Genomic DNA, 115,343 nt, shown 5'->3' with positions numbered 1-115,343 from the left:
GAAGATAGTTACCAGTCATCCCCATCGACTGGCCGCGAACGTGGCAGAACATCTTTTGGTGTATGGGACCGGAGCGGCGATCGAGTTCGCCGATCGACCATACGTCGAAATGATCGCCAACAAATCCGCCGCAGACAGCTATGGATTCCGGTCGATTATCGAGCACGTTGTCACTAGCGACCTGTTCCTGAGCAAATAACCATCGTCACCAGAAACGGAAAGAGACAAGTCATGTCGCGCCAAGTTCATTTCAACTTCGGCAAGAAGCTGAGCCGCCGAACCGTTTTGCGTAGCACCGCCGGTGTCGGGATGGCGATTCCATGGCTGAGCGCCATGCAGAAAGCTTTTGCCGGAAGTGAAGAGCAGAAGCCACCTAAGCGGTTTGTCGCGATGACGCTAGGACTGGGTTTGCATGCCGAGAACTTGAATCCAGAAAAAGGGGGCCGGGACTACAAACCATCGCGATACCTGGAGAAGCTGCAGGACATTCGCGACAAATACACCGTCGTGTCCGGTACATCGCATCCAGACGTGTCTGGTGGTCACCGCGCTGAAGCGAGCCTCCTGTCGGCCACTCCGATGGGCAGGGGCGCCCAGGCACGCACGACGATCTCCATCGATCAGCTGTTGGCCAAGCACATGGGACACCATACTCGGTTTCCTTCGCTGGTCCTCAGTTCGTCCGGCAACAATAGCCCTTCGTATACCGAAAACGGATCGATGATTCCGGCGGAAAGTTCTCCGGCTCGGTTGTTCATGCAACTGTTCGTCAATGATTCGCCTGAAGAGCAGGCCAAGCAATTGCATCGGGCTCGCCAAGGCAAGAGCATCATGGACCTCGTTGCCGAAGATGCCAAGTCGCTTTCGCGAGAGCTTGGGGCTGGCGACCGAGATCGACTGGCCTCCTACTTCAACAGTGTTCGTGAATTGGAAAAGCGGATGGTTGAGGCCGAGCAGTGGGCACACTTGCCCAAGCCCAAGGTCGATGCGCAGAAGCCGCTTGATATCCGAAACCCGAACGATTTCATCGGCCGTCAGCGTCTGATGAATGATATGATCCGCCTGGCTCTGTCGACCGATTCGACACGTTTCGTTTCGTATCACCTGGGCGGTAGTGGCGGTGTCGTTCCGCTGGAAGGGGTCGACGAGGGGTATCACTCGTTGAGTCACCATGGTCGCGATGAAGAAAAGCTCGAGCAGTTGGCGCTCATCGAAACGGCGATCATTCATGCCTGGGCCGACTTCCTGCGAGGTCTTGATGGCATTCAAGAAGAAGAAGGTAGCTTGCTCGAGAATACTTCTGTCTTGCTGACAAGTAACCTGGGGAACGCGTCCAGCCACGACAATCGCAACATGCCAGTCCTATTTGCTGGTGGTGGCTTCAAGCATGGTCAGCACTTGGCGTTCGATCAGAAGAATAACTACCCGCTGCCGAATCTTTTCCTTTCGGTGCTGCAGCAATCGGGTCTGGAAGTGGATGAGTTTGCTACGAGCACCGGGACGATGCGTGGGCTTGAGGCCGCCTAGTGCGTATCAGGTAGCGTGCGGTTTCGAGACAACCAGCTCCCAGGGGTCTTTCTCGCCGCACTTGGTCATCATCGAGGGAAAGCCCTTGTCGAATGCTTCACGCCACTGGTCAGTGATTTGTCCGGCAACCGTAGATAGCTTCGGGCTGCACGGTTTCGAGCCAGCTTCGATCAAGAAGAAGATGACGGGTGGGCTGGTCATCCACTGGTCAAAGTGATCGGCGACTCGTTGGGTTAGGCCTTCATCCGCTTCAGGAAAGGGCTTGTCGGCGACGAAGACAATTTCATGCGGCTTCATCATCTTACCCCACAACCGGTCGCATCCACGTTGTAGGACGCCAGAAAGCCGGTGGCGAAGAAAGCTGGCTTGCTCGTCGAAGGATTCTCCTACGTAGGGGGCCAGATCACCTTCTTGAGAGCAGAGCAGTGGGGTGGTAACGCCTTCTTGGTCGATGCCTGCGACGTACCAACGGAAGGTGGCCGTTTCGATGAGCACCGTCAAAAGCACGGGTTGTTTGTTGGGCAAGGGTGTTAATCTCCGGCGGCAGGCTTACACGTATCGTTGGTCAAATCCTCCAATAGGTTCCCAGACTGATGGAATTGCTGCAGTAAGTCAGGGTCGATCTGCTGGCCTTCGTTGCCTAAGCGAAGCTGCTGAGCGATTTGTTGGCCCATGCCAACATAACGCTGCAGCTCGTTCATTAACTTCTGATGGGCCGATTCTTTTTCATAGACGTCAGCCGCTTCGGTCAGTAGGTCAATCAGATCGTCAGGGTCCCAGGGCTTGGTGACATAACGATACAGACCACCAGTGTTGATGGCTTCGATGACCGACTTAATGTCGGCATACCCAGTGAACAAGATGCGCGTCGTGTTGGGATAGCGACGGCAGCAATGCCGTGCCAATTCGGCACCGGTCATTTCTGGCATGCGTTGATCGGTCATCAGTACGGCAATGGGATGCTCGGCCATGATCTGCAGAGCTTCCTCTCCAGACTGGGCAGTATGCACAGTAAACTGACGCCGCAACAAACCAATTAAGGAGTGCAAAATGTCCGGCTCATCGTCTACCAACAGAATTGCTGGTTTAGCTTTCATGACTACCTCCCGGTGCTTGATTATCGAGCGGTCGTACGGGCAATTGTACACTAAAAGTACTGCCGCGGCCCAATTGGCTGCGGACTTGAATCGATCCGCCATGGTCCCGAACAATACCATAGCTGACTGCCAGCCCTAGCCCTTGGCCGCTACCAACGGCCCGGGTTGTGAAAAAGGGCTCAAAAATATGGGCTAAATCGTTCCCAGACATGCCACAGCCTTGGTCTTGGACGTCAATTTGGACACCTTCGTCACAACGTGAGGAACGGAGGGTGACTTTGCCGCCTACGTCGCTGGCCTGGATGGCGTTTAAAAGCAAGTGATGAAGTACTTGTTGGATCTTCACCGGTTCGCAAAGAATCGAAGGTACATCGCCAGGGTCGACAATTAGTTCGATTTCTCGAGCTTCGATCTCGTGGTGGAGAACTTGGGAGACAGCAAACAACGCCCCGTTGACATCCAAGTGGTCGAGTTCTGCCTCGTCCAAGCGGGCAAACGACCGTAGATTCTGGACGATATCCCGGACTCTCTGTAAACCGGTCAAAGAGCGATCGAACAACTCCGCCGACTCGTCCCGAATCCATTGGTAGTCGCATTCTTCCTCGAGTTCAGCGGCCTTGTTGGCAAGTTCCGGATTGATCTTGGCAATCTCTTCCTGGATCGAACGATACATGTCCAAAAGCTCGAAGGCCGAGGAGACATCTCGTTTAAGCACCGCCAGATTATTGGCTACCAGGGCAATCGGGTTGTTGATCTCGTGGGCCATGCCAGCGGCCATCTGACCGAGGCTGGCCAGCTTTTCACTTTGTACCAGGGCAGCTTGTGTTTCTCGCAGCTGACGATTTTGCTCGGCAAGCTCTTGTTCCAATCGTACGATACGCTCGCCCTCGCGAAGCCGTACGCGAAGTTCGTTGTGATCGACCGGTTTGACGAGGAAGTCGTCAGCGCCAGCTTCCATGCCGACGACAAGGTCTTCCTTCTCGCTCTTGGCGGTCAGCAGAATGATGTAAACATAGAAGGGCAAATTGGCCGAACGGATCCGGCGAATCAGGTCCAAGCCGTCCACTTCCGGCATGACCCAATCGGTCAGTACCATACGAAAGGGTTCAGCCTCAAACGCCTCCCACGCCTCGGCACCGTTTTCGACTTCAGTGACTTCGTACTTCCAGCCTTCAAGCGCCCGGACAAGGATCCGTCGCATCATCATTCCATCTTCGGCTACGAGTACTCTCATACAATTCTCGGCTCAGCTGACCGAAGTCCGTCTTCTTCGGCTCAATAACAAAAGTTGTGTTCTTCTCGTGGTGTAATAACAAGGGCCCATTTTCTATCGCTCGCATAAGAGCCTGGATCAAGGGTTCCTGAACTGGTTTTGTAAAAACTAAATCATGAGGAGTGTTTGCTCCGATGTGCTTTCGTGTCTGCGAGCGCGGATAGCAACTCGCTGATGTTTTGCTTTAGGTCATCCCACGCGTCGGCAAAGTCGCCGAGCTCATTATCGCGTCCCATGAATTCAATCCGGCGCGCGGCTGCAGTGGCCTCGTCCGCCGCGAACAACGCGACCGATCCTTTGAGCGTATGCGCGGAACGAATGAATTTCTCATTGTCACCAGCGGCGAATGCCGTTTGGATATCGTTCAGTTGCTTGGGGCATTCGGTGGTGAAAAGATCGATCATTTCGTCAAGGATCTCTTCGCTTCCTCCCACGTTTTCCAGTGCCCGTTCAAGATGAAATGGAAGGTGGTTTTCTTCGGCATTGTCCTCTGGGTCGGCCTCCTCGGCTTGAGAGGCAACGAAGATCGGTTTGACGCGTTCGACCGCGGCGAAAAGTTCATCCGGGCGAAATGGCTTGGAAACATAATCGTTCATGCCACCCGCGAGGCAGCGTTCACGATCTCCTTTCATGGCATGGGCCGTGAGTGCGATGATCGGAATCTTGTGGGACGTTCCTTCTTCCAGGCGGCGTATCTCTTCGGTGGCGGCAAACCCATCGAGAACGGGCATCTGGACGTCCATGAGAATTAGGTCAAAGGTGCCACTGCGATACGCGTCAACTGCCAATTGTCCATTCTCTACCGCGATGACATGATGTCCGCGATTCTCTAAAAGACTTTGGGCAACCTTTCGATTCACGACGCCATCTTCGGCGAGCAAAATATTGCGGGGAATGAAGCGTTGAGACTCTGGTAAAAACTTGCCGCCATGTACCGAATCGGATCGCGACGTTCCCATCACGGATGCAATCCCATTGAGCAGCATCGACTGAGTAATCGGCTTGGTGATGCACTTGGCCACGCCAAGAGTGCGGGCAAAGTCAGGATCGGTGGGGCGATCGGCCGACGATAGCATGACAATCGTCAAAGAGGACGAATCCGTGAACTGACGAATATGACGTACCAATTCGATGCCATCCATTTCGGGCATCATCACATCGACCAGGGCAAGTTGATACGGGGTGTCGGATTGGAAGGTGCGTTCAAGTTCTTTCAGGGCTTCTGGGCCGTTAGTGACGACGGTAGGCTTCATGCCCCAGTTGTTGAGCATCTCTTCGCAAATGATGCGATTGGTGGAATTGTCGTCCACGACTAGTACGCGGAGGTCATACAGGGTATCGATCGCGGCTGGCTTCGAGTCGGGCTGCTTTTCCGATTTCTTAAACTTAGCGGTGAAATGGAAGGTGCTTCCCATGCCGGGTTCGCTTTCGACCCAGATTTTGCCACCCATCATTTTCGTAAGTTGGGAACAGATGGCCAGTCCGAGGCCAGTGCCTCCGTATTGTCGTGTCGTTGATGCATCGGCTTGGGTGAACGCCTCGAATATCTGAGCTTGTTTTTCCTCCGAGATGCCGATGCCCGTGTCACGTATCGAGAAATGCAGTGTGATGATGTCGCCCGAGAAGGACTCGTTCTCGACCTTCAAAATGACTTCACCATGTTCGGTAAACTTGATCGCGTTTCCGACCAGGTTCACCACGATTTGCCGCAAGCGACCGGCATCCCCAGCCAAGTCGTCCGGCACTTCTGGCAAGATACGAGCGGCCAGTTCCACTCCCTTCTTCGAGGCTCTGCCGGCCAGCGTATGCATGGTCGAGCCAAGTGTATCTCGCAAGCGGAAGGGCAAGTCTTCGAGTTCCATCTTGCCGGCTTCGATTTTCGAGAAGTCGAGAATGTCGTTGAGCAAAACCAACAAGGCATCGGCCGAACTCTGGACAAGCTTTTGATACTCTCGCTGCTCGCTCGTCAGGTCCGTGTTGAGCAGCAGTTCGGTCATGCCGATGATGCCGTTCATGGGCGTACGGATTTCGTGGCTCATGTTGGCAAGGAAGTCGCTCTTCGAGCGATTGGCCGACTCGGCTTGTTCCTTGGCGGAAACGAGCTGCCGATTCATTTCGGTCAACTGATCGGTCATCAAATTGAATTGCCGTGCCAGTTGGGTTGCCTCGTCGCTGCCACGGACCGGGACCTTGGCTTCCCAGTCGCCTTCGCCGATGGCAACCGTTGCGTCGGTTATTTCGCGAATGCGTCGCGACAGAGACCAGGAGAACCCGCCTGCAACGGCTAAGGTAAGTAGTGTCGCAAACAAAGCCAGCGACCAGATGTTTTGCCGCATCGCATGGATGGGAGCAAAGACCAGGGCTGCTTCCTGTTGTACCATCACGATCCAATTCAGGTCTTGGCGTTTATCTCCTTCGTCGGCTGATGTCGCATATGCGGCGAGCACTTCGCCGTTACCGTCAGGACGCCGTCTCGTTGCGATCACTCCCTTTTGTTTGAAGTCTTGCTCGAGGTTCTCGAAGTACTTGCTGCCATCGGAAAGTGGTTCGGACTGACCGGCTGGTCCGCGAACGATGCGATAGTCTTGGGTAAACAGAAAGAACTCGGTATAGGCATTGGTGTCTGCTCGCGACTGCCCATCAATGATGCTGAAGACCTCTTGGATATTAAGAACAGCCTTCATCACGCCAGCCAGTTTGCCGTCCGGCGACTCAACGGCGATGCAGATATCGACCGAGTAGACATGAGCGCTATCGTCGAACGCGACATCGCCGACGTAAAGATTGTTTTGAACGGCTTCCTGCCACCACAGTTCATCATCTTGGCGGAAGTCGGATGTCCGGCTTGTCAGTGCGGCGATCGCTCCGTAGCGATTGGTAATGAAGATCTCGCCGTAAACCGCGTAGCCGGTCGCCTCTTGCAGCTTATCGCTTCGCAGTCGAAGCTCTTGGGACAGGTCATTATCGATAAGTCCGGCAAGCAACTCTTGCTGTTGAGTGATGTCGCCGGTTTGCCAGATTTGATCCAAGCTTTCAACTTCTGCCGCGGGATCGGCCAGTTCGGCGAACGTAGCGTTCGACTCGGCCAGCGTTTCGCGAACCTGTTTGCTGCGCGCGAGTGCTTGGAGGTTGGCAATGTGGGATCGCAGAGCTCGATCGATTTCGTCCATCACGGCCGCCGCACGAGCCGCCGATCGGGCCTCGATGACTTCCTTGAGGCTGCGTTCGCTGACTGCGACCGCATAATACCCAACGACCCAAATTAACAGGGCAGGCAGAACCGTCGCCAACAGCAACTTATGGACGATACGCATGCAGGTGTCAGAAAAGTCATTGGGAGAGAATAGTCACACGATTTCGCAAGGTGGAAATCGTGATACGCTACATCCAAGAGCCTTTATTAATTTAAGGCAGAAAAGATGAGCCTGGCAACGACCGAGTGGCCTCAAGCGAGAGATAATCGCAAGTCATGGGAAACTTCGGCGACTGCCAGTTGACATCGCCTTCGAGAGTGATAGGGCAACGAGCTTGAAAAAGCCGGAGAAGTCTTCCCTTTCCTCGGGCTTTACTTGATCTTTGAAGTCCTCAAGGGCAATCAGGGATCAATGCGACCTGAATCGGCGCCAGAGCAAGAATTTGAATCCATCTAAGTCAGACCGTGAGGGCTACTTTCGCTTCGAAGCCGATACCGGGACGTCCAGGTCTTCGACATGATTGGCTTGAGGAAACTCGAGCTTTACTTCGTAGTCACGAAAGATAACTTGCCCGTCGGGAAATAGGCCATCTTCATCATCCGCTGGCTGAATTCCGTCGTAGCCCTCGATTCTCACAATGTAGGGGCCACCAACGATACCAAAGCGAGAATCTTCAGTATCGTACTTGCCGTCTTCGATCGTTGCTGTTCCCTGGGGGCCTTGGTTTCCCAAGGAAGCATCCGGCGTGAAGTAGATTCGTCCGGCAGGAAGTGGCTTGCCATCAAACTGGACCTGTCCGCTCACGTGAAAGGCCGTTGCACTTTCATTGCTGCTGTAACACCCAGCCAGCAAGGTAGTCACGACAGTAAGCAGGCCGAGGGAGACGATTCTTGGGCGCATTGCGATGACTTTCTCAATCCAAATAGTTCTCAGAGGCTTCCAATTACTCGCTGATTGTCTCGCCGCCGGATTTACTTGCAGCAGATTGATAGACTTCGAAGTCGATCGTTTCGGCGACAAAGCGTACGGAAGCATCTGACATCGTGAACATCGCGCCGCCTGGGTGTTCGCTGCTAAAGCTGATGTTATTGAAGTTGCCACCAGATTCGTTCTGGAGGCCGATGCCGTAGCGAATGTTTTTCGCCGCCGCCATGCCGTTCCCATGAACACCGCGAACCCAACTGGCGTAGCTTCCGTTGGCGCCGCCGATTTCACTAAGAGCGTAGGTGTTGGAAAGGCCATCGGTCGCATCCCGAAAGCGGACGCTCGCATCCAGCAGCATCATGCCCCCTTCGCAAAAGCCGCCATGGCCTGAGGGGTTGGGTTCGTGTGGATAGGAAGTACCGCTGACCGGGTTCGTTCCGTAAGGTCCCATCACACCATAGTAGTGAGTCGTGTAGGTTTTGCGTCCGTCCCCCAGGGTGCTGCTGCCGTGCGTGGTGAGCAGGCGCGGAGAGCTAGGGCACAGGAACATGTCGATTTCCAGCAAACCGTGGATGTTCTTGTTGGGGCCTTCTTTGTTGGTACCTGCGTTCCAGGCACCGGCATTGAAATTGAACTGATCATGCAGGGCACCCTGTTCGATGAACGAAAGTATGAAAGCGTGCCAGCCCAGGTTGTTGTCGTTAATCGCCCCAGGTGGCAGCGATCCGAAGGTGTCGTGATAGTTGTGTAGCCCCAATGCGAGTTGCTTCATGTTGTTGGAACATTGCATCCGGCGAGCCGCTTCGCGTGCTTGCTGAACGGCCGGCAACAAGAGTGCAATCAAAACTCCGATGATCGCGATCACCACAAGGAGTTCTACGAGTGTAAACCCGGTTCGCTTCTGCATAACGCAACCTCTTCAGATATTAAGCAGATGGGATGATGGAAAAAGGCTAATGTTCCGATCGCGTAATTACGCTGGGGGATGATTCAATTCAACGTCGAGACGACGAACGGCAATTTCGGGAGCATTTCCTTGGGCTTGCTCGACCAGGATTTCCGCTAGTTTCGCCCCGATGGATTCCGAGGAATCGGTTGTGCGTAATGTGGGCCAGGGAAGCTTGGCCTGGTTACGGCTGTAGACGTCAGAAACGACGATTGGCGTTTCTTGAATCTTCTTCTGCTTCGAGGTCTTGATGGTCTTCGAGGCCGATTCGGCGAGTGGTTGTGATCGACAAATGAGCCCATCGGCACCATGCTGGTGAATCAGGTCACGCGTGGCATGCTGGATAGCCTGATCATCGGTTGGCAAGAACCGAATCGCCAGGTCGCTCGGCGTCAGGCCGAGTTCCGCGGAAGTTTGCCAGATTGAGTCTAAGAACGGATGATCTCCCGGCAGCACCTGGCTACGCATCAGAACGCCAAGCTTCTTCGCGCCGTGTTCGACCAGCGATTTCGTAAGCAGCCGTCCTGCGGCAATGTGGTCGCGGTCGATCGAGGGGAGCGCGTGAATGGAAGGAAAACGCGAACCAAAGATGACCGTTGGGAGGCCACTAGCTTGAAACAACCGCTGCGACGTCAGGGACGAGCGAGCCAGCACGAAGCCTTCCGCTTGTTGCGAGCGGGCCGTCTTCGCGATCAGCTCAGAAACCCAGGCCGTATCATCGCTCCCGGGAAGGTGATTGAATTCGATCTCGGCGTGAGGAAGCACGCTTTGAATTCCCACGATCACGCCATCGGCCATCATGCCTTCGGTGGACAGATACGTGTTGTTCACCACCAGGTGAACTCGGTCGATCGTCCGCTGGGTTTCACCGTGGATGCCATCGGCGACAAACGTCCCTCTTTTTTGCCGTCGATTCAGAATGTTTCGTTGGACGAGCAACTGCATCGCGCGATTGGCAGACGTGGTGCTGACGCCGAGCATGCGTGCGGCTTCAGCCGTGCCCAGATAGGGATCGCCTGATTGAAGGCCGCGACCGGCGATGTCGGCCATGATTTGTTCGGCCAACTGAATTACGCGAGGTGTTTTTGAACTGTCCATGCTTCTTAGATTACCGCCAATTTAGGGGATTGCAATATTTATTTCCGAAAATGCACGGAATATTTCCGTGTAGATTGAAAATAATTATGTGGGACACTAGACTAGTCTAAGGTTGTGATAAGTCACCGACCTGAATTTGCTCATTCATTCCTGCCTGTTTGTTTCCTTTCCAAGGCCCTGCCGCCCATGCGTTCTCTTCATCCCATCCTGAGTTGTTGTGCACTGCTTTTCAGTGTTGCTGTTTATTCGTCACCTCTATGTGCAGAAGTGCTTCACGCAGTCGAGAGCGGCGTCGCGCAGCAAGTGCGATTCGACGGACCGGCATGGAGTACGGGTGAAGAAGGCCTACAAGGAAACGGTGTTGGCAACGTTGCCTGGGCTTCGCGAGGTATCGCTGGCCCCAATGCCAAGGTGCAGATTGAACTTGCCCTCAATGAATTAAACCATACGGCCGCGTCGATTTCTCTAGGACCTGGTAGTCAATTTGGATTTGACGGCTCTGACAACCGCTTGTTTGTCCAAGGTCCAGTGTTCGGTGGGACGACCAAGTTCCTGGATTCTGCCAAGGCTGGGATCCAACCAGGGAAGATGTTTCTCGTCGAACTGGTAACGGCTGATGGACGTTTGAGCGTCTCGATCGACGGCAAACAAGTCTACGAAGGCCCTGTGAAGGGCCCGCTTGGTTTGGTGGGCCTGCGCCCCTGGCGCTCGACGATGACGGTCCAGAAATTCACGATCGAAGGTGACCTCAGCGAGGGAGCCTGGTTGCCGAAAAAGCTTAGTGATGAGATTGCTATTCCGACGATTGATCTCGCCCATGAGGTTGCACGTCAGACGGTTGTTGCTCGAGGAACGAAGGATGTATACCAGGGGCATCCCACGACATTGCTGATGCCCAATGGCAAAACAATTTTCGCTGCCTGGACCTATAACCATGGCGGAAGATGTGGTCCTTTGAAGCGGAGCGATGACGGCGGCTTGACCTGGAGCGACCTGATCCCGGTTCCAGAAAACTGGAGTGATATCGAGAACTGTCCTTGTCTTCATCGCCTGGTTGATTCCAAAGGGACGGCACGCCTCTTTGTCTTTGCCGGTCGAGGCGACATGACGCAGTCGGTTTCCCTCGATCAAGGCAAGACCTGGTCTGCCATGGAGAAGAACGGGCTGAAGTGCATTGTCGCTCCCATCACGATCTTGCCGATCAAGAACGGCACCCAGCACTTGGCTATCTATCATCGCGGGGCAGGGGACCACGACCGCCCGCCTCTGCGGATCTGGCAAGCGACCTCCTCCGATGGCGGACTCACCTGGGAAAACCAGCGCATGGTGGCTGCCGTTGAAGGTGCCAATCCTTGTGAACCGTTCCTGCTGCGATCTCCCGATGGGCAGCAGATCATGTGCTTGATGCGGGAAAATGCCCGACGATTGAACTCGCTTGTGATGGTCTCTGATGATGAAGGAGAAACCTGGTCCGATCCGCAGGAAGTGAATGCCGCTTTGACCGGCGATCGTCATTGTGCCCGGTATACGGAAGATGGCCGCTTGGTGATTGGGTTTCGAGATGTCGTCAAAAAGAGCCCAACTTACGGTCACTTTGTTGTTTGGGTCGGAACCTACGCGGATATTCTCGCTGGCAAGCCGGGGCAGTACCGAGCCCGCCTGCTGGAGCACCACGGGCGTCCCCTCGATACGGGCTACCCGGGGATTGAACGACTGCCTGACGGAACGTTCGTCGCGACGACTTATGTCGGCTATCGGCCGGAAGAAAAGAACTCGGTCGTCTCAGTACGATTCACGGTTGCGGAACTTGATCAGCTCGCGAAACAGCGCCAGCCCATCACCATCTGGAAAAGCGGCGAAGATGGCTACGACACATATCGCATTCCGGCGCTGATCCAGGCACAGGATGGATCGCTGTTGGCTTTCTGCGAAGGTCGCCGCAACTCTCGAAGCGATACCGGTGCGATCGATTTGGTGATGAAACGCTCAACCGATCAGGGCAAAACTTGGGGTGATCAGGTCATCGTTTGGAAAGATAACGACAACACCTGCGGAAATCCTTGTCCGGTGGTGGATGAAACGACCGGGCGGATTCATTTGCTGCTCACGCACAACCTGGGCGAAGATCACGAGTCGGCCATCAAGCTGAAGAAGTCGAAGGGCACACGCACCGTCTGGGTGTGTCACTCCGATGACCACGGCAAAACATGGACCGATCCAGTGGACATTACCGACTCGACCAAGAACCCCGACTGGGGCTGGTATGCCACGGGTCCTGGTGTCGGTATTCAACTGAAGCATGGTCCGCACAAGGGCCGCTTGGTGATTCCATGCGACCACAGCTATTCAATTGATCCAGCAGTGGATAAGAAAGGCTACGGCTTCGGCTCGCACGTCATCTATAGCGACGACCATGGAAAGTCATGGCAGCTGGGTGGCACGATTCATCCCAATATGAACGAGTGTCAGGTCGTCGAAATCGGCGATCAGGGGCATATGGTCATTGATATGCGATCGTATCGCGGCCAGGGGTGCCGAGCCCAGTCGGTCAGCACCGACGGCGGGCTGACTTGGTCTGAAATAACCGATGCCCGCGAGCTGATTTCTCCTGTTTGTCAGGCCAGTATCGTTCGCTATCGCTGGTCAACGACCGACGAACCGGGCATACTGTTGTTCTCTAGTCCTCGAGATCCCTCCAAACGCCGTAACCTGACGGTGCTTGCCAGTTTCGACGATAACAAGACCTGGCCGTGGAAGCAGACCCTTTACCCCAGCCACACGGCCTATTCATGCATCGCTCCACTGGGTGATAGTCAGTTCGGCTGTCTGGCTGAAGTTGGCGAAAATAACCCCTACGAGACTATTTCCCTTTTCCTTTTGAACGTGCCAGAATCGGAAGCGAAGAATCCATGAACTCAGGCACCATGAAGGCGGAAACGCTCTGCGGGCAAACAACAGAGCCGCTGCCAAAATCGCAGGAGCCGAATTGCATGCAATTGGAAGGGCTGGTCGCGGCCACGTTCACGCCGCTTACTGCCGAGGGAAAACTTGATCTCAAGCCGATCGGGGCGATGGTTGATGCGCTCGTCGCATCGGGCGTGGCTGGCTTGTACGTCAACGGAAGCACCGGGGAAGGGGTATCGCTGACTGGCAACGAACGTCGGCAGACGGCGGAAGCTTTCGTGGAAGCAGTGTCCGGCCGCATCCCCGTCATCATTCAAGTGGGGCACAACAGCGTGCAAGAGTCGCGCGAGCTGGCCGAACATGCTCAAGCGATTGGTGCCGACGCAATCAGCGCCACGCCGCCAACCTACTTCAAGCCGGCCAGCATCACTCTGCTTCTTGATTCTCTGCGAGAGATCATGCAGGGGGCGCCTGAGTTGCCGTTCTATTACTATCACATCCCGCGAATTACTGGCGTCGACTTCGACCTCCATGCACTGCTGACGCAAGCGGCCAAGGAGTTGCCGGAACTCAACGGGGTGAAATACACGTCCCAGTCAATTCATGAGTTCCAGGCCTGCAAGGCTCACTTTGCCGATCAGTTCGATCTGCTGTACGGCTGCGATGAAATGCTGCTTTGCGGACTCGGTGCCGGAGCAAGAGGGGCCGTAGGGAGCACCTATAACTTTGCCCCGGGACTCTATCGCCGCATGATCGAGGCCTACCGGCAAGGCGAGAATGAAGCTGCACGTGACCTGCAACTGCTGTCCGTGGAAATGGTCCAGGCCTTCGTGCGATATCCCGCGCTGCCGGCGCAGAAAGCGATCATGGAAATGGTCGGCTTGCCGGTTGGTCCGCCACGTCTGCCTTGGCGTGATTTGACGGCGCAAGAGAAGAAAACATTGGAAAGCGATTTGAAGAAGATCGGATTCTTTGAGTGGCGTGAGTAAGCTCTCAGTCACCATCATTCAAGATCAATGCCCACTTCACGTATTGGAGTGGGCATTTTCTTTTTCAAGAAAGCCAAGTTTTCCGCGAACCATTTCCTAAGTGACTCGTCTAAACACTCAGACGTAAACAATCACCAATTATTCGCAAGAGTGAAAAACCTTCGATGTTGATAATCAACCACAACGATCGAAATCAAAATGAAGCTGGTATGCGATTGCCTGTGCAAACAGGCAGCGGTTATCCGGCTCATCCTCTGCGCTTATGACTTAGGGAACTTTCCCCCTGCGGCTTACTTAAGCCCGGTGTCATGAGCGACACCGGGCTTTTTTTATGCCCATAGCCAAACCATTTGGCCCGTTCGACTTCGGGTGAGGTCATCGGTCTTTCAATCCGATCAGGTCGGGTTCAACTCCCACACGGGTCACTAGGGGTGCGTGAAATGTACGCGCCGATTGAGGTAGTCGAGGACTGGTTGTCCATGCCTGACTGATACTCAGGCCGCGCTGAGTTCGATTCCCAGGGCTACCACTGTTGAAGAAAAGGAAACGCACCATGAACGATTCAACTCGCAGTAAACGCATATCACAAACTCGCATTGAGGTTGTGGTGTAACGGCAGCATCCCTGACTTTTAATCAGGTGGGCGTAGGTTCGAATCCTACCGGCCTCACTACCGATTTGCCGCTGCAAACCGATGTGGCAGTGCGGCGTGTAGCTCAGTGGTAAGAGCGACGTCCTTATAAGACGTGAGTCGTGGGTTCAAACCCCACCGCGCCGACCAAACCAACAATATGGGACCGAGGTGTTACGGTAGCATCCCTGGCTCTTAACCAGGCGGGTGAAGGTTCGAGTCCTTCCGATCCCACTTACCAGCAGCGTTACCCTAAGGAAACGAATCGATGACGCTCTATTACAAACAATGTCGTTTGGTCAAGAGAACGAGTCCGACCACGAGGATCGAGGTCACGTCGTGGATACCTGAGAAATATGCGCAGCTGCATGGCTACGTCAAACTCAAGCAACGCGATGGCTCGTTTGTCGATGGTTGGGAAGTGATGTCGATCTCGTCAGAGAGATTGCAAGAGAACCATCTTCCTGATTCGCACGCCATGATCAAAGGTCATAAGAAGGCGACAGGGGATGCCTTGCCCAAACGAGGGCAATTTAACTGACATTTCGTGGTCAGGTGCAGCAGAGGTATCTATCTGCGCCTGACCACAAACAAGCACTGGTCGTCCAGCGGCTAAGACACCGCATTCGTAACGCGGCTACGAGGGTTCGAGTCCCTCCCGGTGCTCTCTGTGTCTCAACAGACTCCGTGTTCTTTGACAATTGAAACGAGACGATCAGCGCCCATGATGTAGCGGCAGCCTACTGCCTTGCCATGGCGGAAGTGTGGGTTCGACTCCCACTGGGCGCTCTTCCATTTTTCAGGGTGTGGGAAAGCTTGGTTTAATCCGCATACTTCGGGAGTATGAGACCGCTGGTTCGAATCCAGCTACCCTGACTTTCAACTTTGTGGTGGGTCCTGTGCTGGTACGGGAAGGCGGCTGTTAACCGCATTGTCGCAGGTTCGATTCCTGCCTCCACAGCTTCAACATTTCGTGCTCTTGGCCGAGCGGCAAAGGTTCCAGGCCTCCAACCTGGCGAGGCGGGTTCGACTCCCGCAGAGCACTCTTCTCCAGAAAGAAAACAGAATTCGAGCGAACCTGTCTTGAAGTTCACGGTCTCTTTCTGGCAGCACTGCGGGGTAGACGCTGTTGGTAGTATCGCCTGGCTCTGAACCAGGAGGTCGTTGGTTCGATTCCAACCCTCGCAGCCTTTTTTAACTATACGTCTCTGGTGTAACGGGAGCACGGCTGGTTCCAACCCAGTCAGGTCAGGGTTCAAATCCTTGGGGGCGTGCTTAATTCCATAAACATAGTCCTGTGGCCCAGCGGCGAAGGCAGCTCTCTTACAAAGAGACGATCGGGGGTTCGAGTCCCTCCAGGACTACTTTATTGGGGCCTGGCGGCATCGTACCGCCAGTGTGCCCTCGCCAAGCTCAGAGCATAGCTCCTCGCGGCTCCGAAAAGCGACTTGCGTCGGCTTTTCGACGTGCCATCCGTGGCACCTGTCGGCCGGACTGAAGCTGGTGTTCGCTTTTAACAACCGTTCGCGAGTCATCGCGCATCAAAAGTTCTCGTGGAGCAGCGGAGTGCTCGCTTGCCTGTCACGCAAGAGATCGCCGGTTCGAATCCGGTCGGGAACGCTTTTAACAATGGCATGCTACGCCAATATGGTAGAGCGACCTGGCTCAAACCCAGGTGGATGGGGGTTCGAATCCCTCGCGTGCTACTTAAGGAATGAGGTGTCAGTCGTCGGATTTATTTTGACGATCCAGGATCTTTCCATATATCCCGACTAAGAGGTAGACGATTAGACCGACCAAAATCGTACCCAGGGTGTAAGCGATAAGGAATGCGACCCAAAGAGGCAGGGGGGTAAAGGCTAGTAGTAAGAAGCCGACAATGGGCGCTCCGAAAAGAAGCCCAACCAGCAGAGAGAAATCAGTTTGGTCCATAAGCAGAATTGGTTTGGAGTGTTGAGAACTTATTTGCACACGTAAATGGTGCGGCTTTCACACGAGAAAGTCAAACGAGAGATGATCAAGGGTTGTGCTCCTCGCAGCGGCCTGTAAAGCCGTGGTCACAAAAGAAGCGAGGTGGCGACGAGAGGTTCGATTCCTTCACGGCCCACTGTGTTGATTGCATTCAGAAAGACATCGTTTGCCCAAGCTAAAGTGTTCACGCGGTTATCGATTCATCAAAGAGTTGGGAGGAGCGATACGTCGTCAGTCGATTAGCTTTGCTGCCAATTGGCTGGTGGATTCCAACCGAATTCGCGGTCGCGTGCTCGACTATGGATGTGGGTTTGGTTTCGATGCCGATTGCCTGGGCTGGGACGCGTTCGATCCCTACTATCGGCCAACGCCACCGCAAGGCGGCTACGATACGATCGTCTGCAATCACGTTTTGAATATGCTGACCCGTTCGACGCGACACCAAGTGCTTGCCGCGATTGAGCAGCAACTCAATTCCCGCGGTACGGCCTGGTTGATCGTGCCGAGAAACATTCCACGTGCTGGAAAGGTGGGATTGAGAAAGCGAATTCAGAACTATGTGATCCTCGATCTGCCGTCGGTGCTGGCCAACGAGAATTTGGAGATCTACCAGTTCGACAAACAGACGATGGTTGTTGATCAAACGGATGAGATCGAACGCCGACTTTCAAGGCGATAGAACACCATGGCCAAGTGGCGGAATTAGTAGACGCGCGACGCTTAGAACGTCGTGCCTGCAGGGGCGTGGGAGTGCAAGTCTCCCCTTGGCTACTTACTCAGATAGCGATTGTCGGACCATGAGCAGGAAACTCCACTATCCGAAGATTCGCGACTCGCGAGACTTTCCGCTGGGCAAGTGCATTGCCTTCGAGAAAGTCGACGGGACGAATCTGCATTTCAACTGGCAACGAGGTGATGGCTGGACCTTCATGGGAACACGTCGTGATGAGTTTCGTCTCGACAAGTTGGGCGAAGCATCCTTTCGTGAAAGACATCAGCATCTTGCCGATGCTGGCCAGGTATTTCGCAAAGGACTATGCGAGCCCCTTACCGAGCTGCTGAGTAGTGATCGCTGCCATGGGTGGAATGAAGTTGCCATTTTTGCCGAGTACGTTGGTCCGCATTCATTCGCAGGCTTGCACAAAGCAGACGATCCCAAGCAACTGGTTTTGTTCGATGTCGAGGTGAATGGCGATCTGATAGATCCTTTCGAGTTTGTGGAAGTTTTCAGTGAACTTTCGATTGCTCGTGTGGTCTATCAAGGCAAGTTTACCGGCAACTTTGCCGAGGCCGTTCGCCAAGGCAAATACAACGTCACCGAAGGGGTCGTTTGTAAGACCGGATCGCGCGGCAACGTGCAGATGTGCAAGATCAAGACCAATGCCTACCAGGCTCTGCTGAAGAAGTCGTTCGGCGAGCGATGGCAGGACTATTGGGAGTAGCAAAACCATTGACGCGGGTGAGCCAGTGCTCATTCGGGCCTCATAAGCCTGGACGGTCGGGTGCGACTCCCGGACCCGCTACTTTAACTGGTCTGTAGGTGTTCTGGCGGCACACGTCCGTGGTAAGGACGCGGATCGGGTTCGATTCCCGAACGGACCTCTCAAATTCAATGGGCCTGCATGCCGATGGAGGCGACTGATCCTTGCAAGATCGGTGCGATCGGTTCGACTCCGATCAGGTCCACTCTTATTTCAAAGGGCTGATGGTCCAAAGGGACGACACTGCTCTGGCGGGGCAGGGATCTGGGTTCGATTCCCAGTCGGTCCACTGAGGTGAACGCACGGTGCGTTCGCCACTGTTTTATAGGGTTCAAGGAGACTCGATTATGGACGCTCATGTTATCGAGCGGCAATTCGAGCGAATGGGCGGACGCGTCAAGGTTGTTCCGGCCCGCGGTCGCAACGCACGAAGCGATGTCTCCATCGACGTTGGTCACGACGCCGAGGGAGAGTTCTTCGAGATCTCGCTAGGTGCTCAGGCAGAGCCTGACTTGCGCGTGATCGATGTTCGACCCGATATTCGCCATTTGCTGCTGTTGACCGAACAAGAAGACGGTAAGCACAAGTTCCTCTGCGGCCACGACGAGCGTCACTGGTTCGTCGCTGCTGTACCGGAGCGGGCAACTGTCTCCAACGTAATCACCGCTTTCGACGCGCTGAAGCCGCGCGACGTCCATATCCGTGAGCGTCAGCTGAAGGTCAAGCCGAAGAAGCGAAACCGCCGCAAGAACGATGCGTTCGTTCGTCAAGGCGAATGGTTCTTTGTGCCTGTCCAGCCGTGGCAGCGCATCGACCAGCGTTGGGTACTGCGGAACGAGCCAATCAATCGCGGTGGCGGAAAGCCTCACATCTGTGAAGAGCTGGTCCGCCAAGGCGGCGAGTTGGTGTACGTAAGTCCGCAACATCCTAACGGATTGACCGAGCGGCAATACGAGAAGCTGATCAGCAAGAAGCCAAAGCTGAAGAAGCTTGCTTGGATTACGCAGCGTCGTAACCCAGGCGTTTTCGTCCGCGGTAAGGTTCGCCATGCCGATCACAAGACGATCTGCCTGGATGGATGGCACCAGGTGATCATGAATACCGAAACCGAATCGGTAGCCATGCGTCACGTGGCGTTTATCGACTAAAACGCGTATGGGTGGCCGGGGCCTTGAGTGATTCTCAGGGGCCTGTCGCGGTATGGGCGTAGGCGAGACAAGATGCACGAGGCGACCGAAGCAGGCGAATCCTCGAGATTCGTCGATGCAGGTCAACGAAGTGCATCGCAGTCGCAGCCAGCCCGGGACGCAACAGGGAACTGAGAAGTGCTCTAACCCTGGGGATTAAATGCCGAGTCGAGTCCACGGAAGTGGAGGGGCTCCTCGGCATGCGGTCCCGGCCGCCCCATTTATGGTGACTGAAGTGTACCCGGTAGGCACGCCTGCCTGTGAAGCAGGAAGAAGGAGTTCGAATCTCCTCAGTCACCCCTTAGAGCCAATAGCCTGTGAGTGTGCCGGATTCGCATAGCAGCTTCCGAAGCTGTCGGACCAGGTTCGATTCCTGGACAGGCTACTCCCTTTGACCTCGGAGTGTGATGGATTTGCACGCGAGCATGCGACGCTCGTAGACCAGGTTCGATTCCTGGCGAGGGCACTTTCTACTGCGGTCGCGATCAACTGATCAAGTCTCCCAGCGTGTGCCACTGGCCTCTGGCCAGTGCGACTGAGGTACTCGCGACCAATTCTTCTCTCGGTTCCAATGCACCGGCCAACCGATTTCTGCTTGGTTGGCAAATAACCAATTCGCACTGGCCAGAGGCCAGTGGCACACCGAAGAGTTGGCGTCAAAATACGCGTTTTCTCCGGCGTGTCTTGGGCGTTTTAAAAAAATGGCGCGCGCACTATCTTCAGGCAGCATCAGGCTGGTATACCTAGATCATGCCCGGGGAAGGTCCCCGTTACGCTTCTTTTTGTCGCGTGGTTTCTTGAGCCCGTTCGCTCGCACGCGATGGTTGTTTTTCACCAGAAAGTTCGCCATGTCCTCGTCCCCTGCACACCCACAGCCCAGCGATCCGCGCTCGACCGAGCGCGGGCCGCAGGTGGTGGTGCGCGCCGGCAAGCACTATGTGTGCTCGGCCTGTGGGACGTTGGTCGAGATCCCGGCCGATGTCGTGGGGCAGTTGGTCATCGCGGTCGATCCTTCACCGCAGCCAGAGCAGTCAAGCCAAGCTGATCGGCCTCAAGAAGACGCTGAAACAGAGGATGCACGAAGGGACGATCCGCAAGTTCCCGCCACCGTGCCGCAGCAGTCATCCTCGTGGGGTTCTCCTAGCGGAGGCGGTGATCACGCACCGTCTGCTCCGAGTGCGACGCAGACCACCAAGCGGCCGAAACCGACAAGGCCCCGACAGCCCAAGAAGCCACCGCGCGACAACTTCGCTGGCCAAACGATCGACGGTCTGATTGTTCCCACGGCCGGTAAGCTCGATCGTGCGCTGGCCTGGGTTACGTTTCACCTGAAGGTGCTCGATCGGCAGGGAACCGAACTGAATCGACTCAGAAAGCGACTCAAGAAACATCGCCGGCAACACGGCCTACCTCAGAAGGGTTCTCAGGTGCCACGTCCAAGTCTTCTTGGGCGTGCTAACGAGGCCAGCCTACAAGAACCGCTTGCCCCGATCACTCCTGAAATGCGAAGACACGCCCAAGCGGACTTGGGTGTGGCACCTGATGTGGAAGACCCGACCGAACGAGGGCCTCCGTGATTCGGCGGCAGACAACGTGAAGTTTCGTCCCACGACGATCGATCGTCTTCGTGGCTGCCGGTTCGTCGATGCGCGCGATCATCGCTTTAGGCCAGGTTCGATTCCTGGCCCTGGCTTATAGCGATTTCAAATACGAAATCAGATCGGTTAGTTCGCTATCGGTAAGGGGCCGCGTACCGGAGACCTCTTCCGGCGAGTGGTAGTCCATCAGAACGTCTTCCAGGCTGCCAGCTCGACCATCGTGAAGAAAGCGGACCTTGCGATAGATGCCGGTCAGGCTAGGCGTGTTGTAGCCTACGTACTCGTCTTCTTCGGAGCCAAGGCCCACATCGTGGATCTTGCCATCGGTGAAGTACCGGCCGCTATGGCAACTAGCACAGTTGGCTTCGGCACTTTCGAAGACTTGCTGACCACGATTGGCCGCTGCGCTCATGGAACCGTCTTTTTCGCGGAACGGATTGGGCGGGCTACGATCGGTTTTCAGGTAGGCCAGAATCGCATCGGCTTCCCTGGGACTGGCTGGTCGTCCTTGCATGGTCGTGGTGAACGACTTGTGCATCGCATCGCGGATATCTTCCTGCCACCCGTGCCAGGTCCAGGGGCCTGTCTTGTCGAGGTGTTCCAAGGGAAGGACGGTTTTCATCGTCAAAGCGGAACCATCGTTCCAGGTATCCATCGCTTTGGAATTCACACCGCCGTTGTAATGGCATGTGTGACAGCTGTACCACTGGTCGAGACTGCGTCTGGCATCGTAAAAGAGTTCTTCCCCGTGGCGTACCTGGGAAGGACCCGGTCGCTTGCCCAAGGGGATGTGGCGAACGACACGGCTTTCATCAATGTCGACGACTTGGATCTCTTCTCGTAGATAGTTGGTCACGTAGACCGTGCGACCATCCTGGGCCATGGCCATGCCCATCGGGCGGCCGCCAAGATCGATGCGTTTGAAGAGGTCGCGGTCTTGCATCAGTTTCGGATCGATCAGATCGCCTGGGCCGCCGACGCCTTCCCACGGTAGGTCATCCTTTCGATAGATCAAAAGGTCGTGCGAGCCAGATGCGGAAACGACCAGTCGCTCGTTGGAACCGTTCATCGCGATTCCATGCGGATCGGCGACCGCCATGCCAGGCACATCGAGTGTGATCGCTTCGCGGTATTCCTGCTTGTCGAGCCGAACCCGCCCGATACGGCTACCTAGAACCCAGCCGCGACGGATATTATCTCGATTGATCGGATTGCTGCGGTAAATCATCCACGGGAAGTACACGTATTTCCCATCGGCCGAACATTGCATGTGGCCAATGTTGATTCCGCCAGAAAGCTTAGATGAGAAAGCCACCTCTCCCTTGGTGAGGTCGACAATGACAATCTTGCTCTCGCCGCTGCAGCCCACGGCCAGACGCTCGCCATTTGGAGAAACGGCAAGGTAACGCGGCCAGGCCCCGACCGAGAACTTGCGGGCGACCTGGGCTTGTTCCAGGTCAAGCTGGGCGACTTCGCCGGTGGCGACAAGACCAACGTAAGCGGTCTTACCATCGGGAGCGACGGCCAGCCCTGTCGGCTCGAAGCCAACCTCGATCGATTGTATTTCGCGCAGTTTTCCCCCATCAACCTGGATGAGGGAGATGTGGCCACTGTAGGCGCAGCTGACCAGCACGTGCTGGCCATCTAGGCAGGCCGCGATGGCCGTAGGGTGATCGCTGCAAGGCAGCTCGTCGAGAACCTTGCCGCTCTCGGTTTCGATCAGGCTGACGCTGTTGGATGTTTGATTGGCGACGACTAACCAAGTGTCGTTTTTCAGCAAAACAACATCGACTGGCGAGCGGTATTCGGCCGTCCTGGGGGGGCCGGGGACGGCTAGCACCGGGACACTGAGGGCGCAAAGGGCAATGCCAAGGTACATCAGGTGGCGGAGGTTCATCGAATAATGGCCCTGTTTGAGGAGAACCGGCAGGCATTTTCGGGGTTTGTTAGCAACATAACAGAATTACGGAATCTATAGGATAATCATTCCGAAGACTTGTAGCGTGACTCCGGATTGCGGATACTGCATCTGACCGGGAAATACCTCCCAGGTCAACCTCGACGTCCAAATAGGGCGTTAATCCCTTCCGTTACCTCCCCCGTTTTGTTTCCCCTTGGTTTGTCCCAGGAGACTCTCAATGAAATTTTTGACAATGGCTTTGACTGCGGTCGCTTTGATGGCTGGTTCTTCGCTGGTGATGGCGGAAGAAACCAAGAGCGGTCTGCAAGAAGGCGAAATGATCGGCGCTTTCTACGTGACCAAGCTGGCCGGTGCTTCCGAAGATGGTGTCGATGTTGGTAAGAATCTGTGCTACCGCTGCAAGAACGGCGGCCGTCCTCAGGTGATCATCTTCACCCGTAGTGGCGACAAGGCAGTTGTCGATCTGGTGCAACAACTGGATAAGGCAATCGCCAAGAACGAAGACAAGCAGCTTCGTACGTTCGTGAACTTCCTCGGCGAAAACAAGGCCGCTGCCAAGGCTGATGCTGAAAAGCTGGCCAAGTCCTCGAAGACCGCGAACGTTCCTTTCGTGCTGCCAAACGAATTTGAAAATGGCCCGGAAGATTACGGCATCAACCCAAATGCTGAAGTGACCATCATCTTGGCCAAGGGCGGTCAAGTGAAGGGCAACTTCGCTGCTGCTTCCGCTAAGGACCTGAAGGTCGACGCGGTTGTGAAGGGTCTGGAATCGATTCTGAACTAGGATCGCTTCGACTGATTGAACTAACAAGAAAGAGCCGCTGATTCGATTGGATCAGCGGCTCTTTTTATTTCTTGGTGGATCGAAGGCCATCTGCCTAAGCAAAGATGTCCATCACTGGCTTGCCTTTGCCGTCTTCGGTGGCGTAGAACGGTCGGCGTTCGACTTCGAATTGTGTCTTAGGACTGATACCCATGGCCGTGAAGATCGTCGCATGCAGATCGATCACGGAGACTGGGTTTTCGGTGGCCACAAACGGACGCTCGTTGGCTGTTTTGCCATAGAGCTGTCCCTTCTTCACGCCGCCGCCCCACATCGCAACGCACGAACCACCGGTGAAGTGGCGATGCTGTCCGTAGTGCTTCAACTCTTTGAGGACCTCGACCTTTTCGGTTGCTTGATCGCGTGCATTCGAGCCCGGCTTGCCTTCCATGATCATGTCGCGACTGAATTCGCTGGCCAGAATGACGAGCGTGCGATCGAGTAGTCCCCGGCTTTCCAGGTCGAGAATCAGCTGAGCGATGGGGAGATCGATTTCCTGCTTCATCCGCTGCAGGGTTGTGAAACCGTTGGCGTGCGTGTCCCAGTGGAGAAACGGAACGTACTCGGTCGTCACTTCGACAAACCGCGCACCATTCTCGACCAGCCGTCGGGCCAGCAAGCAGCCACGGCCAAAACGGCCGGTGTCGTACTTTTCGTACGACTCTTTCGGTTCCAGCGAAATGTCAAACGCTTCACGCTCCTTCGCCGAGAGAAGCCGATAGGCGTTCTCCATCGAACGCAGCTGCGACTCGCGCTGGAAGTCGCCGATAAAGTCGCGCTGAGGCGATTGATCAATCAGCTTCTGAAACAGCTTATTGCGATTGGCAAACCGCTCGGACTTCATCCCTTCGGGAGGACGCACCGACTGCGCGGCCTGTTCGGGGTAGGGGAGGTTCATCGGGCCAAATTCACTGCCGAAGAAACCGGCCGTGGTGAAGGCTTTTAATTCCTCTTGCTCACCGACCCCTTCGAGTCGTTGGCCGATATTGATGAATGCCGGCATCACAGGATTCAAAGGGCCCAGGACCTTCGACATCCACGCACCGATATGCGGACAAGCGACCGTTTGCGGCGGCACGTAGCCGGTATGCCAATGATACTGATGCCGCGAGTGAAGAATGCTTCCCAGGTCTGGCAGGACGTGCGAGCGAATCAGCGTCGCGCGATCCATAACCTGGGCGATATTCTCCATCCCCTGCGAGATCTTGATATTGTCGACGCTGGTATCGATCGCCGGAAACGTACTTTCGACGTCGGCCACGGGCACGCCAACCTCGAACGGCACGTACTTCTTAGGGTCGAACGTGTCGGGCGCAGCCATGCCCCCGGCCATCCAGATCAGGATGCAGGAATCGGCCTTCGCGGCTGGATGCTCGACCGCTGCTTCATTCGCGGTCACCAGGCGCGGCGCACCGGCCATCATGGTCGCTGTGGAGGCAGCCGCCATTTGTTTCAGGAATTGTCTTCGTACTTGTGCGCGGTCCATGAGGAACCTCACTTAGTGAACAAGTTGAAATTCTGGAAGCATGAAGACAGCCCAAAGGACATCTTCAATCGCTTCGGTTGGCATCTCGGGGCCCAGGGAGTCGACGAGTGTCGTCCGTTCGGCCGGCGTAGGATCTCGACTCAAGGCGAAGTGATACAGCCACGTCACGAACTCTTGGGGTGATTCCCACTCACGTTGATTCAATTGCTTGGCCCCTTGGCGAAGTGCGTTGGCCAGGGTATCGCCATTGGAAAGGTCGATCGCTTCGAGGGTCGTTAGTTCCATGGGGCGAACGCTGACGACCTGGTCTCGATTAGGACGACCCAGCGAACGCATCAGGAAGTCACTCTTCAAGAGCGAAGCTCGAACCATATAACGTTGGCCGTCGATTCCCTGCGAAAGCATCTGGGCCATGACAGGACGCAGGCGTCCCATCCAGACCTCTTGGCCTTTGACGACCGCGGCCGGTTGCCAGTCTTCGGGCTGCTTCTTGAACTTTCCTGAGCCGTTGGGCACTTGGGCTGTCCACTGCCAGGTGTCGTCCGAGGAAACGATCGTGTCAGCGAGGCGTGCTTCAAAGAACAAACCCGCGGCGTTGGGGCCGCTACCGGCGTTCTTGGCCACAATCAGGACCTCATTGGCGCCCTGTTTCAGCGAGCCAAGTCGAACCAAGTCAGGCTCCATCCAATTATTACCAGCGGCAAGCTTCTTTCCATTGACATAAAGCGTGTATTCGTTGTCGCAGGTGACCAGGGCAAACCCGTCCGAGGGTACCTCGGCAAGGTCGAATTGCTTGCGCAGCGTGATCGTTTCGCCCGCGGCTGCCTGGGAGACATCGGTTTGATTCCAGATCCACTGACCGGCGACTTCGACCTTGCTGGACGAGCCGGTCGAGAGGTTGCCGCGGATAACGGGAGCGTCGAATTTATTCGGAGAAGTATCGGTCACTTGCCAGACACAGTCGACAAACTGTTCCGCGGTCATTCGCTTGCTGCGGGGGCCAGCATATTGATAGCTGCCAGGTTCGGTTTGGTCAGAGACGCGTTCCGCTTGAGTTTGATAGGCCTGTGATGTGGCAATCAGCTGTAACGTTTGTTTGAGGTCATAGTTGTTTTCAGCCAGGTGTTCTGCCAGGAAATCGAGGAGGTCCGCATTCCATGGTGGGCTCTGCATCGCATCGGTTGGATGAACGATCCCACGACCCATCATGCGATGCCACAGGCGATTGACGATCGTGCGAGTGAATCGCCCGTTCTCACGATGCGTCATCAGATCAGCCAGTTGTTGCAGTCGCTTGGGTTGCGGTGCGTTGGGATCGATCTGCCCCAACTCAGGAAAGAGCCAGGCTGCTTCAGCCGTCTTGCCGATCGGCTTATCGCAGCGATGAAGTTCCATGGATCGCTCGGCGTAGATCGCGGCGAGACCATAGGCATCCTGAAGCTTCCAACGGTCGATGAAGCTATCGTGGCACGAGGCACACTTCAGGTTGATGCCCAGGAACGACTGGCCGACATTTTGGGCAAATTGGATTTCAACCGTTTGGCCAGCGCTCACTTCCCCGCGCCATTTGATGCCCTGTCCGAAGCCGGCACTTTCCGGCGTTGGCGGGGCGATCAATTCGCGAACGAATTGGTCGTAGGGCTTATTGGTAACGAGTGCTTCGTACAACCAACTGGAGATCTGTCGGCGACCACCGGTGATGAAACCGGTACCGGCGTAGTCGTTACGTAACAGGTCGTTCCAGAAGGTGAGCCAGTGTTCCGCGTACTCGACATCGCGAGCCAGTAGTTCTTCGACCAACTTGGTTCGTTTATCGGGATCGCTATCTTGCAGGAACGCCTCGCGCTCATCAGGCGTGGGCAATAGCCCGATGAGATCCAAATAGACGCGACGCAGATACGCATCGTCATTCAGTGGTTCCAAGGGGCCCATCTTTTGCTCGGCCAACTGGGCGTCAAGAATTCGGTCGATCGGATTGGTGCGGCCTGCGACGGCTGGTGGCAACTCCGGGCGACGTGGTTTGAGCGGTGGCTCGTAGATCTTTTCTCCGAAGGTGAAGCCTGGTTCCCACGGGACGCCCGATTCGACCCAACGTTTCAGAAGCTTGATCTGATCGCTGGAGAGTGGATCCCCTTCGGGCGGCATTCGGGTGAATTCGTCATCGGTTGTGACGCGCGCGAGAAGTTCGCCTGGTTCTCCATTGTGAGGAACGATGGCTTCTCCCGATTCGCCTCCGCCGAGAAGCGTCTCGCGGGTGTTGAGAGAGAATCCTCCTTCTTTTTGGGTACCACTATGGCAGTTGCCACATTGCTTCTTCAGCAATGGAACGATTTGATGAGCGAAGTCGATCTCTTCGCCGAGAGCCATCAGTGGAAATGCCAATGCAAGGGCTATGACAAGGAATGTTTTCATAAGATCACTAAGGAGAGAACGGTAGGCAGGAACCCTTTATTATACCTTAAAAGAGCCGATATGCCCAATGTGCAAAAACGCAATTTAGCTGAGAGATGTGTTATTTTACGCAAGGATGTCGCGGATGACGTGTCCATGAACGTCCGTTAAGCGGCGATCGATGCCATTATGACGGACGGTCAGTTTCTCGTGATTGATTCCCAGCAGGTGGAGTATCGTTGCGTGGATGTCGTAGACCTGCGTGGGGTGGTCGCGGTCGAGCGGCTTGTAGCCCCACTGGTCGGATTGCCCATAGGTAATGCCTGGCTTGATACCCCCGCCGCACAGCCAGTTCGTGAATACGTAGGGGTTGTGATCGCGTCCCTTGCTTCCCTGCGTCGAGGGCATCCGCCCGAATTCGGTCGTCCAGAGGATGATCGTATCGTCGAGCAGTCCGCGCTGCTTGAGATCTTGGATCAGTGCGGCGGTACCGACGGCCATGCCGGTGGCCAGTGGACCGTGGTCTCGCCGGATGTCTTCATGGCTGTCCCAATTGCGACGCGGGAAACCGTTATCGTTTCCGGACCAGATTTGGATAAAGCGAACACCGCGTTCGATGAGTCGCCGGGCAATGAGACACTTGCGGCCGAAGTACTCGATTTCTTCGGGAGCATTAATCTCGGAAGGATACTCGGCACCCATCCGATCGAGACCATACATCTTGAGGATGTGGTCGGGCTCCTTCGAGATGTCCATCGCCTGGGGAGCACTCAGCTGCATCTTGGCTGCCAGTTCATAGCTGCGGATACGAGCCTCGAGTCGTGAATCGCCGGCACGTTGTTCTTGGTAGCGGCCATTGATCTGCTCCAGCAGACGCAGGCTCGCATCGTCGCTTGTGGCAGACGTATAGGACGACTTGGGCGTCAGGTCTTCGATTGGATTCTCTCGCTGGGGGAAGATCGCGGTGCCTTGGGTGCTGGCGGGCAGGAAAGCGCTGCTCCAGTTCTTGGGGCCATTGCTGGCAAAGCCACGGTGATCGGGCAGGACAACGAATGAAGGCAATTCGTCGCTGATGCTTCCCAGACCATAACTGACCCAGGCGCCCATGCCTGGGAAGCCTGGCGTATCGAAACCGGTTGCTTGCAGATAAGTCGCTTGCGAGTGCACACCACTCTTGCCGACCATGTTATGAACAAACGCCATGTCATCGACACAAGCTCCCAGCGGTGCGACCACCTCGCTGAGCTTCTTGCCAGACTGACCATACGGCGTGAACTTGAAGGGAGACTTCATCCATGGCCCGAGACCATTTTGGAACGCTTCGACGTGCTCGCCGAAGTCCGATTCTTCGCCATGATGCTTGTCGAGCATCGGCTTGTGATCGAACGTATCGATCGGACTCGCCGCGCCACTCATGAACAGCTGAATGACGCGTTTCGCTTTGGGAGGATGGTGGGGTGCAGTCAGCACGCCACTTTGAGAAGTGCCTGCGTGGGCATCTTCGTTCATCAGCAGTGAGGATAAAGCCAACGCTCCAAAGCCCCAGGCATTCTGCTGCAAAAACTCGCGTCGTGAGGAAAACATAGTCATTACCTGGGTCAATCGAGATAGACAAATTCGCTTTGATTGAAGAACACGCGGCATAAATTGGCGAGCCCATGCTCTTGGGCAAATGCGGTGAACTTCTCTCGTTCGAAGTCGGTTGGTTCGCGGCCGAGGGTCAACTGGATGCCAAGTTCGACCTGCTCCGGCAGCGTCGGTGCCTCCTCTTGAAGCCGCTGGGCAAACGACTCGGCCATGACCAACTGAAATGGATTATTGAGCATCGACAGGGCCTGAAGTGCCGTGAGTGTTTCGCTCCGCTTCGGAGTGCTTTGGGACGAGTCGGCACAGTCGAGCGTCGTCATGTAGGGATCGGGCTGCGAACGGACGATGAACCGATAGACACTGCGTCGATGACTCGTCGGATCGCTTGGGTCGAACTTGTGGTACTCGTAGTGGGGAGAGTGGGCTTCTTTTTCAAGCTTGAAGACAAAGAAGCCCGGTCCACCCATCGACGTGTCCAACTTCCCACTGACCGAAAGAATCGAATCGCGGATCTCTTCGGCCTCTAATCGTCGCCGGTTCATTCGCCACAGATACTGGTTGCTGCTGTCTTTCGCGGCATGCAATTCGTCATGCTGGGATGACTGGCGATAGACGCTGCTGGTGACGATGAGCCGATGCAAGTGCTTGAAAGACTGGTCGTGGTCACGGAATTCGACGGCCAGCCAGTCAAGCAGTTTGGGGTGTGTCGGCATCTGTCCCATACGACCGAAGTCATTGGGCGAGCCGACGATGGCCTGATCGAAATGGTAGTACCAAATGCGATTCGCGACACTTCGCCAGGTTAGCGGATGATCGTGAGCGGTGATCCACCTGGCCAGTGCCGCCCGGCGCTGCGATTCGTCGTGATCGGTAGGCAGGGTGAATTCATAGTCGTCCTTTCCTGGCAGCGGCAACGTGCCTGGCAAGGCTGGGTCCCGTGGGTCGGTGACATTGCCTCGATGCAGAACGTGGACCTCACGCGGTTTGCCTTGGGTCGGCTGAAAGGATCCTTGCGGTTTGAAATGCGTTGCCGCCGCGTAGACCATTTTGCCGGAAGGCAAGGACTTGAGCTGTGCGTTTAACTCCTGGATGCGGCTGTTGAACTTGGTTCTTTGGGCAACACGCTGGGGTGTTTCGATCTGCTTCTCGATGGCAGCCAAAGATTCCTTGGCCTGGTTTAGCTCCTCAGAGACGTTCGCCGAAATCGACTTCGGCCAGAGACCATCGACCAGGTTGGCACGTCGCCAGCGTATGGGGGCCTCGATGGAGTCGAGCGATTGAACGGAACGGTTGAGGGCCACGTTCTTGTTGTTCTTGTCGTAGATCTCCACCTCGGACAGGGCGAAGATAAAATCGTTTTGCCGCGGGGCAAGCTTGGTCGCCGTGATGCGAACGAACCGAGCGTTGACGGGCATTTCAACCGCGTAGCTCGCCAGAAGCGGATTGGGATAGTCTTGGCCCGTTTCGTCGGCAATTAGCTGGGAATCGGCAAACGCAGCGTCACTGGCCGCTTCGACTTTGAAACGCACCGGAAAACCAAACCCAGGACCGATGCCGGCGAAATCGTCGTAGCAGGGATGCAAAACGATCTTGGTAATCTCGGTGGGATTCCCGAGATCAATCTGTACCCATTTGGCTTGATCATCCGTCTTCTCAATGTGACTGTGATAACCATGTTGCGGGACCGCTGTCTCCGGTTGGGCCTGTTTTCTCAGCGATTGAATCTTCGTGCGAAGTGCCGTTAGCTGTTCGCCACCGTCCTTCGCCATTGCCTGTTGTAGGTTGGCTAGTTGTTTTTCGACCGCTTGCTTCTCTTGGGCAAGCTGCAATCGCTGCTTCTCGATTTCAGGATCGATGTCATAGGGACGTTCCGCCCGATCGACCGCCGCAAATACGGCCTGGAGACCGTAGTAGTGCTGTTGCGTGTAAGGGTCGAACTTATGGTCGTGGCAGCGGGCACACTGAATGGTCACGCTGCAAAACGTGTTCAACGTGTTGGAAACCATCTCGTCACGATCGAGGTTGCGGGCATTCTTGCCATCGATCTTGCTGGCGGGCACCTCGACGTGACCAATGAAATCCCAAGGTCCTGCTGCGATGAAGCCCAGTCCTAAGATGCCGTCTTGCTCGCCCGGATAAAGGGCATCGCCGGCGATCTGTTCTTCGACGAAGCGGGCATAAGGTTTGTCGTCGTTGAAAGAACGGATGACGTAGTCGCGGTAAGGCCACGCGTTGCGACGGAGCTTATCCTTGTCGTAACCACACGTGTCGGCGTACTTCACCACGTCAAGCCAATGCCGTGCCCAGCGTTCGCCGTAGTGTGGCGAGGCCAAGAGGTGGTCAACTAACTTCTGGTATCCGTCTTCCCCCTCGTCGAGTGCCGCCGTCCATTGACGTATTTCCTCAGGCGTAGGCGGAAGGCCAATCAGGTCGAAATACAAGCGACGCACAAGCGTTCTCGAGTCCGCCTCAGGAGACATGGACATGTCACGCTCGTGAAGTTGAGCCAAGACGAACGCATCGATGGGAGTTCTTACACGCGACTTGGATGCCAGGGGAACTTCCGGGACCGGCGGCCGGCCTAATGGTTGGCGAGACCACCAGTTATCTTTGGCTTCCAGCTTTAGGCCTTTGGGCCAAGCGGCCCCGCCTGCGATCCATTTATGAAGGACGGCAATCTCTTCCTTCGATAGCGGCTGGCCCCCTTGGGGCATTTCGGGCGGATCCCCGGAGAGGTAGTCGAGCAGGAAACTTGCCGTGGGTTCTCCAGGAACAATCGACTCGCCACTGTCACCTCCGCGCAGGGCAGCGGGGCCGTCAGCTAGCGACAGGCCTCCTTCCTGCTTTTGGTCGTTGTGGCATGTGACGCAGTGGGCAGAAAGGATCGGGGCGACCGATTTCTCGAAGAAATCGCCGGGCAAAGAGACTTCCTGGGCGTACGTCCAACCGCCGAGTGTGAACAATAGGAACAGACTGGCGAGGCGAATCAATGGGAGATTAGTACGTATCATAGGTGGGCTCGTGAGGCGGGGGCTTCGACCTTAGCGTCGAAGAAGAAGACCCAAAAGGCCTTGCAATACTCAAGTTTGCCACGTTTTGAGGTCGTTTGGCAAGTAAAAATAGGGCACCATGCCAGCGAGCGGCATCAATTATGGCAAATCGGGAGTTAACCGTTTCTTACCAGTTGCTTAACGTAAGGTAATGGATCCGCTCATTAAACTGAGGGATTGCCTTGTTCCGGGAGTTGAATAGTAGGCTAGTGAGCCCGATTCAACCTACGTTTTTGATCGATCATCCTCTCCGGTTTTCATTGTGGATCGTCCTTTAAAGATCGTCAAAGTTATTCCATATCCGCTGCCAGTACTTCGATTTGGTGGTCCGGTCGTGCAGGCTCAAGTCGTCTGTCGGGAACTCGCGGCTCGAGGGCACGAAGTACGTGTGTTGACCACGGACATTGACTTGCCTGCGGATATGCCTCGCGATCAGTGGATCGAGAACGATGGATACTCGATTTGCTACACATCGACCTCTCCGCACCATCGAATTCCTCCCTATTACACGCCAGGCATTCACCGGACGCTGCGAGAGATCCTACAAGAGACGGACGTTGTTCAAACGAATATTGGTCTCACACTCACCAACAATATGGTGAGGAAGCTGACCAAGCGAGCGGGCGTTCCTTACGTCTACAATGCGGAAGGGGCGTTGTGTCCCACGCGCATGCAGATCAAACCACTTCAAAAGAAGCTCTTTCGTTATTGCTACGAGAATCGGATTGTTCGTGAAGCTGCCGTTTGTCAGGCCGTCTCACAATACGAACAGGACACGCTGCTTGCGTGGGGAATTCCTCCTCAGCGGATTGCGGTGATTCCCAACGGCTTCTCATTGCCACCGAGTGATTCGAGAGAAGCCAAACAGGCCGTTCGCCATCAGCTGGGATACGCCGATGATGATGTCGTGATTCTGTTCATGGGACGGATTTCCCAGATCAAGGGAATCGATTTGCTGCTCTCTGCCTTCGAACGAATAAGTGATGAGTTTCCCAAGGTCCAAATGATAATCGCGGGGCCTGACGAAGGAGTTCAGGCAACGTTGCAGCAGTTTGTGCAGAAGCACGGGCTGGAGAAACGCGTCCGGTTTCCTGGCATCATTGATGGAGAAGAGAAAACTAATGCTCTGCGGGCCGCTGATATTTTTGCCCTCACGAGCCATTCCGAAGGCTTGCCAAACGCGGTGATCGAAGGCCTGGGGTATGGTCTGGCCATGCTGCTGACCCATCGCTGCAATGTGCCAGAGGTTGCTGACTACAACGCAGGGTGCGTCATAGAAGCCCAGGTCGATCCGATCGAGATGGCCTTGCGAAGTCTCCTGGAGGACACCGAGCGAAGATCGCAGTGTCAGCAGAATGCGCGTCGATTAGCTGTTGAACACTTTGCCCTGGATAAAGTGGTCGATGGGTTAGAGAGTCTCTACTACCGCATCGCTAAACATCACGGCCGATAACATTTCGGACCAGAGAACGCGTAACGCTGCTTGGCATGAACGACAACGCATAAGCGGCCCAGGGAAACGGGTGCCACGGCTGGTGTTGCAGAGCCGTAAATGCGTTCGCTCGCGCGGTCTTGGGGTTTCCTCCAAGGATAGATTGTACGGCGACGTTGACGTAGTGACGCGACGTTGAAATTTCGTAGGGGATCAATTCTGGGGGCGAAGTCTTTTCGTCAAAGTCTATGCCCCGACGTTCGCATGTCTCGCGAATGCACTCCACGACGAGCCTTCGTTGCTCTTGCTTCTTGGTCCGGCAGATGCTTTGAGGAAGTTGGCGGTAGTAGTAGAGCACATCTGGAATACATGCGAGTTGGCCGATTTCGGCGAGTCGAAAGAAGAGGTCGTAGTCCTCTACATACGTGTACTTGTCACGGTATCCACCGAGGTCCCGAAGCGCAGTCGTCCGGAACATCGTGGCCGCGTGACACATCGCACACTCTCCAACCTGAAACGCACGCGCATCGAGATCAGCATGACTGGTCGGAGTTGCGATCACCGCGATCGATTCCTCGTTTTCGTCGACGAGTTCTGCAAATCCACTTACGGCGACACAGTCAGGATGGGTTTCAAGAAAAGCGACCTGCGTTTCCAAGCGATGACGAGGGCAGTAGTCGTCCGCGTCCAGGGTCGCGATAAACTTCGCATTTGCTAATTCAATAGCACGATTACGAGCTGTCGATACACCGGCATTGGGTTGCGAGAGAACAATTACACGCTCATCCGATTCCTGTATTTTCTTCAGTATCTGCAGGCTATTGTCAGTCGACCCATCATCCACGCAAATGACCTCGATTCGACAAAGCGTCTGATCGAGAACGCTTTCCAGCGTGCGTTCCAGGTAGGGCATCGCGTTATAGACCGGAATGATGACGGATACTTCTGGGGCCTGGGACATGGCATTTCTGGAATAGGAAAATGGGGGCTTGCCGTCTTTGTTAGTCCTCGATCCGCTTGACCAATCGAGGATCTGATCGTGTAACTCCTTGGTAGATGACTCGCGCGAATCGTCGAGCAATCGGCAGCAAGTCGCGTTCTCGTAAGTAGTCGAACAGACCTGCATGCATGTCGCGTCCACGGTACTTTCCGTGACCATTGGAAACGGGTTCGAAGAACTTGAACGGTACCCCATGGGTCGCAAGCGCGTGAGCATAGATTAATGCCCCAAGATCCGGCTTCGGTTCAATGTCGTCCTGCAGGAGCGAAACCAATTCAGCGAGAGACGTCGGATTGTACGTTGCTCCCAGATTGGCATAGAAGCTACGTCCCGCCAGGACGGAGGGCTGCCCCCAATAGGCCGCCTCAATACCAGCCGTGGATCCAAATGAGAGTGTGCAGTCGGCTTGCTTCATGAGGTCGTAGGTGGAAATCTTGTCTTCCGGGTCAATGATCGTGACTCCTTCTCCCTGGATTGCTTGAAGTTCACGGAATTGCCGGGGATGTGCCGTCTTTAAGTTCGGGTGACATCGAATGAATAGATGGATCGGCAATTGGTCACGCCGGATCGCGTCAATGATCAAGCGGAGGCCTTCATTCTGTGATGAAAACAGCGGGTTAGACCACTCTTTGCCAATGGCGACAAATTCATCTTCGGAAGAGGGAAAGACGGCAATACGGCGTTTGGTAACCGAATGCCAATCGCTTGGGAGAAGCCCGGAAGTTTGGTCCTTGGTGAAGTTGGTAGGCACTTGAAGTGTGCCGGCCGAACGCTGCTGGTACCAGTCTCGCGCAATCTGTTCTCGCGTTTCTGGCTCTGCCTGGTCCCAGGCATTGCGGGCATTTTCTTCAAAATTGGCAATCGAGTGCGGGATCGTATTGGGATACACCGCGTAGTGCTTGGAGTCTCTTCCCGATTCGTGCGTGTAGTAGGGCGTATTGTTACTTTCGCACGCGCGGATCACGGCACGCAACGTTGCAAATCGCCCGTTGAGGACATAAACGGTTTCTATCTCTTCCGTGGAAAGAAACTGCTGCAGTGTAAGGTGGATTCTTAGACTGGCATCGGCGAGGGAATTTAGGATTGACCGGTACTTGCTGATGTCGGGCGATGGATCTCTGGTCACTGAAATGAGGGATGAGGTGAGTGCCATTCCAATGTCGAATGTGGGAGTGCTCCACTGCGACAGCTCTGATATGGTCTTGAATTTGTCAAGCTCATCGATGTTGATAGGCGACGACCAGCCGGGTAAATCAGACAAGCTTCGTGTCTTGACAGCGGATCCCAACAAACGAAACCCCTTCTTGCGAAGCGCAATGCAATGATCGCATTGAACGCGATCATGCAGGTAATTGATGTCGCAAGCTTTCAGTTCCGAGTTGCAGACCAATACTTCAACTTCTTTTCCCTGTTGGGCGTGCTGCTCGATCAACTCAAGATCGGCAGCAAAGTTGTGTGGCCAAGTTGTCACAAGTGGAATGAAGAGTGTCTTCATTGAGGAACTCCATGAGATCTCATGCGACGTATTTCAAGCGGTGTTAGGTTGAGCTAGTGCCCGCGTGCTTGCGCAAGTTGATCGGGTAAGCCAACGTCAATCCAGTCCGCAATCTCGAAGGCGCCTAGCCGATGAGAATTCTGGATTGCATCGTTAAGGATGTCTGTGAAGGGCAGGAAACGAGGGGTGACAGCTCGCGTAACTTCGGGGTCCACCACGTAAATGCCGGAATTGATTGTTGTCCTGTGAATTGGCTTTTCGGCAATGGAAACGACTTGGCCATCTTCGATTTCAAGACAGCCAAATGGGATCTCGTGGGAATAATTACGAACACCGATGGTGATGTAGTTTTCGTGAGAATGATGAGCCCGAATCATTGCTTGGGCGTCGAAGTCGGTCACCAAATCTCCGTTCATGACCAGTAAAGGATCTTGCAGTTCATATGGTCTTAGCAGTCCGAGAGGTCCTCCGGTTCCCAGTGGCGACTCTTCGTAGAGCAGAATGATCTCGCAGCCAAATTGACTGCCGTCACCAAAGTATTCCTCGATCTGTTCAGCGAAGTGATTGACCGCGATGAAGATCTTTCGAATACCTGATCCGACCAACAGCAAGACAATCCGTTCCAGAATCGGTCGACCGGCGACCTGGATCATGGGTTTGGGCACGTTCGCTGTTATTTTTCCAAGCCTTGTTCCTTTGCCGCCTGCTAAGATCAACGCTGCATTGGGAAGGACTTGTGGTTTGATCACCTCGCTCAGTAGGTGAATTCCACGTATCTGCATTTCGTCGTCAACGATGGGGAGATGCTTTAGCCCTAGACTTTGCATCAAATCAAGTGCTTGAGCACGGGTGGCTCCCTCTGGAACCGAGTGAAAAGAACAAGAAGTAAAAGGCAACACAGGATCAGATAGGTCGGATCCGCGAAGTATTGCTCGCCGCAAGTCACCGTCGGTTACCACACCGATGAGTGTCGATTCTCCTTCAACGACCAACGCTATTTGAGCGGAAGCTTCATCAACGACACGCATGGTTTCGATGATGCTTGCCGAGGGATCGACAAACATTCGTTTGAGTTTGGAGTCTTCGAGGTACTGTGCGTTCATTCCGCTGGACAATCCTGTTGAGCAATTGAATGTGCCTTCGTGCGTCTCGACAGAAGCATTTCGCAAATCTCGAAGTCAAGCAGAGAGTCGATGTCCCACGATCGTTCGTCTGACATGATGTAGGGAGTTGTTCGAGTCGTATAAAACGACCGAGCTTTCACAATTTCGTGCGTTAATCCCATATAGATGGCACCGTTTGGGACGTACACGGGCTGCAATTCTTGGCGGTTTCTGACCAGTGGTGCATCGTCGTAGGGGATTAAGAATCCTTCCGCATTCATACGAACGAGCCAATTGGGATGGGCCTTGACCTGCCGTACGGAAACGCAGGAGGTTGCTCCTGTGTTGGACCACTTTGCAAACGCGTCTTCGATGTCTTGGCTACAGCGTAGCGGCGAGGTTGGTTGCAAAAGGGTAACGACTTCTGACTCTTCCACGCACGAAAGGGCATGCAGGAGAACGTCGATACTCGAGGAGTCGTCTTGGGCAAGCTCAGATGGGCGCAGGAATGGGACCTCTGCTCCGTGCTGCCGAGCAATCGAAGCAATTTCTTTATCATCCGTTGATACGATTACTCGATCGATACAGGCACACTCGAGAGCGGCATGGATCGTCCAAGCGATCAAAGGGTATCCCGCAAGGTCCCGAATGTTTTTCTTCGGAAGACCTTTGCTTCCCCCTCTAGCTGCTATCAGCGCAATGTTTCGCATGTTCATAGCAATCAAAAAAGGTTTTGTCGGTTTTCAGGTCTTCGTCTGTCAGATTCTTCAGTGCTTTTACGATCTTGTCGGACGCGCCCCCAACGCCAAGTGGGTTTTCGACGCGTTCACACACGGAACGGAAGTCCGGTGTAAGCGCCTTGTGAATGGAGGCGAGAATCTCAGTCGAATCGGCCGGACAATCGATGATCGACGCGCAGCGTACTCTGCCGTTTTGTCGATCTCCGATATTGACCGTGGGCGTATGAAATGTTGGTGCCTCGAGGATTCCACTGGAAGAGTTTCCAACGACGGCGTCGACTTCTCGCATTAACGACCAATAACGAACTTGGCCGAGAGACGTAAAAACGGCTGCACGCGACGCGTTTTGCTCAACAAACTGATCGATACGCTGCGAAATCTTGCGGCCACCGGTGTCCGCGTTAGATCGGGAAAAGACGATGCGAACCGTATCATCAAGGTTGCTGAGGGCTGCTAGTAATGCGTCCGCATCAAGCTCGACTTCAGTCGATTTTGATGTTTGTGGATGATAGGTTACGAGAATGCTCTTTGCGCCAAGAGAGAATGCTAATTGAGCTTCCAATTCTCTTCGCGTAAGTAGCTGGGTTTCAACGATATTATCAACACCCAGGCCGCCTACACACATGACGCGTGAGGGGGATTCCCCAAGTTGTATCACGCGTTGCCGGTAGGGTTCTGCGGCAACGAAATGAACTGTCGATAACTTGGTGATCGCATGACGAACGCCATCGTCAAGCGATCCTGTCGTGACTTCTCCACCATGGATATGTGCTACAGGCGTGCGGAGATAATAGGCTGCCAATACAAACGAAAAGATCTCAAATCGATCGCCGAGCACAAGGACGATATCAGGGGACAGGCTCTGCAAGGCGTCTGACGCGGAAATGACTCCGAGTCCCATGCTCTTGGCAACACCGATGTCTGAATCGGATGAGACCAGCATTTCAACCTTGGAGTCGATCTGGAATCCATCTTCTTCAATTTGTTGACATGTCATGCCAAACTCAGGAGACAGATGCATCCCAGTCGCCACAAGCTGCAGATCTAAGTCGTTGTCGTTTTGCAGTCGGGTTAACAGGCCAACTAACAAGCCATAATCGGCTCGAGATCCCGTTACGACGCAAACCCTGCGTTTCACCATTGGATTAATTCGTCTTCCAGGTATTCTCGTGTAGATTGGCGGCCCATCAGGTCATCCCAATGGCTGGACGGAATTCCCGTTCCAGGTCGCTTCACTGCTAAATTGTCTGCGGAAAAAACTTCGCCGATGCCAATGGGTCGTCGCGCGACAACCGACTTGCGAGCGATCTTCTTCAGGGGTAGCTCACTTGGCGACGGTCGCTTGATTCCGCTTCCCATGGCGGATTCAACGCTGCGGATTGCTCGTACCATCGCTGAAAATTCTGTCGGCTCTAAACTGGCAGCGTGATCCGGGCCTTCCATGGAGCGGTCGAGGGTGAAATGCTTTTCGATGACTTGCGCTCCCATTGCGACGGCGGCAATGGGGATTTCAATCCCGCGCGTATGATCGGAATATCCCACGGAGACTTGAAACGCATCCTTGATGGTTTGCATTGCCCGTAGATTGACGTCCTGCATCTCCGTTGGATAACTCGATGTGCAATGAAGGACGATAATTTCCGAGCGTGGATTGCCTGATTCCTCCAGGACTTCTAACGCAGTTTCGATTTCGCCCAGGGTTGCCATTCCCGTCGATAGCAAGGTGTGTGAGGACACTTGCCCGACTTTCCTTAAGTACGGGATGTTGGTTAACTCGCCCGATGGGACTTTGAATGTCGTCAATCCCAGTGAAGAAAGTAGCTCGATACTGGGAAAGTCGAAAGGAGATGAAAGGAACTCGACGCCAACCTGCTCGCAAAACTGAAGTAGCTTGACGTGACTGTCTTGGTCCAGTTCAAGCTTCTGGAGCATGGCAAGATGCGAGTTGTTGTGCTGGGTTCGCTTTTGATAGTCTGCCAATTCCGTCCCGCTCGAGGCTACTTCACGAGCAATGAACGTTTGGAATTTGACAATGTCAGCGCCAGCGTCTTTCGCTGCTTCAATCATTTTCATCGCCAACGCCAGATCCCCGTTGTGATTGACGCCAATCTCCGCAATGATTTTTGTGCTCGTCATCATGGCCTCGTCGCTTCCCAGTCAGATTGTCCGGCTTGGACGATCTCACCATCTGAGACGTCTCTTGCGATTACCGCTGCTGCGCCAACGATTGCCCGGTTTCCGATCTTCCGCTGTTGGTAAACAATTGCTCCACTCCCAACAAAAGATCGGTCACCCACGCGGACTTCGCCATTGAGTACCGAACGCGTGGAAATATGACAGTGGTCGCCTACCGACGCGCCGTGCTCAATGATTGCACCGGAATTGATGATGCAATTGTTTCCAATCTTGGCACCGGCATTGATGATCGCCCCGTGCATTACCACCGTGCCCTTGCCGAGGGATGCATGCTGGGAAACAACCGCGGAACTCGCCACGATGCTTGGCATTTCAGTTCCCAATGACTGGAGTTTCTGGAAAGCTAGTTCTCTCGCTTCGCACGACTTGATTTGTCCGATGGCGACAAACGCACTTCGAGACGGGGACAGCAACTGCGACAACTCTTCATCGGTCCCAATGACGGGGTATCCAAGGACGCTTCGTCCCACCTCGTCTGGTCTGCCAACCAGACCGACAATATTCCACTGCCTGGTACTCTCAACCACTTCGATACAACTTTGGCAGTGCCCACCGGCTCCTACTAAAAGCAACTCCTTCATATCACGCGTATTCCTCTTGCATTAGCTTCGGACCGCTTGGAAGGTTTATCAGCCGAGGAACGATTGCGTTGGTGACATCAAGCGTTGTTGAAGGGCAACTTGAGTACATCGGAAGCTGGTTGAGCGGAATCCAAGCTGGGCGAGCCAGAATCCCTTGCTGATTCAATTGGTGAAGAACACTGTCTCGCGAATTCGAGGCTTCTTCCGACTTTAGAATGATTGTTTGTAGCCAGTAGTTGCTACGGCAGTGCTCAGGTTCTTCAACCAGTTGAATGTCTTCTAGCTTTGTTAGTGTGGCCTTGTATTTTTGAAAGAGTGTTCGTTTGCGTTCCAAGAATTCCGGAAGAGATTCAAGCTGAGCACAACCTAGCGCCGCATTGAGGTTGGGCATGCGATAATTGAATCCGATTTGATCGTGAAAGTACTCCCAGGGATGAGGTTGTTTAGCTGTTGTTGTTAAGTGTTTGGCTCGCTTCTGAAGTTCTTCATCCTGTGTCAGAATTGCTCCTCCCGCACCACAAGTGACGACCTTGTTTCCATTGAAGCTAAGGATTCCAGACTCTCCGAAAGTGCCTGTATGGCGATCCTTGTAATAACTTCCAAGTGACTCAGCCGCGTCTTCAACAATAGGAATTCCAAACGTCTTTCCTACTTCACAAATGGCTTCAATGTCGCAGGGGTGTCCAAAAGCATGGACGGGCACGATTGCTCCAGCTCTTCGCCCTGTGGCTTTGTTAATCCAATGGCTGCCGGTTCTTACAAAATTCTGCTCCAAGTGTGCCGATAGTACACTAGGATCCAATCCTAGATTCGTTCGCTCGATGTCAATGAAATGGGGGATTGCCCCACAATAGGCTACGGCATTGGCCGTTGCTACGAAGGACAGCGAAGGCATGAACACTTCGCAATCCTCGGATACTCCGGCCAGGAGCAAGGCAACGTGTAATGCGGAAGTTCCATTGACGGTCGCTACCGCAAAGTCGGATCCCGTGAACTCACAAAGCATCTCTTCGAATCGGTCGACGAACGAGCCGACCGTCGACACCCAACCCGAACTGATGCATTCATGGACGTATTTCGATTCGTTGCCAATGAATAATGGTTCATGCAAGGGGCAGGGGGGGGAGACGATGTCCTTGATCGCCTCGATAAGATGTTCAGCGATGAGACTGTTCATACGTTGTAGATCGATGCCTTGTAAGAGGCTAAGTTTTCTTCAGCCAAGAACCATTCGGCCGTTTGTGCGAGACCTCGTTTTAACCCTTCGATCCCGCCATATTCCGGCTGCCATCCAGCCAGCTCTAACGCCTTGCTGTTGCTTGCACAAAGTCGAAAGACCTCGCTCTTGGCTGGACGAAATCGATCGTCGTCTTGTTCGACGGTGATATCAGCCTCCATGACTTCCCCGATCAGCTTTGCCAGGTCTCCAATACTGATTTCAAAACCTGATCCAACGTTTACCACCTCGCCAAGCGTGGCATCTGCGTTGCCGACCGACATAAAGCCCGAGACCGTGTCAGCGACATAGTTGAAGTCTCTTGTTGGAGCCAAATGTCCTAGGCGGATATCGGTCTTACCGGAGGCAATCTGGGAAATGATTGTTGGGATTACGGCTCGAGCCGACTGCCTTGGGCCATAGCAGTTAAACGGACGAACAACTGTCACTGGTGTTTCAAACGACCGGAAATACGATAGAGCGAGTTGATCCGCACCAATTTTGGACGCTGCATAAGGTGACTGCGCCTGGAGAGGATGTTCCTCAGTGATCGGAACTACCTGTGCAGTTCCATAGACTTCACTTGTCGAAGTATGAACGACACGTTGAATGTCGTTGCGCCGGGCTGCCTCGAGGACATTCACGGTTCCCGAGATGTTGGTATCCGTATAGCTTGCAACGGCTCGATAACTGTAAGGAATCGCAATCAGAGCTGCCAAGTGATAGACGACATCGATTCCTTCCATCGCCTCGCGAACAGAGAAGGGGTCTCGGATATCACCTAGATAGGGTTCGAATTGCCCTTTGACGTCTGGCTCACATCGATCAAGCCAGCCCCATGAGTTCAGAGAATTGTAATAAATGAATGCTCGAACATCGAAACCTTGCCGAACCAATGATTCGGTCAAGTGAGAGCCGATAAAACCATCCGCTCCTGTTACCAGTACACGCGTTCTTGAGCTCATCGACTTATCGATCTCCTCGCCGGATGTGTGTTGGCGATGCAATCATGGGGGGTACTCGTAGGGAAAAAGTGTGTGCTAGGTCGTCGCTTGCGACTAACGAGTTCGGATTGCCGCCTGCATGTTCTCTTCTCGTTGCACAGTCCATTTCTGAGAGCAACGAACAGGCGGACGTACATCAAATGACTGATGAAACTGGGCGTTGTCGTCGTCTTCCAATTCCATATTGGGGACGACTTCCAGCTGGCCAACGGTCGTCCAGGAAAGCAAGTCCCTTCCGATACCGGCTCCACGAATGTGAATGGACAGATCGTAGGTGCCTGGGAGTAAGGGGAGGGACTCAATATCGCAGGACACAGAAACCTGTTCACCCTGGCTGATTGATACATCGGTTCCCTGATAGGCCGTATTGAGCTCGCAAAGAGCGTTGCCGCGATGGGCGATGCGTACTGCGATTTGTAGGTTTGCCGTTATGGACTCAGAGCCGATCTCAAAGCTTAGATTGAAGGGGGACGAAAAGCGTACGCGTCGATCGATGTTGAGGGGCAACTCATTGAGCGAAATCGAACGCACTTCGATACCGTAATTCCCTTTAGCGGGCAGGTGATAGAGGTCGCCTTGGTCAGGCGACATGTAATCGTCGAGGACCGATTGCGGAGGGCCATCACCGTGGACCGCGCCATCGCGGAGCCAAATGCATCGCGAGCACATTTGCTTGACGGCACCTGCGTTGTGGCTAACGAAGAGAATCGTGCGTCCATCCCGGGCAATGTCAGACATCTTACCCAGGCATTTTTTCTGAAACTCGTGATCCCCTACCGCGAGGACTTCATCCACGATGAGAATTTCAGGTTCGAGAAATGCGGCTACGGCAAATCCAAGTCGAACTTGCATCCCTGATGAGAAACGCTTGACAGGCGTATCGAGGAACTTCTCTGTGCCTGAGAACTCGACGATTTGATCAAACTTTCGTTTCACCTCGGCTCGCTTCATGCCCAGCACGACACCACTGAGATAGATGTTCTCACGGCCAGTAAGCTCTGGATGAAAGCCGGTACCGACTTCGAGAAGTGAGCTGATTCGCCCCCGAACTCCAAAGCGACCTGCCGTTGGCTCGGTAATACGTGAGAGGACTTTGAGGAGCGTGCTCTTGCCGGCTCCGTTTCGGCCAATGATGCCGACGACTTCTCCTTCCTGGATGTCGAAGTTCAGGTCACGAAACGCCCAGAACTCAGCGGCTGAAGGAGAGGCGGTATCAGGCTCTGTCTTACTGAGAGCACGGAAGGCTCGCGCGGGGGCCGTGATGGCCGAACGCGCACAACCAGAGATCAACTCGGTGAGACGATGACGGTAATGCTGGGTACCGATCTTGAATTTCTTTCCCAGCCCTTCGACTCGGATCGCGGGATTCTGCATTTAGATTCGATCCGAAAAAAAACGTTCCATCCGGCGGAAGTACATCATGCCTCCGATCAGGATGACAAACATACAACCGAAAGAGATTGCCATCGGGCCAAGTGCCGGGGGAGCGGTGCCCAGCAACGCCCAGCGAAAACCTTCCAGGGCACCAACCATCGGATTAAGTGAGTACAACCATCGCCACTGGGGTGAAACCATCGAGGCTTCGTACACGGTGGGGCTGGCCAATAGACCAATTTGCAACATGAAGGGAACGAGATACTGAACATCCCGATAGATAGCATTGAGCGCCGATAGCCAAAGCGATATGGCGAGTGAGCACATGATGATGATCATGATCATCAGCGGTAGAAGAAGAATCGCCAGCGTGGGAACGACCTGGTACCACGCCATGACGATGAGCAGCATGCAAAACGCGATGCTGAAATCGACCAAGGCTACGGCAACGGATGACAGGGGCAGAATGATCTTGGGGAAATAGACCTTAGTGACCAATTGTTGGTTGATCACAATGGACTGGGTGCCCGAAGTTACCGTCGACGCAAACAACTGCCAAGGAATCAAACCGCACAACGCGACAATCGCGTAAGGCAGGGAGCCATCCGTTGGAGTCCCGCCGGAAACGCGGAAGAAGAAACTGAATACGAGCATCATGGCCAGGGGCTGAATCAAGGCCCAGGCAATGCCGACGAATGTCTGCCGATAACGGACCTTCAGGTCACGCAGGGCAAACATCCAAATCAGTTCGCGAAACCGCCAGACTTCTCGTATATCGATCAAATCCCACCGATGACGTGCACCGTGATACTGGAGATCGTTCTGTACTTCGCCGGAAGACATCGTTGCCGAGGGTTCGCAATCGTTAGGTCAGTCAAAAGAAGTTCCTTCCTACTTACCTGATGGCAAGCTGGGCGGGACTTCAAACGACTGAGTCTAAGAGGCAACTGTTAAGGATGTGTTAGCGCAGTGATGGTGGAGCGTGAATATAGACGACGATCATGTGAGACCCGTTTTCAGCAGAGGTCGGCAAGATCTAATTGTCTCAAAGGATTGCGGTTGGTGCTGTAAGTCATTGCTTGTAAAAGGTTTGTGGTGGAATGTGTCCGCAGTAGAACCCATGGAACTCCACCCTCTTAGGCATCCTTGATCGTCTGGGAAGTGCCTCTCTAGCGTGTTAATGATAGGTAAACACTGGTCTGTGATCAGGTTTGTCCGTTAGTTTCCGCATCCCCCGGATCCGTCGAGTTGGGCCGAGCGAGTAGGTGATGAATCCGACGCTGATTCGATCGCTTCGTGCAAGTTTGAATGGATTTTTTTGTTGGAAGGTACAGTCTCAAGTAACGGATTAACAAGGAGTTACGTTGTTTTTCTCGGTAGCTTGGTCTCCGGTAAGTGTAAGTTTTTAGATTTTCCAGCGAGAATTGATTGGTCTCAGGATGACTCAGGTGTAAGGCAAAGGCGGAGTACCCGTGAAAATCACCAGGCAGAATGAAGAGTTCGTTCGTTTGTATGCCAAGGACGAAGGTCGCTTGCGGCGGTATGTCTGCGCGCTGGTGCCCGTTATGGCCGATGTTGACGACATTCTCCAGGAGACCGCAATTGCCCTGATGCGGAAGTTTGATCAATACGATTCGACTCAACCTTTCTTTAACTGGGCTTGCCGTTTCGCTCTGTATGAGGTCTTGCAGCATCGAAAGCGAGCCAAGACGCGAAGGCGTCATTTTTCGGAGGAAGTGGTCGAGGCGATCGCTGCCGAATATCAACAACATCAGCAGTTGTCCGAACAGCGAAAAGCGGCCCTCGCCGGATGTCTTCACAAGTTAGAAGATCAGGATCGACGATTGGTTGAGTTGCGATACTTCAGCGAAGAAACAGTGGAAAGCCTGGCCCAGAGAATTGAAGAGCCAGTGGCGAAGCTCTATCGTTCCTTGGCTCGAATTCGATACCTGCTCGCTGCCTGTGTAAAAAAGTCGCTTGCTGCGGAGGGCACATCATGAGTGAAGTGAACCCTAACGACAATCGTCAATTGAGCGATCTGATCGCGGCTCTTATCGATGGATCGATTACCGATGAGCAATTCGATCATCTCGACCAACTTCTTCAAGAAGATCCCCAAGCGAGACAACTCTATCTAGACGCATTGCAAATCCATGAGGACTTGCCGGAAGTTGCTTTTCAGGCAAGTGACGAATCATTCGCCGAGCTCGCGTCGCGTGACGATCGAACAACCACCATCCGAGACTCAGGCATTACCCTGTGGCAATCAGGGTTGGCAATCGCCATTTTGCTGCCGATCGCCTTTTTCGTCGGAACCATGCTTCCGTTGGGCACAAACCGTGTCGTACAAAGCCCAGGCTCCCAACTCGCGAATTCAGAGCGGAGTTTCCAACAGCAGAAAGTCAGCGGCGTACAGTTCGCCAACCTGGCCCATGCTCGATTCTTCGGTGAAATGCCTCCCAAGATTTACTCTTCCCCGATGCAGCAGCGCGACTATGTGTTGATGGAAGGGATGGTGGAACTCGCTTTTGCGAAAGGCGCATCGGCAATCATTGAAGGACCGGCAGTCTTTCGCGTTGTGTCCAGGGAGAAGCTTGCTCTCGATATCGGGCGTTGCAGCGTGCATGCTCCGGAAGGCGCCGAAGGCTTTTTGGTCGAGACGCCTGAGGTAAACGTCGTCGACCGAGGGACGCGGTTCTCTGTCCATGTCCTGGAAGACAATGCCACCGAGGTGCAAGTTGTTGAAGGTGCCGCGGATATCTACGGAAAAGAGACGACTGCTAAAGTAGACGTTGACGGCTCCGGACTGCGTCTTAATTCTACGGATGCTCGACGGTTTTCGCATGTCGATCCCCAGGTCGCAGTCGCCGTTCCCTTCAAGGCCGATCAGTACAAACGGTATCTGCCTGATCGAGTCGTCTCTTACGAAGCGACGATGTCTGAGGATGGTCGCGCCGATGAATTGGTCAGCGTTCAGGTTCAGCGCGGTGGCAAGCGGTACGATTACCCTGTTGAGGATCTCATTGGCTCCGAAGTTACGCATTTTCATGCCCAGGACAGCCATGGCTATCTCATCGGAGATCGCCAATTGCCGGGCGTTCATAAGAGTTTGGCCTCGGATCGAAGCATCCGTTCTGGCGTCATCAATATCGGTGGAAGCCGGCAACCGCTAACCGAGAGTCCTCGCCTCATCGGCAATGATGAAGCAGGGCAATATGGAACGCCTGGAATCGCGGTTCGATTTGACCGACCGGTTAAGAACGGGCCTGGAGCAGACGTTGTCTTCTTCGAGCTTCAAATGTTCTCGAACCCGCTTGTCGGAGATGCGTTTCATATCAGCCCGCTCGAGTTTCGAGAGGGTTTGCATTCGCACACTATTACTTCTTACGACCTTACCTTGGAGTCGCCAGAAGCACTGCAAGTGCAGACTCTTTACCTGCAGAAGTTTGACAAAGTTCCCCGTTCGCTTGCCGAGTTGGAAGCGTTCCCTTCGACTCCCGTGGTTCAAGCGGTCAAATTCCACGCGATCGCCGTGGGCATCGACTTGTCCGATCTGGGTTGCGAAGAGGGAGCCGCTGTCGATGGATTGTTTTTCCAAGACGCCTTGAACGATGACGACATCGTCGACCCCACGTTTATCGCAGGGTTTCCGGAGGTTGAATCTTAGCGTGAGCCTTTCCCGGTTGCGTGTTGGTAACACCTTGTCTCCTGTTTGCTCACTTAGCACTAATTGTGGCTGAAGACCGAACACATCCTTTTTACATTTCCGGCCAGCCTTCACTTCCTGTTTGTCATGCCTTTTTCCCGCCTCGAAAGTACGCCATTTATGCATCAATCATTCTGCCGATCACGTAAGTCCGGTTTCACACTTGTCGAACTTCTGGTGGTCATCGCGATCATTGGGATTCTCATCGCACTTTTGCTGCCGGCCGTGCAACAGGCCCGCGAAGCCGCGCGTCGTATGCAATGCTCGAACAACCTCAAGCAGATGGGTCTTGCCTGCCACAACTATATGGACATCAGCCAGGGCAGTTTCCCGCCCGGTTCCTACTACAAGCTGCAGTCTGGCCAGTGGGACTCGCACGGTTGGGCCGTGGCCATTTTGCCTTTCATTGAGCAGAACGCGTTGTACGATCAGTACAACTTTTCACTGAATCCCTTGGCGGCCGCGCATCAAGATATCCGCCGAACGGTCGTCGATGGTTACATCTGTCCCAGTTTCAATGGCGCTTCCACCAATACGTCCGGCTCGCTCTTTTCCGATGGAGCCCTGTTCACCTACCAAGGTATCGCTGGTGTCTATTTCAACGATTCCACTCTCGATCAGAACCTACCGGGCAATGCAGGGCATGGGATGATCACCTCCAACGGTGTCTTTCGGATCAATGGCGAACGCCGTGCCGCAGATATTGTCGATGGGCTGAGCAACACCATCATGATTGGCGACTATACGCACAGTGATCGTACTGGCGTGAACAGCGGATTTCCTGGCAATGTGCGCGTCTGGATTGCGGGGACGACCAGTACCGTCAACGGCGCACTTTACAACTTGAAGATCATTTACGAAGACACCATCAATTCCCGTCGTGATCGAAACGATGGGATTGCGTTCAATCACCTTCCGTTTACCAGCAAGCATCCCGGTGGTGCCAATTTTGCTGCGGCCGATGGCAGCGTTCATTTCCTGCCAGAGACCATCAACTTTGATGTTTACCGGGCGGTCGCCACGATCAATGGTGGTGAAACGCACTCCATTCCTTAAGCCTACCTGACACCTTGCCACTTAATTTGAAGACTTCATCATCGTGCCTCATCGATGATTTATGGAGATCCATATGCGTTTATTCAGCTTACTGTTTTTGGCTTCGACTGGTTTGATGCTCTGTTCCGGTTGCTTTGGACAGCAGGGATTAGAGACCGCACCTGTGACAGGTGTTGTTACCTACAACGGCAAGCCACTTCCTTATGGACGTGTTAGTTTTCGTCCCCAGGCCGGCTCGCCAGCAACCGGCGAGATCCAATCCGATGGCAGTTTCTCGCTCTCGACCTATGGAAGCAGCGATGGAGCTATCGTCGGAACGCATCAGGTTTCGGTCACCGCAACCGAAGCCGATGCGGGCACCATGGCCGAGACCGCCGCGAATACCGAAATGGCGGTGCCCAAGTCATTGATTCCGAAAAAGTACACCAGCTTCGCGACCAGCGAACTCACGGCAGAAGTTGTATCCGACGGTGAAAATCAATTCACGCTGGAACTGAAAGACTAAGACTCGACTTTTTGCCACGCCTTGCCCGCCAACCACCTCCCACCATGAAGACGATTTAGGAAGGCCATCCTATGAATCTTATCCGTGCAACCTTGATTCTGTGTTTGCTACTGGCGACATGGAACACATCGCTTGTGATCGCAGAAGAGCCTGCGGCAAGTTGGGAATTTGGAACTGAAGAGGAGACACCACTGCGATCTGTTGGTGGTGTCCATCGTGATGTGCCGGGGCCCCGGCCGCCAAGTTTTCCCGATTTTCCGGTCAATAATACGGCCGTCGAATTTGACGGAAGTGGTGCTCGCTTCGTCTTTTCCGATCCCGGTGAACTCAGCCCGTTTGATTTCACCAACGGAGACGAGATTACCCTGGAAGCATGGGTCAATGTCCGCGAACTACGCGAAGGGGAAAATACCTATGTGATTGGTAAGGGCCGAACGAATCGCGCTGGTTTCGCTCGAGACAATCAAAACTGGGCTCTCCGTATTCGACGTCTTGATGGCAAAGCGTGCGTGAGCTTTCTCTTTGCCACGCCAAACTCTGCGAGCGGCCAAGGCCATTGGCATCGCTGGACATCACGCGGTGGTTTTGTCCCTCGTAGCGGTTGGCACCATGTTGCCGCAACCTATCGGTTTGGCGAACCGAAAAGTGTTGGCACTTGGATCGACGGACAGAAGGTGGATGGCTTCTGGGATATGGGTGGTGCAACCGAGAACGCGCCGATCGTCGATAATGACGAAATCTGGATCGGTTCGTCGATGGGAGGCGCATCAACTGCGAGTTTCCGTGGTGGACTCGACTCGATTGCCATTCATCGCGAGATTCTGAGTGACGAGACGCTGAAGAAGCGTTTTCGATTTGAGGGCGAGCGAAAGATTATCGGTCCCGCACCGGAAACGATGCCTGCACTGGGTTTCCTTACCCCCAACGAAGTTCAGGTGACTTTTCATGAGGATTTTCCCGCCCATGATCGATGGTTGATGACAGACGAGTCTTTCCCCGATGTCGCGGCGCGGTGGACAGGCAAGTCATTCTTGCTCGACCAACTTCCCGTGCGATACGACGACTGGGGAATTCGTACCGCCTGGAAAGCTCCTGTGGTGATTCGTATGGCAGGCGATGTGATGCTCCCTCAAGGCGAGCATACGCTACTTTTACGTGCCCGAAGTATGTCGCGGGTATGGGTCGATGGCAAGCTGATTGCGAAGACGGCACCTCTTTCGGGTTCGCCGGATGGCGAAGAGGAAATTACTCCGGTCTCGGAACCGCCTGCTCCAGGGCATCGGCCGAAGTGGCATCGCTGCAAGGAAGTCAAAGAGACCGTCTCGATTGAGAAGGCAGGGCCGGTCCGAGTCGTTGTGGAAGCGATCGCCGGTGGGAAGCGTTTTCGACCAGAGCCTGGTGAACTGACCGTGGCGATCAGTACCGATGGCGAAGAGACCTTCTCGGTATTGCGTCCGGTGAACCTGGCAGGTGATCCGCTCCCTTTGACAGACTCCGCTGTCGAGGCCGAACTGGAGCAAATTGCGGCTTCCATGTCGCGGCTCAATACGAAGAACCGCCACGTTGCTGCTGCGCTTCAAGATAAGCGATGGGAGGAGCGACACGAGCAGGGCCGCGACTGGGTTGCTCAGAATCCGCAGCCGACCATTCCAGCGGCAGCGGCTGAAGTGAAGCACCCGGTGGACGCCTTTATTGTGGCTCGCATTGAAGAAGTAAAAGCCACCCGTGGCGATACACCAATGTCGGAATCGGATCACTTTCATTCCAAGGTGCTTCCCATTCTTCGCAGTGAGTGTTTTCGATGTCACGGTGAGAAGGATAAGGGAGGTCTTTCGCTGAATGATCGTGAACTGGCTGTGCTGGGAGGTTTTTCCGGCGAGCCGGCCATCAAACCGGGCGATCCGCATGCCAGTGAGATGATTACTCGTATGCGAAGCAAGGATGAAGAGACGCGAATGCCACCGACAGGGAATCCTGTTCCGGAAGCGAAAATCCAGATACTCGAAAAGTGGATCACCGATGGAGCAAAGTGGCCTCAGCCATCTGTGTCGGAAGATCGAACCACGCGGGCCCCAGTCGTGAATGATGCCACGTTCATTCGCCGGGCTTACCTCGATACGATCGGGGTCGTCCCGTCCGAGGCCGATGTCAGTGCGTTTCTAAAGGACGACTCCCCTGACAAGCGAGAGAAACTGATCGATCGCTTACTCGCCGATCCTCGCTGGGCGGACCACTGGGTCAGCTACTGGCAGGATCTGTTGGCCGAGAACCCGACGATGATCAACGCGACTCTTAACGCAACGGGGCCCTTCCGCTGGTTCCTCTACGATTCGCTTGTCGATGACAAGGGGATCGATCGCATGGTCACCGAACTGATGATGATGCGAGGCAGTGGACCCGAGGGAGGTAGCGCGGGCTTCGCCCAAGCAGCCCAAAACGATTCGCCGTTTGCTGCCAAGGGACATGTCGTCGCGAGTGCGTTTTTGGGGGTCGAGATGCAATGTGCTCGATGTCACGACTCGCCCTATCATTCCACAACCCAGCGTGATCTCTATTCGCTCGCTGCCATGTTCGCTCGGAAGTCGGTGACCGTGCCCAAGTCGAGTACGGTTCCACCAGGTTTCTTTGAAGACAAAGAGCGAGAGTCGTTGATTGAAGTCACCCTGAAACCGGGCGAGCCTGTAACGCCGACATGGCCCTTCGCCAAGTTGACAGGTGCCGATGACAACGAGCAGTTGTGGAGCTTAATGCAGAATAAGGAGGATAGTCGCGAGAAGCTGGCGACGTTGATCACCGCACCGCAGAACACGCGGTTCTCACAGGTGATCGCAAACCGCGTTTGGCGCCGGTTGATTGGTGCGGGCCTTGTCGAGTTGCCATACGACTGGGAAGGCAATCCGCCGAGCCATCCGGAGCTACTCGAGTGGCTGGGCAAGGAGCTTGTGGCCAACGATTATGACATTAAGCACCTTGTGAAAGTGATCATGATGTCAGATCTCTATCAGCAGGAAGCGATCGGCGAGAATCTGACTGCCGAGCCAGCTCAGCGTCTGTTCAATGCCCCGGAACGTCGCCGTATGACGGCTGAACAAATTGTCGACTCCTTGTATGTCGCTACAGGGCATTCCATGGATGTCGAAATGATGACGGTCGATCCTGATGGGCGGCGTGCAGCCGGTAGCCGGAATAACTTCGGTACTCCGCATCGCAGCTGGATGTTCGTCAGTCTCTCGAATGAACGTGATCGGCCGAGCTTGACGTTTCCCTATGCGGCGATGGTTACGGAAGTGCTCACGGCGTTTGGATGGTCGGCCGATCGTCAGGCACCCAAGACGGACCGTGAAACCGATCCGAATGTGCGTCAGCCAGCCGTTATGGCGAATAGTAGCCTGACCATCAATTTGACGAAAGCCGCCTGCAATTCCGAATTGGCTGATTTGGCGGTGGAGGCGAAATCGGTCAATGCCTTGATCGATTCCGTCTTCTTGCGGTTCTTAAGTCGATACCCAACGGCCGAGGAACGATCGCTATTTCATGAGAGACTAGCCGATGGCTTCGCCGATCGCCTGGTTCCGCCGAGTGAAGTGGTGCCGCCGCAGCCCTGGGAGCGGTTGCCGCAGGTCACGTGGTCCAATCACTTGCGATCGGAAGCGAATACGATTCAGCAGCAACATGCCAAACGCGTTCGTCAGGGCCCGCCTGCCGATCCGCGTCTTCAGTCGGACTGGCGGATGCGCTACGAAGACTTTGTCTGGAGTGTCGTCAACCTAAAGGAGTTCGTATGGATGCCGTAGCGTTGATGGTGTTTCGCGAGTACTTCCTACAAAACAATGAAGACCGATAGAAGGATAAGTTTTATGAATAGCCCAGCTTTAAACCGACGTGAATTCCTGGCGACTGGTGCCGTTGCCGCGAGTATGGCCGCGACTCCCGCCTGGGCGTCGTCCGCAGGCCAGCGCATCCAAGGTCAGGCCGAACATGTGATCTCGATCTGGCTTGGCGGCGGGATGGGGCAGATCGATACGTTTGACCCCAAGCGTAAGGGCGATCCTAGCAAGAAGCAGGCAGGTTCCTACTACAACTCGATTCCGACGGCTGTCGATGGAGTGGAGCTTTGTGAGCATCTTCCCAAGGTGGCTTCGATCATGGATCGAGTCACGGCGGTCCGTACGGTGAATCACTCGGTGATTGACGAACACGCCGCGGCGACGAACTGGATGCATGTGGGCCGCCCGGTGAGTGGCACGGTCGTGTATCCTTCGCTTGGCTCAATTATCGCTCACGAGCGGGGAGCCGTTTCGGAGACGGCGCCTCCCTACGTACTGATTGGTTATCCCAATAGTTCGCGGGGCCCTGGATTCCTCGGCGCCCAGCATAGCTACCTGTATCTCACTGAGACGGGACGGGGACCGGCTGGTCTTTCTCGTCCCGATGGCATCACGCCAGAACGGCAGTTGCGTCGTGAAAAGTATCTGACGGCTCTTCGCGGTGTCCAACCAGAAACAGTGGATTCCCGGTTGCGTGACTACGAAGCGGCGGCTGAACTGAGCCTGAAGCTGAGTGGACCTGAGTTCATGAAGAGCTTTGCCCTCGATAGTGAACCGGCCGAGTTGCGGGAGAGCTACGGAGGTGAGTTCGGGCAACGGTGTCTGCTTTCGCGTCGACTCGTCCAGCGAGGTGTCCGTTTCATTGAGGTATCTCACAACCTCAATTTCCTCAACGGAGCAGGGTGGGACGTGCACAATCGAGGCATTCTCGATCAGCACAAGCTGATTCGTGAAATGGACGATGCCGTCTCCACGCTGATTCTCGACCTGGAGAACCAGAAGCTGTTGGATAAGACGCTCGTGGTCATCACAACCGAGTTCGGTCGACCTCCTCAATTCGATGGTGGCGGCGGACGCGGGCATCAAGGCTCAGCGTTCACTTGTGTGCTGGCCGGTGGTGGCCTCAAGCATCAAGGAGCGTACGGCGAAACGGATGAGCTTTCGCAGAAGATTGTTTCTGATCCCGTATCAGTGCCGGACTTCTTTGCGACCATTCATGCTTCGCTGGGAATTGACTACGCGAAGTCGCTCTACGACGGAGATCGGCCTGTGCCCATCACCGACGGTGGAAAACCGATTGCCAAGTTGTTTGGGTAGTCGCGACCTCTAATTGCTGCAATTTCCCAAACTTAGCCCAGGTTGTCGCCAACCTGGGCTTCTTGTTGGTTGTCTCGCAAACCTTGACCAGCGCAATTAGACTAAAGAGCCCTCTGATAACCTACCTCGACGGAGCCTTCCTTATGAAAACCGTGTTTGCCGTTTTGGCACTTTCCCTGGTAGCCCTGTTCCCTGCGATTTCGGCGGCAGATCCCACCTATCATGCCGTGCAAGCAGAGCTTGTGAAGCCTCGCGATGGCTTGGGCAATGTGCTGGCAAAACTTGAAGCAGGCGAGACGGTTCGTGTTGCCTATCTTGGCGGGTCGATTACGGCTGCCAATGGCTGGCGTGTGAAGACGACGGCTTGGCTGAAGGAGAAATATCCAGACGCGACGATCGAGGAGATTCACGCGGCGATTGGCGGCACTGGCAGTGACTTGGGTGTATTTCGTTTAGAACGAGATGCCTTACGGCACAAGCCAGATCTTCTGTTTGTTGAGTTCGCCGTGAATGATGGTGGTGCGTCGCCCGATCGCATTTGGAAGGCGATGGAGGGGATCGTCCGTCAGACCTGGGAAACGAATCCCAAGACCGATATCTGCTTTGTTTATACGTATCGCGTGAACTACGAAGAACCACTTCGCAAAGGGGAATGTCCTCAGGCAGCATCCGCGATGGAACTATTGGCCGACCATTACGGAATTCCTTCGGTGAACTTCGCCAAGAAGATTGTCGAACTGGAATCGGATGGCAAGCTCACCTTCCAGAGTGACCAACCTGAGGAAGGCAAGATCCATTTCTCAAAGGATGGTGTTCATCCCTTGGACGCTGGCCATGAGATCTACACCGAAGTACTCGCCAATGCGATCCAGCAGATGGCAGCCGATGCTCATCCTGTCGATCATCAGGCCAAGCTGGCAAGTGCGTTCGTCAGCGACCATTGGCAAGCCGCCAAGATGGTGCCGATCAACCCAGACATGCTGAGCGGAAATTGGAAAGCGTTGTCGGAAGATGCCACGCTTCAGAAGCGATTTGGTAATCGCATGGGGCAGATCTATGAGGCGACCGAGCCAGGCAGCAAGCTGACGTTCCGCTTTCGAGGTTCGTCTGCCAAGTTGTACGACTTGCTTGGGCCCGATGGTGGCCAGGTTATCATCACGGTCGATGGTAAGCCCCGTGAGAAGCTTGTACCTCGGTTCGATAGTTACTGCACCTATCACCGCATCGCGACCCTTTCGCTGGCAGGTGACCTCGATCCGGATAAGGTTCATGAGGTTACAGTCGAAATCCATCCCGACCAGCCTGATCGTCAGCCGGTTGCTTTCCGCCTGAAGAACCCAGAGGAGGAACTGAAGGCACCCAAATACCAAGGTACGAACGTCCGCGCAAGTCAAATTCTCGTGCTGGGAGATATCGTTCCCTAAAGGAAGCGAAGAACGGACTCAATCGAAAACGCCGCTGAGAGGTTACTTCTCTCAGCGGCGTTTGTTTTTTGATAGAGCTCGTCTTATGGCTCAGAAGGCGGTTCTGGTTGTGGCTCTTGGCTATGGATCGGCGACAGCCCTTCTTTCTGCAAGACCTTCATCACGACGTAGAAGAAGACTGGCGTAAAGATCAGGCCAAACCCGGTCACGCCCAGCATGCCGCTAAACACGGCGACCCCGAGCGAGAAACGCATCTCTGCCCCGGCACCATGCCCCCACAGCAAGGGCGCGACGCCCAGGATAAAGGCAAAGCTGGTCATCACAATTGGTCGCAAGCGGACGATACAAGCCTGAACGGTCGCTTCCAGGAGAGGCTTGTTTTCTTTCTCCATCAGGTCTTTGGCAAACTCAACCACAAGAATTGCATTCTTACAGGCCAGCCCCACTAACACCACAAAACCGATTTGAACGAAGATGTTCAGCGCCATGTGGGCGATCATGACACCGGTGAGTGCGGCCAGAACGCACATGGGAACCACCAGAATGATCGTGACGGGCAGCTCCCAGCTTTCGTAAAGTGCGGCCAGAATCAGGTAAACCAGGATCACCGCACCGACAAGTGCTGAGATCGGGTTCTGCAGCACATCTTTGAACGACTGAAACTGACTGGCCTGTTCCTGTAGAAACGAGATTTCCGTCCATTCCGCTTCCATCGAGGCTGGCAGTTCTTGGGCGGCCAGATCGTTCATCATCGTCAGCACTTCGCCGGTGCTGACGATCGGCACGTTTACGCCATTGATAGCCGCAGCTGGGAAGTTGTTGTAGCGGTTGATGAACATCGGTCCGGTGCTATCTTCAATCGTGCACAGGGTACCCAGCGGAACCATTTCGCCAGTCACGCTTTTGACTTTGAACTGCCGGACCGTTTCAGCATTCACGCGGAACTTGGAATCTGCCTGGACGTTGACTTGCCATGTTCGACCAAAACGATTGAAGTCATTCACGTAGTAGCCACCCATATAGACCTGGAGTGCTTCAAAGACGGCGTCTAGCTCGACGCCCATGCTCTTGCACTTCTCGCGGTCAATATCGACGAACAATTGCGGCGTATTGGCACGGAAGGTACTGAATGCGACCACGATGCCGGGCTGCTCTAAGGCCAAATTGGCCAGACGATCTGCTTGGGCCTGCAGCACGGCATAGCCATTGTCCCCTCGGTCTTCGACCATCAGCTTAAAGCCGCCAGCATTCCCCAGGCCGTTAATGGGAGGGGCCTCGAACACCGAAACGCGGGCCTCTTGGATCTTGCTGAACTTCTTGCGAAGCTCCATGGCGATGTATTCCGACGTGGTTTCCTTGCTCGTTCTTTCGGAGAAAGGAGCCAGGGAGAAGAAGCCACCGCCGAGATTGGAACTAACCGCGTTCTGCACGAAGGATTGACCCGAAACGTCGACAACGTGGGCGATGCCAGGCGTCTCCATGGCGATCTTTTCTACCTGAGTCATAACGGCATCGGTTCGTTCCCGCGAAGCAGAGTCGGGAAGCTGTACGTCGAAAACCAGGTAGCCTTGATCCTGGGTAGGAATGAAGCCTGCTGGCACTGCGTTGAAGCCATAGCCGGTGAGTCCGATTAGGCCAACATAGACAATCACTGCCACAACACTAATGCGAAGAAGAGAAGCGATTGCCCGGCCGTAGAAGTTGGTCACCCAATCAAAGAATCGATTGAACACGCCAAACACGGCGGCCAAGGCAAGGTTGACCGTATGAGATAGCATGTAGCCAACGACGACGCCTGGGACGAACAGCGCGGCTTGCATCCAAAGGGCCATTCCTTCTTCGCCATGCGCGCTCGAACCGCCGAGGAAAATGCTTCCCAGCCAGACGAAGAGGACACCGCCCAGCGCGGCAATTCCCCACCAAGGCAGCGCTTCGCGATGTTGCGTATGGTCTTCGCCCGGCTTCGGATCGCGGAAGATCGACGTTGCTCGGGCCGGTGTCATCGTCATGGCGTTCATGGCCGAAATCAACATGGCCGCGGCAATCGTCAAAGCAAACTGACGGAAGAACTGTCCGGTAACGCCTCCTAGAAACGCACTAGGGAAAAACACGCTACTAAGCACGAGCGTGATCGCCACGATGGGGCCGGTGATTTCTTCCATGGCATGAATCGTTGCGTCACGGACCTTGTAGCCCATCCCGATCCAGCGCTCGATGTTCTCGAGCACGACGATGGCATCGTCCACCACAATCCCAATGGCAAGGACGAGTCCAAACAGCGTCAGGTTGTTAAGCGTAAAGCCCATGATGGCCAGGATCGCGAACGTACCGACGAGCGAAACGCCGACGTCGATCAGCGGCAACATCACGGCTTTCCAGTCCTGGAGGAAGAAGAGCACAACGATGGCCACGAGAATGATGGCATCGCGCAGTGTTTTGAAAACCTCTTCCACAGACTCTTTGATGAATGGTGTCGTATCGTAGCCAATCTCGTACTTGAGGCCGGGCGGGAACTTTTCCTTGAGCTCTTCCATCTTCTGTTTCACTCGATCGCCGACATCGAGCGCGTTGGAGCCAGGCAGTTGGAAGATGCCGATCCCAGCCGAAGCCTTTTGGTCGAACCGGCAGAGCGTATTCAAGTTCTTGGCCCCGAGTTCAACGTGGCCGATATCACGAATCCGTGTGATTTGACCATCGCTTCCCGTTTTGACGACGATGTCTTCAAATTGCTCAGGCGTTTTCAGCCGCCCGAGGGTTGTCATCGTCAGTTGCATCTCTTGCCCTGGAGGGACTGGTGGTTGTCCGATCTGACCCGCAGCAACCTGGACGTTCTGCTCCTTCAAGGAGGCGACAACGTCACCGGCTGACATGCTGCGCGATGCAAGAGCATTGGGATTCAACCAGACCCGCATGCTGTAATCTTGCTGGCCAAGGATGCCCACATCGCCCACTCCCTCGAGGCTGGCAAGCTGATCGCGAATCTGAATCGTGGCGTAATTGCTCAGGTAAAGGTTATCGAGAATCGGCTTACCGGTTTCGGGATCGTCTTCCGAAAAGAGGTTCACGGCGAGCAAGATATTGGGAGACTTCTTCTTGGTCGTTACGCCGGTTGCTTTGACCACATCGGGCAAAAGCGGGGTAGCCTGGGCGACGCGGTTTTGCACCAGAACCTGGGCCATATCCAGGTCGGTTCCCAGCGCGAAGGTAACGGTGAGCGTGTAGCTTCCGTCGCTCGCTGACTGCGAGGACATGTACAGGCGGTCCTCGACCCCGACGACCTGTTGCTCGATCGGAGCGGCGACCGTCTCGGCGACAACATCCGCACTTGCTCCGGGGTATTGGCAAGTAACCGAAACCGTGGGAGGGGCGATTTCCGGATATTGAGCGATGGGCAAGATCCAGACACAAATCGTACCCGCCAAAACGATGATGATAGAGATGACCCAGGCAAAGATGGGGCGGTCGATAAAAAAGCGAGCCAGCACGTTGCTATCTTTCGTCGGTGTTGTTGAGCGATCAAACGAACGAGGTTGCACTTGCGATTAGGAACCACCAGGCATTGGAGCAGGGGGCTGGTTCGACGGATTTGAGGGTTGCTGCGGAGCCGGATTCGACATTGGGTCCTTGTTGCCGCTGGCAGAGCGAAGGATGGTGTCATCGATCGGAGGAGGTTCCGGCATGGTCGTGTCCTGCGGTTTGACCGGTTTGCCCGGTCGCACAAGCAGCAGCCCATTCACAATGACTTTCTCGCCTTCAGCAAGACCTTCTTTAATGACGCGTAGAGAGCCTTGCTTGGTGCCCAGCTGAACACTGCGACGCTCGGCGTTGCCCTCTTCATCAAGGATGTAGACATACCGATCACTTTGGTCGGCACCGATAGCGCTCTCGGGAACGAGCACGGCATCGTAAGGGGCTTTGGCGGCAACCTTCACGCGAACAAAAAGCCCCGGACGAAGTACTGCCTCCGGATTCGGAATCACGGCACGAACCGTCAGGGTACCAGAGCCAGCGTTGACCTGGTTCGAGCCGAAATCAATCGTGCCCAGATGGGGGTACTCGGAGTCATCGGCAAGATAGATTTGAACCGGGATCTTCAGATCTCGGAGCGAGCCATCCTTTTTCAGGCTGGACTCGGAATCATGCCGCTGGATATAGCTCAACAAAGCGAGCTCATCGACGTCGAAGTAGGCGTAGATCGGGTCGACCGAAACAATGGTGGTGAGCAGTGTCGGCGCTCCGACGCCACTTTGAATCAGATTTCCATCGGTGACGTACGTTCGATCAATCCGTCCACTGATGGCGGCATCGATCGTGCAATACTCAAGGTCGACTTTTCGGGCGGCAATTTCTGAATCTGCGGCGTCAACCTGAGCGGCCGCCTCATTCGCCGCCGCGACGCTTTCATCGAAAAGTTCTTGGCTGACCGCACCACTTCCGACCAGCTTCTTATTGCGTGCCAAGGTCGCTTGAGCCAACTCATTCTTGGCGACATAAAGCTTTTTCTGGGAAACCGCCTGATCGTATTCGGCCTGATAGGTTCGTTTGTCGATCTCGAAGAGAAGATCCCCCTCTTTGACGACCGCACCGTCTTCAAAAGCGACTTTCTGGAGGTAGCCGGAGACTTTGGCGTAAACGTCGACCGAAGAAACGGCCTCGATATGGCCTGTGTACTCGCTGAAGTCGACCACCTGACGCTTGATGGCCGGGGCTACGGTTACATCCGGCGGTTCAACTTTTGGCATTTGCCGCCGACGGCCACAACCGATGGCAATAAAAAGGGTAAGTGCCAAAGTAATCGTCACGCGAAGCACGTTCCGCTTCATTATCTACATCCTGTTGCTGGTCCGGTGAATCGCACGCGATGACTCTTAACGAGCCAAGGAACACAGGGGCCGTTTGGTTGCTTCAATCCTTGTTGAAAGATGCTCCCTTTTATAACGTGATGATTGTCAGATTACACGAGGCTAGGGAGCCAATCTTGATCGAGAATTCTCGTTGTTCCCCGAAAAAATGGTTACGGTAAGCGATCCCACAAGAAGTCTTGATAAGCATATCGATCTTTGATTATCCGTTAGGCTCGGGTAGTCTATGTATTCTAGGGGGAACGTGCCGGCTGCTTCGCCCAGCAGGTAAGAGATTTCAATGGCATCGGGAAAGCCTGGCGCAATCTTTCCAATTCAAAGCCTTGCTTACTTTCGCCGTTCGGTTTTCTCGTCTCAACGGTTCGTTATGACGCCAGAGAAGACGAATCGGACCTTCATGATTGTTTTGTAAAGCCGGGTAAGTCTCGAATGGATTCGGATTCCTCAAGTCAGGCAGGCCAAGTTTCTTCTCGTAGCATTCTTGCTGTATTTGTGATTACGGCGCTATTGGGAACCGCGATTGCGTATCTCGTGCTTTGCATTGCCGCCTATAGTCGGTACTGCAACGAGTGGAATGGCATGCTTCTCCCCGGTTACCGCTTCGGTGTGCCCCAGCGGCTTGTTGATAAGGGAGTTTACCCAGTTCATGAAATTGGCTGGGACGGTCAGTTTTATTACCTCCAGGCAAACTACTTAGATCCCCATCCCGACGCGTACGAACACATCGATGCTCCGCCGTATCGTTACCAGCGAATTGGGTTGCCCTTGGTGGCGGCTGCGTTCAGCTGGGTGACTGGCAGCGACTATGTTTCTCCCCATACTTATCTGTTTGCGTCTTTGCCGTTTGTTGGGCTGGGAATGGGGGCTCTTGCGGCTTGGCTATTTGCACATCGCTATTCTCCGCTGTGGTGCCTTGGTTGGGCTGCAAACGTGGGGATACCGATTTGCCTCTTGCACGGTCAGCCAGACCCTCTGGCCGATGCCCTATTCATTCTCGCGATACTGGCGATGATTCGAGGGATGCCGCTTGCCTATGCGGCAGCGGCCACGTTGATGTGTCTGACCCGTGAGCCCTATTTTCTGATCGCAGGGACAATATTCGCCGCGTCGCTTGCCGGAATGGTGCCTTGGAAAGGGAATCCCGACACGGGAGGCTGGGTGGTTGCGATCTTGCGAGCGATCGGGCTGCAGCGTTTGGCCGACATGCTGATGGTCACGCCTGAAGCGGAGCTGCCGTCGACGATCCTGAGTGGAAAACCGAGTGCTTGGAATTTTTGGGCCTACCGGACGCCGATATGGCAACTGGTCGTCTTGTTGATTCCTTGTGCGGTCTTCATTGCCTGGCAAATGTACTTGCGGTCGGTATTCGGTCAGACGGGATCGGAAGGGTCGGGCGGGGTCATGCTTGACTACCCGTTCTATGCCTTCTTCAAGTCTTCGATGCGTGCGCCCGACTATGTGATCAGACCGTTTTACTATGTTGTTCTGATCATGGGATTTGTCGTCCTGTGGTGTGTGCGTCGCAAGTTGTCACTGTCGCTGATTCTCTTGCCCTACTTCTTGATCTTATCGCTGATGTCGGAGGTCGTCTGGATCGACATCAGTGGTTACTCCAAAGCCATGGGGACGGTGTTGGCCGCCGTGGTGATTTGTTTTCCTCTGCTGGGAAGACGAATGTACTATGCGGTCGGGATACTTTTGATCGGTGCTGCATTGACGTACACCCAGTGCTACAAGCGGGTCTACGGGCCGGTCGATCTTGTTCGTATTCCCGATTTTCAGAACGTTCAGCTCGATATCGTTCAGGAGCAACCGGTCTTGCAAGATCCCCAGTGTTCCATCGAAATCGATCAGGAAGAACTGGTGAAGCGGGCATCCGAAATGAATCGTGTCTACCGCTTTCAGTTGGGTGGAAAACGCTTCCCCCAGACATATTTTGTGGTACCAGTGACGGTGACCAACGAAGGTACCGAGACGTGGGAGCACTCGCGGCAGAACGCGATTCAAATCGTGCCTGGTTGGTATCGAGAGAATGAGCTTCCAAACTGGAAGCCTGCAACCGATGTGCCGCACAAAGTGGCTCCCGGCGAGTCGTTTACCCGCGAGGTGCCGATCTTGCTACCGCGTCAGCCAGGTGATTTCACCTTGAGGATCACGCTACGTCAGTTGTCACAATTCACGTTCGACGAAAAGGGTGACTACTACGTCGATATCCCGATTTCCTATCGCTAAATCTAGCTTGCTATAACTCGATAGCCTACGCGGCAGAGCGTTGCTTTGCAGGAGCTTCATCCTGCTTGGATGTAAACGTGCGTTGCGACTGTTTGAGCGCCTTACGCAGTTTCCAGATCTGACCAAAGGTTCGTTTGCAAAGGCGATACTTGCCAAGTAGCGTTCCGCCTCCCTTGGATTCGCCTTCGGTACGCAAATCGAATCGGACATCCACCAGTTCAATGTCCATCTTCAGTTCGCTTGCCACGTACAGTATGTAGAGGTCAAGGGTGAAGTCGTAGGGAGCTTCGTCCATGTGTTGCATCAATGAATGATGGAACACCTTGGGCTGGGCGTTGACGTCGAAGTAGGAACCGCTCAGCGCTGCCGAAGCAACCCAGCCCATCGCGGAGGTAAAGAACTGATCGAAAAACGGGCGACCCTTACGATTGCCGCGGACCAGCGAGTTCTTGGGATTGGGCATCTGCATGAGGCAGTCTAAAGCCCGAATCACGTCCTCAGGCGGAGTTTGCAGGTCGGCATGCGTCCAAGCCAGGTATTCGCCGTGGCTTTTGCGGAGACCGAACAGAATGCCATAGCCATAGCCTTGATTGACGTCGATCTGAACCGCTCGGGCAAATGCGTTCTCGGGATGAGCCAGCAGTTGAGCCATGACTTCCGGTGTGTCGTCTTTCGACCCGTTATCGACCAGCACGAGCTCGATATCTTTTCGGTCACCGATCGCGTCCCGAAATGCCGAGACCAGTCGGTCCAGGTTTTTCGATTCGTTGTAACAAGGGACGACGATGGAAAGTGTGGTATTCAACGGATTCTTCCTTGGGGAAGGGCGGTGCTAGCTGAACGGTTCTGCGACACGATTTCGCCAAAAGGTATAGGCCAAAAGGTGCCAAAGGGTCAAGGTCAGCGGTGCTGCTAGGATGATAAGGCCGCTTGCCACAGATCGGGACGCTTGGTGCAAATCGCATCGACCGGATAGGGAGAGAGAGACGCGGCATAGTCGGCGATCGTTTCGACACTTCTTCCTTGAAGCTCTGGTGAAACAATGCACAACTTAAAGTGAGCTTTGAGTTGATCGTATGTTTCGTCCGTCAACGGCATCTTGGTGAAGCAGTCGATCCAGGCCCACTGGACATCGCCTGCCAAGGCCAGTGCCGACTCGATGGGTTCGTACTCGGAGAAGCGAACGGCGATCTTACTCTCGCCTTGTCGGCAAAGAGTGCGAATCATGGGGTAGGAGCTATCGAGGAAGAAATAGTCGTCGACGGTCCCTTGGATCATTTCCAGGACGCGATGTTCAATTCGTTCGCTCTTGATGTTCAAGATCATGAGCCCGTGGCGATACTCGGCCAGGTAATCTTCAAATCGTTCGCCGCCTGTGAAGGGATCGTGTTGAAGAATGAGATCGTCACCATGATCTCGCAAATCGAGCTCGACGCCGTACTCGGTCGGAACGTCCGCCAACTGGTCGCGTGTATTGATGCGATGAGCAATATATAGCATGGAAGTCCTCGGTTAGGCTGCCCTGCGGTCAGATGTGGGAATCGCGACTTCCGGTGGTTCGCCAGGCGAGGCCGCCAAGTCGGAATTCGCGGGAACCTGTTGGCGAAACGCGAGGAACTTCATACCCACAAAGTTGGCGACAGTGGTCGTTCCGGTTGCCAGGAAGAAACCGAGCAAGCGGAATTCGTCTCCTGCCAATAGAAGGACGCCGCGATTGATTCCCACGTTCAAGCCGAGGGTGCAAGCATAAATGACGACGTAGACAATAGGTTCGCTAACCGATCGTTTGGTCGACTCGAAGGTCCAGAGTTTGTTTCCCCAGAAGCCAAACAGCATCCCACATACGTACGAGATCCCCTTAGCGATGTCTGGGGAAATGCCTGACAGCGTGGTGATCAACGCGTAGCAGATGCCATCGATCGCGACCGAACTTCCGCCGATGACGAGAAAGCGAAGGATCTGTCGCGATACCTTAGGCGACGAGCTTTCGTTGCTGTTGCTGGGCAAAGTATTTCTCCCATCGCTGGTAGTCCCGCAACTCTTCCGGAGTGCCCCAGCCGATGTATTTTTCAACTTCAAAGGTGCCAAAACGACTGCCGCTGGCGATCATCCCATTCGGGACGACATCCAGGTAGAACTCGTTGTTGATCCGCTGATCCGAAGCCACCAAGGCGTCGATGGCATCGAACAGTTGGTAGGCAGAACGAAACCAAAAGAAACCGCTCACGACGTGATCGTTCAGTAGATCTTCCGAGATCGGCTTCTTGCAGGACACGTGGCTGACAAATTGATTGTCTTCGTCGGTTGCCACCCAGCCATAGCTTGTCGGTTTGGGCAAGACGCGATTGTCACCGCGGTAGGTCCAAATCAGGCCATCCCACTGTTGAGACGTTGTCTTTTCGAGGAAATCATTCTCGTCGTACACGTGGGTGTTGTCACATGCCGCCACGAGAACGTCCGTATCATCCGCGAAGGCTTCGGCAGCCAGTCGCACGGTACATGCCTGTCCCTCAGTCAGGCCGGGGACCACAACGATCTCGCAATCGGAGAAGTGACTTCGCAGCACCTGGTCGATCTGGTGCTCGGCCACGTGGTCGCGATGAACGAGAAAGATGATGCGTTCTGCAGACGGCAAGTCACCAATCGCGCGAACGACCATGGGAAGGCCATCCACGGAAATGAGTGGCTTGGGTAGCGTGTAGCCTGCGGAAGAAAACCGGGATCCGGCACCTGCCATGGGAACGATAATATTCATGCCTATCTCATGGAGTCCGAAAAGGATTGGAAGATCTGACGCTCGACCTCAGGTGACAAATCGAGGTAGACGCCATGCTCGGGTGTACGGATGAACGTGATCGGGGCCAGGTGAGGAATCTTGAGTCGATACCACTGCGAGCGCGGAACACCCAATGCATTGCCCACCAGGCAGCGTAAGACCACATTGTGCGTGCAGGTCACGGTATCGGTTTGGCTGTTGTCCCAGACATCGGTCATTGCCTCGAGCGATCGTTGTAGAACGTCCTCGGTGCATTCCCCGCCAGGAAAACGGGGGTCCTGGCCTTGTTGCCAGGCCTGAAACAAAGCCGGGTGCGAATTCCGGGCGGCTTGAACCGTCATGCCTTCGCAGGCCCCGTAGTTGATTTCCTGGAGCCGATCGTCCGTTTCAACTTCGACCCCTGGATCCATCGATGCCAATGATTGCCGGCATCGCGTTTGGGGAGATGAATAGTATCGCGGGCTTGTCAGGGAAGCGACGGCCGCGTTCAGATCACTCAAGGCCGCGGCTTCTAGCGGCAGAATCTCAGGATTGCTTCTTCCCAGGAATCGAACCGAACCATCCTCGGCATAGTTTTGCGGTGTCGGAGCATGGCGGAAGACGACATGACGCGTTGCTTCGGCGTGAAAGATCGAACGGAATTGTTCTTCGAAGATCGCGGCAAACGACTCTAGGCGTTCGTCTAAGTTGTCTACCGGAGGATCGAATTGTTGACTGTGTTTGCAGGCAGAGAGTTCCCCAAAGAATGCTCGGATGGAAGACTCTTCGGCGGGGAAGTAGCGAAAGAAAGCCGTCTGCAATTCTTCGCTTGGCAAATCTCGATTTGATCGCGTGAGTAGCTTGACGACGTTCTTCATGAGGAAGCGGATGATGTGATACGCGAACTCGTGTTGATCGCGGACCGTCATCGGCTTGAGTTGCTTCCGTTCTTCATACGAGACGTCATTGCAGATAAGTTCTCGATACGAAACGACGCGTGCTCGATAGTCGTTGAGGTAGTCGGTAATACTTCGCCGGGCACTAACAAAGTGTCTTGGTTGAAGTGCAAACGCCGGATAGATGTCGGCCATCGACGCACGGTGATTTACCGGCGAAAGCTGCCAGTCGAAGCAGGTAAAGGGGCTTTCGATCACATGCTTGACGTGGGCTTCTCGCGAATACAGCATCAAGTGCAAAACGGCCGTTTGCTCGTCGTTGAACTTCAGCGGACCGAGCGTTGGGTTGATGCGAAGCTTCCAGCCGTGGGCTTGAACGACAGGCTCGAGCTGCTGTTGAAAAGCGGCTTGCAGGCTATCAAAACGTTCCCGCTGAAGCTGGTCGACGATGACGATGTAGTCGATGTCACTCACGCCTGAGAGATCGTCGCTGTTAAGAAAGCTGCCGGTCAGTGTGGCCGAAAGTACCCAGGGAATGGAGTCCGCAACCGAATGCAACGCATGGACAATCTCGCGCTTCATGGGAGGAAGCGAATTGAGATCGAACGTAGCATCGTGATCGGAAGGGTGCTGTTTGGCCACTTGGTTTTCAGGCATGCATTTCACCGAAGGTCAAACGAGAAGATGGGATGTGATTCACCATCAATGACGCGATATTGTGTCAAGCTTGGACAGGCAATGTCCCCGGATGGTGGAGTCGGGAGCAACTTGTCGGCGACAGCCGGCCAGTCCGATGGACGGATCGAGGCAATCGTGAAATGAGGATGCCAGCCTGAGCCCCAAAAGGGAAAGCCAACGGATTCGACGGCCTCGCGCTGCTCGGGTGCGAAGTGGTCCCAAGCCTCGGCGTAACGCTGTTTTGTAGCGGACTTGTCGTAGCGTCCCTGCAGCGCTGATCCGATCTGTTTTTGGATCGATCGCAACAGGCTTTGCGAAGGTTCGTCGAAGTTGACGACCAAGGTTCGGTTGCCTGTCATGGGATCGGCATCGAACACATGCCAGCCGGTTGTCCGAAGCGTGGGAGCCGAAATCGATTTGGCCAGGTTGACCACGTAGGGGGAAAGATCGGTTCCCTCCGCAAATCGAGCCAGGTAGGCCGTCATGTGAGGCGGCTCGTTCAGGAAAACCTGGTTTCCTACAAGCTCACGCACTGTCTGTTTGTATGCGTTAATCGTTCGGCTGAATTCTGGCGATGGATCAACCGAGATGAAATCGGTGACAAACGAGGTCATCTCTTAGGCGGCCTTCTTTTGCCCGTAGCGATTCTGATAACGATCGTGGTACTTCGCGGCAGCCTCGAAGGAGAGGATCTTCACTTCGCCCAATTGCTTGGCCAGAAAGACCGTCTTGGCGACGTCTTCGGTCATGACTGCCGCTTTGAGAGCGGCTTTCGGGCTGGGACCCCAGGCAAAAACGCCGTGATTGGCCAGGAGGATTGCCGGTGCTTTACCACGATGCTTGAGGATGCAGTTTCCGATGGAGTGGTCATCGCAGTCTGCAAACGGTGCACACGGGATCTCGCCGCCAAATTCATCTGCGATCGCCGTCAGGCAAAGGGGGATGCTGGAATGAACGGCGGCAAACGAACTGGCATAGTTGCTATGCGTATGAATGATGCCGTTGACCTCTGGCATGTTGCGGTAAAGCGCCAGGTGGTGAGGCAGGTCGACGCTCGGACGAAGGTCGCCGGAGACCACTTCGCCACTTTCCAGGTCCACTTCGACCAGCATCTCTGGTTTTAGCGTGTCGTAGTCGACACCGGATGGCTTGATCACCAAATGGCCCGATTCACGATCCAGACCGCTAGCATTGCCCGAGTGCATCGTCACAAGACCGGTCTGAGGGAGCATCTTGTTGGCGTAACAAACGGCTTCCCGAAGTTCTGTAAGATTCATATTGGCAATCCTTTGCGATGAATCGGGATGAGGCTCAAAAGCCGATCTTTCCGTTGCGTTAAGCTGCCGCTTTGTTGGGGTATTGAACGCGCCGTCGGATTTCGTCGACTGCTAAAATCGGGTTCTCCGCACGCAGAATTGCAGAAGCGGAGACGACATATTTGGCTTCGATTTGGGAGATGGTCGAAGAGTTCACTCCGCCATCGAACATTAGCTCAAAGTTGTACTTTGAACGCATGGAGTTCAAAGCGGCAACAAGGTCGATCGCTTCCTTGCAGATCTCTTGACCCGATTGACCTGGTTTGGCAATTCCCAAAACCATAATGAAATCGACGTGATTTAAGAAGGGCAATAAATCGGCAGGGTCGTTGCCGACTCGCCAAACGACCCCGACTTTCTTCCCGTGCTGGCGACACTGAAAGATTAGCTTGTTCAGGTCTTCTTCAATTTCCAGATGGAAAAGGACCCAATCGACATCATTCCAGACACGATCCAGCCATCGCGAAGGCTGTCGCGTCATCAAGTGCAGAGCAACCTGCCGATGGGGCCAATACTTGCGAGCTTCCTGAAGCTTGAAAACGTTGACGGGTGCGGGGTTATCCCCCATGGTCTCATCGACCAAATCTACGTGGATATGATCGCAGCTGTCACCGACCGAATCGAAAATGGCCCCTACGTCTTCATCTGACGCGGCGTAGACGGCGACCCCCAGGTTACGAGCTTGATCGAAGGTGAAATAGCGGTGCAGCGTGTAAGCAAAAGAGAATAGAGCGGCCGCCGTGCCCAGACGGAGAACCCAATAAAGTGAGTCTGTCGAGACCTCGACATACGAGATTACGGTCATGTTCAGCGCAAATGATGACACGGACACGACCGAGTATTTGGTAAAGGTGCTCAGCAAGTACTTGGGTGCGACTTGAAAGTTAAGCTTCGCATTGAGGATGTAGCCAAAAACGATGCCGAAAACGAGCGCTGCCGATGCCCGGCCAAGGCGTGGCCAGCTCTCAGGCATGATTGTGTTCATCACGGCCAATTCAAGGCAGATCGATGCCATCCCGATCAGGATGAATCCGATCAGATATCGAAAGCGATACCAGTGCGAAAGAATGGTTTGGCGACGAAGCCACTGCAGAACGTTGTTTGGGGATTCCATGGCCAACTTGCTCGAGCGATCGAAGAATACGATCTGGTCAAAGCCATTTGTCTCGGAAAATGGCTGCCTCAACAGGCTTTATGTAGCGCGGGAGGGTGGAGAGTAGATATCAAATGACGCTTCCTGGTGCAACAGGAAACAGGCTTAGATCAGGCCGCGGCCTTCACGGAGAACCGCAACCTATGGGGCAATTTCGCCGAGGAATTCGCGGGTTTCATTGTTTTTCTATTCTTCCAGGCCTGCCCGCTTTGTTGATTCATCTTGGTGGAATTCCGCGACCAAGTTATTCTGTCACGCTCATTACTCGAGACGAGAACCAGAGTGGCGTGAAACGATTGGTTTGGGGTGATTGATATCACTGCTATCACGGTAGAACCATCGCAGGGAACGCGAGATGCGATGATTGCTGATTCGACCGAAACACCAGACCCCGATTTCGAGCCCGTTTCGACGCGTCGTCTCGTGATCGTGTTTCTCGCGACGGCCTTGATAGGCATGCTGCTTGCCTATGCGGTCCTCTTCATCGCGGCCTACAACAAGTACTGTGGTGATTGGGGAGGGATGATTCTTCCTGGGTACCATTTCGGTGTTCCCGAGCGGTTGATGGAAGAAGGGTACTATCCGAATCAAGAGATCGGCTGGGATGGGCAGTTCTATTACCTCCAAGCGAATTACCTGCTTCCCCACCCAGATGCTTACACCCACATTGATGCACCTCCGTATCGCTATCAACGGATCGGTCTGCCAATCGTGGCACGCTTGCTGAGCGAACTAATGGGAAGCGATTATGTTTCGCCCCATACGTTTCTCTTTGCTTCGCTGCCATTTGTCGGGATCGCCATGGGGACGCTCGCCGCATGGCTAGTGGCTAATCGATACTCGCCGCTATGGTGTCTCGGGTGGGCAGCGAATGTGGGTATTCCTATTTGTCTGCTGCACGGGCAGCCGGATCCGCTGGCCGATGTGTTTTTCATCTTGGCCATGCTGGCGCTCATTCGTGGGATGACCCTAACGTATGCCGCGGCCGCTTCCATGATGTGTTTGACGCGAGAACCTTACTTCGCGATCGCTGGAACGGTTGCCGCTGCATCGGTTGCCGGACTCGTTCCCTGGAAAGGGGCCTCGGAAAGTGGTGGTTGGGTCGTTGTGGTTCTACGCCGACTAGGTTGGGAACGCCTGGCCAACCGGTTGATGGTTGCGCCTGATGACAGGGTGCCCCCTACCGTTTTCGACGGAAGGCCTAATGCCTGGAATTATTGGGCGTATCGAACGTCCCTCTGGCAATTTGCCCTCGTCGCGATTCCGTGTGCTGTGTTTATTGGTTGGCAGATCTATCTGCGTGCCTTTTTTGGGCAATCCGGTTCCGAGTCGGCAGGCGGGGTGATTCTTGACCTTCCCTTCGTGGCGTTCTTTCGAACGGCGATCGCTTCCCCCAGCCTCTTGATGCGTCCCTTTTACTTTGCCATGATGCTTCTGGGATTCTTCGTCCTGTGGAACATTCGCAAAATCTCTTCCTTGTCACTGATTCTGCTTCCGTATTTCGTCGTCCTCTCGATGATGTCCCAGACCGTTTGGATTGACCTGAGTGGCTACTCGAAGGCCATGGGGACCGTCTTGGCGTTCATGGTGATTGCCTTGCCATGGCTTACCAAGGGATTCAATCGAGTGCTTATGGTGATTCTGGTTGGGGCGGTACTGACCTACACGCAGTGCCTGCGAGAAGTTTTGGGAGAGGTGCGACTGGTTCCAATTTCCGACTATCAAATCTTGCAGCCATTCAGTGCCGATGATCCGGATCCGCCAGGCGCTCCAGACCTGGCCAGCTCCATTGAATTGGATCAGGACGAGCTGAAGCGACTGATCACCGAAAAGCGAGGTGCCTACCAGTTCGTGTTAGGGGGAATGCGTTTCCCCCAGTCCTATGTGGCTATCCCCATAACCGTCACCAATGAAGGCGAGACATCTTGGCCGCGAACACGTAAAAATGCCATCCATCTCGCTTATTCTTGGGCCGATGAGTCAGGTTCAACTCAGTCGATGCCGCCGATCGAGATCCCCTTTGAGGTTGCTCCTGGAGAATCCTTCCAGCGGCAAGCACATCTTCTTCTGCCGCGTTCGCCCGGTAAATACACGCTGCGACTCATGATGGGGCAAGGAAAATACACACGCAGTGCCGAGAATCCAGAGCGACAATTGAGAATCCCCGTCACGATTCGCTGAAACCGGGTTTTCAGGGGTGAAGTGGAATTGAAAAGGCCTACGATTCGTCCAAAAAATTGAATGCTTCCCGGCGATTTCCGTAGTCTTGGGCCATTCATGCCGATATACTAAAAAACGTAAACCCTACCCACCAACATCTTGCAAACGTTCCCACCATTTCCTTATTTGCTTCGCAGAATCTCCCATTGCGAAACTCCCCACGAAAGAGATCAAGCGTTCTCTTGCCGTGCTATAAGCAAATAGCAAAGGCAATTGACCTCCTTGATTTGCGGAAGGATCGATCATGCTTAACCGTAGAACCATGCTGCAGGCAGTGGCATCCGGCGCCGGTGCTGCCCTGGGACTTCCCTTAACTTCCCAGCGTTTGTTGGCATCGACTCCGGAGAACACCACGCCGAAACGCATTATCTTCTTCATGCAGAATCAGGGCTTTGATCCGGCCACCTGCATTCCCAAGGGGATTCATAACAGCGGTTCCTTGGCTCAAGCCGAATTGCCAGAACCGATCAGCCCCCTGGAGCCGTACAAAGATCGCCTGCACATTATCAATGGTTTGCATGGCATCCATACCAGTCCGTCGCATAGCGCGTTCTTTGGCGCGTTGGGTGGCTATCGTGGTGGGGATGGTGTTCCGCCAAGTGGTTCGACGATCGACTACGAGTTGAGCAAGGCACTACCTCAGACGCTTTTGCCGCATCTGTGTATCGGTATGGACTCGATCGAGAACATGACCACGAAGCCGACGTTGGCGACCCTTTCTGCCAGCGGTGCCGGTCAACCGATCTTCATGCACTCGAACCCCAATCACCTCTATCAGATGTTGTATGGCAGCATCTCGACAGGTGACATTCGCCGGCAGCACGAGGCGCGGTCCAACGTTTTCAATCAGATAGAACTCCTGGCGGCCGCCAAGGGAGAGTCTCTCCCCGCAACCGATGGTCTGCGTTATCAGCAATTCGTGAACGGATTCCAGGACATCAATGGTCTGCGTGAACGTCTTGATACTGTCTCCGACCACTTGAAGAAGTTCGCACCGGAAGTGGACGAGCGATACACGAATCCGGAACACGAGACCGATTGGCACGATGTCTTGTTGGACCTGGGAATCTCGGCGCTTACCTCGGGGATCACAAACACCCTGACGATCGGATCGGGGCGAGGGGAAATCTTCGGAGCTTGGAAAGGCTTGGGAATAGAGCAGCAAGGACACAACCTTGGGCACATGAAGCAGCCTGACAATCCAATCTGGATCAAGATCCGCCAGTACAACAGCCGGATGTTGGTGAAGATTATCGAATCGCTGGAAAGCGTGCCCGAAGGCAGTGGCACCATGATGGACAACACGCTGATCGTTTACACCAGCAATAATGCGGATAGTCAGCATACACGAGGTGCCAATTGGCCGGTCATGCTCTTGGGTAATTTCGACGGCGCATTCAAGACCGGTCGCTTCACCCAGATCGACGGCAACCGTCCGATCAATGCCCTCTATACTTCGCTGCTGCGAGCCGCAGGCGTAACGTGCGATCGCTTCAACATGGATGAAAAGCTGGCCAAGAAGTTTGACGACGGTAACGGACCACTCAAGGAACTGCTTGTATGAGCAAGCTTGCATACGCTTGTGCCGGGTTGTTCTGGTGTGGCTTACTTGCGGTCGCAAACGCTCAGGCATACACGCCTGGTCAACACGTTGAAAAGGACTTTCGCAGCTTTGCAAAACCGCTTCTGGCCACGTACTGTGGGGACTGCCACGGTGAGAAAGATCCTGAAGCGAACGAAGGCAATTTTTCGCTGCATGACCTGGACGCCGTCGATGGCATAAACGCACAGGCTTGGAATTCGGTATGGGCACAAGTCACTTTGAAGCAGATGCCTCCGAAAGATATGCCTCAGCTGGAGGTAGTGGAAAGGCTTCAGCTTTCCGACTGGATCGTGCAGGAGCTTTCCCGGGCACTGAAAGACAAAGGCGGTTTTCAGGCACATCTCGATCCGGGCAAGGGTAACTTTGTCGATCATGATCTGCTGTTCGGGCCATTGCCCGATGATATTCAGCTTCAGCCAACTTCGTCACCGGCACGAATCTGGCGGGTAACTCCCCAAGAGCACATCACGCGGCTGAATGAGCTGATCAACAGCGAGCCGGCGTTCGATCCCTCCAAGCCTGGTTTACGAGCTCATGGTGATGCCGTTCCGACCAATCATGGTGGGGAACTGAAGCTTTACTTTGGCGTCGATCGCATCATCAAGTGGCAAGGAGGAACGGTCGCCTATGCCACTGCCGTGAAGAGTGTTCCGGCGGTGCTTTCCTCGTCGCGCGATCACGGGCTGAAGAACTATCCTCACTTCCATACGGTGAATAGCGCCGAAGCGACTCAGATCATCAACATTGCCGAGGATGTGATTCGCTATATGGCCTACGGCCCGCTGAGCATTGCCGAGCCGTATCAAATCACCGATGACCCAAACTCGATTCGAGACAAGATGCAGGGCGACCTTCGTGGTCTGCCTACGTCGATCGTTTACAACACCAAGATTGTGCGTCCTCTAACGCCGGTGTATGACCTGATGAAGGAGGAGGGAGCAGACGAAGAAAAAGTTCGAGCGGCCGTCGACTATCTTTTCGAGGCACTCACTTTTCGTCCCCCCGCACCCCAGGAGTCGGACGCCTACGTAACGATTGTTCAACAATCGATCGGTAAGCTTGGCAAAGAAGAAGGAGCCATACTGGGCCTGTCGTCGATCTTTCTCGATCGCGATGCCTTGTTTCGGACGGAACTGGCAGCCAACGGCAAGACTGACAGCGACGGCCGTGTGATGCTCCAAGATTGGGAACTAGGCTTAGCGGTCAATCACGCGTTTCGCTATATCCCGCCTGATGAAGCATTGCGTGAGGCAATCATCGAAGGTCGGATGCGGACTAAAGCTGACGTAAAGCGTGAAGTCGAGCGGATGTTGGCTGACGACAGCATTCGGAAACCACGCATCTTGCAGTTCTTCCGAGATTACTTCGATTACGATCTGGGCGGTTACATTTGCAAAGACACCAAGGCCCTTGCGGATACTGGCGTTGGTGGTGGACAGGGCTATTACTTCTCGATGTTCGATGCGACCGCGAGCACGGACCGCTTGGTGGAATTGATTCTGGCGGAAGACAAGGATGTTCTGAAGCAGTTGCTAACCACCGATAAGGTTGTTGCTACCAGGAGCGACAGCATCGTCTTCGGGGAAAGGCGTTCTCAGAAGGAAACCGCCAAATCGATTGCCGAAGCAAGACAGAGGCACGATGCCGAACTCGAAGCCTGGCAGAAAGAAAATCCTGGCAAAAAGCCACCGAAGTCGCTGGCCAACAAGGGAAAGAACATCAATCACAAGGTGGACGAAGCGAAACTGTCAGGCGACAAGATCTATGCCCGTGTCGGACGGCGTAGCTTTGGTGCTGGGTCAATGAAACCAGACCGCGTTCTCGCCACGGTGCCAGAGGGGCAACGACTTGGCATCCTGACACATCCCACTTGGCTTGTGTCTCATTCGGACGCGATGGACAATCACGCGATCCGTCGTGGACGATGGGTCTACGAACGGCTGCTTGGTGGCGGCATTCCCGATGTGCCGATCACGGTTGATGCCATGCTGCCCGATGAACCGCATCACACGCTGCGTGAGAGGATGCGGGTGACGCGCGAGTCATACTGCTGGACCTGCCACCAGAAGATGGATCCCTTGGGTTTACCTTTTGAAATGTACAACCATGCCGGTCTCTTTCGAAAGACCGAACTGGAGAAGCCGGTCGACACGTCAGGTGAGATCATCGATTCGGGTGATCCTGAACTGGACGGTGAGGTTGCCAATGCCATCGAGCTGATCCAGAAGATCGCCGAAAGCGAGCGAGCCGAGCAGGTCTTCGTTCGTCATGCCTTCCGGTTTTGGATTGGGCGCAACGAGACGCTCAACGACCGGCCCGTTCTGCAGGATGCCTACCGTGCCTACAAGGAAAGCGGAGGGAGCATGAAAGCAATGTTGACCTCATTGCTCACATCCGACGCTTTCCTGTACCGCTCCCATTCTGGTCTCGATGCCAGCCACGGCAACTAACGCGGCTGGCGAATTGTTGTCTCAGCCGGTTGACGAAAGCCAATCTAGCGCTATGATGAGGTTTCTCGGGGGATTTGCTTCTACGGCTGTGCTTATCTGTATGGATTGAGCGGATCCGTACGAAGTAGGCGTGCTTAGGGCACGTTTCGATACTCGATTTCTATTTCTTACTCGGGTCCAACGAAACCTCCCATTTCTATGTCTCCGCTTACCGAAAATAACAAATCGGACGCTAGTTCTGCGCTTAAATCGGCGACAGACGACCTCCATCGACAAGTCGAAGAGTCGATCGATTGGCGGGCAAATCTCGGTGATCTTAGGGCTTACCAGCAGTTCCTAACCAAAATTTGCTACTTCATTTCCCCGGCCGATCGAATCATCGAGGAGTATTTCGGGGTATTGGAAAGTTGGGTCGCTTCTCGCCGCACGGCGGCATGGGCTCAATCGGACCTGGGCGAACTGACAGCCAAGTATATTGGTGCGGCGCATATTGAGTCCTGCGATGACCAGCCTCCAGCAGATGAGCTATATCGTTGGGTGAAAGGTCCAGCAGACGCCGCCGGGATTCTGTACGTGTTGGAAGGATCGACGATGGGGAGCCTATTCCTCTGCAACCTGGCCTGTACCAATTTCGATTCTTCAGCCGATGCGCCGGTGAAGTTTCTCAGTGCCTACGGCAAAGGTACTGCACGTCGCTGGCAGGAAACCAAGCTTTGGTTAGATCGCTTTCTCACTACCGAGGATGAAGTGGCAACAGCCGTCAGTGCTGCCCGAAGAATGTTCCAGATTTATGGTGGTCAACTAAGTTCCAGAGCATGACAGATCCTGAATCACCAACGAAAAGGTCCGAAGTTGATTTAACTAATTGTGACCGCGAACCGATTCACTTGGCCGGTGCTGTGCAGCCGCATGGTGCCTTGCTGGCGTTTGGTCTAGGCGACCTATCACTAAGACATGTGTCGCAGAACGCGGATCAGTGGTTTAAGGCAATTCCGGAAATTGGGGCGACGGTTCACGGACTGTTTGACGAAGCCTCGTGTGAATTGTTGCAAATCGTGGCAACCGGCTTACGCAATGTCGTCCGTCCCATCAAGCTTCGAGCACTGGGAGCAGGCTCGGAGCTGCCGTTCTCCGCAGCTGCCCATGTTTATCAGGGAAGGCTCATCGTCGAGCTTGAGCAGCCGGCAGCTGAGAAAGACTCAACGGAGAAGCTCGGAGAGCTGAGCTTGCCTCTGCAACTCACCAAGGCAAACCAGCGATTGCAGCAGAGTACCGATCTGAAGCGACTTTACCAGGTGATCGCCGATGAGATGCGGGATATTAGCGGCTTCGATCGAGTCATGCTTTACCGATTTGCTGACGACAATCATGGTGAAGTCATCGGCGAGTCAGTCGTCGAAGGCAAAGGTTCGTTTCTCGGGCTGCACTATCCGGCAACCGATATTCCTGAGCAGGCACGCCGGCTCTATATTCTCAATACGGTCCGTTCGATTGGTGATGTGAACGCAAGTGCGGTGCCGATTCTTCCTGGATGTCACGCCGATGCGGAGCAACCGCTCGATTTAAGTCTTAGCTGTTTTCGGGCCGTATCGCCGGTACATATCGAGTATTTGCAGAACATGGGGGTTCAGGCTTCCATGTCGATCTCCATTGTTATCGATAATCGCCTGTGGGGATTGATTGCCTGTCATCACTACTCGGCAAAACCGCTTCGCCTGGAAGAACGCGCTGCATGCGAGATCATGGGGCTTGTCATTGGGAACTACCTTTCAGCACGAGAACAGTCGGAAATCAATCACGAACGTGTTCGCCGGCGACGAAACTTTCATAACGTGCTGGACCTGATTACGCAGAATACCGATGTGTGGAGATCAATCGATACCATTTGGCCCGAGTTGCAGCAGGTTGTCGATTCCAATGGATTAGGCGTCGTTTCTGAGCGAAATGTGCAACTGCTTGGCTCAACCCCTTGTGCTGAGGTGGTTCAATCGATCGTCCAGCATGCAGAATCAACCCAAAAGGAAACGGTCGGTATCTGGGACACGCACTGTCTTGCGGATTCCGTTCCAGGCTATCTGGTTGAGGACGAGAGCAAAGTTTGCGGATGCCTTGCCGTACCACTTTCGGCCCCGGAGGCCAATTGGCTCCTGTTCTTCCGCGATGAATATGTCAGCGAAGTGACGTGGGCCGGTAATCCTGAAAAGTCGACGGTTCAATCCGAGAATGGAATCCGACTTTCACCACGGAAATCGTTTGAGCAGTGGAAGACAACCGTTCATCGGCAATCGAAACGATGGGCGTTAGTTGACCGCGAAATGGCGGAAGAACTTCGTAGTGGCTTGGTCGAACTTCTTAGTCTTCGTGCTGCCGAACTAGTTCGCTTGAACGACGAGCTTGCCAGCATCAATGCCGACCTGGATTCCTTTGCCTACGCCGCATCGCATGATCTACGTGAGCCATTGCGTGGGATCAAGCAGACGGCTTTTCTTTTGAGGCGCGAATTGGGCGTCGAACTGAATGAGGCGACGGAGGGACGATTGGCGACATTGTCGAAGCTTGCGTCCCGGATGGACGAATTGATTCAAGGGTTGCTCAGGCTCTCTCGAGCAGGGCAGGGCAATCTTGAATTCGAGAGAGTTGACCTCAAAGAAGTTGTCCACGAGGCTCTGGAAATGGTTGTTGGTCGACCGACTCCCAGTGGAATTGAGGTCTCGATCGAAAGCAATGCGATCCTTTGGGCCGACTACCTCTGCGTCCGCGAACTATTTACCAACTTGATCGCCAATGGAATCAAGTACAACCAAAACAGCCTAAAGCATTTGAGAGTAGGTGTTTGGCAAGGCCGTGATGCTGACCATGAGAATCAGGCCGTTCTCTACGTGCGGGATAACGGCATAGGAATTGCTTCGGAGAATGTGGAAGAAGTCTTTCAGGTGTTTCGCCGCCTTCACTTGCCAGATGAATTTGGTGGTGGATCGGGTGCCGGTTTGACAATCTGCCAGAAAATTGTCACCCGTCACGGTGGCAAGATATGGATAGAATCCGAGCCAGGGCAAGGTTCGACCATATTTTTTACTCTCGAACAGGTTGAATAGTCATGTCCCAAGCAATCATATGCTTCGTCGAAGATAGCGATCTGGATTACGAGGTGGGAACCATGGCCGTACGTCTTGTGCATCCCAACGCGGAAATTGTTCGGGCAAAGTGTTGCGCCGAAGGCAAGAGGATAATTGAAGAGCTCGTTCCGCAACTGATCTTACTTGATCTTAATTTGACTCGCTGTAAGGGATTTGAACTGCTCGCACAACTTGCCGAAACGTTGCCGGAACGTCTACGCCGCGTCGTTGTGCTGACGACTTCTTCAAGTCCCGCGGATCGCGAGATGGCGTTGAAGCTTGGTGCAGCCGACTTTTACACCAAGTCTCCCGACCCGGATCAATACATGTTAACTGTTCGTCAAATCGCCTCGGAATTGACTAGCTAGGCCAGGACTGCTTTGAAGTATCATTTTCTTATCATCGACGATTCCGATGTTGATCGTGATGCTGTCATTTCTGCGCTTCGCAAGGACATGAATAGTCGCTATCGGTTTACCGAGGTTTCCACCGGCGCCGAAGGGCTGGCAAAGATCGAAGCTCTCAAATCGGAAGTCGATCTGGTTTTCCTTGACTATCGACTGCCTGACATGGATGCCCGAAGATTTGTCGAGCTTCTCCTGGCCGAATCGAGTATCCCTCCAGTACCGATCGTGCTTGTTACTGGCAGCATTGATTCGAGTGCTTTAGACACGTCTTTTCTCAAACGTGGAGTTCAGGACTTTTTCGGAAAGTCTCAGATTACCGAGCAAATTCTTCCCCGGATTGCCCGCAATGCGATTGAGCGTCACAAGCTATTGCTGAAAGTCGTAGAAAGTGAGCGCAAAGCAGAGCAGGCCATGACGCTGGCCGATCAAGCGAACCGCACCAAGTCCCAGTTTCTTACTTCATTGAGCCATGAACTGCGGACGCCCCTGACCGCAATTATCGGTTTCGCGGAAATCCTTCAGCATGACCTAGAGGCGGATGACGCGGAAAAGATGTTGGGCATGATTGCCAGTAGTGGTGAACATCTACTGGAATTGATTAACGATCTTCTCGATATCGCGAAAGTCGAAGCGGGCACACTCGAGGTTGAGCCTGTGCCGACCGATGTGAGTCGGCTCATCGATGCGGTATGCGAACTTGTGAAGTACCGCGCGACAAGTAGCGGGCTCGATCTTAGGTGGGAGCTGCCACGAAACTGTCCCCAACTTCTTCGAGTCGACCCAGTTCGTTTGCGGCAGATATTGATCAATTTGCTCGGCAATGCCATCAAGTTTACCGACCAGGGTTGGATCAATTGCGAGTCTGAATACGACTACTCGCGGCAGCGTTTGATCATTCGTGTGACCGATACTGGCCCCGGTATTCCTCCGGAAGTTGTCAATCGAATCTTCTTTCCCTTTAACCAAGGACCAGCAAGCCTGGAAAAGAAGCGAATGGGGATCGGGTTGGGCCTCTCCATTAGCCGAGAACTGGCAACGAAGATGGGTGGCTTCCTGAGGCTTGAGAAGACGAGTTCCGCTGGCTCGACCTTTCTCATGGAGCTTGACACGCCGGAGTGTCTGGAGGAAGAGGAACATCGTCAGCCTGAGCAGAAATCGATTGAAGAGACGAATGGTAATGCCTGGAATAACCGTTCGATTCTGATCGCAGAGGATGTCGAGGCGAATCGGTATTTACTGCAGAAGGTGTTCGCCCGATTAGGGGTTCAGCCAGACTTTGCTGAGGATGGGAAGCAAGCTTGCGACATGGTGTTGGCCCGTCAGGTTGAAGGCTCCACATATGACCTGATCATTATGGACATGCAAATGCCGGGCATGGATGGATATGAAGCGACCCGGCTCCTCAAGTCGAAAAAGATCTCGACGCCAGTCATTGCCCTGACGGCTGCTGCACTCAGCGAAGATGTCGAGAGATGCCTCTCTTCTGGGTGCGATCAGGTGCTTGTGAAGCCAGTTAATGTCGCGGAGCTTCGGTCGCTATTCGTTCGATACTTCGCTTAGTACCGGTTTGCCAGGCAACGAAACTTAAGGCTTCGTGATGACGGGACGCTCATGCAGCCGGTTTTCTTGATAAGCTTCGATCAGTCGCTCGAGCATTTCCATCCGGAAGCCGATTCGTTGGCCGCGTTCGGTATCGCCGGTGCGCCGTGGTGAATCAAACACGCGAATGTTCTGAACTTGAGGAATGATATCGACCCCATCCCGGATGGCCGCTTCCACCGATTCGAAGTGAGAATGTTGTGCCAGGACGATGCGATCGGTCTCCAGCACCAGCGTGTAGCCGTAATCTCCGTACGCTTCGGAGAAAGCACCGTCGATTGTAATCGCTTTGCCACTGCGTTTTAGCGGTGATTCGCCGGCCTCGACTTTAACCGGAACATGGCCATTGACGATCAAACCCCTTTCGGCCTGCATGCCAAATTCCTCGAGTACCTTGTCGCAAAAGTCCACTTCGTGGATCAATGTGAAATAGGTGTTCTTCGATTCGTGATGAGGTTTCTTATCTGCGATGAAGTCGCGTTCCAGCGTTGCGATTCGGTCCTTGCCAAACAGAGGAGATCGCGGACCGCTCCATAGGTACCACAGAAAATCGAGGTCGGCCTGTTCGGAATTCACGAAAGCGCGTCGGACGACCGTTTCGATTTCCTCGAACATCGCTCTTCCCGATACCGATTTCTTGTCGATCGTGATCGGCAGAAAGTTGCCATCTGCGTCGACCGGTACACAGCCGTGATAAATCAGGCACTCATCTCGCTTTAAGTACATCGATCCATGACCGACCATGAAGCGCATCTGTTCCCGCAGCTTTTGACTGTTCAGAAATGAATTCTTCAAACGGGAAAGGCAGGCCGCCTCTTCTTCGCTCAGTTGATAAGGATTGTCCGGATCGACTGTCGGGAAGTTGGTGTCGCGAAGGGCGTATGTCTCGCCGTCGATTTCAATGGTCCCCTCCTGGTGATTGATACGGTGCATCAACCTGCGATGTCCCAGTTCCCAGTGAGGGTTGCGCTCGATCATCTGACCTTCGAGCTTGAATTGCATGATCGCCGCTGCTTTTTGCATTCTCGCGACGACTTCTTTGGGCCGCATTCCTTGCCCATTGGGCATGAAGAACTCGGCAGGATCGTCTGCGTAGACGGTATTTGCCAGGTGTTCCAGCGGCGTGAGGGGAACGCTGTAACCTTCATCCAACTGGCCAATGCGTCGATAACGTAGCGAGACTCGCAATACCGTACAGATAGCGGCTTCATGTCCGAGCGAGGCAGCCAGCCAGAGGACATCATGATTGCCCCAAATGAACTCGACATTAGGTTGCAGGCGGAGATATTCCATGACGCGGTCGCCACGTGGTCCCCGGTCCCAGAGGTCCCCAGCAATAATCAGCTCGTCCACGGCCAGGTTACGAATCAACCGCCCCAGCAGATGCACCAAGTGCAAAGCTTTACCACGCCGTACAAGTTCATCAAGGATTGCTCCGATGAACTCCGGGCCTCGTTCCGTCGAGGGTGCGTGCATCATCTCCAGCAGCAATTCTCGGTATTCTGCAGGGAAGAGATTGGTTGCCAATCGAAGGCTAAAATTCGAGACAAGGTAGCGAAGCAGCTCGAGCTGCGGCATGAGCATCTGCAGGGCATAAGCCCGAATTTCTTCTGGCTGTGTAAGCGTTTCTCCGACGCGTGTGGTTACTTCTGCCGGATAAAAAGTCAACTTGAGGAACTCTTCCAACTCGGTTGGGGTCATCGAGTCCGCGAACATGTCTTCCACCAGCGGACGAAGCGTCCCCGATGCATTATTGATGACATGCTGCAGCTTCTTATCTTCGCCGTGGATGTCGCTGATCACATGCACGACCCCCTTGGGCAAAGTCTGCACTGCCGCCAGGCGGGCGGTCTCGGCAATGGCCGCGTCGGCATTGGGGAACTGCAATGCGAGCAATTCCAGGATTGAAAGATCTGCCTTGGGACGCTTAAACGAGTGAGATGTGGTTTGCACGGTAGAACTTGCGTCGAAACTATGGAAACGCGACTACCGCGCCGCTGAATGGGCTGCGGCAGACCAGGCACACTTGGTGATATTCAGCTGAAATAGAAGGCTGGAAATAGTTTACGAATATTGCCGCAGCCGTGCAAACGGTCGAAATTGCGCAGCGCTGTAGTTTACAATTGAGTCAAACTGAACCAACCAAATACGAGGCGAAATATGAATTACATGAAGACTATTCTCCCTGTTTTGTTGTTATTCGTCACGGCGAGTGCCTATGCCGAGCAGCCGATTACAGCGAAAGACATTGCTGGTAAACGCGTGGTGTTTCTCGGAGACAGCATCACACAGGCAGGCGGGTACATCACATTCGTGGACTATTACCTGGAAAAGTTATACCCAGAACAAGACTTCGATATTTATGGCCTTGGCCTGGCGAGCGAAACACTTTCTGGCCTTAGTGAAGACAATCACGCAGGCGGTAAGTTTCCACGACCATGCCTTTTTGAACGTCTTGGGCGGCTCTTGGAGAAAGCGAAGCCTGACGTTGTTTTTGCCTGCTATGGCATCAACGACGGGATCTATCAACCGCTCGATTCCGAGCGTTTCTCCGCTTTCCAGAACGGTGTGAAGAAGCTTATCGAAGCGTGTCAGGCGGCAGGTGTTGAGCAGATAGTCCTTGTTACGCCACCCATCTATGATACGACTACCAAGCCTGGTGAATTCAACTACGACTCGGTCATGACAGAATATGCCGCATGGGAAATGAAACTCGACGAACCAGGGGTTCACGTGATCGACTTGCATTCGGCTATGCGTAAGGCGCGCGATGCCCGAACCGAGGTGTTTTCAAAGGATCGCGTCCATCCCGGACCCGACGGTCACTTGTTTATGGCCCAGACGATTTTGACTGCCCTGAATGTCCCGGTGCCTGAGCAATCACTTGAAACAATCCAGGCCGATCCACTCTATAAGCAGGTCAGCAATTTACGAAAGCACCGTTCTGCCAGCTGGATGAAGCACATCGGCTATACCCGGGAGAAGACCGTGCCCGCACAGCCACTAGGAGACACGGAAGAAGCGGCTACTAAGATTAAAGAAACAATCGACCAAATACGTCGCGACAAATAGATCAGTTGTGCTGCCACTGGGACGAACTGTTGGCGGCGTTCAAGCTGAGGCACCCTCAAGACAACGATGACTGCCTTGCCCTGTCGGGTTTCATCCGCTGCTTCGCTGATGGACTCGATAGGTCCTGATTACCAACGCAAAGACCGCATCTTAGTGATGCGGTCTTTTTTCTTCGAGCGTTGGAAATACTTGTTCACGATCAGTAATCACCAACCACTTGGCCATCCGACTTGTTCAGCAAGTACTCAAGCGTGCTGTTTACGGCCGGGTTGTTGTTGTATTCGATCGTTTCGCTGAGAAAGTGAATGCTGGCGTCCATAAACATGAACTGAGATCCGCCTGGGTGTCGACTTCCGAATCCGACTTTACAGCCATGGTTTGCATCGGTTTGGTTGATGCCAGGGCCGCCGATGGCCAGGATCGAGGCCATCATCGACGCGTTGTTGCCCGAGTTGAACTTGCTGCCCGAGGCACTGCTCCAGACAGCGGCTAGGCAATCGTAGTTGACGTTATTCATTGACCAAGCCCGTTCGCCGACGCCGATCGTGTTGGACATGCCGTCGGTGATGTCGCGGAACTTGGTACGGCTGTTAATACCAAAAATGCCAGGGGGAATAACTCCGTCAATCTTGCCATCACCACTGTTCACTTTGACCTGCATCCGATTGCTGGCATCAGGATTGGGTTCCGTCTCGACAGCACCGAAATTTCCCACGTAGTTTGCCGACGCCTTATTGGCACGCGACGTGTTGATATCTGGGGCAGTGTCGGACGGGCAACGGTAGACTTCTACGACGATTTGTTGCTCGACCTGATTGTTGCCATCGGTCTGCATTTGGGCACCTTGGGTAATGCCGAGCGATTCATGAAGGGCATTCTGTTCAACGTAAGGTAGCATCAATGCGGCCCAGGCGGTTCGGCGATTGTTGACCATGCCAGGCGGAAGCGTTTGGAAGGTATCGTGATAGTTGTGCAGACCAAGGCCAATCTGTTTTAGCTGGTTGGTGCATTGGGTACGTCGTGCGGCTTCGCGCGCTGCCTGAACAGCTGGCAAAAGCAAGGCGATCAAGACGCCGATGATAGCGATGACAACCAACAGTTCGACAAGGGTAAAACCAACTCGCTTTGAGTGCATACTAGGGTCTCCGAGGTAACCAGGAAGGTTCGCTAAGCGTTGGAAGAGGAATCGCAGAACAGCATCACGCGGCTGCTTGACTACGGAACGCTTTCGATAATTGAACCGATACCTGATGAGGAATAATGAGAGGCTGATGACGCGCCTCGATTAACTGTGCCTGATACGAGTACTTCCCCAGCTACTGTCGAAATTGCAGGAATTCGTCGAGATATTTTCAATTTATTTTGGTTGCCATCCTGATATCAGGTTGGCAGAACAACTCAAGCGATGGGCGAAGAAGACGGAAGTCGTTTCGAAGCTATCGGACATCCTACTTTGATTTCGGGAAGGGCTTTTGCTTCCGTTCCAGACGTCGCTCGAGTGCCTTGCGTCCTTTTTCTCTCAGGTTTCCGACGCTCTCTTCCGTCTTCAGAAGGGCCTTCAATAAGGCCGCAGTCTTTCCCGGATAGGCATCAGCAAGGTTGTAACGTTCCCCAGGATCTTGATGGAGGTCGAATAGTTCGACGAGTTCCTCATCAAGCCACAGGACGACTTTGTAATTTCCATCGATATAGGAAATGGCGCGCGTGTCGCCGGTGCTGTCCGGGCGAGCTTGCCACTTGTACCAAAACATGGGAGCCCGCTGATAGGAGTCTCCGTCCAAGGCTGGCAAGTAACTCTGGCCATCAACATGCTGCTGAGGACGAAGCGATGCCCCGGCCATTTGTAGCATGCTCGGGTAATGATCCGTTCCTGTTACTTGCACGGCGGAAGTCGTCCCAGGCGTAACGCGGCCTGACCATTTGACGATCATGGGTACACGTGTTCCGCCATCGAAGATCGATCCCTTTCCTTGACGATAAGGAAGGTTGGAGGTAGCCACCGGTCGACCGTTTTCCAGTCCACGAGTCGATAGGCCTCCATGATCGGAATTCAGAATTATGATTGTGTTGTTATCAACTTCAGCGTCTTCGAGTGCTTTCTGAATTCGGCCCAGGCTATTGTCCGCCGCTTCGATCATGGCAGCATAGATGGGGTTGTTCTGTACTGTCTTGGTAAGACCTTGGCGATCCCGCACGAAGTCGGAATCGTCCTTGCCACCTCCTTGCGGCAGACCTGCTTCGCGAAGCTTCTGCCGATACTTTCGCTTGAGATTGTCCGAGGCTTCGAAAGGCGTATGTACCGCGTAGTGTGCCATGACCAGTAGGAATGGCTTACCTGCGCGGTCTTCGATGTACTCAACCGCTTTGTCCGTCAGGCGATCGGTGAGATAGTCTCCGTCTTGCCCATCGACTGGATTAACGATTGCTTCGCCATGTTCCATGGGGAACGGGTAGAAGTAGCTCTGCGGGGCACCTGCGGAACCCGAGTGAATCACCGTATCGAAACCTTGGACACCCGGATCACCTCCTTCTTTGCCAAGATGCCACTTGCCGATGTAGCACGTTTGATAGCCGGCCTCCTGCAACGCTTCGCCAAAGGTGAATTCGGCTAAGGGAAGGGCGTGTGTCGTGTCTTTGGAATCGTTCTCGACCCGTGCAGGAATCTTGCCGGAAAGCAAGCCTTGTCGCGATGGCACACAACGCGGGTAGGCGGAATACGCATTGGTAAACCGCATTCCCTCGGCAGCCAACCGATCCATGTTGGGAGTCTCGTAGAATGAACTGCCGTAACACGATAGGTCGCGGGCGCCGAAGTCGTCGAGGAAGAATAGGACGATATTAGGCCTCTGCTTCTCCGCTGAATGGCCAAGTGAGGGATAGCTCAGGAATCCAAGTACAAGGACAAAACAGGTAATGCCTCGGCAAAGTGGAGCAATCATGAAGGACTTTCTAGTTTGACGAGGCATTGGTTTTCAATTCGGCGAAATTGCCCGGCAATTCTTTGAGAAACTGCCGGAGTTCCTGTTTCAGTTTTGTCAACTTGGCGGTGTGTTTGGGATCGTTCGCAAGATTGTTGTTCTCTTGGGGATCACTGCCGAGTTGATACAACTGATCTCGATCGTAGTACCCAGGTCGTTTGCCGGTAGAGACCGCTTCTGCATCTCCGCCTCCGGGAATCAGGGAAACGTGACTGAAAGGGTTTTGAGGATCCGTGTTGTGGATTGGTCTTCCTCGCAGTTTCTGCTTGGAGTTGAACTGGTCGAGGATCTCCTGCCGTTGGGAGATCGCCATCGACTCTGCACTCTTCGGATACCGCAAGGCTAAGTATTTCCAGCCGTCTTTGAGAACGGCTCGGGAGTAGCCCATCTCGAAGTAGAGAGAATCGTGAATGGTCTCAGTTTGACCACTCAGGATTGGTTGAAAACTACGGCCATCAAATTGGTCGACGTTGTACGATACGTCTGCTATGTCCAGTAGTGTTGGTGCAAAGTCGATGTTAGACAGCAGTGCCTGGTTGACCGCGCCGCAGGGAAAACCACCTTTCCGCCAAATGACGCTGGGGTTGGTTACACCACCTTGGTAGAGAGTCCCTTTGGCGGACTGGCCGTGGTCGTTGAAGAAGAGGATGATTGTGTTGTCGTCGATCTGCTTCTGTTCAAGCTTCGCCAGGATCGCCCCGATGGAATCGTCCATCCATAGCAGGTTGCAGCGTTGGGGGTCTGTCGGCAAGCCCGCTTCCTTTAGCCGCTGGGGGATGGTTTCTCGCGGAGGAAGCACATCGAGCGGCTGCTCAAGATAGCCCGTTGGGGTAGCTGTTGGGTCGGCATTCCACGATCGATCTTTCTCCCCGGGGCCATGGGGTGTGGTCGTTGCATAGTACAGAAAAAAAGGCTTCTCATGATTGGCATCGATGAATTTGAGAGCACCATCGGTCGTCCAGTCTAAGTTGTGAACACCCAGTTCTCGCGGGCCATTGCCATCGGGGTTCTCGTGGTAGACGCTGGCAACGTAATCGAAGCCAACGCCGTGAATTGCTGCTTCGACAACTGTCTGACGCTTTTGTAGTTTTGCAGCAACAATTGCTTGAGTTGGATCGGCCTTATACGAGACCTTTTCAACATCCGCCTCAATAACATGATTCTTACCGACAAAGCCAGTCACATAGCCTGCTTGATGCAATAGCTGAGGTAGTGTCACTTCATCAGTAATATGCGCGTTCCATTGAACAACGGTCTGACCCTCACGACGTGTATTTCGGATGAAGCGTTCGCAGCGGCTACGACTGGCATACAGCCCCGTCAAACAGCTATAGCGGCTAGGTGTACATACAGGCGATGCAACGTGCTGCCCCATCAGCAGCGTCCCTTCCGATGCTAGTCGGTCAAGATTCGGCGTCAGGTTGCGGCCCTTTCCTTCCGGTAGGCAATTGAACATATGCCGATGCATATCGTCGGCAATGATGAAAATGATATTGGGGCGTTTCGTATTAGCGCCTTGCACAACCTCCGTGGATTCACTCAGCACGAAGAGGAAGCAAACTAGCAGTATTGAAGATCGCATGGAGATATCTCGGGGCGTCGGGAAGGTCTATTTCGATTGGATGAGCAGACGTTCGCAGCCCTGACTTTCGCGTCTGAGGGCGGCGGCAAGATCGGCGCGGATGGTCGCATACTTGGCGTCGCCTGCCAGGTTGGAAGTTTCCAGTGGGTCGGTCTGATAGTCATATAGCTCGAAGGCAACCGACTTGCCGCGTTTGTTGACCCATTCGGTATAGCGATACCGCTCGGTTCGATAGGAATAGCCGATCGAGCCTCGACTCTTGAAAACGGTCAGAGCGCCTTGGCGAACGTGGGCCGACTGGCCGCTGAGAATCGGGCCGATGCTTCTTCCTTCGATGTGCGAGGGGCTCGGCAACTGGGCCAGTTCGCAGAGCGTAGGGTAGATGTCGGTAAACTCGACTGGAGCATTCGTCAGCGAGACCTTGCTACCTCCCACGGGGCGAATGATTAGTGGGCTGCGTGTAGCGTTCTCAAGCGTACTGTGCTTGCCCCACATTCCGTGATCGCCCAGGTGAAAGCCATGGTCTCCCCATAAAACAACAATCGTGTTGTCGTCGAGACCGAGCGACTTTAGCTCGGCGAGTAAGTCACCGACCAAACTATCGACATAGGACGTGCACGCGTAGTAGCCGTGAATTGCCTTGCGCTGAGTCTGTTCAGGAAGTGGTCCCTTGTCGGCTATGCCTCGATAGCCGCGTATTTCAGAGCTATCGTGCAGGGAGTACTCGGCGTCGTTTTGGATTCCCCCTTGATGCTTTGCCAGGCGAAACTGACTGGGGTCGTACATGTCCCAATACTTTTTCGGGGCCACAAACGGAAGATGCGGTTTCTTAAAGCCAATCGCTATGAAAAACGGTTGCTTCTTACCGTGAAGGTCTCGTAGAAGTTCGATGCCGAGCCTGGCGATATGACCATCGGTCAGAACCGCGCCGTCGACATCAGGGGCAAGATAGGCATCGTCAACCTTGCCGAATTCAATCTTGGCATAGGGAAGCCTGGTATAGGGGACCGACCACGAAGGAGCATCCTGGGCCTGCTTGTTATCGACACAACGCGGATCGTAGATCTTGCCAACACCAGCGGTCGTGTAACCATGCTGTTTGAAGTACTGCGGCAGCGTGACGAGATCGCGGTTCTTCTGTCGAATGTCCGTGCTGAGGTTCATCACTCCGTTGGATTCTGGGCGGAGGGAACTCATCAAACTCGCCCGGCTCGGACCACATACGGGCCACTGGCAATGGCTGTTGGCAAAAACAGTTCCCTGGGAAGCAAGCTGGTCAATTGCTGGCGTGATGGCAATTGAATCACCATAGCACCCGAGCGTTGGCTTGAGATCATCGATCGCAATGAATAGTACATTGGGACGCTCGGCTGCCACACATGTACTGGCACTAGCGATACTTACGGCAAAGAGCAAAAGGGGCAAAGCCCTGATCATGGTGGGGCCTTTGGAGACGGAGGAAAAGGTTATTAGGTATGTCGCCGAATTACCTTCGGCTATCCCTACTTCCCTCCGAGGCCACTTTCTTGCACGCTTTTTCTTGTTATTCGCGAGATTCGACCAGAATCCTCAACTGATCAACAACATCCAACTCAGAGACGGGTGCATCTGGCATCTCTCCTTTACCGTGGATCGACAATTGAAAGTGAAGCGTTTTGCGGTCTTCGCTCAACTCAAGCCAATCGCCTGGGTCTTCAGGAGTCGTGGGGGGCTGTTCCAGCCCGGTCCAGCGATCGCCAGGGTAGTCGGTCGAAGGATGGCCAAACCATTCACGCAACCGAGCCGGATTGTTGGCTACCACTCCCAATACCGGTCGATTGAAGGTAATACTGCCGGTAGCCGTCAGGTAATCGTTGTCATGGCGAATATCCCATGGAACAACGAAGTGCAACATGAAGCTATCGGCCTTGGTACCAGGAAGTAGGCGGCCGTCGCTGCCTAGCAGATCCTCAGCTTTGCCGGGATGGGATAGAAGGACTGGCAGCTCTTCATCAAGGACGACATCCGTCTTCTCCTCAAAGAGGCTTGCTCGGCCGAGATCCAGGATATCACTACGAACACGGCGTACCGATCGGGGAGGCGAGACCAGGAGTTCAACATCCCCTGAAACAATCGGCAGGTTGCGAACGTCTTCCAGGGATCGGACAAAATACTCTTGTTTAGCTGGGATGCGTTTCACCGGTTCACGATCCGATTTAGAAACCACTGCCTCGCCAGCTGAAAGAGAAATGGTTTCGTCAGCATCCGGTAGCACTGCATCCGCTTTGCCCTCGAACACGTGTACTTCTAGCCCCTCTTCTGCATCGGCAAATACTCCGATCCGCGTACCGCGATCGATTACGGATCCGTAGGGAGTATCGATCTGGAATGAGCGTGCCGTTTCTGGGGCAAACAAGGTCATTGAGCCACTTTGCATGATGACCCGTTTGGCGTCCTCGATGGAAAAGATGCTGGGGGCCTGGACGATGATCTCTGCATTGTTAGAAAACTTGAGCCGCGCTGCTCCGCTAGCCAGAGAGTAGTTCCCAGTGGCAAGTGAGTCGCCTAGCTTCAGTGGGCGATCTCCCGTCCAGACCGCTTGCTGCGATTCGGCCAGCATTGCCAGTTGAGGTCGAGTGTCCTGCTTCGGTTTCTGAAAGACGAACGCCACGATCAAAATGCTGGCCGCCAGCGCTACTAGTGCGGCACTCAGCCGCAGCGAATGACTCTGGTTGTTAGGGATTGGTTTGCGGGAGGAGACTACTTCTGGACTTTTCTGCGGAAGCGGGGGCAATTGACCTGAAATCGCTGTGGAAACGTCCTCTTCGACTTGCTCTTGTTCCAACTGCGATACTTGCTCTAAGCCTGAGCAGACATAGGAAAACTGGCGGTAGAACTCTAACGCCCCAGGCTGTTCCAGCAGCATGTGTTCGAGCTCTTGGAACTCATCTACGGTGATCGTTTCATCACGTAGCTTTCCGCAAAGTGTCAGTAGTCGCGAGTTGTCTTTTGTTGGATCCATAACTGGCTGGATGAAATCATCCCTCCCATGCAAGTTGACGTTGCATGCACTTCATCAGCGAAGCATAGAGCCCATTCAGCATGCGACTGATCTTTGAATCGGAGTAACCAAACTCGCGGGCTATCTCCCGAGCCGTAACGCCTGATCGGTGGCGGCGAACTAACATATCGCGTTTGTCGTTATCGAGCTTATCAAGACAACTTTGAAGGCTTTCCAAGAGTTCGGCTTGGTTGTCCTCGTTGCTGGCAGACTCGGTTAACGCCTCGACGACTTCCGTTGAGAAAGTCAGTTTCTGCCGCTTCGAACGCTCGAGATATTTCAACACCTTGTTCTTTGCGATACCGAAGACCCAGGCATCAATCGACCGATTGGGATCACACTTGTCGGCGTTTTCAATCGCGGCGACTGCCACATTCTGCAAGATGTCATCAACATCGGATGGGTTGTAGACAAGCGATCGAATGTACGCCCGCAGCTTCGGCTGGACCAGCGAAAGAGCGCGGGCGACGTCGGCAGTGGACATGCAACAACTCCGGTGGAAACGATTCTGGGGAAAGCTTGGGGCGTTAGCGTCTGATTCTAGGTTTTCATTCCAGGGATCGTCGAATCCAAGCTTCCAATAATCACTTTCCCGGCCAGTGTGAGTTTTTGCACGAAATATTCATCGATTTTGAGATTTCTTTTTCACGAGGGAATCGTGACCGGCGAATTCAGACGACATCGTTTGCCGGGCCCCTAAATATTGGCTAGATAAAGCATGCGATTTAGGTGGAATCAAATTTGAGTTGCCACCTGACGTTCTCAGGATAGGCTATCGGCCAAGTAAGAATGGCCGAAACGAAGGGGCAATTGATGCGGATGGGGGGCGTGTGATGTCATGAAATATCTCCCCAGAATACCTAACATTGTCGTCAGGAGCACTTTGTCAGGAAAAATCGTGGGAACATGGGAAAGAAACGTTGCACGACATTGCCCTCAGGGTGACAATCAGCTCAACCTGCCTACGATCTCTCGTTCTTCACTTCCCGCCTGAATCAGGACCCGGACATGACGCACCGGATTCCTTCACTGCTATTTGCTCTACTGATCGCTAACGCGATCGGCTCGATAGCGTTCGGACAAGAGCAGATCCCAACCGAAGAACGTGCTTTCTTTGAAGAGAAGGTCCGTCCGATCCTGGTCACTCAGTGTTACGAGTGCCACTCCGAGAAATCCAAGGAGATTGGCGGAAAGCTTCTCCTCGATAGTCGAGCAGGGATCTTGAAGGGGGGGGAGTCTGGCCCAGCGGTCGTCCCTGGCGAGCCTGAGAAGAGCTTGCTGATGGATGCGCTGCATTACGAGTCATTCGAGATGCCGCCAGAAAAGCCTCTGTCGGAATCGGATATCCATGTGGTCTCGCAGTGGATCCAACGTGGTGCTTGGGATCCGCGAACGCAAACTGCTACCAAATCAGGGCCAAAAGAAAGCTGGACACCACAGGAGCTATGGTCTTTTCATCCACGGCATGTGACGCCGCCGCCAAGTGTCAGTCAAAAGGACTGGCCCCAAGGACCGATCGACCAGTTCGTGCTGCACAAGATCGAGCAGGCAGGGGCTAAGCCCACCGAGGATGTCGAAATTTCGGCTCTGGCCCGACGTTTGTTCTACGACCTGATCGGCCTTCCCCCTTCGCTGGAAGAGATTGATTCGTTCGTGCAAGCCGCGAGGAAGGATCGTCAGCAGGCTACCGAAGCTCTCGTAGACGAGTTGCTTTCGCGACCTCAGTTTGGCGAGCACTGGGGAAGACACTGGCTGGATGTTGCCCGGTACGGTGAGTCGAACGGAAACGACGGCTTGTCCCGCAACGCTACGTTTCCACATGCCTGGCGTTATCGTGACTATGTCATTGACGCCATGAATCGAGATATTCCTTACGACCGGTTTCTAACCGAACAGATTGCGGGCGACTTGCTACCGGCGGCAACTGCCGAGGAGCGAAATAGATTGCTGGTTGCGACTGGATTTTTGGCAATTGGCTCGAAACCAGCGTCTGCGATGAACAAAGATTTTCCCATGGATATCGTTGATGATCAGATCAACACAGTAAGCACCGCTGTCATGGGGCTCAGCGTCGCTTGTGCTCGCTGCCATGATCATAAGCACGACCCTATTCCTACACGCGACTATTACGCCCTGGCAGGTATCTTTAAGAGCAGCGAGACACTTTACGGCGCTGCTGGCAACGAAAAACTTACCGCTCCTCCGACTGAACTGCATGTCTTGCGAACGGAACTTCCGGACGATGGCAACAAGCTAGATCAGATGAAAGCCTCCCTTGCCTTGCCGGATGGTTACTTTAGTCAGGTCCAGCAGTTGAAGCCGCAACTAAGCGTCGCACTCGATCAATTGCCCGAAGGCTGGAAGGAAGTTGGCTCGCCGAAGTACTCTGAGGCAGAGTTCGCGCAGTTAAAAGAGTCTTTCCTGCAGGGCAGCGCTAACGATCTAACAGCGGACTACACCGTTTCGTTCTGGTTTAAGAACGACATGAAAAACAATGCTCGGCCGATCACGGCCTATCTGTTTACTCGGGGTGAACTCGGCAATAAGGAAATTCCTGGTGACCATCTAGGAATCGGCGGGACGCATGATGCGAAGCGAACCGGGCGGCTGTTCGTTTTCAATGGCAATAAGAAGAAGGCTTCCCTGGCAGGCAGCACCGTTATTGCACCGGGAACCTGGAATCACGTTGTGATGGTCCGTAAAGGGAACCAGGTCCGTGTGTATCTAAATGGGGTCCAAAAGCCAGAAATCGATGGCAAGCTTGAGCCGACCTTTGGCAAGGAATCACGCTTTAGCTTGGGGGGAAGAAGCGAAGGATTTGCACCCCTTACGGGACATCTGGCGCACTTCAATCTATTCTCGAAACCACTTTCCGATACAGACGTGGTTGCTTTGCATGTAGCCTCTGACCGCCCCAAAGGTGTAACCCAGTTAGGCGTGGCAATGGGTGTTCGCGAGGCGAAGAAGCCAGCCGACTGTAAGGTGCACATCAACGGTACCAGTGCAAAGTTGGGCGCTGAGGTGCCACGCGGCACGCTGACCGCATGTTGGAAGGTTGTTCAGGACGCAGAGGCTTCACCCATTGTGCCGGAACTGAAAATCCCCGATTCCGTCAGTGGACGTCGAGAGCTTGCCGCTTGGCTAACCGATCCAGGGCAACCACAGACCTGGCGTGTGATGGCGAATCGCGTCTGGCTAAAGTTAATGGGGGAAGGACTTGTCGCGACGCCTGATGACTTCGGTGTGTATGGTGCGCGACCAACCCATCCGGAACTGCTCGATTGGCTGGCGCAAGATTTCATTGACCAAGGTGGGTCGATCAAGGCACTAATTCGCTCGATCGTGCTGAGTCGAACCTATCAGTTGTCGAGCGACTATGATCCTCAGATCGCCCAACAAGATCCTGAGAACCGATTGATAACACGGCATCGAAAGCGGCGTCTGAGTGCTGAACAGTTGCGAGACTCGATTCTGTTGGCTAGCGGTACATTGGATCTGAAGCCTGCCAATGGAAGTCCCATTCAAGAGATTGATGCGTTGATCAATCAGCCGCCGTACGAGGCATCGACTTTGCATCGACCAAGCAAGCATCGCAGTATCTATCTTTGCTACATGCGAAATGCGCCGCCTGCCGAGTTAGCGGCCTTCGATCTACCTGACGGAATCAAGGTCACCGGCAAGCGGAGTCAAACCGTACTGCCGGCGCAGTCATTATTCCTGCTGAACAGTCCCTTTGTAATCGAGCAGGCAGAGAATCTGGCATCGAAGATAACTGCAGATCCCAAAGCGACGACTGAAGAGAAGATCACACAGGCCTTCCGTCGGGCATTGCAGCGAGATCCCACCCAGACAGAGTTAATCGAGGCGGTGACGCTGCTGGATCGATTAGAGAGTGAAAGTTCCGGTGCTTCCCAAAGCGAGAAGATGCTTCCATGGGCTGTCTTCTGCCAAGCCCTTTTTGCGGCTAATGAATTCCGCTATGTCGATTAACCCTAACAAGCGACCATAGATCGTACCCAACCAACAACGAGGTCTCCCATGATCACATCTCGAAGAAACCTACTGCAGGCAGCATCATGTGGGTTCGGGTACTTGGCGCTTTCGGCCCTTTGCCAGCAGTCGATCCAGGCAGAATCGTCAGCCTCATTGGACCCGAAAGTGCCGCCGGTGCGACCACGAGCAAGGCGGGTTATCTTTTTGTGTATGAGCGGTGGCCCTGCGCAATTGGATTTGTTCGACTACAAGCCGCAGACAGGCCAGAAGAAGCATCCCGGCTCGGTCTATCAATTTCGTCGACGGGGTGAGAGTGGGCAGTGGATTTCGGATCTGTTACCAGAGACGTCGCGACATGCCGATAAGCTTTGCATCATCAATGGTATGCATGCCGATACTGGTAACCATGCACAATCGTTCTTGCAACTCCACACCGGGGAGCGACTCCGACAGCGCCCCAGCATGGGAGCATGGATCAATTACGGGCTAGGGACCGAGAATCAAAACCTGCCCGGCTTTATCAGTCTCAATACCTCGAAGCCCTCGGTCTATTCGAGCGCATTCCTGCCGCCTGTTTACGAGGGAACGCCGATCGGGACCAACGGTGAGAATATGTCGAAGGCGACGATCGATAACATTCGAGGCGATCATCTTTCGAAAACGGCCAAGCGTCAGCAGTTGGATTTCATCCAAACGCTCAACCGGCAGCACCTTCAGCAGAACCCCGAGGCTGGGAAGTTGGAAGGTGTGATTGAGTCGATGGAACTCGCCTATCGCATGCAGACCGCCGCACCCGAATTACTTGACACGAGTACCGAATCGGAAGAAACACTAAAGCGATATCGTGTTGGTAAATCGCTTTCGGTAGGAACCTGTAAGCCTTCCGATTTTGGTCGGCAGTGTCTGTTGGCTCGACGTTTTGCGGAAGCCGGAGTTCGTTTTATCGAGGTCAATCACGGAAGCTGGGACCAACATAAGAATCATCGACGTGACCTGGAAGCGAACTGCGAAGTCACCGATGCGCCGATTGCCGCGCTGCTGGATGACCTCGAGATGCGTGGCCTTTTGGAAGATACGCTTGTTGTCTGGGGCGGCGAGTTCGGCCGTCCAGGTCTGACGCCTGACAACGGCAAGGACGAAACTGGTCATAACTACCGCGGCTTCACATTTTGGATGGCTGGCGGCGGAGTGAAGGCCGGCTACACGCACGGCAAGACCGACGAGACCGGCTCGCGCGCGGTGGAAGGGAAAGTCCATTTTCGGGATCTACACGCAACCATTCTGCACGCACTTGGACTGCGTCACAATGAATTGACCTTTTTCCATGAAGGAAGAGAGCATCGCCTAACCGGGCCCGAAGGTGGTAAGGTCGTTCACGAGATTCTTGCCTAAGCGTTTCAGTGTGTTCCCCAGCGAGAATCTTGGTATCCAACGGCTTGTCTTGACTGGCAAGCTGCTAGTGATGCTCACCTGAAGAAGGTAAGCAAAACGCTGTTCAACGGGATTCAGTCGCTATCGCCGTGCCTGCATATTGAGTTGATTGAGCAGTTCCATTCTGGAATAACGCAGTTCAGCAAAGCGTTGAAGCCAGAGATCAGTTTCCGTAGTAGTCGGTGGGTGCCCAATAATCTCGGTGAAGACGCGATTTACCCAAAGCACATTGTTGCCGCCGGACCGGTTGTAGTATTCATCGGTGGCCATCAACTCAAGGGAAAGACGTCGCATACGATCGTTGAGGATCTGACCAGTCTGGTACCACGCCGCGATTTCCATGGAGTTCGGCATGCGTCCGAGGTAACGCTGGTAAGCATTCACGATAGCTTGTTGATTCGCGTCAACTGAGTTATACCCGACCGTAACGACAGAACCGGTGTTGGCCTGCGTGTATTGCGTTGCCACTGGACGCAGCAATAAACGGGTCGTTGTGGGATTGCCGCGCGTCAGCACGAGAGGAGGTTGGACGGTATCGTAGATCGTTCGCCCACCCGAAGTGATCCATGCCCGTAATCGGTAAGTATCGTTGTTTGAAATGTAGGCCGGATCGTAATTCAATTGGAAGGGAATATCCCCAATACCATAACCAGATGCCCGGAATGAATACTCGCCATTGCGGACGACGTAGAATGGTCGACTTACGTTCTCCAAGCGAATCGTGACGACGGCATCCGCAGGCAATCTTCCACTTTCTACCGCCAGAGTGCCGGTAAGACCTGCAGGGTGATCCTGGAGTTGTACATTCAGAGACCTTAGTTGCCCAATTCTCTGGTAGTAGATCAACATCTGAACACGCCCGAATCGATCTGCGTGTTGATTCAGTTCCTCCTGGAGATCGAAGATTTGATTGCCTACGTTGCCAACTTGATCGCCAGCGACACAAACAATAATATCGCCCGGAACGATGTTAATGCGAGCCGCCGCCGAACCCGATTCGACTTGTCGAACCACTACGCCTGTGACGGAGTTTTCACCTTCGATTCCCAGGCGCCAGCGTTTGCGTACGCTGGAGCTTCCCACCCAGTTCATGCTGTACCATGAATCGGAAGGGTTGGCGTAAGTCGTTTGGACCGGCTGAACTCCCCAGCTCGTCTGAGCGTTCGCTTCACTGGCGATGAAGGCGACTGTCAATGTGCTCAGCAACGATGCAGCGTAAATCGGGTATTTCCGGATAGAGGCATTCATTAATTCGCTTCCTTGACGCTTAAATCTCATGGCCCATCATTCAATTGGTCTTATTCCGCCTTTTTCAATTCGGCATCCGTTACCGGAGGCGAATCCTCTTCGATAAGTTTTGATAATTCGTTGCGTAGCGTCGGAGGATCAAATGGGAAAAAACCAGCCAAGATATCCTGGGTCTGTCCCGTTTGTGCTAAGGCATAACGAATGAATTCCTTATTGGCAGCTACCTTGTCTTTGTTTTGGCCAAGGTCCATGACAAGGGTTAAGGGACGAATCATGGGATACTGGCCAAGGAGAACTTCGTGTTCATCTCCGTCATGTATTACGTGCTTGTCTTCAAGTCCTAATCGCTTCACCGATGGATTGGTATGTTTTAAGTCCGCAATGCCAATGCCCTGGGGGTTCTCTGCAATTGCAGAAATAACTTCGGCGTTCGCCCCAACATTCTGGGCGTGCTTCCGCATGTTGTGGGTGTGAAAAAGAAAGTCTTCGATATACCTTTGAGTGCCACTATTTTTGTCTCGACCGATGATCTGAACGGGCTTGTCTGCCAAATCTCCCTCCACGGCAACCGTGCTCCAAGTCGGCTCGTTGGATGCATCTCCCCGACAGAATAGGGAAACAAGCTGTGGATAGGTTATCGACTCGAGTGGGTTGCTTTTGTGGACGTAAACGCCCATAGCATCTCGAGCAACGTAAATCGCTACAGGGCGTTTCAGCCCCATCGACTTCAACTTATCCAGATCCTGAGGCGTGACTGGACGCGAAAGCATGCCAATACTTGTTGGATTCTTTGACAATCGATCGAAGACCGTTTCGGAGCCTTCAGCTGAGATAACGATGTTTGCTTCGGGATGGAACTTTGTGAATCCAGTAGCCCAGCCGTGCACGAGAGCGTCCATCGTCGTCGAACCAAACAGATCGATCTCACCTGAAATCTCTTTGCCTGGCAGGTAGGGATCAATACTGTTGAGGATAGCGCGTACTTCCTCGACGGATAATTTGTTGTTTTCCGCCGGGGGGATCTCCATCGGGGACGCTGGGGGCGTCGACGGCTGCTCTTCAGCACGGGCGATCTGGAAGACACCAAAGATGGCAAAAACTGCGAAGAAGAGTACTAAGTCGCGAAAGAACTGCGGCATGCTAACCTCCGTGTATGAACACAACTACGCAAGCATTAAAGCTCATGTACTTTGCTTGGGAAACCCCAGTTTCCTATTTTTAACGACCAGGACTAGGTTGACTACTTTTGGTGCATAAACCGCAGTTTGATTCTCGTATTAACACTGATCAGGAGGTAGAAGGCGTGATCCGATCCGTCCTTCTCTGCCGGAGCTTAGTAGCGTTCTGATTTGGCCGACCCAAGGAAACTACGATCGGTGATTGCTTCTCAGTGCGAGCGAAGATGACCTCGCAGGAATTAGCAGTGCGTTAGTTGTCTGATCACCTACACTCTAATATTGCTGGCTGCTGGTTTCGGTTTGATTGGTAATTGACTTTGCGCATTCACGCGTGCGATTGCCGGTGCTTTGCTTTCGCCCGTAGATCCAGAAATAGCCCGGCTGCCATTTGCGCACATCGGAATGCTATTTTTCGACAACGTGGAATCGACTTCGCTTCTATCTTATTTGAAGCTTCATTTTTGTAAGTCTTTTCATTGGGGGTCGAATTCATGGCAAATCGACGTGGTTTCACGCTGGTCGAGTTGCTGGTGGTCATCGCGATCATCGGCGTGTTGATTGCATTGTTACTGCCAGCTGTACAACAAGCTCGCGAGGCAGCTCGCCGAATGCAATGCACGAACAACCTAAAGCAGCTCAGTCTGTCGTTGCACAATTATCATGACACGCTGGGGTCCTTTCCTCCTGGTTGGATTTACTTGGCCTCGGGCCGCGGAGCGTCAACGCTCGGTTCTCCGTCGTTCGGCTGGGGAACGTTCGTACTTCCGTACATCGAGCAAAGTGCCCTGTTCGATCAAATAAACCCAGGCATCGTGAGCTATGGCAGCGTTCCGACCGACTTAAGCGATACCAGATTAGATGCTTTTATCTGTCCTTCGGACAATCCGCCCAGTCCCGTCACTTCCGGCAGCTATGCCTTAGGGGCATCGAATTACAGCGGGGTTATGGGGCGGTTTGATGTCCTGGTAGCTGGTACCTTTCACTCGCCAGCGGTAGCTGCTTCGTCCAATCCGTTTTACGGCCGCTCTGATGACGACAATCTGAAATTCAAGCCTGATGGCGTCTTTGGACCCAATAGCAAGATCAGCTTCGCGGATATTACCGACGGAACGAGCAATACGCTTTCGTTTGGAGAAAAGAGTCAGTTACATGGCAACGCGAAGGCCGTCTGGATGGGGCCTCGTTTGGATAAGTGCGCCGCGTGCTCCGTTGCTGCCGTCTTTGGAACGGTGGGTGTGGTGGACTTTGCCATCAATGAAGATGGAGGCTCGGATGGATGGCGCGAAGAGCGGGTCTTCACAAGCCGTCACCCAGGGGGTGCCATCTTCGCCCTCTGCGATGGATCGACTCGTTATATCGCCGAGACGATCGATATGGCCACCTACTCAAATCTTGGTCAACGCAGCGATGGCAATGTCGTTGGCGACTTTTAAGATCGCCTGCTGCTATTCAACCGACAACACAATAGAAAGGAGCCTGAGATGCGTTTATGTTTGGGTATCTCGATTGTCCTGCTTTCGTTGGTCGCGACAGCAGGCTGTGGTTCAAACCAAGGTTATCCCGACCTGATTCCTGTCACCGGAAAGGTCACGCTCGATGGAACACCCATCGCCGGATTGCGAGTCAACTTCGAGCCCATGGAAGGACGCCGGTCGTCCGGTGTCACCAATCAAAGTGGCGAGTATGTCCTGCAGTATATGGATCAGAAGAAGGGGGCTGTCGCTGGCCAGCATCGGGTAACAATTGTCTGGACTGGCGAAGCTGAAGATGAAACCGAAGGAGAGTCCGTTCCGACAGACGACCCAGGGAGCAATTCCGGAGTTGTGATCCCTTCCCGTTACAATGCCCAGTCACAGCTAAGAGCGGAAGTGAATCCACAAACGAATCGCTTTGATTTCGATCTTACTGCCCGGCGACGACGCTAAGCGATGTTTGCCATCGATCCCTCCTTAAAGTAGTGCCTTGCCCAATGAAACGATCCACTTCAAGCAAATGCTCGATCGTGCTACTCGCTCTGTTTGCGTTGATTTGCTGGTCAGTCACGACCGCAATTGCCCAGGAAGCGACGACGGGCCATCCTTTGACCCTAAAAGCAGGATTTGAGTCGCTTACTCCTGGTCCACTTGCCGAAGGTAGCGATGACTCTGGCACTTGGAACGCAGAAGCAAATCAAGTCGTAGTTCATACGGCGCATCGTCGAAGTGGGAAGGCGTCACTACGGCTGCTTGGTGGGACAGAACGTGAAGTCATCTGGACTCCCAATTCATTCCCAGGTCGAGCAGACAGACTTGAATTTTGGTTTGAACGCTGGACTGCTCGTAGTCCATTTGCTTTTCAAGTCGATTTGTTGGTGGATGGTCACTGGCAGACTGCCTACAACGCCCCGGGCAACGCACCGGTCGGAGGATTTAAGAATCACGTTTCGATCCCTCTTCCGGATAAATTGCCGAAGCAGATTCGTTTTCGTAGTACCACGCCTTCTAGCTCAGGGGTCATGATCGATGATCTTGTCATCGAACCGAGCATGCCGAAGCGCGTTGAGAGTATTACCGCCAGACAACGAACGGTGCCATTGCTGCTGCGGAACGAGTGGAATCCGGTCTTTGATGTAACGGTAAACGTCCAGGGAAACGAGGGTGGCTTGATGCTCGAAGCGGTGGAAGTCGCTTTGAGTGGTTCCATTGATCTTAGCGCCATCGACAAGGTAGAGGTCATCGCAAGTGCATCCCCGCGACCAGCATGGTTCAATATTGTCGATTTGAAGGACCATGCGGATCTCACGCTCTTTGGCAGTTCAACGGCGGCCTCCAGTGAGATGAAGCTTCAGGGACATGCTCCGCTTAACCGTGGAGAGAATCACTTCCTTGTGTCGGTGAAGTTGAAGGAATCGGCCGATGTCTCCCAGACACTCAGGGTGAGCTGCCCGGAAGTTACGATTTCTGGAAAGCAACATAGACCGGTTGCCATGGAGGAGTCTTCTCCGGTACGAATCGGCCACGCACTACGTCGCGCAGGAGACGATGGAGTCAACACCTATCGTATCCCCGGCCTGGCAACTACCAAGGCGGGCACGCTGATCGCAGTGTATGACGTGCGCTATCGCAATGGTGGTGACTTGCCAGGCGATATCGATGTCGGCATGTCACGTAGCACAGACGGCGGGCGTAGCTGGGAGCCGATGAAGATCGTCATGAACATGGGTGACGATCCTAAATGGAGATACGATGGTATTGGTGATCCGGCAGTTATGGTCGACAAGCAAACCGGCTCGATCTGGGTGGCTGCCTTATGGAGTCATGGCAATCGGGCATGGCACGGTTCAGACCAAGGCATGTCGCCAGAGAAAACTGGTCAGTTTGTCCTCGTCCGCTCCGACGATGACGGCCTAAGTTGGTCCGAGCCGATCCGTATTACCGAGCAAATCAAGAACTCTGAGTGGAACCTCCTCTTTAATGGTCCCGGTAAGGGCATCTGCATGGAGGATGGTACGCTCGTCTTTGCGGCGCAATATCGAGATAAAGACGGCGTTCCACACTCGACGATCGTCTATTCCCAAGATCATGGGAAGTCCTGGGAAGTTGGAGCAGGGGCACATCCAGAAACGACCGAGGCTCAGGTTGTCGAGGTTCGCCCCGGCGTCTTGATGCTGAATTGTCGTTACAACAAATCGCGGGCACGCGTCGTGATGATATCGGACGACCTCGGAGCTACATGGCAAGAGCATGCCAGCTCGAAGAAGCTTTTGATTGAACCAGGTGCCTGCATGGCGAGCCTTATCAATGTCGACCAGGAACTGGGCGAAGAACTGGGTGGATGGTTGCTCTTCTCGAACCCTGACAGTCTAGGGGGTCGTGAGAATATCACGATCAAAGCGTCCAGCGATAACGGCAAAAACTGGCCACAAGATAAACGTCTCCTACTAGATGAAGGGCTCGGGGCAGGCTACTCATGCATGACCATGATCGACCGAGATACGGTCGGCATCCTTTACGAAGGGAGCACGTCGAAACTTGTCTTCCAGCGAATACCAGTGAAGGACATCATCCTTCGCCAGTCTGATCATCGAGAAAAGAATGACACCAAGAAGGTTTTACAGCTTCCGAAGGTCTTCGGCAGTCACATGGTTCTGCAAAGAGAGCAGCCTCTGCCTGTTTGGGGCTGGGCGAAATCGGAAACGAAGGTTGTGGTGACACTCGATGGGGCATCTCTCGAAACAATGGCTGATAGGGACGGCAACTGGAAGGTTCAATTCTCAGCACGCGAGGCGAACGCTCAGCCGATTCAGTTGGTCATTAGTACGGACGACAAGACGATCCGTTTCGAGGACATTCTTGTTGGTGACGTTTGGTTTTGTGCTGGGCAGTCGAATATGGCTTGGCCGCTTCATGCCACCAACCATGGAGTAGAAGAGATCGCTGCGGCAGATATACCCACGATTCGGTTGCTCAACTTAATAGGGGGAGCCCCCGGGGTCCCAGGGACCAACGGCGAGAAAGAACTTGCCCGCCTTTGTCCAGAGGACTACAAGCAGGGTCGCTGGGCGGTAGCCTCGCCTATTGAAGCGAAAGACTTCTCTGCAGTAGCTTGGTACTTCGGTCGGGAAATCCATCGGCAACTGGATGTTCCCATCGGGCTTATCAATGTTGGCTCAGGTGGTTCGCCGGCCAGTGCTTGGATTCGACGCAATCGTCTTGCGGAAGATCCCAGGTTTCACGCTCTCGTCGATGGGAACTGGCTGGAGAACTCCTTGCTCAGTGATTTTTGTCGACGCCGCGGTTGGGAGAACCTCTTGCCGGCAATGCAGTCAGGTATTGCCCTGCCTGGTGACGAGTTGGGGCCGAATCATCCCTTCAAGCCGGGCTTCCTCTGGGAAGCCGCCGTCCAGCCAATGCTTCCCTTTGCGATTCGTGGTGTCCTCTGGTATCAAGGAGAATCGAATGCCGAGACTCATGACCGGGCGGTTCAACATCGATCACTTCTTCCGATCTTAATCCAAGACTGGCGTGACCAATGGGGACGCCATGACCTCCCTTTTCTGTTCGTCCAGCTCCCAGCGATCGAGCGTCCAGACTGGCCCGTGTTTCGTGAGGGGCAACGTCGTATTGCCGAGGAGATGGTCAACGTCGGGATGGCGATTACGATCGACACTGGGGATCGGAACGATGTCCACCCGCGTGACAAGAAAGTTGTTGGCCAAAGACTCGCTAGAATTGCATTGGGCGATGTCTATCGAGACCCATCAGTATCAGAAACGACCGGCCCACTTCTGAAATCAATGAAGATCGATGATGAATCTATCTGGTTGGCATTCCAGCACGTGGGCGATGGGCTTGTTTCTTACGACCAGAAATCACTTCGCCACTTTGAAATCGCCGGAGCCGATCGGCATTACTTTCCAGCTACGGCAACCGTGGAAGGGAATCGTGTTCGAATCACAAGCACGAAGGTACCCCAGCCGAAGTTCGCTCGCTATGCATGGATTGCCTATCCCGATACGCCGGTGAATCTATACAACCGCGATGGTTTTCCAGCGTCGCCGTTCTCAACCGACGAAGCTGTATTTCAGAAAAACAATAACGAAGTCGTTAACCGTTAGGAACGAACCTTGAGTACGCATAAACTAAGCGGTCTCGTTGCCGCGACTTATACCCCATTCAGCGCCGACGGGTCGCTCGCATTGGAAAGAGTTGGCCCGATGGTTGAACACCTGATCGAGGCCGGCAACCGCGGTTTGTATGTCTGCGGTAGCACCGGCGAAGGCGTTTCTCTTACCACTATGGAACGCTGCGAGGTGGCCGAAGCTTACGTGCAAGCAGCGGATGGACGCATACCGGTCTTTGTTCAGGTAGGGCATAACAGTATTGCAGAAGCAAGGCTCTTGGCTGCCCATGCTCAGCAAATTGGTGCCGACGCCGTTTCGGCGACCTGTCCCTCCTACTTCAAAGCAAACGATCAAGCCTCGCTCTTAGAAACGATCAAGGCGATCGCTTCGGCTGCTTCGAGTCTTCCTTTTTACTACTATCACATTCCTGTATTGACCGGCTCGTCGGTGGACATCGTCTCCTTCATGCAGGCAGCCGGTGAAGCTATTCCCAATCTTTTCGGGCTAAAGTATACCGATACGAAGCTGCACGAATATCAGCAGTGTCTGGAAATCAGTGATGGCAGATACGATGTCGTGTGGGGAACCGATGAGATGATGCTAGGAGCGTTGGCGACTGGTGCCAAGGCAGCGATCGGGAGCACGTACAATGTGATCGCCCCGACCTATTTGGAGATGATCGACGCGTTTCAGTCGCATCGGATGGAGGATGCTCAGGCACTACAAATGGAGGCAATCGAGCTCATTCGCGTACTTGGGCAATATCCGTTTCATTCGGCAATGAAGGAGTTACTTCGCATGCTGGGACACGACTTCGGGACATGTCGACTGCCTCAGCGCGAATTGACTCCTCGAGAGTCCGAGGAACTTCAGCAGAAGTTGCAAACGGTAGACTGCTTGGCTAATTTGGTGGCCGACTCAAGCCGCGATCGATCCTGATCGTTCGACATCGCGTCACCCGGAAATGCTATTCATGTTTTTTCGATTGCTTCACCTTAGTCTGCTGCTGATCGTGCCTTGCTGGGCCTGCCTGGGTGCTGTCCCTTGTCAGGCCGATACAGTGTTGGATTGGCACGAGTTGCCAGACCTTCCTAATTCGTTGGGTGTCGCTGGGCCTTTTGCGGGTGTTGACAACGAAGCATTGATTGTCGCTGGCGGGGCCAACTTTCCGCTCCCCGTTTGGGAGTCAGAGAAACAGTGGGTCGATACGATCTATCTTCTGGAGAGAAAGACCGAGGGCTATCAGTGGCAAGCCGTGGGCAAGTTGCCGAGATCGGTTGCCTATGGAGCCAGCGTTTCGACTCCCAAAGGATTGCTTTGCCTGGGCGGATGCGATGCTGAGAAAGTTTTCTCCGATGCCTACTTTTTGAGCTGGGACGGCGAGTTTTTAAAGACGACTCCATGTGCTTCTTTGCCGGAGCCGATCGCTTATGCGCAGGCTGTTTTGCTTGGTAACACGGTTTATTTGGTTGGGGGACAGTCAGCTCCAGAACTATCTTCGGCCGGTAATAAAGTCTGGACGCTGGATCTGTCTCAGCCGGGAGAGCCTCGCGACTTTCAGTGGAAGGAATTGGCCAGCCTGCCTGGGCCTACGCGAGCTTTCCATCAAGTCGCTGTACAACACGATGGCTTTCGCGACGCTATCTACGTCATTGGTGGCCGAAGAGAAGAGGCCGGGGAGACCCAGTTCCTAAAGGACGTCTGGCAATTGGTTCCCGAGACGAACTCCTGGCGAAGGCGTGGTGATGCTCCGCGAGTCATCATGGCAGGCGAGGCGATCGGTATCGGGCAAAGTCACATCTTCGTTCTTGGCGGAGCCGATGAAAGCAACTGGGGAAAGGCGGACCTGTTGAAGGATGACCATCCTGGATTTCCCCGGGAGATCTTCGCCTATCACACCATCACCGATACTTGGACGCAAGCTGGAGAGATGCCTGAGAACCTGGTCACGACAACAGCGGTTCGTTGGGGGGATTCGGTGGTTGTCCCCAGCGGAGAGATACGCCCGAGAGTCCGCTCGCCGCATATCTGGAAAGTGGACGTTCATGAGGCCGAGAAGAGCTTTGGCATCATGAATTATGTTGTCTTGTTCGGATACCTCCTGGCGATGGTGGGGGTTGGCGTCTACTTCACGCAGAAGAACAAGAACACTGACGACTACTTTCGAGGTGGAAAGCATATTCCATGGTGGGCGGCCGGTTGCAGTATTTTCGCTACGATGCTGAGTTCCTTGACGTTCACTGGCTTGCCGAGTAAAGCCTTTGCCCAAGACTGGGTCTATGCAGTAGGGAATTTCACGATTCCATTGGTCGCCATCTTGGCTGTTTACGTTGCACTACCGTTTTATCGTCGTATTGATGCGACTAGTGCCTATGAGTACTTGGAACGAAGATTCGGTTCCGTGACGCGTCGGTTTGCCAGCACCAGCTTTGTCTTGTTCCACCTGTTTCGAATGGCCATCGTCATGTCGCTAACGGCCTTGGCCCTGGCCGTTGCCACTCCGCTTACCCCGGCTCAATCGGTGCTACTAATGGGGCTCTTGAGTATTGCTTATTGCACTCTCGGCGGCATTGAGGCAGTCATCTGGACCGATACGATCCAAACGTTCGTCTTGTTAGGAGGCGCCTTGTTGGCGCTCTTTCTGCTGATACAAGGTGTTGATGGAGGAATGGCTGGATTCTGGGACATTGCTAGTTCTGCCGAAAAGTTGAATATCGTCAACGCCCACTGGGATGTGACCAATGCTCAGGCAGCATTCTGGGTCATTGTCATCGGGGCGATTGCCCAGAACATTTCTTCATACACAGCGGATCAAGCCGTTGTACAGCGATATGTCACGACGGAGACACAGCAGCTTGCAGCGCGATCGATCTGGATGAGTGCTATTCTAACGATCCCAGCCACGCTGCTCTTCTTCGGTCTGGGCACGGCATTGTTCGCGTTCTACCACAGCAACCCTGGCAAACTTGATCCACATATCACGACCGACCAGATTTTCCCGTTGTTCATCGCACGGGAGATTCCCGCCGGCCTCGCAGGCCTGATTGTGGCTGGTGTCTTCGCTGCGGCTCAATCGACGGTTTCGACGAGTATGAACTCATCTGCCACGACGATCGTGGTCGACTTCCTGCGACCCATGGCGTTCTGTTCCTCGGAACGAGGTTATTTGATCGCGGCCAGAGCCTGTACGCTTCTGGTTGGTTTGGCTGGAACACTTCTCGGGCTATTGTTTGTCGATCCGGAGATTCGGTCCCTGTTTGATGCGTTTGTGGTTGTGCTGGGGATCTTCATGGGCATCCTGGGAGGCCTCTTTCTGTTGGGGGCCTTCACAAGAAGATCAAATCAGTTTGGTGCCATGTGTGGAGCGTGTGTTGGTGCCGTCGTGATGTTCTGCCTCTGGAAGTATTCACGCATGCATGGCTACTTCTTCCCTGCTGCCGGACTCGGGGTTTGTTTCCTCACGGGTTACGCGGCCAGTTGGATGACTGGGCGTCCTGTCCAAAACCTCGCCGGACTGACGATCTATGATGTGCCATTGGCATCGGCAGAGGAGGGAGAGGCCGAATCATGAATAGCGACCGAAAAGCAGCTCTGTTGGATCAGTACCGCAACGGTCTCTTGGACGATACTTTGCCATTCTGGTTGAAACATAGTGTTGATCAGCAGTACGGCGGTTTCATCACCTCGCTTGATCGCGACGGGACGATTGTCGATACCGACAAAGGGGTATGGCAACAGGCTCGTTTTACTTGGCTGTTGGGAGAGTTGTACAACGAAGTCGAACCCCGTGAAGAGTGGTTGCGTCTGGCGGAAACGGGCCTTCAGTTTATCTCTGAGCATGCGTTTGACCCGGTCGACGGCCGGATGTGGTTTCATCTCACCAGGGAAGGGGAGCCTATTCGCAAGCGTCGCTACGCGTTTTCCGAATCGTTCGCCGCGATTGCTTTTGGGGAATTAGCGAAGGCTACCGGCAAGGCAGAGTATGCCGAGAAAGCACACGAGCTATTCCTGCGATTTGTGAATCACCATCCGGAGCCCAAGTTTACCAGCGTGCGTCCCACGAGGGGAATCGGCGTCCCCATGATCACGATCAATACGGCCCAACAACTCCGCGGTTCCATTGGACTCGAGGACGCGGACCTTTACATCGACCAAAGTATCGATGCGATACGTACGTTCCATGTGAAGTCAGAAATCGCTTGCGTGATGGAAACGGTTGGCAGTGACGGTGAAGTGCTGGATCACTTTGACGGTCGCACCCTCAACCCGGGACACGCTATTGAAGGTGCCTGGTTCATTCTTTGGGAAGGAAAGTACCGAGAGGATCAAGACCTGATCCAACTTGGCTGCCAGATGCTCGACTGGATGTGGCACCGCGGATGGGATGAAGAATATGGTGGTATCCTTTACTTTACCGGTGTCGATGATCGGCCTGTACAAGAGTACTGGCACGACATGAAGTTCTGGTGGCCGCAGAATGAAACGATCATCGCAACGCTACTGGCTTACTATCTTACCGGCGAAGATCGCTATGCTCAGTGGCATCAGCAGATCCATGACTGGGCCTACTCTCATTTTGCAGACCCACAGCATGGCGAGTGGTTTGGCTATCTCCATCGCGATGGCCGGCTCAGTTCAACCTTGAAGGGCAACCTGTGGAAGGGCCCGTTTCACTTTCCCCGGATGCAATTGGTCTGCTCTCAGCTGCTCCAGGAAATGACGAGCCCAACTACGCTTTCTCCATAGCAGTGGGAATACGCTCTTTCCGTTGGGATTCGGTATAGTCTAAGCTGTAGAAATTGAGATCTTCTTGTACTCTCCTAACATCAAGCGACGAGCGGCGAATCTGTCGGCTCGAGGATCCAAACGACGGCAATTTCTTCGGCTCATACGACACTTTCCTCATTTAAACGGCATGCCACACCAGATCGCACTTGTGGTGGTTCCCAGTTCGGATAACCAGATCCGAATGCTCCGTGGTATCTTGCAATATGCCGCGGAAACGTCGCGAATTCGAATCATCAAGAATGCCGCAATCCCTTACATCCCCTGGAAACACTTGAAAGAGGCCAAGGCCGATGGGGTGATTGCCTACGCCGAGACCAGCGAGCAGATCGACTTTCTGAAGTCGCTCAAGATTCCCTTCGTAAATTTGACACTCCACGAGCCACCTGCGGAAGATCTGGCAATCGTCCACTCCGACAACGTCGAGATTGGCCGACGTCTGGCGGATCATCTGATCAGCTTGGGCTTACGCAATTTCGCTTTCGTAGGGCATTTTGACTGGTATCACAATCAACTTCGTCGGGAAGGCTTCCTCGCGCGGCTGCGCGAGTCGGGTTTTGACGCCACCTCAATCGAAGTGGCCTTTGAATCAGATACGCAAGGCGATGTCGTTTTTCGTCGAATCGATCAGGAACAATTGCGTAGTCAACTTGCCGAACTGCCTCAGCCTTGCGGTGTTGCGACATGTCATGATGAATTCGCGTACGAGGTAGTCGAATGTACCAAACAGCTGGGTATTAGCATTCCCTTTGGAATCTCGGTCGTCGGGGTGAACAACTACGGTTTGATTTGCGATACGACATCGCCTCCCTTATCCAGCATCGCTCAGAACTCAGAACGAATCGGATATTTGGCGGCTCAATTGTTGGATCAGTTGATCCAAGGCGAGCCTACCCCGTCAGAGCCGATCTTGGTAGCGCCAGGCCCGCTCATCGCACGGCGTTCCTCAGAGTTTCTGGCCCTGGATGACAAGGAGGTCGCTTCTGCGATCGAGTTTATTCGAGCCCGATACGGGCAACCAATCACCGTGGCTGACATTGTCGAGAACTCCGAGGTCAGCCGTAAAACGCTCGAAAATCGCTTCAAATCGGTCGTGGGCCATTCGATCGCCCACGAAATTCGGCTATCGCGTATGCGGCATGCGCAACATCTACTTTCTTCGACTTCGTTAAGCGTCATCGATGTAGCAATCCGTAGCGGTTTCGACAGCACCAGTGGATTCATTCGTGCGTTTCGGGAATACACCGGCACAACGCCTGCGGATTATCGAAACGCCTGAATACGGATGAAAAGATTGATTCTTTGAGGGCTTATTGCATTAGAATAGAGTTGAGCATGATCGCTCGCTTAACTCTCCCCCCTCAGGCTTTCCCCTCCTTTGGAGTCGACCTGTGAACGTGTTGCTCGTTGTCTGGTTACTTGTTGCTGCGCCACCCGCCGACTCGCCAATGGATGCTTCTACGGAATCGGTTCACAGCGCCATTGGCCGGAGCGTGCCATTTCTGCAGCGTGAGGGTCAGGCATGGATCGACAACCGGAAGTGTGTCTCCTGCCACCAGGTCCCTTTCATGGTGTGGAGCTTAAAGGAAGCCCACAGCGCCGGCGCAACCGTCGACCAAGCGAAACTAGGCGAAGCATCCGCTTGGTCTGTTGATTGGCAGAACTGGACTGCGCCCAAGAACCGTGAGAAGACCGACCAGGCAGAAGCCGAGACAGGCAACATCGACACGATGTATCAACTGTTGCTTAGCAGCAATTATTCCGATGACAAAGCCGCAGGCGAATGGGAGGGGGCGTTTGAAACGGCACTGGTCACGCGTCAGGAGGACGATGGTTCCTGGAAGGCCTGCGGGCAGCTTCCACTGCAAGATCGTCCGCAGCGCGAAACGACGGAAGTCACGACGATGTGGACTTTGCTGGCCCTGCAGCCTCGAGCGAAAGAACTTCCCAGTTGGGACGACAAACTCACTTCCGCTAAACAGTTTTTAACGGAAGCCGAGCCCGGCCAAAGCAGCGAATGGTGGGCTGTACGCATGTTGTTTGAACAGCGTTTTGGATCACCTGAAAAGCAGCAGGAATTCAAACAGCAGTTGCTATCGAGACAGCAGGAAGACGGTGGATGGGGGTGGTTAGTGGATCGGCCTAGCGATGCCCTTGGTACCGGAATCGTCTTGTTCGCCTTAAGTCACCAGCCACAGGAAGGGGATGCTGCGGCAATCGGAAAGGCTCGGCGATTTCTCATTGATAACCAGGAAGAGGATGGTTCCTGGACCGTTCCCAGTACGCTGAAGCGAGCCAAAGGGAAGGTCAAGGAAACCTCGACGTATTGGGGCACGGCCTGGGCTATCATCGCGTTGGTCCGAACGCAACCAGCGCCGTGATCTTCACTTTCTACTTACCTCTCGACGCTTTCGGCAGCGGTGGAGCTTCATAGAGTTCACGAAGGCGGTAGTATTCTTTCGTCAGCGAATCACGAACCGACTGGGCCGATGGGGCATCGTAAATGCTGGCCATTTCATTGGGGTCGGCCTGGAGATCAAACAGATTCCATTCATCGGTGACCGGGAAATGAATGAGTTTGTGCGTTTCAGTACGCACCCCAAAATGCTGTGGCACCGCATGCTCGCCCAGTTCATAGTACGCATAGTAAAGTGACTCGCGCCATGGAGCTGGCTCCCCTTTCAAGAGTTGAACCAGAGAGCGTCCCTGAATCTCTTCTGGAATTGACTGGCCAGCCATTTCCAAAAACGTGGGGGCGTAGTCGATGTTTTGAACCAATTGATCCGTAGCCGAGTTTGGTTGGGTCACACCAGGCCAGCGAATGATGAGCGGCATCCGCAGCGATTCTTCAAACATCCAACGCTTGTCATACCATCCATGTTCTCCCAGGTAGAAGCCCTGGTCGGAGGAGTAAACCACGATGGTGTTTTCGGACAACCCGTTGTCGTCGAGATGCTTCAGTAATCGCCCAACGTTATCGTCCACGGCCTTAACTGTGCCGAGGTAGTTTCGCATGTAGCGGCGATACTTCCAGCGAACGATGTCCTGTTCTGAAAGTTTGCCGTCCTGGAAATCTTTCAAAAACGCCTTGTTGCGCGGACCGAAATGCGCGTCCCATACCGACTTTTGGGCATCGGTCATCCGGCTGTATTCCGGCGTGCCGTAGCGATCAGGCTTGGGAAGCACGACGTCTCCCCGTTCATCCTTACGGACCTTCAGGTCATAAGCCCAGTCCATATGCCGATCGATCTCCATTTCGTTGTTGGCCAAGGTCAGGCTTCGGTTGGCATAGTCGTCAAACAGAGTCTCCGGTTCGGGGATCTCAATCTCTTCGAATGCGTCCAAGTACCGAAGTGGCGGGGAAAAGGTGCGATGGGGTGCTTTGTGTTGGCACATCAGAAAGAATGGTTTCGACTGGTCACGTTGCTCCAGCCATGCAATCGATTTATCGGTAGTGAGATCAGTGACGTAACCCTCGAAACGTTTCGTGGAACCATCCTGCTGAATGAAAGCCGGATTGTAATAGTTCCCTTGCCCAGGCAAGATTTCCCAGTGGTCAAATCCAAGAGGCTGCGTTTTAAGATGCCACTTGCCGATAACGGCCGTGTTGTATCCCGAAGCCTGGAGCGCCTTCGAGAGCGTCCACTGTGACTGATCCATGCCCTGGCCGGTGTTTCGCATGAACCCGTTTTTGTGGCTGTGCTTGCCTGTCAGGATCGTAGCGCGGGATGGTCCGCAAATCGAGTTTGCACAGAAAGAGTTGCGAAATAACATGCCTTCCTGGGCGATCCGATCAATGTTCGGAGTCGGAGCAACCTTGGCCAGGTCCCCACCATAGGCCGAGATCGCTTTGATCGCGTGATCGTCCGAAAAGATAAACAGGATGTTGGGCCTGGTTGTCGATTCGTCAGCGACGGCGATGGCAGAATTAAAAAGCAGGAAAAGAAAAAATACCGGAAGGTGGATTCGAGTCATCGGGAGGGTCTACCTGGTTTTGTGGTTGATTTCCAGGACTATTCTAACCTAGATCCAATCAACATGTAGCAATCCGTCTTGGAGTGTACGCAACCGCCCCGTCGAGGGAGAACAAAGAACTTTAACCCCCTCGATGATCACGAGGTTGGCCAACGACTGACCGGTGGTCGCGCGAAAGCAAAGTCTGCATCAAATCACGCGATCTTAAGATGGCTTCCCAAGCAAGTAAGCGATTCGACATAGTCACCGATGACTTGATCGAAAGAGCATGTGCTTCGTGCTTGTTGCAGGCAAGTTGATTTCCACTTCTCGAGTTGACGGCGATCATTGCTGATAAGACAAAGCTGATTGGCCAGCTCTTCCACCATCGCGTCAGGCTCAACCGGCAGTTTGAAAACACACTCAGGAAGTTCGGAGTACCAGCCGACATCGTTCACGATCGTCGGCAAACCGAGCTGCATGGTACGAGAGACAATCGCACTTGTTTCTCCCATCGTGGGATAGCGGAGCGAGATGCACACATCCATGCGTTTCATACATGACAGAAACTCATCTTCAGCCATTCGACCGTAGAACGTCACGTCGCTTTCGATGCCCAGCGAGCGAGCACGGTCAGGTAACCCTTGGCTGGCTTCATCCATCCCGCCACCGACATGGAAATGCACTTTCTTCCCGGCAGCATTGCAACGACGTACGGCTTCCAGGATCGCGTCGATCTTCTTATGCGGAGTAACAACGCCGAATGCCCCAATCTGAAGGATCTCTTGATCGCTGCAAGAGTCTTGCCAGTCCATATGACGATAGGCCTGCATGTGTTTTACAACGTTCAGATTAGGAAGTCGCTTCTGAACCAATCGACGTGCAAATTCGGAGTGAACAATACACCCGGTAGCACATTCCAAAACAGGATCGACAAACGGCACGTCGACTACGTGAGGGCTTTCCCAAAATTTGTTTTCGTGGGTCTCATTGTACTGGTGAACCCAGTCGGAAACGGACGAACCGTACCACTTGCGAATCAATCGGTAGTAGTCGTTGGTGTCATCTCGAAAGACGAAATAAGCAATCAGGTGGTGCAGCGAAGGGTCATGGAGATGCACGATGCCTGGGTGTTTGAA

81 protein-coding genes and 17 tRNA genes (2 of these 98 running past the window's edge) are annotated in these 115,343 nt (G+C 54.0%); 54 read left to right on the top strand and 44 right to left on the bottom strand.

Going from position 1 to position 115,343, the window contains the following annotated elements; genetic code table 11:
- On the top strand, positions 1-199 hold the 3' portion of the coding sequence (locus tag PSR63_RS08090; RefSeq protein WP_274332246.1) for a DUF1592 domain-containing protein. It extends 2,228 nt beyond the left edge of the window; the window shows 199 of its 2,427 coding nt (coding positions 2,229-2,427); its start codon lies off the left edge, out of view; the stop codon is at positions 197-199.
- A 32-nt stretch (positions 200-231) separates the two neighbouring features.
- Positions 232-1,527: a DUF1552 domain-containing protein gene (locus PSR63_RS08085; RefSeq protein ID WP_274332244.1), complete on the top strand. Its 1,296-nt coding sequence runs from the start codon at positions 232-234 to the stop codon at positions 1,525-1,527.
- Between the two features lie 6 nt (positions 1,528-1,533).
- On the opposite strand, the gene PSR63_RS08080 is transcribed toward PSR63_RS08085, so the two are convergent.
- The 7 genes from PSR63_RS08080 to PSR63_RS08050 all read right to left on the bottom strand — a co-directional run bounded on the left by PSR63_RS08080 (position 1,534) and on the right by PSR63_RS08050 (position 10,059).
- Positions 1,534-2,052, bottom strand: a complete 519-nt coding sequence (locus PSR63_RS08080; RefSeq protein ID WP_274332242.1) for a hypothetical protein — start codon at positions 2,050-2,052, stop codon at positions 1,534-1,536.
- Positions 2,053-2,057: 5 nt separating this feature from the next.
- Positions 2,058-2,624 (bottom strand): response regulator, encoded by a 567-nt coding sequence (locus PSR63_RS08075; RefSeq protein ID WP_274332241.1) that lies wholly within the window; start codon positions 2,622-2,624, stop codon positions 2,058-2,060.
- Entirely contained in the window at positions 2,614-3,858 is a 1,245-nt protein-coding gene (locus PSR63_RS08070; RefSeq protein WP_274332239.1) for a sensor histidine kinase, read from the bottom strand. The genes PSR63_RS08075 and PSR63_RS08070 overlap by 11 nt, the downstream gene beginning before the upstream one ends.
- Before the next feature lie 152 nt (positions 3,859-4,010).
- Complete coding sequence (locus PSR63_RS08065) at positions 4,011-7,211, bottom strand: hybrid sensor histidine kinase/response regulator (RefSeq protein WP_274332238.1); 3,201 nt, start codon at positions 7,209-7,211, stop codon at positions 4,011-4,013.
- A 351-nt stretch (positions 7,212-7,562) separates the two neighbouring features.
- The gene (locus tag PSR63_RS08060) at positions 7,563-7,991 is read right to left on the bottom strand and encodes a hypothetical protein (protein WP_274332236.1); all 429 of its coding nucleotides are present in this window, start codon (positions 7,989-7,991) and stop codon (positions 7,563-7,565) included.
- A gap of 43 nt (positions 7,992-8,034) precedes the next feature.
- The gene (locus tag PSR63_RS08055) at positions 8,035-8,922 is read right to left on the bottom strand and encodes a DUF1559 domain-containing protein (protein WP_274332234.1); all 888 of its coding nucleotides are present in this window, start codon (positions 8,920-8,922) and stop codon (positions 8,035-8,037) included.
- 66 nt (positions 8,923-8,988) lie between these two features.
- The gene (locus PSR63_RS08050) at positions 8,989-10,059 is read right to left on the bottom strand and encodes a GntR family transcriptional regulator (protein ID WP_274332232.1); all 1,071 of its coding nucleotides are present in this window, start codon (positions 10,057-10,059) and stop codon (positions 8,989-8,991) included.
- A gap of 267 nt (positions 10,060-10,326) precedes the next feature.
- Between PSR63_RS08050 and PSR63_RS08045 the strand changes: the two genes are divergently transcribed.
- From PSR63_RS08045 to PSR63_RS07930, 24 genes are all read left to right on the top strand, one after another.
- Positions 10,327-12,972 (top strand): sialidase family protein, encoded by a 2,646-nt coding sequence (locus PSR63_RS08045; protein ID WP_274332230.1) that lies wholly within the window; start codon positions 10,327-10,329, stop codon positions 12,970-12,972.
- On the top strand, positions 12,969-13,952 hold the full coding sequence (locus PSR63_RS08040) for a dihydrodipicolinate synthase family protein (RefSeq protein ID WP_274332228.1): 984 nt from the start codon (positions 12,969-12,971) through the stop codon (positions 13,950-13,952). The genes PSR63_RS08045 and PSR63_RS08040 overlap by 4 nt, the downstream gene beginning before the upstream one ends.
- Before the next feature lie 352 nt (positions 13,953-14,304).
- A tRNA-Glu gene (locus PSR63_RS08035) sits at positions 14,305-14,377 on the top strand.
- Between the two features lie 173 nt (positions 14,378-14,550).
- Positions 14,551-14,622, top strand: a tRNA-Lys gene (locus PSR63_RS08030).
- A 35-nt stretch (positions 14,623-14,657) separates the two neighbouring features.
- A tRNA-Ile gene (locus PSR63_RS08025) sits at positions 14,658-14,733 on the top strand.
- A gap of 12 nt (positions 14,734-14,745) precedes the next feature.
- Positions 14,746-14,817, top strand: a tRNA-Lys gene (locus PSR63_RS08020).
- A 34-nt stretch (positions 14,818-14,851) separates the two neighbouring features.
- Positions 14,852-15,124 (top strand): hypothetical protein, encoded by a 273-nt coding sequence (locus tag PSR63_RS08015; protein WP_274332226.1) that lies wholly within the window; start codon positions 14,852-14,854, stop codon positions 15,122-15,124.
- A gap of 53 nt (positions 15,125-15,177) precedes the next feature.
- Positions 15,178-15,249, top strand: a tRNA-Thr gene (locus PSR63_RS08010).
- 52 nt (positions 15,250-15,301) lie between these two features.
- Positions 15,302-15,372: transfer RNA gene (locus PSR63_RS08005), tRNA-Gly, on the top strand.
- Positions 15,373-15,383: 11 nt separating this feature from the next.
- A tRNA-Pro gene (locus PSR63_RS08000) sits at positions 15,384-15,459 on the top strand.
- Positions 15,460-15,469: 10 nt separating this feature from the next.
- A tRNA-Asn gene (locus PSR63_RS07995) sits at positions 15,470-15,544 on the top strand.
- Between the two features lie 12 nt (positions 15,545-15,556).
- A tRNA-Gly gene (locus tag PSR63_RS07990) sits at positions 15,557-15,628 on the top strand.
- 68 nt (positions 15,629-15,696) lie between these two features.
- Positions 15,697-15,771: transfer RNA gene (locus PSR63_RS07985), tRNA-Gln, on the top strand.
- Between the two features lie 14 nt (positions 15,772-15,785).
- Positions 15,786-15,857, top strand: a tRNA-Trp gene (locus PSR63_RS07980).
- 17 nt (positions 15,858-15,874) lie between these two features.
- Positions 15,875-15,947, top strand: a tRNA-Val gene (locus PSR63_RS07975).
- 183 nt (positions 15,948-16,130) lie between these two features.
- Positions 16,131-16,203, top strand: a tRNA-Asp gene (locus PSR63_RS07970).
- A gap of 11 nt (positions 16,204-16,214) precedes the next feature.
- Positions 16,215-16,289 (top strand) — tRNA-Leu (locus PSR63_RS07965).
- Positions 16,290-16,720: 431 nt separating this feature from the next.
- Positions 16,721-17,233 carry a hypothetical protein gene (locus tag PSR63_RS07960; protein ID WP_274332225.1) on the top strand — a complete coding sequence of 171 codons (513 nt, stop codon included), beginning with the start codon at positions 16,721-16,723 and terminating at the stop codon, positions 17,231-17,233.
- 8 nt (positions 17,234-17,241) lie between these two features.
- Positions 17,242-17,325 (top strand) — tRNA-Leu (locus PSR63_RS07955).
- A 26-nt stretch (positions 17,326-17,351) separates the two neighbouring features.
- Complete coding sequence (locus tag PSR63_RS07950) at positions 17,352-17,996, top strand: RNA ligase family protein (protein WP_274332224.1); 645 nt, start codon at positions 17,352-17,354, stop codon at positions 17,994-17,996.
- A gap of 257 nt (positions 17,997-18,253) precedes the next feature.
- A tRNA-Ala gene (locus PSR63_RS07945) sits at positions 18,254-18,324 on the top strand.
- Between the two features lie 58 nt (positions 18,325-18,382).
- Positions 18,383-19,183, top strand: a complete 801-nt coding sequence (locus PSR63_RS07940; RefSeq protein ID WP_274332223.1) for a hypothetical protein — start codon at positions 18,383-18,385, stop codon at positions 19,181-19,183.
- 265 nt (positions 19,184-19,448) lie between these two features.
- Positions 19,449-19,521, top strand: a tRNA-His gene (locus tag PSR63_RS07935).
- Between the two features lie 549 nt (positions 19,522-20,070).
- Entirely contained in the window at positions 20,071-20,799 is a 729-nt protein-coding gene (locus PSR63_RS07930) for a hypothetical protein (RefSeq protein WP_274332221.1), read from the top strand.
- Positions 20,800-20,914: 115 nt separating this feature from the next.
- Here PSR63_RS07930 and PSR63_RS07925 read toward each other — a convergent pair whose 3' ends face one another.
- Positions 20,915-22,717 carry a cytochrome c peroxidase gene (locus PSR63_RS07925; RefSeq protein WP_274332219.1) on the bottom strand — a complete coding sequence of 601 codons (1,803 nt, stop codon included), beginning with the start codon at positions 22,715-22,717 and terminating at the stop codon, positions 20,915-20,917.
- Positions 22,718-22,958: 241 nt separating this feature from the next.
- Between PSR63_RS07925 and PSR63_RS07920 the strand changes: the two genes are divergently transcribed.
- Positions 22,959-23,525, top strand: a complete 567-nt coding sequence (locus PSR63_RS07920) for a hypothetical protein (RefSeq protein WP_274332218.1) — start codon at positions 22,959-22,961, stop codon at positions 23,523-23,525.
- Positions 23,526-23,619: 94 nt separating this feature from the next.
- Here PSR63_RS07920 and PSR63_RS07915 read toward each other — a convergent pair whose 3' ends face one another.
- From PSR63_RS07915 to PSR63_RS07900, 4 genes are all read right to left on the bottom strand, one after another.
- On the bottom strand, positions 23,620-25,050 hold the full coding sequence (locus PSR63_RS07915; protein WP_274332216.1) for a DUF1501 domain-containing protein: 1,431 nt from the start codon (positions 25,048-25,050) through the stop codon (positions 23,620-23,622).
- A 12-nt stretch (positions 25,051-25,062) separates the two neighbouring features.
- Entirely contained in the window at positions 25,063-27,462 is a 2,400-nt protein-coding gene (locus PSR63_RS07910) for a DUF1549 domain-containing protein (RefSeq protein ID WP_274332215.1), read from the bottom strand.
- A gap of 105 nt (positions 27,463-27,567) precedes the next feature.
- Positions 27,568-29,025, bottom strand: coding sequence for a DUF1501 domain-containing protein (locus PSR63_RS07905; protein ID WP_274332213.1), 1,458 nt, complete (start codon positions 29,023-29,025; stop codon positions 27,568-27,570).
- Between the two features lie 14 nt (positions 29,026-29,039).
- The gene (locus tag PSR63_RS07900) at positions 29,040-32,039 is read right to left on the bottom strand and encodes a DUF1553 domain-containing protein (RefSeq protein WP_274332211.1); all 3,000 of its coding nucleotides are present in this window, start codon (positions 32,037-32,039) and stop codon (positions 29,040-29,042) included.
- A 301-nt stretch (positions 32,040-32,340) separates the two neighbouring features.
- Between PSR63_RS07900 and PSR63_RS07895 the strand changes: the two genes are divergently transcribed.
- Positions 32,341-33,531 (top strand): glycosyltransferase, encoded by a 1,191-nt coding sequence (locus PSR63_RS07895; RefSeq protein ID WP_274332209.1) that lies wholly within the window; start codon positions 32,341-32,343, stop codon positions 33,529-33,531.
- Here PSR63_RS07895 and PSR63_RS07890 read toward each other — a convergent pair.
- The 11 genes from PSR63_RS07890 to PSR63_RS07840 all read right to left on the bottom strand — a co-directional run bounded on the left by PSR63_RS07890 (position 33,512) and on the right by PSR63_RS07840 (position 45,062).
- Positions 33,512-34,471 carry a glycosyltransferase family 2 protein gene (locus PSR63_RS07890; protein ID WP_274332207.1) on the bottom strand — a complete coding sequence of 320 codons (960 nt, stop codon included), beginning with the start codon at positions 34,469-34,471 and terminating at the stop codon, positions 33,512-33,514. The two genes, PSR63_RS07895 and PSR63_RS07890, sit on opposite strands and share 20 nt — an antisense overlap.
- Positions 34,472-34,511: 40 nt before the next feature.
- The gene (locus tag PSR63_RS07885) at positions 34,512-36,005 is read right to left on the bottom strand and encodes a hypothetical protein (RefSeq protein ID WP_274332205.1); all 1,494 of its coding nucleotides are present in this window, start codon (positions 36,003-36,005) and stop codon (positions 34,512-34,514) included.
- A gap of 53 nt (positions 36,006-36,058) precedes the next feature.
- Entirely contained in the window at positions 36,059-37,108 is a 1,050-nt protein-coding gene (locus PSR63_RS07880) for a sugar phosphate nucleotidyltransferase (RefSeq protein WP_274332203.1), read from the bottom strand.
- Positions 37,105-37,818, bottom strand: a complete 714-nt coding sequence (locus tag PSR63_RS07875) for an acylneuraminate cytidylyltransferase family protein (RefSeq protein ID WP_274332201.1) — start codon at positions 37,816-37,818, stop codon at positions 37,105-37,107. Before PSR63_RS07875 ends, PSR63_RS07880 begins: the two co-directional genes overlap by 4 nt.
- Positions 37,790-38,989: a UDP-N-acetylglucosamine 2-epimerase gene (gene neuC / locus PSR63_RS07870; RefSeq protein WP_274332199.1), complete on the bottom strand. Its 1,200-nt coding sequence runs from the start codon at positions 38,987-38,989 to the stop codon at positions 37,790-37,792. The genes PSR63_RS07875 and neuC overlap by 29 nt, the downstream gene beginning before the upstream one ends.
- Complete coding sequence (neuB, locus tag PSR63_RS07865; RefSeq protein ID WP_274332198.1) at positions 38,983-39,987, bottom strand: N-acetylneuraminate synthase; 1,005 nt, start codon at positions 39,985-39,987, stop codon at positions 38,983-38,985. Before neuB ends, neuC begins: the two co-directional genes overlap by 7 nt.
- Positions 39,984-40,625: an acetyltransferase gene (locus PSR63_RS07860; RefSeq protein ID WP_274332197.1), complete on the bottom strand. Its 642-nt coding sequence runs from the start codon at positions 40,623-40,625 to the stop codon at positions 39,984-39,986. Before PSR63_RS07860 ends, neuB begins: the two co-directional genes overlap by 4 nt.
- A gap of 1 nt (position 40,626) precedes the next feature.
- Positions 40,627-41,802, bottom strand: a complete 1,176-nt coding sequence (locus PSR63_RS07855; RefSeq protein WP_274332195.1) for a LegC family aminotransferase — start codon at positions 41,800-41,802, stop codon at positions 40,627-40,629.
- On the bottom strand, positions 41,799-42,806 hold the full coding sequence (locus PSR63_RS07850; protein ID WP_274332193.1) for an NAD-dependent 4,6-dehydratase LegB: 1,008 nt from the start codon (positions 42,804-42,806) through the stop codon (positions 41,799-41,801). Before PSR63_RS07850 ends, PSR63_RS07855 begins: the two co-directional genes overlap by 4 nt.
- A gap of 93 nt (positions 42,807-42,899) precedes the next feature.
- Complete coding sequence (locus PSR63_RS07845; RefSeq protein ID WP_274332191.1) at positions 42,900-44,219, bottom strand: ABC transporter ATP-binding protein; 1,320 nt, start codon at positions 44,217-44,219, stop codon at positions 42,900-42,902.
- A complete protein-coding gene (locus PSR63_RS07840; RefSeq protein WP_274332189.1) occupies positions 44,220-45,062 on the bottom strand; it encodes an ABC transporter permease in 843 nt (280 codons plus the stop codon).
- A 629-nt stretch (positions 45,063-45,691) separates the two neighbouring features.
- On the opposite strand from PSR63_RS07840, the gene PSR63_RS07835 reads away from it, so the two are divergent.
- The 7 genes from PSR63_RS07835 to PSR63_RS07805 all read left to right on the top strand — a co-directional run bounded on the left by PSR63_RS07835 (position 45,692) and on the right by PSR63_RS07805 (position 56,054).
- Positions 45,692-46,219, top strand: coding sequence for a sigma-70 family RNA polymerase sigma factor (locus tag PSR63_RS07835; protein WP_274332188.1), 528 nt, complete (start codon positions 45,692-45,694; stop codon positions 46,217-46,219).
- Positions 46,216-47,886, top strand: coding sequence for a FecR domain-containing protein (locus tag PSR63_RS07830; protein ID WP_274332186.1), 1,671 nt, complete (start codon positions 46,216-46,218; stop codon positions 47,884-47,886). The genes PSR63_RS07835 and PSR63_RS07830 overlap by 4 nt, the downstream gene beginning before the upstream one ends.
- 159 nt (positions 47,887-48,045) lie before the next feature.
- Positions 48,046-48,981: a DUF1559 domain-containing protein gene (locus PSR63_RS07825; RefSeq protein ID WP_274332184.1), complete on the top strand. Its 936-nt coding sequence runs from the start codon at positions 48,046-48,048 to the stop codon at positions 48,979-48,981.
- Positions 48,982-49,054: 73 nt separating this feature from the next.
- Positions 49,055-49,486 (top strand): hypothetical protein, encoded by a 432-nt coding sequence (locus PSR63_RS07820; RefSeq protein WP_274332182.1) that lies wholly within the window; start codon positions 49,055-49,057, stop codon positions 49,484-49,486.
- Between the two features lie 71 nt (positions 49,487-49,557).
- Positions 49,558-53,280, top strand: a complete 3,723-nt coding sequence (locus tag PSR63_RS07815; RefSeq protein WP_274332180.1) for a DUF1553 domain-containing protein — start codon at positions 49,558-49,560, stop codon at positions 53,278-53,280.
- A gap of 123 nt (positions 53,281-53,403) precedes the next feature.
- Positions 53,404-54,630 (top strand): DUF1501 domain-containing protein, encoded by a 1,227-nt coding sequence (locus PSR63_RS07810; protein WP_443111115.1) that lies wholly within the window; start codon positions 53,404-53,406, stop codon positions 54,628-54,630.
- A 143-nt stretch (positions 54,631-54,773) separates the two neighbouring features.
- Positions 54,774-56,054: a GDSL-type esterase/lipase family protein gene (locus PSR63_RS07805; protein WP_274332178.1), complete on the top strand. Its 1,281-nt coding sequence runs from the start codon at positions 54,774-54,776 to the stop codon at positions 56,052-56,054.
- An 83-nt stretch (positions 56,055-56,137) separates the two neighbouring features.
- On the opposite strand, the gene PSR63_RS07800 is transcribed toward PSR63_RS07805, so the two are convergent.
- Together PSR63_RS07800 and PSR63_RS07795 are read right to left on the bottom strand one after the other, a co-directional pair.
- Entirely contained in the window at positions 56,138-59,539 is a 3,402-nt protein-coding gene (locus PSR63_RS07800; RefSeq protein ID WP_274332177.1) for an efflux RND transporter permease subunit, read from the bottom strand.
- Between the two features lie 57 nt (positions 59,540-59,596).
- On the bottom strand, positions 59,597-60,877 hold the full coding sequence (locus PSR63_RS07795; RefSeq protein WP_274332175.1) for an efflux RND transporter periplasmic adaptor subunit: 1,281 nt from the start codon (positions 60,875-60,877) through the stop codon (positions 59,597-59,599).
- Positions 60,878-61,345: 468 nt separating this feature from the next.
- Here PSR63_RS07795 and PSR63_RS07790 point away from each other — a divergent pair, with 468 nt between their 5' ends.
- On the top strand, positions 61,346-63,148 hold the full coding sequence (locus PSR63_RS07790) for a hypothetical protein (protein WP_274332173.1): 1,803 nt from the start codon (positions 61,346-61,348) through the stop codon (positions 63,146-63,148).
- A gap of 25 nt (positions 63,149-63,173) precedes the next feature.
- On the opposite strand, the gene PSR63_RS07785 is transcribed toward PSR63_RS07790, so the two are convergent.
- The 8 genes from PSR63_RS07785 to PSR63_RS07750 all read right to left on the bottom strand — a co-directional run bounded on the left by PSR63_RS07785 (position 63,174) and on the right by PSR63_RS07750 (position 69,907).
- Positions 63,174-63,953: a glycosyltransferase family 2 protein gene (locus PSR63_RS07785; protein WP_274332172.1), complete on the bottom strand. Its 780-nt coding sequence runs from the start codon at positions 63,951-63,953 to the stop codon at positions 63,174-63,176.
- Positions 63,954-64,060: 107 nt separating this feature from the next.
- A complete protein-coding gene (locus PSR63_RS07780) occupies positions 64,061-64,648 on the bottom strand; it encodes a hypothetical protein (protein WP_274332171.1) in 588 nt (195 codons plus the stop codon).
- A 12-nt stretch (positions 64,649-64,660) separates the two neighbouring features.
- Complete coding sequence (locus tag PSR63_RS07775; protein WP_274332169.1) at positions 64,661-65,155, bottom strand: GtrA family protein; 495 nt, start codon at positions 65,153-65,155, stop codon at positions 64,661-64,663.
- Positions 65,121-65,903: an NTP transferase domain-containing protein gene (locus tag PSR63_RS07770; protein WP_274332167.1), complete on the bottom strand. Its 783-nt coding sequence runs from the start codon at positions 65,901-65,903 to the stop codon at positions 65,121-65,123. Before PSR63_RS07770 ends, PSR63_RS07775 begins: the two co-directional genes overlap by 35 nt.
- Positions 65,904-65,905: 2 nt before the next feature.
- On the bottom strand, positions 65,906-67,456 hold the full coding sequence (locus PSR63_RS07765) for a histidine phosphatase family protein (RefSeq protein ID WP_274332165.1): 1,551 nt from the start codon (positions 67,454-67,456) through the stop codon (positions 65,906-65,908).
- Positions 67,457-67,461: 5 nt separating this feature from the next.
- The gene (locus tag PSR63_RS07760) at positions 67,462-68,091 is read right to left on the bottom strand and encodes a 2'-5' RNA ligase family protein (RefSeq protein WP_274332164.1); all 630 of its coding nucleotides are present in this window, start codon (positions 68,089-68,091) and stop codon (positions 67,462-67,464) included.
- A 3-nt stretch (positions 68,092-68,094) separates the two neighbouring features.
- Positions 68,095-68,754 (bottom strand): L-ribulose-5-phosphate 4-epimerase, encoded by a 660-nt coding sequence (locus tag PSR63_RS07755; RefSeq protein WP_274332162.1) that lies wholly within the window; start codon positions 68,752-68,754, stop codon positions 68,095-68,097.
- A gap of 58 nt (positions 68,755-68,812) precedes the next feature.
- Positions 68,813-69,907 carry a GtrA family protein gene (locus tag PSR63_RS07750; protein WP_274332160.1) on the bottom strand — a complete coding sequence of 365 codons (1,095 nt, stop codon included), beginning with the start codon at positions 69,905-69,907 and terminating at the stop codon, positions 68,813-68,815.
- Between the two features lie 345 nt (positions 69,908-70,252).
- Between PSR63_RS07750 and PSR63_RS07745 the strand changes: the two genes are divergently transcribed.
- The 7 genes from PSR63_RS07745 to PSR63_RS07715 all read left to right on the top strand — a co-directional run bounded on the left by PSR63_RS07745 (position 70,253) and on the right by PSR63_RS07715 (position 81,302).
- On the top strand, positions 70,253-72,127 hold the full coding sequence (locus PSR63_RS07745; RefSeq protein WP_274332158.1) for a hypothetical protein: 1,875 nt from the start codon (positions 70,253-70,255) through the stop codon (positions 72,125-72,127).
- Between the two features lie 283 nt (positions 72,128-72,410).
- A complete protein-coding gene (locus PSR63_RS07740; RefSeq protein WP_274332156.1) occupies positions 72,411-73,730 on the top strand; it encodes a DUF1552 domain-containing protein in 1,320 nt (439 codons plus the stop codon).
- A complete protein-coding gene (locus PSR63_RS07735; protein WP_274332154.1) occupies positions 73,727-76,219 on the top strand; it encodes a DUF1588 domain-containing protein in 2,493 nt (830 codons plus the stop codon). Before PSR63_RS07740 ends, PSR63_RS07735 begins: the two co-directional genes overlap by 4 nt.
- Before the next feature lie 198 nt (positions 76,220-76,417).
- A complete protein-coding gene (locus PSR63_RS07730) occupies positions 76,418-77,038 on the top strand; it encodes a biliverdin-producing heme oxygenase (RefSeq protein ID WP_274332153.1) in 621 nt (206 codons plus the stop codon).
- On the top strand, positions 77,035-79,314 hold the full coding sequence (locus PSR63_RS07725; protein WP_274332151.1) for an ATP-binding protein: 2,280 nt from the start codon (positions 77,035-77,037) through the stop codon (positions 79,312-79,314). Before PSR63_RS07730 ends, PSR63_RS07725 begins: the two co-directional genes overlap by 4 nt.
- A 2-nt stretch (positions 79,315-79,316) precedes the next feature.
- A complete protein-coding gene (locus PSR63_RS07720; RefSeq protein WP_274332149.1) occupies positions 79,317-79,703 on the top strand; it encodes a response regulator in 387 nt (128 codons plus the stop codon).
- A gap of 12 nt (positions 79,704-79,715) precedes the next feature.
- A complete protein-coding gene (locus tag PSR63_RS07715) occupies positions 79,716-81,302 on the top strand; it encodes a hybrid sensor histidine kinase/response regulator (protein WP_274332148.1) in 1,587 nt (528 codons plus the stop codon).
- Between the two features lie 24 nt (positions 81,303-81,326).
- Here PSR63_RS07715 and PSR63_RS07710 read toward each other — a convergent pair whose 3' ends face one another.
- Positions 81,327-83,294: a fructose-bisphosphatase class III gene (locus tag PSR63_RS07710; RefSeq protein ID WP_274332147.1), complete on the bottom strand. Its 1,968-nt coding sequence runs from the start codon at positions 83,292-83,294 to the stop codon at positions 81,327-81,329.
- A gap of 216 nt (positions 83,295-83,510) precedes the next feature.
- On the opposite strand from PSR63_RS07710, the gene PSR63_RS07705 reads away from it, so the two are divergent.
- Positions 83,511-84,413: an SGNH/GDSL hydrolase family protein gene (locus PSR63_RS07705; RefSeq protein WP_274332145.1), complete on the top strand. Its 903-nt coding sequence runs from the start codon at positions 83,511-83,513 to the stop codon at positions 84,411-84,413.
- Between the two features lie 199 nt (positions 84,414-84,612).
- Here the strand turns inward: PSR63_RS07705 and PSR63_RS07700 are convergent, their stop codons facing one another.
- From PSR63_RS07700 to PSR63_RS07675, 6 genes are all read right to left on the bottom strand, one after another.
- Positions 84,613-85,548, bottom strand: coding sequence for a DUF1559 domain-containing protein (locus PSR63_RS07700; RefSeq protein WP_274332143.1), 936 nt, complete (start codon positions 85,546-85,548; stop codon positions 84,613-84,615).
- Positions 85,549-85,861: 313 nt separating this feature from the next.
- A complete protein-coding gene (locus tag PSR63_RS07695) occupies positions 85,862-87,352 on the bottom strand; it encodes a sulfatase (RefSeq protein ID WP_274332142.1) in 1,491 nt (496 codons plus the stop codon).
- Positions 87,353-87,362: 10 nt separating this feature from the next.
- Entirely contained in the window at positions 87,363-88,973 is a 1,611-nt protein-coding gene (locus PSR63_RS07690; protein WP_274332141.1) for a sulfatase family protein, read from the bottom strand.
- Positions 88,974-89,000: 27 nt separating this feature from the next.
- On the bottom strand, positions 89,001-90,410 hold the full coding sequence (locus PSR63_RS07685; protein WP_274332139.1) for a sulfatase: 1,410 nt from the start codon (positions 90,408-90,410) through the stop codon (positions 89,001-89,003).
- 106 nt (positions 90,411-90,516) lie between these two features.
- A complete protein-coding gene (locus tag PSR63_RS07680) occupies positions 90,517-91,974 on the bottom strand; it encodes a FecR domain-containing protein (protein WP_274332137.1) in 1,458 nt (485 codons plus the stop codon).
- A 16-nt stretch (positions 91,975-91,990) separates the two neighbouring features.
- On the bottom strand, positions 91,991-92,497 hold the full coding sequence (locus PSR63_RS07675) for a sigma-70 family RNA polymerase sigma factor (RefSeq protein ID WP_274332135.1): 507 nt from the start codon (positions 92,495-92,497) through the stop codon (positions 91,991-91,993).
- A gap of 524 nt (positions 92,498-93,021) precedes the next feature.
- Here PSR63_RS07675 and PSR63_RS07670 point away from each other — a divergent pair.
- Together PSR63_RS07670 and PSR63_RS07665 are read left to right on the top strand one after the other, a co-directional pair.
- Entirely contained in the window at positions 93,022-96,003 is a 2,982-nt protein-coding gene (locus PSR63_RS07670) for a DUF1553 domain-containing protein (RefSeq protein ID WP_274332133.1), read from the top strand.
- 48 nt (positions 96,004-96,051) lie between these two features.
- Positions 96,052-97,398 (top strand): DUF1501 domain-containing protein, encoded by a 1,347-nt coding sequence (locus PSR63_RS07665; RefSeq protein WP_274332132.1) that lies wholly within the window; start codon positions 96,052-96,054, stop codon positions 97,396-97,398.
- Positions 97,399-97,518: 120 nt separating this feature from the next.
- On the opposite strand, the gene PSR63_RS07660 is transcribed toward PSR63_RS07665, so the two are convergent.
- Both PSR63_RS07660 and PSR63_RS07655 read right to left on the bottom strand, forming a co-directional pair.
- Positions 97,519-98,685 (bottom strand): YbaY family lipoprotein, encoded by a 1,167-nt coding sequence (locus PSR63_RS07660; RefSeq protein WP_274332130.1) that lies wholly within the window; start codon positions 98,683-98,685, stop codon positions 97,519-97,521.
- A 50-nt stretch (positions 98,686-98,735) separates the two neighbouring features.
- Entirely contained in the window at positions 98,736-99,824 is a 1,089-nt protein-coding gene (locus PSR63_RS07655; protein ID WP_274332128.1) for a substrate-binding domain-containing protein, read from the bottom strand.
- Between the two features lie 530 nt (positions 99,825-100,354).
- On the opposite strand from PSR63_RS07655, the gene PSR63_RS07650 reads away from it, so the two are divergent.
- The 8 genes from PSR63_RS07650 (at position 100,355) to PSR63_RS07615 (ending at position 112,631) form a co-directional block, all read left to right on the top strand.
- On the top strand, positions 100,355-101,296 hold the full coding sequence (locus tag PSR63_RS07650) for a DUF1559 domain-containing protein (RefSeq protein ID WP_274332126.1): 942 nt from the start codon (positions 100,355-100,357) through the stop codon (positions 101,294-101,296).
- A gap of 48 nt (positions 101,297-101,344) precedes the next feature.
- The gene (locus tag PSR63_RS07645) at positions 101,345-101,788 is read left to right on the top strand and encodes a hypothetical protein (protein ID WP_274332124.1); all 444 of its coding nucleotides are present in this window, start codon (positions 101,345-101,347) and stop codon (positions 101,786-101,788) included.
- Between the two features lie 44 nt (positions 101,789-101,832).
- On the top strand, positions 101,833-105,459 hold the full coding sequence (locus PSR63_RS07640; RefSeq protein WP_274332122.1) for an exo-alpha-sialidase: 3,627 nt from the start codon (positions 101,833-101,835) through the stop codon (positions 105,457-105,459).
- 9 nt (positions 105,460-105,468) lie between these two features.
- Positions 105,469-106,404 carry a dihydrodipicolinate synthase family protein gene (locus tag PSR63_RS07635; protein ID WP_274332120.1) on the top strand — a complete coding sequence of 312 codons (936 nt, stop codon included), beginning with the start codon at positions 105,469-105,471 and terminating at the stop codon, positions 106,402-106,404.
- A 34-nt stretch (positions 106,405-106,438) separates the two neighbouring features.
- Positions 106,439-109,036: a sodium:solute symporter family transporter gene (locus tag PSR63_RS07630; protein WP_274332118.1), complete on the top strand. Its 2,598-nt coding sequence runs from the start codon at positions 106,439-106,441 to the stop codon at positions 109,034-109,036.
- Positions 109,033-110,211, top strand: a complete 1,179-nt coding sequence (locus PSR63_RS07625; protein WP_274332117.1) for an AGE family epimerase/isomerase — start codon at positions 109,033-109,035, stop codon at positions 110,209-110,211. The genes PSR63_RS07630 and PSR63_RS07625 overlap by 4 nt, the downstream gene beginning before the upstream one ends.
- A gap of 169 nt (positions 110,212-110,380) precedes the next feature.
- Positions 110,381-111,529: an AraC family transcriptional regulator gene (locus tag PSR63_RS07620; RefSeq protein ID WP_274332116.1), complete on the top strand. Its 1,149-nt coding sequence runs from the start codon at positions 110,381-110,383 to the stop codon at positions 111,527-111,529.
- Positions 111,530-111,641: 112 nt separating this feature from the next.
- Complete coding sequence (locus tag PSR63_RS07615; RefSeq protein ID WP_274332115.1) at positions 111,642-112,631, top strand: prenyltransferase/squalene oxidase repeat-containing protein; 990 nt, start codon at positions 111,642-111,644, stop codon at positions 112,629-112,631.
- A 10-nt stretch (positions 112,632-112,641) separates the two neighbouring features.
- Here the strand turns inward: PSR63_RS07615 and PSR63_RS07610 are convergent, their stop codons facing one another.
- Together PSR63_RS07610 and PSR63_RS07605 are read right to left on the bottom strand one after the other, a co-directional pair.
- The gene (locus PSR63_RS07610; RefSeq protein WP_274332114.1) at positions 112,642-114,225 is read right to left on the bottom strand and encodes a sulfatase family protein; all 1,584 of its coding nucleotides are present in this window, start codon (positions 114,223-114,225) and stop codon (positions 112,642-112,644) included.
- Positions 114,226-114,419: 194 nt separating this feature from the next.
- A protein-coding gene (locus PSR63_RS07605; RefSeq protein WP_274332113.1) for a glycosyltransferase family 4 protein crosses the window boundary here: on the bottom strand, positions 114,420-115,343 show its 3' portion. 261 nt of this gene lie beyond the right edge of the window; the window shows 924 of its 1,185 coding nt (coding positions 262-1,185); the start codon falls outside the window, past its right edge — the gene reads right to left on this strand; the stop codon is at positions 114,420-114,422.

Origin of the sequence: Bremerella sp. P1, from assembly GCF_028748185.1 — a bacterium.
GTDB lineage: Bacteria > Planctomycetota > Planctomycetia > Pirellulales > Pirellulaceae > Bremerella.
The sequence above is the reverse complement of the archived record's forward strand: the minus strand, read 5'-3'. Positions and strand labels throughout refer to the sequence as shown.

What these genes read in the sequence shown, in the direction of transcription:
- PSR63_RS08085 (WP_274332244.1), top strand. Translation starts at nt 232, where the DNA reads ATGTCGCGCCAAGTTCATTTCAACTTCGGCAAGAAGCTGAGCCGCCGA.
- PSR63_RS08075 (WP_274332241.1), bottom strand. Translation starts at nt 2,624, where the DNA reads ATGAAAGCTAAACCAGCAATTCTGTTGGTAGACGATGAGCCGGACATT.
- PSR63_RS08070 (WP_274332239.1), bottom strand. Translation starts at nt 3,858, where the DNA reads ATGAGAGTACTCGTAGCCGAAGATGGAATGATGATGCGACGGATCCTT.
- PSR63_RS08065 (WP_274332238.1), bottom strand. Translation starts at nt 7,211, where the DNA reads ATGCGTATCGTCCATAAGTTGCTGTTGGCGACGGTTCTGCCTGCCCTG.
- PSR63_RS08060 (WP_274332236.1), bottom strand. Translation starts at nt 7,991, where the DNA reads ATGCGCCCAAGAATCGTCTCCCTCGGCCTGCTTACTGTCGTGACTACC.
- PSR63_RS08055 (WP_274332234.1), bottom strand. Translation starts at nt 8,922, where the DNA reads ATGCAGAAGCGAACCGGGTTTACACTCGTAGAACTCCTTGTGGTGATC.
- PSR63_RS08050 (WP_274332232.1), bottom strand. Translation starts at nt 10,059, where the DNA reads ATGGACAGTTCAAAAACACCTCGCGTAATTCAGTTGGCCGAACAAATC.
- PSR63_RS08040 (WP_274332228.1), top strand. Translation starts at nt 12,969, where the DNA reads ATGAACTCAGGCACCATGAAGGCGGAAACGCTCTGCGGGCAAACAACA.
- PSR63_RS08015 (WP_274332226.1), top strand. Translation starts at nt 14,852, where the DNA reads ATGACGCTCTATTACAAACAATGTCGTTTGGTCAAGAGAACGAGTCCG.
- PSR63_RS07950 (WP_274332224.1), top strand. Translation starts at nt 17,352, where the DNA reads ATGAGCAGGAAACTCCACTATCCGAAGATTCGCGACTCGCGAGACTTT.
- PSR63_RS07940 (WP_274332223.1), top strand. Translation starts at nt 18,383, where the DNA reads ATGGACGCTCATGTTATCGAGCGGCAATTCGAGCGAATGGGCGGACGC.
- PSR63_RS07930 (WP_274332221.1), top strand. Translation starts at nt 20,071, where the DNA reads ATGTCCTCGTCCCCTGCACACCCACAGCCCAGCGATCCGCGCTCGACC.
- PSR63_RS07925 (WP_274332219.1), bottom strand. Translation starts at nt 22,717, where the DNA reads ATGAACCTCCGCCACCTGATGTACCTTGGCATTGCCCTTTGCGCCCTC.
- PSR63_RS07920 (WP_274332218.1), top strand. Translation starts at nt 22,959, where the DNA reads ATGAAATTTTTGACAATGGCTTTGACTGCGGTCGCTTTGATGGCTGGT.
- PSR63_RS07915 (WP_274332216.1), bottom strand. Translation starts at nt 25,050, where the DNA reads ATGGACCGCGCACAAGTACGAAGACAATTCCTGAAACAAATGGCGGCT.
- PSR63_RS07910 (WP_274332215.1), bottom strand. Translation starts at nt 27,462, where the DNA reads ATGAAAACATTCCTTGTCATAGCCCTTGCATTGGCATTTCCACTGATG.
- PSR63_RS07905 (WP_274332213.1), bottom strand. Translation starts at nt 29,025, where the DNA reads ATGTTTTCCTCACGACGCGAGTTTTTGCAGCAGAATGCCTGGGGCTTT.
- PSR63_RS07900 (WP_274332211.1), bottom strand. Translation starts at nt 32,039, where the DNA reads ATGATACGTACTAATCTCCCATTGATTCGCCTCGCCAGTCTGTTCCTA.
- PSR63_RS07890 (WP_274332207.1), bottom strand. Translation starts at nt 34,471, where the DNA reads ATGTCCCAGGCCCCAGAAGTATCCGTCATCATTCCGGTCTATAACGCG.
- PSR63_RS07885 (WP_274332205.1), bottom strand. Translation starts at nt 36,005, where the DNA reads ATGAAGACACTCTTCATTCCACTTGTGACAACTTGGCCACACAACTTT.
- PSR63_RS07880 (WP_274332203.1), bottom strand. Translation starts at nt 37,108, where the DNA reads ATGAACGCACAGTACCTCGAAGACTCCAAACTCAAACGAATGTTTGTC.
- PSR63_RS07875 (WP_274332201.1), bottom strand. Translation starts at nt 37,818, where the DNA reads ATGCGAAACATTGCGCTGATAGCAGCTAGAGGGGGAAGCAAAGGTCTT.
- neuC (WP_274332199.1), bottom strand. Translation starts at nt 38,989, where the DNA reads ATGGTGAAACGCAGGGTTTGCGTCGTAACGGGATCTCGAGCCGATTAT.
- neuB (WP_274332198.1), bottom strand. Translation starts at nt 39,987, where the DNA reads ATGATGACGAGCACAAAAATCATTGCGGAGATTGGCGTCAATCACAAC.
- PSR63_RS07860 (WP_274332197.1), bottom strand. Translation starts at nt 40,625, where the DNA reads ATGAAGGAGTTGCTTTTAGTAGGAGCCGGTGGGCACTGCCAAAGTTGT.
- PSR63_RS07855 (WP_274332195.1), bottom strand. Translation starts at nt 41,802, where the DNA reads ATGAACAGTCTCATCGCTGAACATCTTATCGAGGCGATCAAGGACATC.
- PSR63_RS07850 (WP_274332193.1), bottom strand. Translation starts at nt 42,806, where the DNA reads ATGAGCTCAAGAACGCGTGTACTGGTAACAGGAGCGGATGGTTTTATC.
- PSR63_RS07845 (WP_274332191.1), bottom strand. Translation starts at nt 44,219, where the DNA reads ATGCAGAATCCCGCGATCCGAGTCGAAGGGCTGGGAAAGAAATTCAAG.
- PSR63_RS07840 (WP_274332189.1), bottom strand. Translation starts at nt 45,062, where the DNA reads ATGTCTTCCGGCGAAGTACAGAACGATCTCCAGTATCACGGTGCACGT.
- PSR63_RS07830 (WP_274332186.1), top strand. Translation starts at nt 46,216, where the DNA reads ATGAGTGAAGTGAACCCTAACGACAATCGTCAATTGAGCGATCTGATC.
- PSR63_RS07825 (WP_274332184.1), top strand. Translation starts at nt 48,046, where the DNA reads ATGCATCAATCATTCTGCCGATCACGTAAGTCCGGTTTCACACTTGTC.
- PSR63_RS07820 (WP_274332182.1), top strand. Translation starts at nt 49,055, where the DNA reads ATGCGTTTATTCAGCTTACTGTTTTTGGCTTCGACTGGTTTGATGCTC.
- PSR63_RS07815 (WP_274332180.1), top strand. Translation starts at nt 49,558, where the DNA reads ATGAATCTTATCCGTGCAACCTTGATTCTGTGTTTGCTACTGGCGACA.
- PSR63_RS07810 (WP_443111115.1), top strand. Translation starts at nt 53,404, where the DNA reads ATGGCCGCGACTCCCGCCTGGGCGTCGTCCGCAGGCCAGCGCATCCAA.
- PSR63_RS07805 (WP_274332178.1), top strand. Translation starts at nt 54,774, where the DNA reads ATGAAAACCGTGTTTGCCGTTTTGGCACTTTCCCTGGTAGCCCTGTTC.
- PSR63_RS07795 (WP_274332175.1), bottom strand. Translation starts at nt 60,877, where the DNA reads ATGAAGCGGAACGTGCTTCGCGTGACGATTACTTTGGCACTTACCCTT.
- PSR63_RS07790 (WP_274332173.1), top strand. Translation starts at nt 61,346, where the DNA reads ATGGATTCGGATTCCTCAAGTCAGGCAGGCCAAGTTTCTTCTCGTAGC.
- PSR63_RS07780 (WP_274332171.1), bottom strand. Translation starts at nt 64,648, where the DNA reads ATGCTATATATTGCTCATCGCATCAATACACGCGACCAGTTGGCGGAC.
- PSR63_RS07770 (WP_274332167.1), bottom strand. Translation starts at nt 65,903, where the DNA reads ATGAATATTATCGTTCCCATGGCAGGTGCCGGATCCCGGTTTTCTTCC.
- PSR63_RS07765 (WP_274332165.1), bottom strand. Translation starts at nt 67,456, where the DNA reads ATGCCTGAAAACCAAGTGGCCAAACAGCACCCTTCCGATCACGATGCT.
- PSR63_RS07760 (WP_274332164.1), bottom strand. Translation starts at nt 68,091, where the DNA reads ATGACCTCGTTTGTCACCGATTTCATCTCGGTTGATCCATCGCCAGAA.
- PSR63_RS07755 (WP_274332162.1), bottom strand. Translation starts at nt 68,754, where the DNA reads ATGAATCTTACAGAACTTCGGGAAGCCGTTTGTTACGCCAACAAGATG.
- PSR63_RS07750 (WP_274332160.1), bottom strand. Translation starts at nt 69,907, where the DNA reads ATGGAATCCCCAAACAACGTTCTGCAGTGGCTTCGTCGCCAAACCATT.
- PSR63_RS07740 (WP_274332156.1), top strand. Translation starts at nt 72,411, where the DNA reads ATGCTTAACCGTAGAACCATGCTGCAGGCAGTGGCATCCGGCGCCGGT.
- PSR63_RS07735 (WP_274332154.1), top strand. Translation starts at nt 73,727, where the DNA reads ATGAGCAAGCTTGCATACGCTTGTGCCGGGTTGTTCTGGTGTGGCTTA.
- PSR63_RS07730 (WP_274332153.1), top strand. Translation starts at nt 76,418, where the DNA reads ATGTCTCCGCTTACCGAAAATAACAAATCGGACGCTAGTTCTGCGCTT.
- PSR63_RS07725 (WP_274332151.1), top strand. Translation starts at nt 77,035, where the DNA reads ATGACAGATCCTGAATCACCAACGAAAAGGTCCGAAGTTGATTTAACT.
- PSR63_RS07720 (WP_274332149.1), top strand. Translation starts at nt 79,317, where the DNA reads ATGTCCCAAGCAATCATATGCTTCGTCGAAGATAGCGATCTGGATTAC.
- PSR63_RS07705 (WP_274332145.1), top strand. Translation starts at nt 83,511, where the DNA reads ATGAAGACTATTCTCCCTGTTTTGTTGTTATTCGTCACGGCGAGTGCC.
- PSR63_RS07700 (WP_274332143.1), bottom strand. Translation starts at nt 85,548, where the DNA reads ATGCACTCAAAGCGAGTTGGTTTTACCCTTGTCGAACTGTTGGTTGTC.
- PSR63_RS07695 (WP_274332142.1), bottom strand. Translation starts at nt 87,352, where the DNA reads ATGATTGCTCCACTTTGCCGAGGCATTACCTGTTTTGTCCTTGTACTT.
- PSR63_RS07690 (WP_274332141.1), bottom strand. Translation starts at nt 88,973, where the DNA reads ATGCGATCTTCAATACTGCTAGTTTGCTTCCTCTTCGTGCTGAGTGAA.
- PSR63_RS07685 (WP_274332139.1), bottom strand. Translation starts at nt 90,410, where the DNA reads ATGATCAGGGCTTTGCCCCTTTTGCTCTTTGCCGTAAGTATCGCTAGT.
- PSR63_RS07680 (WP_274332137.1), bottom strand. Translation starts at nt 91,974, where the DNA reads ATGGATCCAACAAAAGACAACTCGCGACTACTGACACTTTGCGGAAAG.
- PSR63_RS07675 (WP_274332135.1), bottom strand. Translation starts at nt 92,497, where the DNA reads ATGTCCACTGCCGACGTCGCCCGCGCTCTTTCGCTGGTCCAGCCGAAG.
- PSR63_RS07670 (WP_274332133.1), top strand. Translation starts at nt 93,022, where the DNA reads ATGACGCACCGGATTCCTTCACTGCTATTTGCTCTACTGATCGCTAAC.
- PSR63_RS07665 (WP_274332132.1), top strand. Translation starts at nt 96,052, where the DNA reads ATGATCACATCTCGAAGAAACCTACTGCAGGCAGCATCATGTGGGTTC.
- PSR63_RS07660 (WP_274332130.1), bottom strand. Translation starts at nt 98,685, where the DNA reads ATGAATGCCTCTATCCGGAAATACCCGATTTACGCTGCATCGTTGCTG.
- PSR63_RS07655 (WP_274332128.1), bottom strand. Translation starts at nt 99,824, where the DNA reads ATGCCGCAGTTCTTTCGCGACTTAGTACTCTTCTTCGCAGTTTTTGCC.
- PSR63_RS07650 (WP_274332126.1), top strand. Translation starts at nt 100,355, where the DNA reads ATGGCAAATCGACGTGGTTTCACGCTGGTCGAGTTGCTGGTGGTCATC.
- PSR63_RS07645 (WP_274332124.1), top strand. Translation starts at nt 101,345, where the DNA reads ATGCGTTTATGTTTGGGTATCTCGATTGTCCTGCTTTCGTTGGTCGCG.
- PSR63_RS07640 (WP_274332122.1), top strand. Translation starts at nt 101,833, where the DNA reads ATGAAACGATCCACTTCAAGCAAATGCTCGATCGTGCTACTCGCTCTG.
- PSR63_RS07630 (WP_274332118.1), top strand. Translation starts at nt 106,439, where the DNA reads ATGTTTTTTCGATTGCTTCACCTTAGTCTGCTGCTGATCGTGCCTTGC.
- PSR63_RS07625 (WP_274332117.1), top strand. Translation starts at nt 109,033, where the DNA reads ATGAATAGCGACCGAAAAGCAGCTCTGTTGGATCAGTACCGCAACGGT.
- PSR63_RS07620 (WP_274332116.1), top strand. Translation starts at nt 110,381, where the DNA reads ATGCCACACCAGATCGCACTTGTGGTGGTTCCCAGTTCGGATAACCAG.
- PSR63_RS07610 (WP_274332114.1), bottom strand. Translation starts at nt 114,225, where the DNA reads ATGACTCGAATCCACCTTCCGGTATTTTTTCTTTTCCTGCTTTTTAAT.